The organism is Martelella sp. AMO21009 (assembly GCF_053484295.1).
The window spans coordinates 234,315-347,207 of record NZ_JBAKFR010000003.1 but is presented as its reverse complement, the minus strand read 5'-3'; the positions used below and the strand labels follow the sequence as shown (position 1 = coordinate 347,207).

Sequence of the window (112,893 nt, the reverse complement as noted above, 5' to 3'; positions counted from 1 at the left end):
GCGGATGATGGCGGTGATCGATGCAGCGCTCGCTGAGGCCGACATCAAGCCCGCGGATATCGACCGCATCGCCGTCAATATCGGTCCGGGCTCGTTCACCGGCGTGCGCATCGGCGTGGCCGCCGCGCGGGCTCTGGCGCTGGCGGTGAAGGCCGAGTGCGTCGGCGTGTCCTCGCTGGCTTCCATTGCGTATCAGCATCGCATGGCCCGGCCGGACAGCGCCGTGATGGCGACGCTCGACGCCCGTCGCGGCGAAGCCTTCGCGCAGGTATTCGATGCAGACGGCAATCCGCTGACCGAGCCCGCCGCCCATGTCTATGACGATCTCTCAGCGATTGCCCACCGGCATGCGGCGCTCCCGGTCGGAACCGGCGCCATCGTCGCCGGTCTCGCCGAGCCGATGCCGGAAGACAGCGTGACGATCGAAACAATCGCCATGCTCGGCGCAAGCACTGAGCCCGGCCCGCCTGTCTCACCCCTCTATCTGCGCGCCCCCGACGCCAAGCCGCAACTCGGCTTCGCCGTCGCCCGCGCGTGAGGAGGCCGCTTATGCCTCTCGCCCACACATCAGCCGCACAGCCCCCCAATCTTCTCGCCCCGGAGGGGAGAGATGTCGCGACAGCGACAGTGAGGGGGGAGAGCATCCACACGGGCGCCCTCAAAAGACTGACACGCTGCTCCACCCTCACTGCCCCTTTCGGGGCATCTCTCCCGCCAGCGGGAGAGAGTATCGGGAGCAAGCTCCGACCTCCGCGTGTCGTCTTATTGCTGATGAGATCGGCGAGGACGCTTGATGCCCTTGATCGATCCCTCTCCAGTCGCGCGTATTTTGGTCACAAGGGAGGCGCCGCATGCTGCCTTCCTTCCTGAAACGCCACACTGAATTCGATCTCTTCCCGCTCGAGGAGGAGCATCTCACCCTCGCCGCCGATCTGCATCGCAAGCGGTTCTCTCCGTCCTGGAGCGCGGGGGAGTTCCGCAAGCTTCTGGCGCAAAGCCCGGTCTATGGCCATATCGCGCGGCCGAACCGCCGGGTGGCGGAGGCGGCCGGGTTCGTCCTGGCGCGCAGCGTCGGCGACGAATCGGAGATCCTCACGATCTGCGTCGATCGGCAGTTTTCCAGAAACGGTCTCGGCTGGCGGCTGATGGTGGCATCGATGCAGGAGGCGCGGGCGATGGGGGCCGAGGCCATGCTGCTTGAGGTCTCGGCAGAAAACGCCGCGGCGCTGTCGCTCTATCGCAAGCTCGGCTTTGTCGAGGTCGGTCGGCGAAAGGCCTACTACACCCACGACGACGGGACGCGGACCACCGCGCTTGTCATGCGGCGCGATCTCGGCTAACCCGAGACCGTGAACGACGCTCGGTCGGCATTGCCGGCCTCAACCGCCGGTGCGCTCTCTATGAACGATCTGACCAAAACGCTTGAGGAAATCTGCGCCGAACGCGGCATGCGCATGACCGAGCAGCGCCGGGTCGTGGCGCGCGTTCTGCAGGAGGCGGAGGACCACCCGGACGTGGAGGAACTGCACCGCCGCGCCGCGCTGATTGATTCGCGCATCTCGATCTCGACCGTCTACCGCACCCTGAAGCTGTTCGACGATGCCGGCATCATCGCCCGCCATGATTTCCGCGACGGCCGCTCGCGCTACGAGACCCTGCCCGAAGAGCATCACGACCACCTGATCGACCTGAAGAGCGGGGCGGTGATCGAATTCCACTCGCCCGAGATCGAGGCGCTTCAGGAGCGGATCGCCCGCGAATATGGCCTGAAGCTCGTCGATCACCGGCTCGAGCTTTACGGCGTCCCGATCAAGGGCAGGGGCGAATAGGCGGGGCGCATGATCTATCTGCGCTATTTTTACGTCGCCTTCGTCCTGTTCGTCACCACGCTTGTCCTGTCGCCATTGCAGATATTGGCGCTGTGGCGCGGCTGGAAGATCGCGCGCAAGCTGCCGCGCTATTGGCATGTCGTCGCCTGTTTCGTGCTCGGCATTCGCATTCATGTCCATGGCGAGATCGAGCGCCAGCGCCCGCTGCTGCTATCCGCCAACCACACCACCTGGCTCGATATCGTGGTGCTGGGGCGGGTGGCGGAGGTCTCTTTCATCGCCAAGTCGGAGGTCAAGACCTGGCCGATCTTCGGCCTGTTCGCGCGGCTGCAGAATTCGGTGTTCATCGAGCGCGCCGACAAGCGCGGCACGGGTCGGCAGGTGGGGTCGATCGCCGATCGGCTTGCCGGCGGCGAGATCATCATCCTGTTTCCGGAGGGCACGACCTCGGACGGCAACCGGATCTATCCGATCAAATATTCGCTGTTCGGCGCGGCATCCTCCGCCGTTCCGCTGTCACCCACGGGCAAGGTCCATGTTCAGCCGGTGGCGGTCGCCTATACCGGCATCAGGGGGCTGCCGATGGGGCGGTTCCTGCGCCCGATCGTGGCCTGGCCCGGCGATGTCGAGATGCTGCCCTCGCTTGCCGGCGTCATCAAGGCGCGCGCGCTCGATGTTGATGTCTGTTTCGGCGAGCCCGTGGTGTTCGATGCCGGGACCCGGCGCAAGGAGGCTGCGGCCGAAGTCGAGGCGCGTATGCGCAAGCTGCTTGCCGAGCGGCTGCGGGGGCGCTGACCATTTTTTGATTTTGTCTTTTTTCATTTTCTCCGCGGCCAAAGCGCGTTAAAAGGCCGCCATGAGCGAACAGACAACACTTCCGGTCGACAATCAGCGCAAGGTCTTCATCAAGACCTATGGCTGCCAGATGAACGTCTACGACAGCGAACGCATGGGCGAGGCGCTGGCGGCCGACGGCTATCGGCCGACAGAGGTGATCGAGGATGCCGACCTCATCCTGCTCAACACCTGCCACATTCGCGAAAAGGCTGCCGAGAAGGTCTATTCCGCGCTCGGGCGCTACCGCGAGTTGAAGGCCGAGCGGGCGAAGCAGGGCCGTGAAACGATGATCGGCGTCGCCGGCTGCGTCGCTCAGGCCGAGGGCGAGGAAATCCTCCGCCGCGCGCCGGATGTCGACGTGGTCATCGGTCCGCAGACCTATCATCGCCTGCCGGAGGCGCTGCGCAAGGCCAAGACCGGCGAGCGCGTGGTCGATACCGAATATGCGGTGGAGGACAAGTTCGATTATCTGCCGAAGAAGGAACGCGGCGTTCGTCCGAAGAATGTTTCGGCGTTCCTGACCGTTCAGGAAGGCTGCGACAAGTTCTGCACCTTCTGCGTTGTGCCCTATACCCGTGGTTCGGAAATCTCCCGCTCAACGAAACAGATTGTCGATGAAGCGCGCCGGCTTGCCGAAAACGGCGTGCGCGAGATCACGCTGCTCGGTCAGAACGTCAATGCCTGGCATGGAGAGAGCGCCGAAGGCGCCGACTGGGGCCTTGGCGATTTGCTGTTCCACCTTGCTGAAATCGACGGCATCGAGCGGTTGCGCTACACCACCAGCCATCCGCGCGACATGGATGACCGGCTGATGCAGGCCCATCGCGACCTGCCGAAGCTGATGCCCTATCTGCACCTGCCGGTGCAGGCCGGTTCCGACCGTATCCTGAGGGCCATGAACCGCCGCCATACGGCGGAGGAGTATCTTGCGCTGATCGAGCGCATCCGCGCCGCCCGCCCGGATATCGCGATGTCGGGGGATTTCATCGTCGGTTTTCCCGGCGAGACCGAGGAGGATTTCCAGGCGACGCTCACGCTTGTCGAAAAGGTGCGCTACGCCCAGGCCTTCTCGTTCAAATATTCGCCCCGCCCCGGTACGCCCGGCGCGGAGCTTGGCGATCAGGTGCCGGAGGCCGAAAAGGCCGATCGGCTGCAGCGGCTTCAGGCGATGCTCACCCGCCACCAGTTCGAGTTCGCGCAATCGCGGATCGGCATGGAGATGGGTATCCTGCTGGAAAAGCCGGGCCGCAATCCCGGCCAGCTCATCGGCCGTTCGCCCTGGCTGCAATCCGTCGTGATTGATGGCGGAGAGGCCGAGATCGGCGATCTGGTGCGGGTGCGCATCACCGATGCGGCCACCAACAGCCTCGCCGGCGTGCGGATCGCCTGATTGATGACAGTCCGATGAATTTGTCGGGGCGAAATACAAATCGCTTCACAAAGTTGAGAATCGCGATTAGCCTTCCTATATGAAGCTTGATTGGCGAACAGAGACTCACATTTCTGCCGTTTTCCTTCTGTCTTTGACTGAACGATCCCCTATGTATCGTATCGAAGAGGACGCTGCCGGTGTAACGCCGGACAGCGGAGCGCTTTGCGTTGAACCGAGGAGCAGGACCGCTTGACCGCTACTGAAATGGTTGTATCGCACGGAAAACCGGCCGGCCCGGATGCCAGCCACTTCGTGCTCACCTTCGAGAACAATCGCTATGCAAGCGAATTGTTCGGTCAGTTTGACGAGCATCTGAAATTGCTGGAAAAGGAGCTGGGCGTCGATGCCGTGGCGCGCGGCAACTCCGTGGCGCTGAGCGGTTCGACGCTCGCCACCCACCAGGCGCGCCGCGCGCTGGATTATCTTTACGCCCAGCTTCAAAAAGGCGCGCAGCTGGAGAAATCCGATGTCGAGGGCGCGGTCCGCATGGCGCGCGCGGCCGACGACCAGTTGACCCTGCCGACGCTGGAACGCAAGGCCCGGCTTTCGATGTCGCAGATTTCGACGCGCAAGAAGTCGATCGCCGCCCGCACCCCGGCGCAGGACGGCTATATAAGGGCGATGGAACGCAACGAACTGGTGTTCGGCGTCGGCCCCGCGGGCACCGGCAAGACCTACCTCGCCGTCGCCTATGCCGCCCAGCTACTGGAGCGCGGCGCGATCGAGAAGATCATCCTGTCGCGTCCTGCCGTCGAGGCCGGCGAGCGGCTCGGCTTTCTGCCGGGGGATATGAAGGAGAAGGTCGATCCCTATCTCCGTCCGCTCTATGACGCGCTCTACGACATGATCCCCGGCGACCGGGTCGAGCGCGCCATGACGGCGGGCGTGATCGAGATCGCCCCGCTCGCCTTCATGCGCGGCCGCACGCTGACCAATGCGGCGGTAATCCTCGACGAGGCGCAGAACACGACATCAATGCAGATGAAGATGTTCCTGACCCGGCTTGGCGAGAATTCGCGCATGATCGTCACCGGCGATCCGAGCCAGGTGGACCTGCCGCGCGGCGTCAAGTCCGGCCTCGTGGAAGCGCTTGACGTGCTGCAGGGCGTGGAAGGCGTTTCCACTACGCGCTTCACCGACAAGGACGTTGTGCGCCATCCGCTCGTGGCCCGCATTGTTGCGGCCTATGAGGGCCGGGGACGCCCGCCGCAGACGGATGAAGGCGGCGCCGGCTGATATGGCCGCATTCGATTTTCAGGTGAGCCGGGAGGCCGAGGGCTGGCCGGACGAGACGCAGCTGGAAGCGCTGGTTTCCGACGTGATCCGGGTTGCGGCGCTCTTTCTGGAAAAGGAGGAGGGGCAGCCGTTTCCAGTTCAGCCCGTCGAATTGTCGCTGGTGTTCACCGACGATGAGGCGATACGGGAGATCAATGCGGAATGGCGCGACAAGGATAAGCCCACCAATGTGCTTTCCTTTCCCGCCTTTCCTGTAACGCCCGGCGCAATGCCGGGGCCCATGCTCGGCGATATCGTGATCGCGCGGGAAACCGTGGCGCGCGAGGCCGGTGAGCTCGACAAGAGCTTCGACGATCATCTTACCCACCTTCTGGTGCATGGATTTCTGCATCTTTTGGGGTATGATCACATTGAAAACGACGATGCGGAGGTTATGGAGCGTCTGGAGACTCGCATTTTGGCCACACTTGGCCTATCTGATCCCTATCAGGGCAGCGACCCTCTCTAACGCCTAAGGAACGATGAACCAGCAACAGATAGTACCGCTCGGTGACAGCGGTCAGGATTCCGACGACGGATCCGAGCTCGACGAGCCTAACAGTCCGGAGACGGACAGAAATACTCAGAAATCATCAGCCTCGCCCCTCAAGGGCCTTCTCCTGTACTTCAAGCGCAACGGGCACGGCACATCGCGTCTGCGCGAAGACCTTGAGGATGCGCTTTCCCCCGAAAATATCAGCGACAACGACTTCTCGCCCGAAGAGCGCGCGATGCTCAACAACATCCTGTCCTTCCGCGAGGTGCGGGTCGAGGATGTGATGGTGCCGCGCGCCGATATCGATGCCGTGGACCAGTCGATGACGATCGGCGAGTTGCTGCTGGTGTTCGAAAACTGCGGCCATTCGCGCATGCCGGTGTTCTGCGAAACGCTGGATGATCCGCGCGGCATGGTCCATATCCGCGATCTGCTCGCCTATCTCTCCAAGCAGGCCCGAGGCCGCCGGCGCGGTCGCCCGGCCAATGCCCGCGAGGCCGCCAAGAATGGTACGTTGAAGGCGAACGAGGTCAAGCCGACGGAGCGGCAGACCAAGCCGGCCCAGAACGCGTTCGACCTCGGCAAGGTCAATCTCGACAAGACCATTGTCGAAGCCGGGCTGATCCGGCCGGTCCTGTTCGTGCCGCCCTCCATGCTCGCCTCCGACCTGTTGCAGCGCATGCAGGCGGGCCGCACCCAGATGGCGCTGGTCATCGACGAGTATGGCGGCACTGATGGACTGGTGTCGCATGAGGATATCGTCGAGATGGTAATCGGCGAGATCGACGACGAGCACGATTCCGAAGAGGCGATGTTCACCCGCGTTTCCGACGACGTCTATCTCGCCGACGCGCGCGTCGAGCTTGAGGACATTGCCGAAGCGATCGGCCCCGATTTCGAGATCGGCGAACATGCCGAGGACGTCGATACGCTGGGCGGGCTGATCTTCTCGACCATCGGCCGCATTCCGGCGCGCGGCGAGGTGATCCAGCTTTCGGGCTTCGAGGTTCATATTCTCGATGCCGATCCGCGCCGCATCCGCCGCGTCAGGATATTGCGCAAGCGCGGCCCGGCGCGCCGCCGTTCCGTCGCCCGCGCGGGCAGCCAGGAGGAGGGTCGCGATCAGTCCCGGCATGAGGAGCATGACGTGTCCTATGACGAGGACACCGACAGCGAAACGCATGACGAGCGATAGGCGGCTCTGACCGAGCGGAAGGACTGCTTCTTTGCAACGGCTTTCAGCCTATCTCGCAGACCTTTCGGGCTGGCCGCGGCGGTGGATGCTGTTTGCCGCCGGCGCGGTCGCCACCTTTGCGCTGGCGCCTTTCGGGCTGACGCCGGTGATGTTCATCGCCCTGCCGCTTATGGTCATGGTCATGGACGGCGCGCTTTCGGGCAAGGCGCTGAGGCCGCGCCTCAGGGCGGGCTTTGCGGTCGGCTGGTGGTTCGGCTTCGGCTACTTCGTTTTCGGCCTGTGGTGGCTTGGCGTCGCGATCTGGAAGGATGGCGCGTATTGGGCGCTGCCGCTTGCCGTTCTCGGCTTTCCGGCGGGGCTTGCGCTGTTTTACGGGCTGGCGGGGGCGCTGGCGGCTTCTTTCTGGCGGCCCGGGCCTTTGCGCCTGATTGCGCTGGGCGCGGCGATGGTCGTGGCGGAGTGGCTGCGCGGCCATCTTGCGACCGGCTTTCCGTGGAACGCGATCGCCTATACCGCCATGCCCATGCCGCTGTTCATGCAGGCGATCCGGCTGACCGGGCTCTATGTGATGGGCGGTTTCGCCGTCTATGTGTTCGCAAGCCCCGTGCTTTTGGCCGCGCGATCCGGCCGGCGTGTCGGACTGGCGCTGGCCGTCGTTTTCGTGGCCGTTGATATCGGCTATGGCTGGTATCGGCTGGCAAACGTGCAGCCTGCCGACGGCCGCGCGGTGGGGCTTCGGCTGGTTCAGCCGGCTTTTGAGGAGGCCGACTGGCGCACGGAGGAAGGCCGCGAGCGGGTGTTCGCCACGCTGCTGGAGCTTTCTTCCGATCCCGCCGGATATGTCGGAAAGAGCCCCGATATCATCATCTGGCCGGAAAGCGTTCTTCCCTTCACGATCGAGGCGCGGCCCGATGCCCGCACCGCGATCGGCGAGCTGCTCAAGCCGGGACAGACGCTTGTGTTTGGCGCGGCAAGCTTTGCCGGGCGCAAACCCGATGGCTGGCCTGAATTCTACAACGCCGTCTATGTGCTGGATGATGCCGGGAGAACCGTTTCCGTTTCCGGCAAGACCCATCTCGTGCCATTCGGCGAGTATCTGCCATTCGAGGACTTCTTCCGTGCGATCGGGCTGGAGGCGCTGACGACACTGCCGGGCAGCTATGTTCCTGTTGATAACCGCCAGATGCTGCTGCTCCCGGATGGCGGCGCGCTTTACCCGCTCATCTGCTACGAGGCGGTGTTTCCGCGGCTTGTGGAGGGGCAGGCGGCCGGTGCGTCAGCGCTGGTAAACGTTACCTATGATGCCTGGTTCGGGCGGACGCCCGGGCCTTTCCAGCACTTCGCCCAGGCAAGATTGCGGGCGGTCGAGGTCGGCAAGCCGTTGATACGCGTTGGCGAAAACGGCGTTACGGCGATCGTTGACCCATACGGCCGCATCATCGACCGGCTGCCATTTGACCGGCGTGGCGTACTCGATGGTAGGGTCAGCTTACGTTAGCAAATTGAGAGATATGCGCCGTCTCGCGTGTCCTTAAATTGCCACACTATTTGCTGAATTAGCAAATCTTTACTCATCTCATGGTTTTATATTTCGCGCAGAATTGACCGCTTTACTCCAAAATTGCATAGTGACCGCACTTGGCACTCAACTATGGCTTTTTGGTCGCTTAATCGACGGGTTGCATAACTCTCCGGCACAGTGACTGGGCCCTTATGTCAGGTTAAAAAAACAGGACGAACAATGACAGAAAACAAGAAGAAGCCGAACCCCATTGACGTGCACGTCGGGAGTCGGATCAGGTTGCGCCGGACAATGTTAGGAATGAGCCAGGAGAAACTCGGCGAGAGCCTTGGCATCACCTTTCAGCAGATTCAGAAATATGAAAAGGGCACCAATCGCGTTGGCGCCAGCCGACTGCAGAACATTTCGACCATCCTCAACGTTCCAGTCTCATTCTTTTTCGAGGACGCACCCGGCGAACAGGGCGTTGGCGCTGCGGGAATGGCGGAGGCTTCGAGCTCGAGCTATGTGGTCGATTTCCTCTCCTCTTCGGAAGGGCTGCAGCTCAACCGCGCCTTTGTGAAGATCAATGACGCCAAAGTTCGGCGCCGGCTGGTGGATCTGGTCAAGTCGCTGGCGGCTGAAGCGGAATGAGGTAACGGGCTGATTTTGACGCATTGTGGGGGAGAGCGCTCCGCTCTCCTCGGGTCAAGGCATGCGTCAAAATTCACCTGGCTTTGAGGACATAAAGATATACTGATATCGTTGTGCGCTTGTCATAGCCACGCGAAGCGTTTATCAAAATCGGGCCAATTTCTATGTGGGGAATCCCGATGCGCGCCAACTATCTTTTCACTTCCGAATCCGTTTCAGAAGGCCATCCGGACAAGGTCTGCGACAGAATTTCCGATGAAATTGTCGACCTCGTCTATCGCGAGGCCGTGAAGACCGGCGTCGATCCCTGGTCGGTGCGCGTCGCCTGCGAAACGCTGGCCACCACGAACCGCGTCGTCATCGCTGGCGAGGTCCGCCTGCCTGCGAGCCTGATGAAGCTCGACAAGAACGGCAAGGAGATCGTCAATCCCTCGCGGTTCAAGTCTGCCGCGCGCCGGGCCATCCGCAATATCGGCTACGAGCAGGACGGTTTCCACTGGAAGACCGCCCGTATCGACGTGCTGCTGCACGCCCAGTCCGCCCACATCGCCCAGGGCGTCGACAGCGCCGCCGACCGGCAGGGCGACGAGGGCGCCGGCGACCAGGGCATCATGTTCGGCTTCGCCTGCCGCGAAACCCCGGAACTGATGCCGGCGCCGATCTACTACGCCCACCGTATTCTCCAGACCCTTTCGGAAGCCCGCAAGGGCGGCGAGGGCGAGGTGGCAAAACTCGGGCCCGACGCCAAGAGCCAGGTGACAGTCCACTACAAGGACGGCAAGCCGGCGGCCGTGACATCGATCGTGCTGTCGACCCAGCATTTCGATGAGAGCTGGGATTCGCAGAAGGTTCGCAGCGTGGTCGAACCCTATATCCGCGAAGCGCTCGGCGAACTGCCGATCGCCGATGATTGCGTGTGGTACATCAACCCGACCGGCAAGTTCGTCATTGGCGGACCGGACGGCGATGCCGGGCTTACCGGCCGCAAGATCATCGTCGATACCTATGGCGGTGCCGCGCCCCATGGCGGCGGCGCGTTTTCGGGCAAGGACACCACCAAGGTCGATCGCTCGGCGGCCTATGCCGCGCGCTATCTGGCCAAGAACGTGGTCGCTGCCAATCTCGCCGAGAAATGCACGATCCAGCTTGCCTACGCGATCGGCGTCGCCCAGCCGCTGGCCGTCTATGTCGATCTGCACGGAACCGGCAAGGTGACCGAGGAAGAGGTCGAAAAGGCGATCCGCGCCGTGATGGACCTGTCGCCCTCCGGCATTCGCCGCCATCTCGATCTCAACAAGCCGATCTACGCCAAGACCGCCGCCTACGGCCATTTCGGCCGCAAGGCCGGGCGCGACGGTTCGTTTTCCTGGGAACGGCTCGATCTGGTGAAGCCGCTGAAACTGGCGCTGAAAGGCTGATTGCGTAAGGTGACCGGCGACAATCAGAATTCAACCGGGCGGGCGTTTTTCGGCCGCCGCAAGGGCAAACCTCTGCGTGAGCGGCAGGCGCGCAACCTCGCCGAGCTGTTGCCCACGCTCGCGATCGATCCCGGCACGCCGGCACCCGCCGATCTCCGCGACGCTTTCGCGTCGCCGGTGGAACGGGTGCGGCTCGAGATCGGCTTCGGCGGCGGCGAGCATCTGTTCCACCGCGTCGAGGAAAACCCGAAGACCGGCTTCATCGGCGTCGAGCCCTTCGTCAATTCCATGGCCAAGCTGCTGGGCCGGGTGGAGGAACGCACGCCCGGCAATCTCAGGCTCTACGACGATGACGCCGTCGATATTCTGGATTGGCTGCCGGATGCCTCGACCGACCAGATCGACCTGCTCTACCCGGACCCGTGGCCGAAGAAGAAACACTGGAAGCGCCGCTTCGTCTCGCAGCCGAACCTTGAGCGGTTCCACCGGGTGCTGAAGCCGGGCGGGATGTTCTGCTTTGCGTCGGATATCGACAGCTACATCAACTGGACGCTGCTGCATTGCCGGCGGCATGGCGGTTTTCAATGGCAGGCGCTTGGAGCCGCCGACTGGCTGACGCCCTACGACAACTGGCCGGGAACACGTTATGAGGACAAGGCGAAGCGGGAAGGGCGCGGCAGCGCCTACCTGACGTTCATACGGCGTTGAGAAAAGCCCGAAGGTTGAATGCGGGGCGCTTCAGTGCAGCGTGACTGTCTTCAGATCGTCTTCCATCGCCTTGAAGAACACGCTGGTCCGGTTTTCGGTCAGAAGCAGCAGCGCGCCATCCGCGCTGAAAAGGGCCCAGAGCTTGTCCGCGGTCTTGAGGTTGGCCGCGTCCGGGAAATGGCGCAGCGCCTCGGTCCGCTCGAATTCGCGGAAATAGCCGAGATGCCCCGTGCCGAATTCTGCGAGACTTTCGAGGGATTGTTCCGCACCCGGGATTTTCATGAAGCGATTTCCTGCAAAAGACCTGAGACATTCAGGCAAACCGTCCGGAAAGGTCGGAAGCCCGTTGTTTTTCCAAGCCTATTGTGAAACGGAAATCTTAATTTTTCGTACCTCCTGAGGATGTTGCGCGAGGTCGATCGACAATAATCCGCGCTCCAGGCTTGCGCGGATCACCTCCATGCCATCGGCAAGCGCGAACTGGCGGCGGAACTGGCGACCGGCGATGCCGCGAAACAGGTACTCGCCCTCGTCGCGCTCCTCCGCCTTGCCGCTGACGATCAACACCGAGCCCTCGATCACCACATCGAGCTCACTTGCGGCAAAGCCGGCAACGGCGAGCGTCAGGCGCAGAAAGCCGGGTTCCGCGCCGCCGGGAAACCATGCGACATCGAAGGGCGGGTAGCCGGATGCGCCTTTCAGGCTGTCCTGTCGGTCGATGAGCCGTGGGTCGAATCTGAGGTCAATTCTGGGCATGGTCGTTTCCGTCTTTTGCCTTGCAGTTTGCCAAGCGCGCTTCGCCTTGACAATCCGCGAGCGAGTGTCCATTCACAGCGCCTGCCTGTTCAATTCGGATTTATATAATGAGCCCACGGAAAATCATAATCGATACCGATCCCGGCCAGGATGACGCGGCTGCCATCATGCTCGCGCTCGCTAGTCCCGAGGAGATCGAGGTGCTCGGCATCGCCGCCGTGGCCGGCAATGTGCCGCTCTCCAGAACCGAGCGCAATGCCCGCATCGTCTGCGAGCTTTCCGGGCGTCCGGATATCAAGGTCTTCGCCGGCTGCGACAAGCCGATGCGTCGTCCGCTGGTCACGGCGGAGCACGTGCACGGCTCGACGGGGCTCGACGGCACGGAGCTTGCCGAGCCGACAATGCCGCGCCAGGCGCAGCATGCTGTCGATTTCATCATCGAGACGCTGCGCGCCGAGCCTGAAAAGACGGTTACGCTCTGCACGCTCGGCGCGCTCACCAATGTCGCGACGGCGTTTGAGAAGGCGCCGGATATCGTGGACCGCGTCCAGGAGATCGTGATGATGGGCGGCGGCTATTTCGAGGGCGGCAACATCACGCCATCCGCCGAATTCAACATCTATGTCGATCCGGAAGCCGCCGATATCGTGTTCCGCTCGGGCATACCGATCGTGATGATGCCGCTCGACGTCACCCATCAACTGCTCTGCCTCAAGGAACGTGTCGACAGGATCGAAGCGATCGGGCGTCCGGCCGCGAAGGCGATGGCGGAGATGTTGCGGTTTTACGAGCGCTTCGATGTCGAGAAATACGGCTCCGATGGCGGACCGCTGCATGACCCGGCGGTGACCGCCTATCTCATCCGCCCGGAGCTTTTCTCCGGACGGCACTGCAATGTCGAGATCGAGACGCAGTCGCCGCTGACCCTTGGCGCGACCGTTATAGACTGGTGGCGCGTTACCGACCGCAAGCCCAATGCGCTGGTCATCGGCAAGGCCGATGCCGATGGCTTCTTCGCGCTTCTGACGGAGCGGCTGGCGCGGCTTTGAGGTGCTGAACGCGAAGGGTCAGCCGGCGAGCTTCGCCGGCTTCGGCCCGCCATAGGCCCAGTCGAGCAGTTCGACGGTGTGCAGGATCGGCGTCCTGGTGCCGCTGGCGATCTGGGTGATGCAGCCGATATTGCCGGTCGCGATGATATCCGGCTTCAGCGCCTCGATATTCTTGACCTTGCGGGTCTTCAGCTTTGCAGAGATTTCCGGCTGCATGATGTTGTAGGTGCCCGCCGAACCGCAGCACAGATGCCCTTCGGCCGGTTCCCTGACGGCAAAGCCCGCGGCCTCCAGCAGCAGTTTCGGCGCGGCCTTGATCTGCTGGCCGTGCTGCATGGAACAGGCCGAGTGATAGGCGACAGTGACGCCTTTGTGCGGCTGGTCTTCCAGTCCAAGCGTCGACAGATATTCGGTGATGTCCTTCGCCAGCGCCGAAACGCGGGCGGCCTTTTCGGCATAGGCCGGATCCTGCGCCAGCATATGGCCGTAATCCTTGATCGTGGTGCCGCAACCGGACGCGGTGATGATCACGGCATCCAGCCCACCGGCCTCGATCTCGCGCGTCCAGACATCGACATTGCGCCGGGCCTCGGAAAGCGCCTGCTCCTCGCGGCCCATGTGATGGACCAGCGCGCCGCAACAGCCTTCACCCTTCGGCACAACCACCTCGATGCCGAGTCGGGTCAAGAGCCGGACAGTCGCCTCGTTGATGGCGGGATCGAGCACGGACTGGGCGCAGCCCGTCAAAAGCGCCACGCGACCGCGCTTTTCGCTCTCGGGCTTGTGCGAGGCGGGTTCGGAAATCGCCGAGGGACGCGGCAGTCGCTTGGGGGCCAGCTTCAGCATCGCCTCGAACGGCTTCAGCGCTTCGCGCCCGGAGAAAAGCCCGGCGAAGGGGCGACCGAAGCGCGCGAGGTGCAATGCCGCCCGGAACCGTCCCGGATAGGGCAGTACGGCTGCCAGCACCGCGCGGGTGAACCGGTTGATCGGCGGACGCTTGTAGGTCTTTTCGATATGAACCCGCGCATGATCGACCAGATGCATGTAATCGACGCCCGAGGGACAGGTGGTCACGCAGGACAGACAGGAGAGGCAGCGGTCGATATGGGTGACGGTTTCCTTGTCCGCCGGCCGGTCGTTCTCCAGCATGTCCTTGATCAGGTAGATCCGCCCGCGCGGGCTGTCGAGCTCGTTGCCGAGCGTCACATAGGTCGGACAGGTCGCGGTGCAGAAGCCGCAATGCACGCATTTGCGCAGGATCGATTCGGCTTCGGCGACCTTCGGGTCGGCAAGCTGTTCGGCTGAGAAACTTGTATGCATGGATCAGATAAGCCAGCTTTGCGGGTTCGCGATCGGCTCGTTGCGGTTCACCTTCTGCAGGCCGACGACCACGCGCACGATCACCCAGATGCCGGTGGCCACAAAGCCGAGTACGCCGATGAGCACAAAGGTCAGCACAAACGAAATCGCCGAAAACAGCAGTGCGATCCAGAAGGTGCGGATCGCCCAGGTGTAGTGCGTCTTGAGCCAGCCTTCCGCCTTCTCGCGGTTCATGTAGGCCGCAATCAGGCCGATCACGCCGGCGACGAAAATCACGCAGCCGACAAGATAAAGAATGTAGATGAGAATGACGTTGTTCTTGCTCGGGTCCATCCAGCCGTCGCCAAAGCGTTTAGGCGCGTTGTATTGCGGGTCGCTCATGCTGCCATCTCCTGTCTTGCCATCTTGCCGGGATTGAAAATGCCTTTGGGGTCCAGTTTCGCGCGGATGCGTGCTTCGAGCGCCGCGACGGCCGCCGGCTGCGGCTCGAAGGCGGGCGTCAGCGCGCGCGTCGTCGGATCGGCGCGCATCAGCGTTGCATGCCCGCCGCCGTGCTTCTTCAGAAGCGCGCGCAGAATATCCGCTTCCGGCGCGCCGTCCATGCGCATCCATATCAGCCCGCCCTGCCAGTCGTAGAAGGCGTCGACGGCCGCCTCCAGCCGCATCGCGCCGACCAGCGCCGCCGCCGCAGACGGCGTGACGCTGACGCGCCAGAGCGGACGGAGCGAGCGGTCCTGATAGGGGGCGACATCGCGGATTTCGCGCCACAGTTCCCGCGTGTCTTCATCGCCAAGCCGGGTGATGGGGCCGAAGGGCTCGGCATAGGCGGCAAGCTTGTCGAGTCGGGCCGATACCGATTCCGGCAGGCCTTCCAGCCGCAGACAGGTGGCGCTGTCGCCTGCGATCCCGTCCTTCAGAAATGCGGACCGCACGCTATAGGGCAGGTGGCTCGCGCCCGAGACTTCGAGCGGCAGCGCCATCGCCGCGGCCATCAGCTTCACGGCGTCCTCCTCGGTAAGGTCAGAGACAATCAGCGTGGCGGCGGATTTGGGCGCGGGGAGAACCTTGAAGGTCACCTCGGTCAGAAAGCCGAGCGTGCCGTGCGAGCCGGCGATCAGACGCGAGAGATCGAGGCCGGTGACGTTCTTCATCACCCGCCCGCCCGCGCGGATCGCCTCGCCCCGGCCATTGACAAAACGCGTGCCGAGAAGGTGGTCGCGGGCAGCGCCCGCCAGCGCGAACCGGCGCGGCCCCGAGACATTGGCCGCGAACACGCCGCCGATCGTGGGCGCGCCCTCGGTGCCCATCATGCCGCGATGATCCATCGGCTCGAAGGCGAGGAACTGGCCGTTTTCGTCAAGGGCCGCCTCGATCTCGGCAACCGGCGTGCCGGCCTTCGCGGTCATCACCATTTCGGAGGGTTCATAGGCAACGATGCCGGAAAGCGCGCGGGAACTCAGCGTCACGTCCGCCGCAACGGGATTGCCGAAGCCGGACCGGGTATCGCCGCCGCACAGGCGCAGCGGCGCGCCGCTATCGTAATGGCCGGCAATGATCGCGGCCGCTTCAGCCTCGGTTGCGGGCGCCAGAAGCTCAGTCATCGCGGCCCTCCAGCGGAAACACCTTGGAGGGGTTCAGCGACCATGCGGGATCGAAGGCGGCGCGCACCGCCATCTGCTGATGCAGGTCGGCCTCGCCATACTGGTGGCGCATCAGATCACGCTTCTCGATGCCGACGCCGTGCTCGCCGGTCAGGCAGCCTCCGGCCTCCACGCAGAGCTTCAGGATTTCCGCGCCTGCTTCCTCGGCGCGCTGGGCGTCCTCGGGATCGTTGATGTTGTAGAGGATTAGCGGATGCATGTTGCCGTCGCCGGCGTGAAACACATTGGCGACGCGCAGGCCGTAGCGGTCGGTGATCTCGCTGGTCTTCTGCAGCACGTAGGAAAGCTGGCTGAGCGGAACGGTGCCGTCCATGCAGATATAGTCGGCAATCCGCCCGGTCGCGCCGAAGGCGGATTTGCGGCCCTTCCAGATCAGCGCCGCCTCGGTGGCCGACTGGCTGCGGCGCACGGCCATGACGCCATGGGTCTCGGCGATCGCAACAATGCGGCCGAGCATCGCCTCCATCTCTTCCTCGGAGCCCTCGACCTCGATGATCAGGAGCGCTGCCGCGTCGAGCGGATAGCCGGCATGGGCAAACGCCTCGCAGATTTCGATCGCCGGCTTGTCCATGAATTCGATCGCGACCGGGATGATGCCGGCGGCGATGATATCGGTCACGCAGGCGCCGGCGCTTTCGGAGGAGGGGAAGCCGAACAGGACCGGCCGCGCGCCTTCGGGCTTTGCCAGCAACCGGACGGTGGCCTCGGTGATGATGCCGAGTTGGCCCTCGGAGCCGCAGACCAGCGCCAAGAGATCGAGGCCACCCGAATCCAGCATCTTGCCGCCGAGTTCGATGATCGTGCCGTCGACCAGCACGAGTTTGACGCCGAGCAGGTTATTGGTGGTGACGCCGTATTTCAGACAGTGCGCGCCGCCGGAATTCATGCCGATATTGCCGCCGATCGTGCAGGCAAGCTGGGAGCTGGGATCGGGCGCGTAGAAAAAGCCCTCCGGCGCGACAGCTTCCGAGATTGCGATATTGGTAACGCCGGCCTGGACCACGGCGGCGCGGTTCGGCAGGTCGATGTCGAGAATATTGTTCATCCGCGACAGGCCGAGGATTACGGCATCCTCCTGGCCGATCGCTCCCCCGGAAAGCGAGGTGCCGGCCCCGCGTGGCACGACGGGAATGCCGTTGTCATGGCAGTAGCGCAGAACCTTGGCGACATCCTCGGTCGTCTCCGGCAGGCAGACCGCTAGCGGAATGCGATGATAAGCGAGAAACGCATCGGTCTCGAACGGCACCAGTTCTCGCGCCTCATGCACCAGCGCGTTCTCGGGCAGAAGCGCCTTCAATTCCTCGATGATGGTCTCGCGCCGCGCCAGAATGCCGGCATCGGGTTCGCGAAACGCGATTGTGCCTGTCAAAGCGGACCTCCAGATCGCGTCCGGGCTTGGCTTCCGGACGCCGCGCAAAACGGGATAATCGCAGCATCACGGCTGCAACTCATTCTCTAACATTGGCCTGACTGCGAGACAAATGCTAATACTTGTTCCGCAAAGGCAACAATCGCGGTGATTATGAAAAATCTGCAGGATCTGGAAGTGTTCGCGGAGGTGGCCGCGACCGGCAGCATGAGCGATGCGGGCAGGGCGCTCAGGCTCTCGCCGGCCGTGGTGTCGAAAAGCATTCGTCGCCTGGAAGAGCAACTCGGCGTGCGCTTGCTGCAGCGCACGACGCGGATGATCACCCTGACGGAGACCGGACGCGGCTTCTACGAGCGCCTGCTGCCCGTGCTGGCCGGTATCGAGGAGGCCGAGGCCTTCGTCGAAGGCCATACGTCGGCGGTTCGGGGCCGGCTCAGGATTTCGGCGCCGACTTCGTTCGGGCGGATGCATATCGCGCCGCATCTGGCCGCCTTCATGAACGCCCATGAGGGGCTGGAAATCGAGCTCATTCTCAGCGATGCCTTCGTCGACATCGTCGCGGACGGCTTTGACCTTGCGGTGCGGATTGGCGAGCTTTCGGATTCCACGCTGGTTGCCCGCAAGCTCGCGCCTGTTCGCCGCGTGCTCTGCGCCTCGCGCCAGTATGTCGAGCGCTTCGGCGCTCCCCAAAGCCTGGAGGCGCTGGAAGATCACGTCTGCCTGCCGGCGCATAATGGCGAATACTGGCGTCTTGAAGGTCCTGAGGGGCCGGTGTCGTTCCGGCCGGTCGGGCGGCTGGTGACGAATTCCAGCGAGGTTATCCGCGAGGCGGTACTCGCCGGCATGGGCATCGCGCTGAGGTCGACCTGGGATATCGGGCCGGAACTGGCGGCGGGCGAACTCGTCCATGTGCTGCCGGAGTATAAAAGCCCGGACAATGTCGGGCTTTTCGCGGTCTATGCCTCCAGGAATTTCCTGCCGGCGAAGGTGCGCTTGTTCATCGACTTCATGGCCGGGCTCTACGGCCCGTCCCCCTATTGGGACAAGGCCGTGCTGTGACACCCGGTCAAGCGATGATCAACACGCCGGTGATCAGCGAGATCAGAATCACCACGAGTACGATGAAGATCAGAATCCGGGCAATGCCTGCGGAAAGGCCCGCAACACCGCGAAAACCCAGCAGGCTGGCCACAGCCGCGATGATCAACAGTATCAGAATCCATTCAAGCATGATGTGTCCTCTCAATATTGGCCGATCCGGCATTTCGACATGTCAACGGCGGCGGTGGCGCTAAAGTTCCGGAGAGCGGTATTGGACTTGACAGATGTCACGCGGAGGACGATTCTCTTTGTTGCGCGCGTGTGCAATCAAAATTCACAAAAGCTTCACGCATCCGTCAGAAACGGTCTGCAATCGTGTGTTAAAGCACACGATCCCGATCGTATTGGTCTCGATTCGCCGGAAGGAACGTCATGCCATCAAGTGAAAACTTGGCAGATGAAATCGATGAAGCCCGCCAGCAATATGCTGCGCTGTGCTACCGGCTGGCCAAAACCAAGAAGAAGAAGACCATCGAGGTTCTGCTGATCACCAGCCGCGACACCGGGCGCTGGGTGACGCCGAAGGGCTGGCCGATGGCCAACAAGGCGCCGCATGAGGTGGCGGAGCAGGAGGCTTTCGAGGAAGCCGGCATCAAGGGCAAGGTCTCCGACAAGCCGGTCGGCAATTTCCGTTATCTCAAACGTCTCGACGATGGCACATCCGTCACCTGCGTGGTGGAGATTTTTCCGCTGCGGGTGCGCAAGGCGAAGGCCCGGTTTCCGGAGCGCGATGAACGCGTGCGCAAATGGGCAAGCCCCGAAGAGGCGGCCGAAATGGTCGACGAGAGCGAACTGAAAACGCTTCTGATCGATTTCGCCGTCAGCCTCGCCGACTAGTTGCATCTGCCTGCCGGCCTATGCAAGAAAGCGCCAGCCCTTTTTCAACGCGTCGCCGCGACGATGCGTCATACCCATGCGAGCCTGCCATGCGCGCAAATTACCGCCTGCAACGCCTGTTTCTCGAAGCCGATCTCGGGCCCGATGCCGAGATCGAAGCCGACAAGAATCAGTTTCATTATCTCGCCCATGTCCTGCGCGCCACGGAAGGTATGGAACTACTCGCCTTCAACGGCAGGGACGGCGAATGGCTGATGCGGCTTACTTTCCCGACGCGCAAGAAGATCACGCTCAAGGCCGTTGAACAGACTCGCCCCCAGCCGGCGACCTCCGACCTCCATTACCTGTTCGCGCCGCTCAAGACCGGGCGGATGGACTATATGGTGCAGAAGGCGGTGGAGATGGGCGCCGGCATCATCCAGCCGGTGATGACCCGCCATGTGCAGGGCAAGCCGGCCAAATCCGAGCGCCTTGCCGCCAACATCATCGAGGCGGCCGAGCAATGCGGCGTGCTGAGCGTGCCGGAACTGCGCGAGCCCGCCAGGCTCGAAGAGATTCTCGAAAACTGGGAGCCCGGCCGGCAACTGATCTTCTGTGACGAGGGGGCGGAAACCCAGAACCCGTTTGCAGCGCTGGAAACGGTGGAGGCCGCGCGGCTGGCGCTGATCGTCGGGCCGGAAGGCGGGTTTTCGGACGAGGAGCGATCACTTTTGCGTGGTCTGTCCTTCGTCACGGCGATTCCGCTCGGGCCGCGAATCCTGCGGGCGGATACCGCTGCGGTGGCCGCGCTCGCCGTTATCCAGGCGACGATCGGCGACTGGCGCTGATGCCGGTTCGGTCGCGGACCCGATAGGGTTTTCGCGCGTTTCATCATCAATCAAAGAAATTGACTTGATTGGTCCGGCGATCCGGTTCAAGAGCGGATTGCGCGGGCTCAGGCCCTGACGAAGAGGGCGGTTGCTCCATTCACTGAAATGCGAAACCGCTCTATCTGTTTGTGTTGAGAACGAGGAAGCTTGCATGGCCCGTGACACATCCGACGGGACGCCGATTACCGGCAAGGCGGAACTGGTCGCCTATCTGGAAGCCGGGTGCAAGCCTGAGTCCGATTTCCGGATCGGCACGGAGCACGAGAAGTTTCCGTTCTTCAAGGGCAGCAACGCGCCCGTTCCCTATGAGGGCGAGCGCTCGATCTCGGCGATCCTGAAGGGCATGAAGGACAAGCTCGGCTGGGACGCCATCATGGATGGCGATAACATTATCGGCCTTGCCGAGCCCAACGGCATGGGCGCGATCTCGCTGGAGCCGGGCGGCCAGTTTGAGCTTTCCGGCGCTGCTTTGAAAACCCTGCATGAGACCTGTCGCGAATCGAACCGGCACCTCGCCGTGCTGCGCGGCGTCGCCGAGCCTATGGGCATCGGCTTTCTCGGCATTGGCGGCAGCCCGAAATGGACGCGCGCCGAAACGCCGCGCATGCCGAAGTCGCGCTACGAGATCATGACCCGCTACATGCCCAAGGTCGGCAGTCAGGGTCTCGACATGATGTATCGCACCTGCACCATCCAGGTGAATGTCGACTTCTCCTCCGAGGCCGACATGCGCCGCAAGATGGCGCTGTCGCAGAAGCTGCAGCCGCTTTCGACCGCGCTGTTCGCCTCGTCGCCGTTCACCGAGGGCAAACCGAATGGCCTCCTGTCATGGCGCGGCGATATCTGGCGCGACACCGACAATAATCGCGCCGGCCTGCTCGATTTCGCCTTCCGCGACGACTTCACCTTCGAGCGCTATGTCGACTGGGCGCTCGATGTGCCGATGTATTTCATCATCCGCGACGGCCGCTACCGTGACTGCACCAATATCACCTTCCGCCAGTTCATGGATGGCGCGCTGAAGGGGGAGGTCGATGAATGGCAGCCGACTATGGGCGACTGGACCAACCATATCTCGACGCTGTTTCCGGATGTGCGGCTGAAGCGCTTCCTGGAAATGCGCGGCGCTGATGGCGGCACATGGCGGCGCATCTGCGCGCTGCCATCCTTCTGGGTCGGCCTGCTCTATGATCACGGTGCGATGGATGCCGCCGAGCAGTTGACGGCCGAGTGGAAGGTGGAGGACATCCACCGCCTGCGCGATGACGTGCCGCGCCTGGCGCTGAAGGCGGAAATCGGCGGGCGTCCGCTGGTGGATGTCGCCCGCGATGTCGTCAATATCGCCCGCGCCGGCCTGAAGTCGCGCGGTAACCTCAATGGCGACGGTCAGGACGAAAGCGTGTTCCTCAACCCGCTCGACGAGATCATCGCCAAGAAAACGACCTTCGCCGAAGACCTGCTGTCGCTCTACCACGGTCGCTGGAAAGGCTCCGTCGATCCGCTGTTCGAGGAATTCCAGTACTGATTTTTCGGGCATGGACGGCTTCCGCGCGCCCCGGTATTCTGAGGTCGCGATCTGGAGGTTCGAATGGGCGTTACCGGCATTGGCGGTTTTTTCTTTCGCGCGCATGACCCGGAGATGCTCGGCGCTTGGTACGCCGAACATCTGGGCGTAGGCGCCGGGAGCGGCGGCCCCTGGCAAACCGCTGCCGGACCTTTGGTCTTTGCGCCGTTTCCGACGACCAGCGACTACTTTCCCGAAGACCGGGATTTCATGCTCAACTTCCGGGTGGATGATCTGGATGCGCTTTTGGCGCGCCTTGCCGCCGCCGGCATCGAGGTCGTCACAAATCCCGATTGGGACATGCCGGGCGTCGGCCGCTTCGCGCGGATCCATGATCCGGAAGGCAATCCGATTGAACTCTGGCAACCTGATTGAGGCACAAGTGCAAAAAAAAGCCCGGAAACACAGGTGCTTCCGGGCAAAATGCAGAGTGAAGGCTGAACCACCCTGCGGGGAAAATGACGTCTTTTCAGGCCGTGGTTGGGACATACGGCCTTCAAATAACGCCAATTCGGATTGCCGCCGTCAGGGGCGGCAGGCCCCGCCGCCAACGCAGCGGAGCGTGATCTTGTGGCCTTAGAAGGTGGCCGGAATGCGTTCACACATACATGCGTGCGGCGCGGTTGGCGGCTGCCTTGCGCAGCTCGGCCATCGGGTCTTCGGAGAGCGGCGCCATATGGGCGCGATGGATTTCATGGCGCGATAGCCCGATATCCTTCAGCAGCGCATCGTCCATCTCGGCCATACGGTTTACGGCCAGTCGGTTTTTCGCAAAGCGACGCGCAGCGCCGGCAAAGGCGCTGATGCCAGACCAGAGTGAGTGCATGATGCCGATCCGACTTGCGGATGTCCTTTCAATCAACGACATTGTCGCCTCCTTGGTGTGCGCCGAAGCTCTTGGGCTTTGCGCGGCTTGCGGGCGGAAGCCGCGTGGCTTCCTTTCAAAGCGAACAAACTGTATTATCACCCGGGCAGCCACCCGATTCTTGCCGGTGGCGCTGAGCCGCTGCTCGCTTCGTTGTGTTACAAGGTGACGATTTCTTATTGATCAGTCCAACGAATGTTTCTAATATCACTCATCATAGAACTTGATGGGTGTGAATATGGTAGCGCCACTCGATATCGATCAGCTCCAGACCTTCGTCGCGATCGTCGATTACGGATCGTTCACGCGGGCGGCCGAACACGTCTTCAAGACGCAATCGGCCGTCTCTATGCAGATGCGCCGACTGGAGGAGCGGATCGGCAAGCAGCTCTTCACCAAGGACGGCCGCGGGGTGAGGCTGACGGACGAGGGCGACAAGCTTCTGAACTACGCCCGCCGGATCATCCGTCTCAACAACGAGGCAATCACCGCCTTTGACGAGAACCGGCTTCAGGGCTCGCTCAGGATCGGCACGCCGGATGATTACGCCGACCGCTACATGCCGGACATCATCAACCGGTTTGCGAAGAGCCATCCCAATGTCGAGCTCTATATCGTCTGCGAGGATTCCGTCGATCTGGCCGAACGGCTGAAGCAGGGCGAGCTGGATCTGGCGCTGGTGACGCATAATGCGCGCACCCGCCAGTCGGAGGTGGTGCGCACCGAGGCGCTTTGCTGGGTGGCCTCGGCCAACCATCCCCTGCCGGTGGACCGGCCGGTGCCGCTCGCCGTCGGACGCCGCGATTGCTGCTGGCGCGATCTGGCGGTAAAGGCGCTGGATGGGGTGGGGCGCGAGTACCGGATCCTGTTTACAAGCTGGTCGGCAACCGTGCTTGCCTCGGCGGTTCTGGCCGGCATGGCGGTCTCGGTGCTACCGGAATCGGCGGTGAGGAACGGCATGCGGGTGTTGACGCCGGCGGATGGCTTTCCCACGCTGGAGCCGGTTCAGATCGGCCTGATGAAGCGCCCCGGCGCCCCGGCCTCGCTCACAACGGCGCTCTCCAACCACATTATCGCCTCGCTTGACAATATCAGCCAGGCGGAAATGATGCCGGACATGGAGCCGGAAAGAGCCCAGCCGCGCCTGACGCGCACCAAGCCCGGCCAGATGCTCGCAAGCTGGTGAATGGTCTTATACGATCCGCTTCAGGTTCTGCTGCACTTTCAAAAGGGCGGGCAGGTAGGTTTCGATCAGGCTTTCGGCTGGCTCCTGTGTGACCGCCATGCCGGTGTTGAGGGCCGCCACGGTGCGCCCCCGTCCGTCGAGGACGGGCACGGCGATGGCGCGCAGGCCGGTCTCCACCTCCTCGTCGATCAGGCAGTAGCCGTGGCGATGCACCGCTCTGACGCTTGCCATGATATCATCCGGATCGGTCAGGCTTTTGGGCGTGCGCGGGGTCAGGTCGGCGCGGGCGATCAGGGTGCGGGCCTCGGCTTCGGGCAGGGCGGCAAGCAGCACCCGGCCCATGGATGTGGCATGGGCGGGCAGGCGCGACCCCGGCATCAGCCCGATCGACATCACCCGGCGCTGGGCGGCGCGGGCGATGTAGACGATCTCGGTTTCATCGAGGATCGCTACCGAACAGGACTGGCCGATCTGCTCCGAAAGCTGGTCGAGCCAAGGCTGGACCCGTTGCGGTAGCGGCAGCGCGTTGAGCGCGCTCATGCCGAGGCGCAGGGCCTGCGGGGTCAGCGCGAAATACTTGCCGTCATAGCTGGCATAGCCCTCGGCATGGAGCGTCAGCAGGCAGCGCCGCGCGGTGGCGCGGTCATAACCGGTCGCCGCCGCCACCTCGGCGATCGAGAGCCTGGGCGTCGACGCGCCGAAGCAGGTGATGACGCGCAGTCCCTTGGCAAAGGAGGCGATATGGTCCGTCGACTTGAGCATCAGTGGTCTCATCGTGAACAATGGTCACATTGTGCACAAGTGCCGCCGGTCTGCAATGGCGGCAGGGCGGCGTCCGTGCGCCGCCCATCTGTCGTCAGACACGCTCCAGCGCGATCGCGATACCCTGACCGACGCCGATGCACATGGTCGACAGCGATTTCTCGCCGGGCTTGAGATCAAGCATCGCCGTGCCGGTGATGCGCGCGCCCGACATGCCGAGCGGGTGGCCGAGCGCGATCGCGCCGCCATTCGGGTTCACGCGGGGGTCGTCATCGGCGATCTTCAGGTCGCGCAGCGTGGCAAGGCCTTGCGAGGCGAAGGCCTCGTTGAGCTCGATCACGGCGAGATCGTCCGTTGAAAGGCCGAGGCGGGCCAGCAGCTTCTTCGAGGCGATGGCCGGGCCGAAGCCCATGATCCGGGGCGCAACGCCGGCGGTCGCGCCGCCGAGCACGCGGGCGATCGGCGTGAGGCCGTGCTTCTTTGCAGCCTCCGCGCTTGCCACGATCAGCGCCGCGGAACCGTCGTTGACGCCGGAGGCGTTGCCGGCGGTGACCGTGCCGTTTTCGCGGAACGGGGTTTTCAGCTTCGCCAGTGCTTCCAGCGTGGTGTCGGGGCGGGGATGCTCGTCGGTATCGACAACCACCGGATCGCCCTTGCGGCGCGGGATCGAGACCGACGTGATCTCCCGCGCCAGCCGGCCGGAGGCGATCGCCTTGCCGGCCTTCTGCTGGGAAGCGAGCGCGAACCTGTCCTGATCCTCGCGGCTGACCGAGAAATCCTCGGCGACATTCTCGCCGGTCTCGGGCATGGAATCGACACCGTACTGCGCCTTCATCAGCGGGTTGACGAACCGCCAGCCGATGGTGGTGTCGAAGATTTCGGCCGAGCGGCTGAAGGCGGTTTCGGCCTTGCCCATCACGAAGGGCGCGCGCGACATCGATTCGACGCCGCCGGCCACCATCAGTTCCGCCTCGCCGGACCTGATCGCGCGGGCAGCGGTTATGACCGCATCCATGCCCGAGCCGCACAGCCGGTTCATCGTGGTGCCGGAAACGCTCTCCGGCAGGCCGGCGAGCAGCAGCGCCATGCGCGCGACATTGCGGTTGTCCTCACCCGCCTGGTTGGCGCAGCCATAAATCACGTCGTCAACGGCTTCCCAGTCGACGCCTTCATTGCGCGCCATCAGCGCCTTGAGCGGGATTGCGGCCAGATCGTCGGTGCGCACTGAAGAGAGCGCGCCGCCATAGCGGCCGATCGGGGTACGGATATAGTCGCAGATATAAACGTCTTGCATGATCAAACCTCCGGTGCCTTCAGGTCCTTCACGTCGCCGTCGATATGGAGCGTGCCGCCGGTGACCGATTGCAGCTCCTCGACCGACATTCCCGGCAATTTCTCGCGCAGGATGAAGCGGCCGCCGGCGATGTCGATCACGGCAAGCGATGTATAGACGCGGGTCACGCAGCCAACGCCCGTCAGCGGCAGCGAGCAGCGTTCGACCAGTTTGGGCTGGCCCTTCTTGGTGGTGTGCTCGGTCAGCACCGCAATGCGGCCGGCCCCGTGGACCAGATCCATCGCGCCGCCGACGGCGGGCACGCCGCCTTTGCCGGTCGACCAGTTGGCGAGATCGCCGTTCTCGGCAACCTCGTATGCGCCCAGAATGGCGACGTCGAGATGGCCGCCGCGCACCATGGCGAAGCTGTCGGCATGGTGGAAGAAGGAGGTTCCCGGCTTCAGCGTGATTGCCTTCTTGCCGGCATTGACAAGATCCCAGTCTTCCTCGCCTTCGGGCGGGGCGCCGCCGAAATCCAGCACGCCGTTTTCGGTGTGGAAGATCGCCTGCTTGCCTTCCGGCTGGAACTTGGCGACCATTTCGGGAAAGCCGATGCCGAGATTGACATAGGCGCCATCCTCGATGTCCTGCGCGGCGCGCCAGGCGATCTGGGCGTTGGAGAGCTTGATGTCGGAAAAGTCGTTCATGGGTAACGCGCCTCCTCGCGGGTCAGGATTTCCTCCTGCACGGGGTCTGAAACCTCCACCACGGTATCGACGAAGATGCCGGGGGTGATGACATGTTCCGGGTCGATGCCGCCCAGCGGCACGACGTGCGAGGCCTGCACGATCGTCTTCGCCGCCGCCATCGCCATCAGCGGCGAGAAGTTGCGCGCGGCCATGCGATAGGTGAGGTTGCCGTGAGGGTCGGCGCATTCGGCCTTGATCAGCGCGAAGTCGGCCTTCAGCCAGCGCTCGCGCACATAATGCCGGCCCTCGAATTCCTCGACCGGCTTGCCCTCGGCAAGCTCCGTGCCGTAGCTCGTGGGCGTATAGAAGGCCGGAATGCCGGCGCCGCCAGCGCGGATGCGCTCGGCAAGTGTGCCCTGCGGCACGATCTCCAGCTCGATCTTGCCCGCGAGATAGCGTTCATTGAACACCGTCGCATTGGACGAGCGCGGAAACGAGCAGATGATTTTCGAGACGCGATCTTGCTCGATCAGCGCGGCCAGCCCGATATGGCCGTTGCCGGCATTGTTGTTGATCACGGTCAGATTGCGCGCACCCTGGTCGATCAGGGCGTGGATCAGTTCGATCGGCGAGCCGGAACCGCCGAAGCCGCCGATCATCACGGTCGCGCCGTCGAAGATGTCGGCGACGGTGTCCCTCAGGGACGTCGCTGTCTTGTCCATGTGCTGGATCTCCTTCCATCGGGCGTTTTTAAAGGCAGCGTGCGACGACAGCCAGATGAAAAGTTCATAGTGCGATCTTTGTTCATCAGAGGCGCAAAACTGTGCGCATCGTGAACTTTCCCACACCACCTTTCCAGCGGTCCCGAAAATTTGTTGCAACCGCACAAACAAGTGACGATTTTTAAAAAACGTCATCTTTTTTGGCGAAGGAACACGTTTTTGCCATAAAAATGACATGAGAGGTCTTGCGAAATAGCAATCCACATCACATCTCGCCATTACTTTCAATCAAACATATTGCAGGAGCGTCCATGTCACGCCTGTCGGAATTTCCCATTACGCAACGCTGGCCGGCCGCAAATCCAGGTGTCATCCAGCTTTATTCTCTGCCGACGCCCAACGGCGTGAAGGTCTCGATTGCGCTGGAAGAGATGGAATTGCCTTATGAGGCGCATCGGGTGGCCTTCGACAGGGACGACCAGATGACGCCGGAGTTTCTGTCGCTCAACCCCAATAACAAGATTCCGGCCATCATTGACCCTGAAGGCCCGGACGGAAAGCCGATCGGTCTGTTCGAATCGGGCGCGATCCTGATCTACCTCTCCGAAAAGACCGGTCGCCTGATGCCCAACGATCCGGTGGGGCGCTACGAAGTGATCCAGTGGGTGATGTTCCAGATGGGCGGCATCGGCCCGATGTTCGGTCAATTCGGCCATTTCTACAAGTATGCCGCCGACAAGGTGGCGAACAATCCCTATCCGGTGCAGCGCTACACCAATGAAACGCGCAGGCTTCTCGGCGTGTTGGAAGGGCGGCTGCGCGATCGCAAGTTCATCATGGGTGAGGAACCTTCCGATTACAGCATCGCCGACATCGCGATCTTTCCTTGGGTGAGGGGATTGTCGGTGCACTATGACGCGCAGGATGCGCTGAAGCTTTCGGATTTTCCGGCCGTTTCGGCCTGGGTTGAACGCTGTTCCGATCGTCCGGCCAGCGTGAAGGGTTTCACGGTGCCGCCCGCCGTCTGATCTCCTTTCCCCTGACATCCGATCCCGGGCGCGGCACAGGCTGCGCCCTTTTCGTTTGTGCTTCTTCATTCGGCATGGAACCGCTTTGGCGAACGGTACGTTTCATGGACATCCCAAACACGGATGCAAACCGAGGAGATATCCATGACCAAGCAGAAAACGCTCGACGACCTGTTTCTTGATACGCTGAAAGACATATATTTCGCCGAACGCCAGATCCTGAAGGCGTTGCCGAAAATGGCCCGCGCGGCGAATTCCGACGACCTGGCGGAAGCCTTCCGCAACCACAAGGAGGAGACAGAGGGCCAGGTGGAACGCCTGCAGCAGGTGTTCGAAATCCTTGGCAAGCCGGCCCGCGGCAAGACCTGCGAGGCGATCCAGGGCATCATCGCCGAGGGCGAGGAAATCATCGAGGAGTTCAAGGGCGCGCCCGCGCTGGACGCCGGCCTGATCTCGTCCGCCCAGGCTGTCGAACACTACGAGATGGCCCGCTACGGCACGCTGCTCGCCTGGGCCCGCCAGCTTGGAAAGAAGGATGTGGTCAAGCTTCTCGAGGAAACCTTCGAGCAGGAGTCCAAGGCCGATCTGGAACTGTCGAAACTAGCCGAAAAATCCATCAACGCCAGCGCCGAGGCGGCTTGAGGCGGTTCAGGACACTGCAACCTGTGAAAAGGGCGGTTCGCCGCCCTTTTTGCATCCTGTTCTATCAGAATTTGAAACCGATGCCGGCGGTGATGCTGGCCTGGGTCAACCTGGTGTCAGAAAGCCCCGGCAGGCCGGTTGCCTTGGTCACGAGATCGGTGTTGCCGTAGTCGCTGTAGCGCACCTTCAGGCGACCGAAAAGATTGTCGGTGAAGGCGTAATCCATGCCGAGGCCGGCGGTCCAGCCATTCAACACATCATCATAGTCCTGACCGGTGAGCGAAAAGCTGCCCTCGAGCCGCGTCGCCGCGTAGCCGCCTGTCGCATAAACAAGCGCCTTGCCCCAGGCATAGCCGAGCCGGCCCTCGACGCTCGCCCGCCATTCGGTGCCGAAGGTCACGCTCTGGCCGTTCAGGATCGGGAGCGGGGAAGAAACGACGTAGTCGTTGTCGTTCCAGTTATAGCTGTAGGCGCCTTCGATGCCGATCGCCATGCGGTTGTCGAACTGATGGTCGTAACCGACGAAAACGCCCGCCGTGCCGCCGGAGGCCGCCTCGGTCTTGCCGGCGGTAAAGACGGTTTCCGGTATTTCCCCGGCCAGCCAGCCATAGCCGCCCTCAGCGCCAAAATAGAAGCCCGACCAGTCAACGACCGTTGGCGGCGGCGGTGCGGCGGCGGGCATGGAGATATCCGCTGCTCCTGCAGCGGAAGCGGCAAGGAGGGCGGCAAGAGCTGTGCAGGGGAGGAACTTCATCGGTTCTTTTCATCTGAGTACGCGGCGTTGATGAAAGGCAAATACCATCCTCGTCGCGCAGAAGAAGCTTCACCTGCGCCAAATCACCACAATGGCCCCGACGTGTTGCGCATGAAGCACACAAAAAAAGGCGACGCCGAAGCGCCGCCTTTCTGATTCCGGATGAGACCGGACGTCATTCTGTAATCAGGCTTTTGTCTGATTACATCATGCCGCCAGTTCAGCGCGCTTGCCGCGCTGAACCACTTTAGGTGATGGGCGTGCTATTCTGTAATCAGGCTTTTGGCCTGATTACATCATGCCGCCCATGCCACCCATTCCGCCCATGCCGCCCATGTCGGGCATGCCGCCGCCGGCGCCTTCCTTCTTCGGAAGGTCGGCAACCATGGCTTCGGTGGTGATCAGAAGCGAGGCAACCGAAGCAGCGTTCTGCAGAGCGGTGCGGACAACCTTGACCGGGTCGACGATACCCATGGCGATCATGTCGCCATACTCGCCGGTCTGGGCGTTGTAGCCGAAGTTGTCGTCGTTCTTGTCGAGGATCTTGCCGACAACGATCGAAGCTTCGTCGCCTGCGTTGGTCGCGATCTGGCGAACCAGCGACTGGAGCGCACGGCGAACGATGTTGATGCCGGCTTCCTGGTCGTCGTTTTCACCCTTGGAGGCGATCTTGGTGGAGGAACGCAGCAGGGCCACGCCGCCGCCGGGCACGATGCCTTCCTGAACGGCCGCGCGGGTCGCGTTCAGAGCGTCGTCGATGCGGTCCTTCTTTTCCTTCACTTCGACTTCCGTGGAGCCGCCAACGCGGATCACGGCAACGCCGCCAGCGAGCTTGGCAAGGCGTTCCTGCAGCTTTTCGCGGTCGTAGTCGGAGGTGGTTTCCTCGATCTGGGCCTTGATCTGGGCAACGCGGGCTTCGATGTCGGCCTTCTGGCCGGCGCCGTCGACAACCGTGGTGTTTTCCTTGGTGATCGAGACCTTCTTGGCCGTGCCGAGCATGTCGAGGGTAACATTTTCGAGCTTGATGCCGAGATCTTCGGAGATGACCGTGCCGCCCGTCAGGATGGCGAGGTCTTCGAGCATGGCCTTGCGGCGATCGCCGAAGCCGGGCGCCTTGACGGCAGCGATCTTCAGGCCACCGCGCAGCTTGTTGACGACGAGGGTCGCAAGCGCTTCGCCTTCAACGTCTTCAGCAATGATCAGGAGCGGCTTGTTGGACTGAACGACAGCTTCCAGAACCGGCAGGAGAGCCTGAAGGTTGGAGAGCTTCTTTTCGTGCAGCAGGATGTAGGCGTCTTCCAGTTCGGCGACCATCTTCTCGGAGTTGGTCACGAAATAGGGCGACAGGTAGCCGCGGTCGAACTGCATGCCTTCAACGACTTCGAGTTCGGTTTCGGCGGTCTTGGCTTCTTCAACCGTGATTACGCCTTCATTGCCGACCTTCTGCATGGCGGCGGCAATGTCTTCGCCGATCTGCTTTTCGCCATTGGCGGAAATGGTGCCGACCTGGGCGACTTCTTCCGAGGTGTTGATCTTCTTGGCCTTGGCCTGGAGATCCTTCACGACTTCGTTGACGGCGAGGTCGATACCGCGCTTCAGGTCCATCGGGTTCATGCCGGCGGCAACGGCCTTGTTGCCTTCGCGGATGATCGAGGAAGCCAGAACGGTTGCCGTCGTTGTGCCGTCACCGGCGATGTCGTTGGTCTTCGAAGCGACTTCGCGGACCATCTGGGCGCCCATGTTCTCGAACTTGTCGTCCAGTTCGATTTCCTTGGCGACCGAAACGCCGTCCTTGGTGATGCGCGGCGCGCCGAAGGACTTTTCGATAACAACGTTGCGGCCCTTGGGGCCAAGCGTGACCTTCACGGCGTCAGCGAGCACGTCAACGCCGTGCATCATCTTTTCGCGCGCAGAGCGGCCGAATTTGATTTCTTTAGCAGCCATTTGAAAACTCCTGGTTTATCAAAACCTTATGGGCATATGCCCGGCTGGTTGGAAAGGTGGATCGTGGGAAGGCGCTTGATTAAGCGACGATGCCCATGATGTCGGCTTCCTTCATGATCAGAAGGTCTTCGCCGTCGAGCTTGACTTCGGTGCCCGACCACTTGCCGAACAGAACGCGGTCGCCAACCTTGACGTCGAGCGCGACAACATTGCCGCTGTCGTCACGGGCGCCGTTGCCGACAGCGACGATTTCGCCTTCCTGCGGCTTTTCCTTGGCGGTATCGGGGATGATGATGCCACCCTTGGTCTTTTCTTCAGACTCCACGCGGCGTACAACGACGCGGTCGTGCAGGGGGCGGAAAGAAATGCTTGCCATTGTCTATACCCTCGATCGAATGACATTCGCGACCGTTTTCGCGGTCGCATGGATCAGTGTTAGCACTCTCATCTGGAGAGTGCTAATGGCGGTGATTTAAGGAGGGGGTGAAGCGGTGTCAAGAAACGGCTTCAAGTTTTTTTGAGCGTCGCCGGAACTTTTTTATGCCTCGTATTGCCGGGCTTCATACAGGTTTTATGCCGTGACCGTAACCCCGGCCCTTGATATCGACGCGGATTCATTTCTACCCGGATTGCGAGGACATTGTGACGGTTGCTGCGACAGAGGGTGAAAAGCCGGATTTCGGCGAGCTTGTCAGCGTGTTCGCCCGCATCGGCCTTCTGTCCTTCGGCGGGCCGGCCGGTCAGATCGCGCTGATGCACCGGATCATCGTCGACGAGAAGCGCTGGCTTCCGCCCGAGCGCTATCTTCACGCTCTCAACTACTGCATGCTCCTGCCCGGTCCCGAGGCCCAGCAACTGGCGACCTATGTCGGCTGGATGCTCCATGGGGTGCGCGGCGGCATTGCCGCCGGCCTGTTGTTCGTGCTGCCGGGCTTCCTCCTGATTGTCGCGCTCGCGGCGCTCTATGCGACGCTCGGCGAGGCCGGATGGCTGGAAGCGATCTTCATGGGGCTGAAGGCGGCAGTGCTCGCCATCGTCGTGCAGGCGCTGTGGCGCATGGCCGGACGCTCCCTGAAGGGGCCGGTGTCGGTGGGGCTCGCGATAGCGGCCTTTCTGGCGCTGTTCGTCTTCGGCGTGGCCTTTCCGGTCGTGGTGCTGGCCGCCGGGCTTGTCGGCTACGTGTTCATGCGCCGGCCGGTGGCGGCCGGGCCTGATAGCCCGGTGAAACGGGACTGGCGCCGGCGCGGCGTCTCCACCGTTGTGACGCTGCTCATCTGGACGGTCATCTGGCTGCTGCCGCTTTTCGTGCTGGCGCCGTTCGGCGGGTTTCAGACGCTGACCGACATTTTTGGCTTCTTCGTCAAGATCGCGCTGTTTTCCTTCGGCGGGGCCTATGCGGTGCTGACCTATGTGGCGCAGGAAGCGGTCGCCACCTACCACTGGCTGACGCCGGCGGAGATGATGGACGGGCTGGCGCTTGCCGAGACGACGCCGGGGCCGCTGGTGCTGGTGCTGTGCTTCGTCGGCTTTCTCGCCGCGCACGGCGCGCCGACCTTTGCCGCGCCGCTCGTCTCCGGAGTTCTTGGCGCGGCGCTGACCGCCTGGGCGATCTTCGTGCCGAGCTTCCTGTTCATTTTCGCCGGCGCGCCCTATGTCGAGGACCTGCGCCGCAACGCCGCGCTTTCCGGGGCGCTTGCCGGCATCGGCGCGGCGATCGTCGGGGTGATCGCCAATCTTTCGCTCTGGTTCGCGCTGAATGTCCTGTTCAGCTCGGTCGATCGGATCGCGCTGAATGTCCTGTTCAGCTCGGTCGATCGGATCGCGCTGTTTTCTCTGCCGCCGTTCATGCGCGCGAGCCTGATATGGCCGGACGGGACAAGCCTCGATCCGGCCTCGCTCGCCATCGCCGTTGCGGGGATTGTCGCGCTTCTCAAATTCAGGGTCGGCATTCTGCCGCTTCTTGCCGGCGCCGCGCTTGCGGGGCTTGCCATCGGCACGCTGTTGTGACCATTTGTCCGCGCCTCCCACGTAACAAGGAAAATCCATGCCGAAACCGATCGACGCTCTCCGTCAGCTTCATGCCGATTACGATGTCATGCTCTGCGATGTCTGGGGCGTTCTCCACAATGGCGTGGCCTCCTTCGATACGCCGAAGGCGGCGCTGGCCGAGGCGCGCCGCGCCGGCAAGACGGTGATCCTGCTGACCAACTCGCCCCGGCTTGGACCCTCGGTAAAGGAGCAGCTTGCCGCGCTCGGCGTGACGGATGAAAGCTTCGATGCCATCGTGACCTCCGGCGATGTGACCCGGACGCTGGTGGCCGAAGGTCCGCGCAAGCTCTATTATCTGGGGCCGGAGCGCGACGCCGATCTTTACGGCGATACCGGGGTCGAGAACGTCAACGAGGCCGACGCCGAGGGCATTCTGTGCAGCGGCTTCAAGGATGATGAAACCGAAACGCCGGAAGACTATCGCGACCTGCTGTCGCGCTTCGCGGCGCGCGACCTGCCGCTGATCTGCGCCAATCCCGATCTCGTGGTCTCGCGCGGCAACCGGCTCGTGCCCTGCGCCGGCGCGCTTGCCGCGCTTTACAGCGAACTCGGCGGCAAGACCCGCATCGCCGGCAAGCCCCACAAGCCGATCTATGACGCGGCGCTGGCCAAGGCCGCGGAGCTCCGCGGCGATGTCGACCCCGCCCGCGTGCTCGCCATCGGCGACGGCATGCCGACGGATGTGCGCGGCGCGATCGATTACGGTCTCGACCTCTTGTTCGTGGCCGAGGGCATCCACGAGGCCGACTATGCCGAAAACGGGATCGTTGACGAAGCGTCGCTCGATCGGTTCTTGACGCAACACGGCGCGCATCCGAAATACTGGATGACGAAACTCGCCTGAATCAGCGCCGGACGCACAGCATGACCGTATTCCATCGCAATGAATTTCGTGAGCCCCTGCCTGACGGGCTGAAGGGCGGGGTGGTCGCGATCGGCAATTTTGATGGCGTCCATCGTGGCCATCAGAGCGTGCTCAACCGCGCGCTTGCCATTGCCGAGGAGCGCGGCGTGCCGGCGCTGGTGCTGACCTTCGAGCCGCATCCGCGCTCGGTATTCAATCCGCAAAACCCGGTGTTCCGGCTGACGCCGGCGCCGATGAAGGCGCGGCTGCTCGAAGCAATGGGCTACCACGCCGTCATCGAGTATCCCTTCGACCGCACCTTTTCCCAGCGCTCGCCGGAAGAATTCGTCACCACGGTGCTGATAGACTGGCTTGCCGCCAGCGAGGTCGTGACCGGCTTCGATTTCCATTTTGGCCGCAATCGCGAAGGCGGACCTGCCTATCTGATGACCGCCGGCAAGCGCCACGGCTTCGGCGTCACGCTGATGGATGCATTCCGCGACGAGGGTGCGGATGTCGTCTCGTCAAGCCGAATCCGCGATCTCCTGACGCGCGGCGAGGTGGTTCAGGCGTCGGGCCTGCTCGGCTACCGCTATACGGTGACGGGCGAGGTGATCCACGGCGAAAAGCTCGGCCGCACGCTGGGCTTTCCGACCGCCAACATGGCGTTCGATCCAGACGCCAAGCTGCGCCCCGGCATCTATGCCGTGCGCTACCGCCGCCCCTGCGGCACGCTGCATGACGGCGTCGCAAGCTTCGGCCGCCGCCCGACCGTGGTGGAGGACGGCCGCCCTCTGCTGGAAACCTATATCTTCGACTTCAAGGGCGATCTCTATGGCGAGGAGGGCGCGGTCTCGCTGTTCGGCCGGTTGCGCGACGAACTGAAATTCGACGGCCTCGAAGCCCTCGTCGCCCAGATGCATCGCGATGCCGATCAGGCGCGGGCGCTGCTTTCCGGCGTGAAGCCGTTTTCGGAGCTCGACGCGAAGATTGCATTCTGATGATTGCGCCTCTGCCAGTTTCTCGCGCATGGCTCTTTTCATCCCCGCGAAAAATCAGTAAAGACGGCGCATGATGACTGGGTACCGGTTTCGCACCATACGAATTATTGGCCCGGCTTTCCGCGCGGCTTGAGATTTGAGCGCCGGAAGGTCCGGGATTTCGGCGCTTGAAGCGCCCCGACCGTCTCAATTTCCCCGATACATGCGCGCGACACGCGCCGCCAGAAGGCCGCGAACCCATGAGCGATACAAAAGACACCATCGATTATTCCAAGACCCTCTATCTGCCGCAGACCGATTTTCCGATGCGCGCGGGCCTGCCCGAGAAGGAACCGGAAACGGTTGCCCGCTGGCAGGAGATCGGCCTCTACAAGAAACTGCGCGAGGACGCCAAGGGGCGCGAGAAATTCGTGCTCCACGACGGCCCGCCCTATGCCAATGGCAACATCCATATCGGCCATGCGCTGAACAAGATCCTGAAGGACGTCATCACCCGCTCGTTCCAGATGCGCGGCTATGATAGCAACTACGTTCCCGGCTGGGACTGCCACGGCCTGCCGATCGAATGGAAGATCGAGGAAGCCTATCGCGCCAAGGGCCAGAACAAGGACGAGGTCGAAATCAACGAATTCCGCCGCCAGTGCCGCGAATTCGCTCAAGGGTGGATCGATGTCCAGACCAAGGAGTTCCAGCGCCTGGGCATCGAGGGCGATTTCGAACACCCCTACACCACGATGGCCTTCCACGCCGAGGCCCGGATCGCCGGCGAACTGCTGAAGATCGCCAAGTCCGGCCAGCTCTATCGCGGGTCTAAGCCCGTGATGTGGTCCGTGGTCGAACGCACGGCGCTGGCTGAGGCCGAGGTTGAGTATCACGAGGTTCAGTCGGATACGGTTTGGGTGAAGTTTCCTGTTCGCCAATCGAAGTACATGGCACCATTAGTATCCAGAGATTCTCCGGGTACGCCGACACCTCACTGGGTTGAGGTGATGGATAGGTATGCAGGATGCTTCGTCGTTATCTGGACAACTACGCCTTGGACGATTCCTGGTAACCGTGCGGTCTCGTTTTCGTCAAAGCTAGCTTATGGTGTTTATTTGGTAGTAGAGGCCGAAAACGATTTCGGCCCTCAACCAGGTGAAAAGCTACTGTTCGCCAAAAATTTGGCTGAGGAATGTGCAACCAAAGCTAAGGTTAAACTGAAGTTAATAGAGGACGTTGGCTCGGATGAGCTAAGATTGTTGGTCTGTGAGCATCCGCTAAAAGGTTTTGGATTCGGTTACAACTTTGACGTTCCACTCCTCGACGGTGACCACGTCACCGATGACGCCGGCACCGGTTTTGTCCACACCGCGCCCGGCCACGGCCGCGAGGACTTCGACGCTTGGATGGAGAAGGCGCGCGAGCTTGAGGCGCGCGGCATCTCCGCGAAGATCCCGTTCACGGTCGGCGATGACGGCTATTACACCGAGGAGGCCTATGGCTTCGGCCCGGATGCCGAAGGCGGTGCTGCCCGCGTCATGGACGACAACGGCAAGAAGGGTGATGCAAACGACCGCGTCATCAAGGCGCTGATCGATGCCGACATGCTGTTTGCCCGCGGCCGGATCAAGCACGACTATCCGCATTCCTGGCGCTCCAAGAAGCCGGTGATCTTCCGCAACACGCCGCAGTGGTTCGTCTACATGGACAAGGAGCTGGGCAACCCCTCATCCGGCCCTTCGGGCCACCTTCTCCCCTCAGGGGAGAAGGGTGAGGCTGCGGCAAGCGGCGGCGCTTCGGCCCTCAACGGCGACACGGCGGCAAGCGGTGGCCTCTCAGTCCCCTCTCCCCAGGGGGGAGAGGGTCAGGGTGAGGGGGGCGACACGCTGCGCTCCCGCGCTCTCAAGGCCATCGACAACACCCGTTTCGTGCCGGCCGGCGGCAAGAACCGGCTGCGCGGCATGATCGAGAACCGCCCGGACTGGGTGCTGTCCCGTCAGCGCGCCTGGGGCGTGCCGATCTGCGTTTTCGCCGACAAGGCCGGCAATGTGCTGGTGGATGACGCCGTCAACGCCCGCATCCTCGAAGCCTTCGAGGCCGAAGGCGCGGATGCATGGTTTGCCGAAGGCGCGCGCGAGCGCTTCCTTGGTTCGCGGGCGAACGAAGATTGGGACATGGTCACCGACATTCTCGATGTCTGGTTCGACTCGGGCTCGACCCACACCTTCACACTGGAAGATCGTCCCGACCTGAAATGGCCGGCCGATGTCTACCTGGAAGGCTCCGACCAGCATCGCGGCTGGTTCCATTCCTCGCTGCTGGAAGGTTGCGCCACCCGTGGCCGCGCGCCCTACAATACGGTGATCACCCATGGCTTCACCATGGATGAGCATGGCCGCAAGATGTCGAAATCGCTCGGCAACACCGTCGTGCCGCAGGACGTGATGAAGAAGTCCGGCGCCGATATCCTGCGTCTGTGGGTGATGACTACCGACTACTGGGACGACCAGCGGCTTGGCGACCAGATCATCAAGACCAATGTCGACAGCTACCGCAAGCTGCGCAATACGCTGCGCTGGATGCTCGGCACGCTTGCCCATGATGAGGGCGAGGAGATCGCGCTTGCGGACATGCCGGAACTGGAGCGGCTGATGCTGCACCGGCTTGCCGAACTCGACCAGCTGGTGCGCAAGGGCTATGACGATTTCGATTTCAAGCGCATCGCCCGCGCGCTGAACGATTTCGCCAATATCGAGCTGTCGGCCTTCTATTTCGACGTCCGCAAGGACGCGCTCTATTGCGACGCGCCGTCGAGCCTGCGCCGCCGCGCGGCGCTGCACGTGATCCGCAAGTTGTTCGACTGCCTCGTGACCTGGCTTGCGCCCATGTTGCCGTTCACGATGGACGAGGCCTGGCTATCGCGCAATCCGAACGCGGTTTCGGTGCATCTGGAACAGTTCCCCGATGTGCCGGCGGCGTGGAAGGATGATGCGCTCGCGGCCAAGTGGGAGAAGATCCGCGCGGTGCGCACCGTGGTCACGGGCGCGCTGGAAATCGAGCGCCGCGAAAAGCGCATCGGCTCCTCGCTTGAGGCCGCACCGATCGTCTATGTTGACGACGAAGCGCTGCTTGCCGCCCTCGATGGCCGCGATTTCGAGGAAATCTGCATCACCTCGGCCATCACCATCAAGGCCGGCAAGGGCCCGGAAGACGCCTTCCGCCTGCGTGAGGTAGCCGATGTGGCCGTAGTGCCCGCGCTTGCAACCGGCACCAAATGCGCACGCTCCTGGCGGGTGACCGAGGATGTCGGTTCCGATCCGGACTATCCGGATGTGTCGGCGCGCGATGCGGCGGCGCTCAGGGAGCTCGCGGCACTGGCCGGGTGACGAAAAGTCGGCGTTTTTCCGGCTTTTTCCACCGGATCATTAGCCGAATTGCGAAAACGGCGGTTCTGCGATAGGAATGTCGCGGTTTCGCCGGATTCATCGCCACAGTATGGCGATGACCTGATAACAAGAAGCGCCCCGGCGCGGAGGTTTGGTAGACAGCGCATGACATTCGTTATCCGTTCGATGAAGATCGCAATTGCCCTTGCGGGCGTGGCATCGCTTTCCGCCTGCCTTGGCGCGCCGACTTATGGCACCGGCAAGACCGCGACCAGCCAGCTTGTCGAGGACCTCGGCGAGGCCGTGCTGGTGATCAATCCGGACCAGCCCGACATCGATTACGAGCCGCGCCCCGACCTGGTGAAGCCGACCAAGGGCACGAACATGGCGGCGCTTGCTCCGCCGCAGAAATCGCTTGCCTCCGCCGACAATCCGAACTGGGTTGAATCGCCGGAAGAGCAGCGCGACCGCCTCTATGAGGAAGCGGAGGAAAACAAGGATAATCCGTTCTATCGCTCGCCGCTTCTGGCCTCTGATGATCCGAGCCAGATGAGCGAGAAGGAACAGCTCGAAGCATTCCGCAAGGCGAAGAAGGAAGCGACCTCGATTGATATCACCCAGCGCCGCTACCTCATCGATCCGCCGCAGGAATATCGCATGCCGAGCGATCCGGCGGCGCTGAACGATCTCGGCGAGCCGGAGCGCGCCAAGGAACGCCGCCGGCAGAAGCTTGCCGAGGGCAAGGACCCCGACAAGTGCTTCCTGTTCTTCAACTGCAACAGCGGCGCGACCGACGACTTCCTGGAATCGTCGAAGAACTCCGGTCAGTGATAGTCTGAGTTAGAGGACGCCATGGGCTATGCCATCCGGCCGGCGACGCGAAGCGATGCCGGCGCCATCTATCGTTTTGTGTGCGAACTCGCCGAGTTCGAGAAGGCGCTCGATCAGGTCGAAACCAGCGCGGAAGGGCTTGCCGAGGCGATCTTCGGTGAGCGCTCGGTCACCGGCGCGCTGATTGCGGAGGCCGAAGGCGAACCGGTGGGTTTCGCGGTCTACTATTTTAGCTTCTCCACCTGGCAGGGCCGTAACGGCATCTATCTGGAAGATCTCTATGTGACGCCGGAGCATCGCGGCGCGGGCCTCGGCCGAGCGCTGATGAAGGCGGTCGCGGAGATCGGCGTTGCCAAAAACTGCGGCCGGATGGAATGGAGCGTGCTTGACTGGAACGAGGGCGCGATCCGCGTCTATGATGGCATTGGCGGCAAGCCGCAGGACGAGTGGATCCGCTACCGGCTGGAAGGCGAGACCCTGCGCAAGGTGGCAAGCGGTTCAATCTGAGCGCTTTTCACTGAAGAACGACCGCAACAGTTCCGCCGAACGGCTTTCGGAAAAACCGGAATAGACATCGGGCCGGTGGTGGCAGGTCGGCTGGGCGTAGAACCGGCCGCCATGATCCACCCCGCCGCCCTTGGGGTCGGCCGCGCCATAGTAAAGCCGCTCGATCCGGGCGAAGGAAATCGCCGCCGCGCACATCGCGCAGGGCTCCAGCGTTACGTAGAGATGCGCGCCGGGCAGGCGTTCCGAGTCGCGCTTGCGGCAGGCTTCGCGTAGCGCGAGGATTTCGGCATGGGCGGTGGGATCGGCCATCTCGCGGGTGCGGTTGCCGGCGCTGGCGACGACCTTGCCATCGATCACGACGACCGCGCCGATCGGCACTTCGCCGCGCGCCGCCGCCGCTTCGGCCTCGGCGAGCGCCAATGCCATGAAATCATAGCCGACAGGCATTATCAAAACTTTCCTCTTAACGGCCTTGACCCGACCTGATAGAGGATCGGGACAAACAGGCAAAGCACAATGACCGAAAAAGACAAGTTTCCCAAACGCGGCAACAAACCTGCCGGCGGCAAGCCGCCGCGCAAGGCTGAAGTCCAAGCCGCTGCTAGCGAGGAAAAACAGGGCGAGCGTATCTCGAAAATCCTCGCCCGCGCCGGCGTCGCCTCCAGGCGCGATGCCGAGCGGATGATCCTCGACGGCCGGGTGAAGGTCAACGGCAAGCTGCTGGAAACGCCCGCGCATAACGTCACCCTCGATGACAAGATCGAGGTGGATGGCGAGGAAATCCGGGGCATCGAGCGCACAAGGCTGTGGATCTACCACAAGCCTGCCGGCCTCGTGACCACCAATTCCGACCCCGAAGGTCGCCCGACCGTGTTCGACAACCTGCCGGCCGAGCTGCCCCGGGTGATCTCGATCGGCCGTCTCGACATCAACACCGAAGGCCTGCTGCTGCTGACCAATGACGGCGGGCTGGCGCGGGTGCTGGAGCTGCCGGCCACCGGCTGGCTGCGCCGCTACCGCGTGCGCGCCCATGGCAAGATCGAACAGGCCGATCTCGACAGACTGAAGGACGGCATTGCCGTCGACGGCGTGCTTTACGGTGCGATCGATGCCACGCTCGACCGGGTGCAGGGCTCCAATGTCTGGATCACCATGGGGCTGCGCGAGGGCAAGAACCGCGAGATCAAGAACGTGCTCGGCGCGCTCGGCCTCGAAGTCGGCCGCCTGATCCGCATTTCCTACGGTCCCTTCCAGCTCGGCGAGATCGCCGAGGGCAACGTGATGGAAGTGCGCGGCCGCACGCTGCGCGACCAGCTCGGCCCCCGGCTGATCGAGGAGGCCGGCGCCAATTTCGACGCGCCGATCTATAATGACAAGCAGGTGGAAGGCGAGACGCCGAAAGCCCGCGACGACTGGAAGCCGGAATCCGGAAAACGCGAGGGCCAGGGCAAGCGTCGCGGCGACAAGCTGGATCGCGGCGAGCGCGCCGAACGCGGCCGCGACCGGCTCGACACCAAGCGCAAGGGCAATGGCGAGAAGGTCTACAAGGATATCGAAACCCGCAGCCGCGCCACCAATGTGTGGATGGCGCCCGGCGCCCGTCCGCTCGGCCCCAAGGCCAAGAAGAAGGCCGAGGACCGGGCCAGGGAAGACGCCCGCCGCGATGCGAAGCGCGATGCGCGCCGCTCGGGTTCCGCCGAGGGCGAAGCGCCGCGTGCGCGCGGACCGGCCGGCGGCAGGGGCAAGCCCGCTGCAAAGCCTGCCTTCAAGGGACCGCACAAACCCCGTGAGGCCGGTGCTGAAGGGGCAGGCGAAGCCCGCCGTTTCGATGGCCCGAAGCGTCAGCGCGGCGAGGGCCGTCCAGCCGGTGGTGACCGTCCTGCCGGCGGCAAGCGCTTCGATGGGCCGAAGCGGGAGGCTGCGGCGCCACGCGGCGATCGTCCGACCGGCGAGAAGCGCGGCAGCCGCCCCGAAGGCGGCAAACGTCCGGGCGGCGACAGGCCGCGTTCCGGCGGTTCACGGGATGGCGGGCCGCGCGGCGGTCCGGGCAGGGGGCCGAAGGGCAATGCGGATCGTCGGCGGTGAGTTTCGCGGGCGCGCGCTCGCCACGCCGAAGTCCTCCGACATCAGGCCGACGACCGATCGCACCCGCGAGAGCCTTTTCAACATTTTAAGCCATGCCTATCCGGAAGCGCTTGACGGTTCGCGGATGATCGATCTGTTCGCGGGCACCGGCGCGATGGGGCTCGAGGCGCTGTCGCGCGGGGTGAAGGCGGTTCTGTTCGTCGAAAACAGTGTCGAGGGCAGGGGGCTATTATGGTCGAATATCGAGGCGCTCGGCCTCGCCGGCCGCACCCGGATCATGCGCCGCGATGCGACCCGGCTCGGCCCCGCCAATCGCATCGAGCCCTATGATTTCCTGTTCGCCGACCCGCCCTATGGCAAAGGACTTGGCGAAAAGGCCATGGCCGCGGCCCATGACGGCGGCTGGCTGAAGCCCGGTGCGCTGGCGATCCTGGAGGAGCGCGCGGATGTATCGCCAATGCTTTCGGAGGTTTACCAGCCGCTCGAGACCCGCGAATTCGGTGATACGCGCATGCATTTCTACCGGTATCGCGCCTGATCGGCGGCTTCAGACCGCGCTGTGCGGCAGCACGAACGGCGTATCGTCTTTCGGTTTCTGGCTGACGGAAAGCCTTGTGGCGAACACGGCGTGGAGATTGTCGTCGGTGATGGTGTCCTTCGGGCTGCCCGCCGCGATCACCCGACCCTCGCGCATCAGCACCACGTGATCGGCAAACAGCGCCGTCAGGTTGAGGTCGTGCATGATCGCGATCACGCCGCCGCCGGCGCGGCAGAACTCGCGCGCCAGCCGCATGATCGCAAGCTGGTGCAGGATATCGAGGCTTGCGACCGGCTCGTCCAGAAGCAGCCAGCGCGGCTTGCCATGGGCGACCGGGGCCTCGATCTGGCACAGCACCCGGGCAAGCTGGACGCGCTGCTGCTCGCCGCCTGAGAGTTCCTGATAAAAGCGACCTTCGAAGCCGTGAAGGTCGACGGCGCCGAGCGCCTTCGCCATGGTCGCGCGATCGTCGGCGCGGTGGGCGCGGCCCGAAAGCCCCATGCGCAGCACCTCGGCGACGGTGAAGGGAAAGGCGAGGGTGGAGGATTGCGGCAACACGCCGCGCATCTGTGCCAGCCGCCAGGGTGCAAGCCCCGCCACCGCTTCGCCGTTGATTTCAACCACGCCCTCATCGGGCGCAAGGTCGCCAGCGATCGCCTTCAGCGTTGTGGTCTTGCCGCAGCCGTTCGGGCCGCAGATCGCGGTAAGCGCGCCGGGAACGGCTTGCAGCGCGATATCCTTCAGCACCGGACGGCCTGAAAGCGTAACGCACATATTCCGGATTTCGATCATGATTACAAATTGAGCCGCGAGCGGTTTTTGAGGAGGATCCACAGGAAGAACGGCCCGCCGGCGATCGCCGTAATGATGCCGATCGGCAGTTCGGCCGGTGCGACGACCGTGCGGGCGAAGAGGTCGGCGAGCACCAGCAGCGCGCCGCCAAGTAGTGCCGAGGCCGGCAGAAGATAGCGGTGGTCTGGGCCGATGACGAGCCGCAAGAGATGCGGCACGACGATGCCGACGAAGCCGATCCCGCCCGAGACCGCGACGCCCGCGCCGGTGGCGGCGGCAACGGCGATGATGGTGATGTTCTTCAGCCGCTGCACCGGGATACCGATATGATAGGCGGTCGCCTCGCCGAGCGTGATCGCGTTCAGCCCCTTGGCCATGAACGGAAGCACGGCGAAGGCCGCCAGCATGATGGGGGCGATTGCGCCGACCTTCATCCATGTCGCGCCGGCGAGCGAACCCATCGACCAGAAGGTAAGGTCGCGCAATTGCTGGTCGTTTGCGAGATAGACGAGAAAGCCGGTGGCCGCGCCCGCAAGCGCCGAAAGCGCGATGCCGGCAAGCAGCATGGTCGCGACCGATGTCTGGCCTTGGCTGGTGGAAATCCGGTAGAGCAGCAGCGTGGTGACAAGCCCGCCGAGGAAGGCGGCGACAGGCAGGGCGTAGAAGCCGAGCAAGCCATAGATGGGCGCGGCGATGGTGCCGCCGAGCACGATCATGATCACCGCGCCAAGCCCCGCGCCGGCGGAAACCCCGACCAAACCGGGGTCTGCCAGCGGATTGCGGAACAGGCCCTGCATCGCCGCGCCGCAGACGGCAAGCGATGCGCCCACCAGAAAGCCCATGATCGCGCGTGGCAGGCGGATGTCGAAGATGATGATCCGGTCACGCGCCGCGAGCGCTGCGCTGTCGCCTGTGACGATTGCTTTCGCTACATCGAAGAGCGAGGCATCCGAGGCCCCGTTGGCGACCGAGATCAGAATCGCCAGCCCGGAGGCGACAACGAGCGCCGCGATCATCACGACCGCCAGGTCCGATCGATCTCCGCTATCGCGCCAGCGCGCGCCCGACAAGGCTTCGATCACCGTCATGGCCGCCTAGTCTCCGTAGATTTCCGCAGTCAGCGCTGAGAGGTTTTCAGCAAAGCGCGGGCCGAAATTCAGCATGCCGACCGGATCGATCCGGTAGATCGCCATGGCCTCGCCGGCCGGCGTCAGCGACAGGGCCGGGTTGGCGGTGATATCGTCATTGGTCGGCGCGCGGCTGCCGGCGCTCTCGTCCATCAGGATGATGACATCCGGCGCGGCCTTGATGATCGCCTCGTCGGAAAGCGCCTTGTAGCCCGGAAAGTCGCCGACGGCGTTGTCGAGGCCGGCAGCCTCGATCATGCCGTTGGCGGCCGTGCCGGTGCCCGAAGCCATCACCTTGCCGCCATTCAGGCTGAGGATGAACAGCGCGCTCTTGCGCTCTTCTTCGGGCCGTGCCTCATTTGCCGCCAGAAGCGGATCGAGGCTGGCCTTGATATCGGTCGCCAGCGCTTCCGCCTCGGCCTCTTTGCCGATCAGCGCGCCCACCATCTCGACCTTCTCGAGGATACCGTCGCGGCTGTAATCCTCCGGCACCACCGCCATTTCGACCTCCGCCTGTTTCAGCACATCCAGCGTTTGCGGCGGTCCTGCGCCCTCGATGGCGATGATGGCGCTGGGGTCGATTGACAGCACGCCTTCCGGCGATAACTGCCGCATATAGCCGATATCGGGCTTGGCGGCGGCTTCGGGCGGATAGGTGCTGGTGGTGTCGCGACCGACGATCTGGTCGCCGGCGCCCAGCGCATAGACGATCTCCGTTATCGAGCCGCCGATGGTGACGAGGCGCGAGGGATCGGCAAGCGGCTCTGTTGCGCCGGCGGATGTTGTGCCGGCGAGAAGCAGGAGGGCGGCCAGCGGCCGGGTCAGAAAATGTCCTGTCATCGGTATCCTCACGCTGCTGCGGTTTCCGCGTGGCGCGGCAGGCCTTCGGCAAGAGAACGCCATACCGGGCGTTCGGCATAGCCCTCTAGCCGTTTGCCGAAGAACTGGATGATTAGCTCGCCATCCGCATTGAAGGCTTCGACCGAAGTCACATGGCCATCGCTGGTGGGCTTGCGCACCAGCCAGGTCTCGGCGATCTGGTCGCGGCGCAGATGCAGGTGGAAGGTCGGGTCCATTACGTTGATCCAGGGACCCATCTCGATGATGTTGGAAACCGGACCGGAATGGATCTGCACGATGCCGTTATTGGCGACGAACACCATCAGCGGCAGGTCCGGCGTCTCGGCCGCCGCGTGGAACATGGTCGCGACGGCGTCATCGGCAAGGCGGTAGGCATAGTCATCGCCAACGGTCGCGATCGCGGTCTGGCGGTGGACCTTCAGATCGTTCAGCATGCCGAAGAACTGGTGGGTGTCGGTCAGCGCCGTCCAGCGGTCGCGCAGGAGCTCGACATCGACGGCATTGGCATCGCGGGCGTGGTCGGCGTCATGCGGCGCGAAGGCCTCGGTCAGAACGGTCTGGCTCTGGTCCTCCAGCCGGTATTTCTCGACGAAATCGCGATAAGCCTCGACATTGGAGGCGGGCCGCAGGTGCAGCTTGAACACCGCAGTACCGGTCATGTCGAAATATTGCAGGCTCAGTTTTTCCGTGCCGTCGGCATCCGTCTTGGTCACCGCGAAGGCGTGGATCCAGCGGCTGGGGAAAATCCTGAGGTCGATGTTTTCGCCAAGAACGATCGCGGCCTTCTTGCCGTTCTTGATATTCTCGAAGACGCCGATCTTCTCGTGCACTGCGCTTTCATTGCGCGACAGCGCCATGATTTCCCCGAAGCTTTCGGCGTGGTCGAGAAGGTGGGACGGCTCCGGCGCGATCCGGGTTGCGGTCAGGCCGACCTCGGCCGCCACAAGCGCCGCTTCGCTGATACCAAGTCGGGCTGCGATATCGCGCTCGCGCATTTTCGGGTTCTGGCTGCGGAATTCACGAATCTGTTCTGGTGTCGTCTCAGTCATGTCTCTCATGCCTACTTGTTCAGAATGAGTTTGCCTTGGCGGGTGATCTTCATGCGGTACTCGGCGCCCTGATGGCGGATGACGATTTCGTTCCGCCCCTGAAAGAGCGACTCGCTTTCCAGAACCGGCAAGCCGCGCGTTCCGGCTTTCGTGCCGGTCTTTGCTGGTTCCTTGTCGTGATTCATTGGTAAGCTGCCTGCATCCGTATATACTTGATTCTGAAAATCATGTTTTATAAGTTGACTCTATTAATCACCTTTGTCTATCCACGCAATAGACGTTTTGCCTGTTGAGGGATAGGATTGTGGCCGATCGCGATGTGCCCCTGAGGGCCTTTTCAAATTCCGGAGATTCCTGACGATGAGATTATCGATTTGCGCAACCGCCCTCGTTTTCGCCCTGTCGCAGCCGGTCCTGGCGCAGGAAGCGGCCGGTGAAGCGCCGGCGAGCGAACCGGCCGAACCGACCGGACTTTCGATTTCGCTGAACACGCTCGAAACCACCGACAATGGCTGCAAGCTGACATTCCTGGTGGAAAACGATCTGCCCGAGACGATCGAAAGCCTTCAGGCCGAAGTCGCGCTGTTCGACAGCGAAGGCGTCGTCGACCGGCTGACCATGCTCGATTTCCTGACCCTTCCGGCCGGAAAGAAGCGCGTGCGCCAGTTCGAATTGCCCGGCGAAAGCTGTGACGCGCTCGGCGGGCTGCTGTTGAATGACATCAAGGTCTGCGATGCCGAGGGCGTGGATTGCATGGGCGCGCTCGAAACCGGTTCGAAGGCGGGTATTCCCTTCGACGGTTGAGACCGGCCAGCGCATAATTGAGTGGACACTAGCTCCCGATGATGAATGACCAGGCCATGTTTGCGATGGGCTTGCCGGGCGGCACGCGCGAGCGTCTTGACGATGACGCGCTTGATGATGCTGTCGTGCGAGAGGACAGCCCGTTTGGCGCGGCGGCACCCGAAATCGCCCCCGAAATCGGCATCGCGCCTGCGTCGGACGTCGACCTTGATAAGGTGGTGTTCGAACTGAAGGCGGCGGCAAGCGCGGCCAGTTCCGCCCGGAAAGTGGAGTCCGCCGAAAGGGACGAAGAGACCGCTGCCGAAGAACTGCCACTGGAGGATGCCGAGCTCGGCGTTGTTCCTCAGGCAGGGTTTCTCGACAGGGGCACGGTGCGGGCGGGCAAGCGCCTTTCCGCTGCAACGCTGGTGTCGCTGCTGATCCATTCCGCCGCCTTCGCGTTCGCGCTCCATGTTGCCCGCGTCCTGCCGGAAGCTCCCATGGAAGAAGGCAGCACCGTCGTCAGCGTGATCATGGTCGGGAACGGCGATGTGGATGCCGCCGCAAGCGGCGCGGAGCCGACCATGGTCGAGGCCGAACCGGTGCCGGTGGAAACCGCGACCGCCGTCGAGGCCGAGCCGCTGGAGACCACCGCGGCCGAGCCGCTTGTGCCGCAGCCACCCGCCCCCGTTGAACAGGCCGCGCCGACGCCCGTCGAGACGCTGACACCGCCGCAGACCGAAACCGCAGCGCCGGTCACTGCCGAACCGGTTGTCGCCCCACCGAGTGTCCCGGCGGTTCTCGCCGCAGCGCCAACCACGGCGCTTGCGCCCTCGACGGTTCCGCCCGCGCCGCCGGTTGTCGAACAGGCCGTGTCACCCGCTGAAATCCCGGCATCCGCGCCCGTCGTCGCCGAAGCGCTGCCGCCGCAGGAGACGCCGGTCAACCCGCCGGCCGAAACGGCCGAGCCGCTGACGGCGCAGACCGAGCCGGTCGAAACGATCAAGGCGCAGGAGGACGATCCGGAGCTGGCCTACGATATCGATGCGCCCGTTCCCGCGCCCTCGCCATGGAAGACAGAGCCATTGCCCGAGGATCAGGTGGCCACCCGCAAGGCGGAGGAGCGCGCCAAACCGAAGCCCGTTGAACAGCGGCAGGTGGTGAGGCGGTCTTCGGCCGGTTCCTCCGGTCAATCGAATCGGGATGCGCGCAAGGGTGTCGCTTCGGGCACGGCCAACACCGGCGCGAGCCAGGCGGCGCAAGCGCGGGCCGGCAACAGCGGAAACGGCGAGGCGGAGATGGCCAATTATGCCGGCAGGCTCAGGGCCAAGCTGCGCCGCTCCGTGGCTTCGGAACGCTATTATCGCGGCGTCGGAAGGCTGCAGTCGACGGTCGTCGTCAATGTGAGGCTGAACCGCTCCGGCGCCATTGCCGGACTGTCGCTGGCAAGATCATCGGGCAACGGCCAGGTCGATGCGATCGTGTTGCAGCGCGCCCGCGCCGCCGGTCCCTTCGGCGCGTTCCCGGCGAGCTATCGCGGCGCAAGCCACAATTTCTCCCTGCCGATTCAGCTCAATCTCGGCCGCTGAGGCAAGGATACCGTCTTACGATCCGATGGTACGCTGAAGGCCCTGGATGGCCGGCTGGTAATTGGGGTCGAGCTGCTTGGCCTTCTGGTAGTAGGAGGCCGCCTTGGTGAAATCGCCCTGGCGCTCAAGCACAAGGCCGATATTGGCCCAGCTTTCGGCGACCGATTGATCGAGCGCCAGCGCCTTGTCGAAATCGGCGCGGGCATTCTGGTCGTCGTTCAGCGCCAGATAGGAGACGCCGCGGCCATTATAGGGCTGCGGCGATTTCGGCGACAGCGAGATCGCCTTGGAGAAGTCGGCGATTGCCAGCTCCTGCTGGCCGCGCTTCTGGTAGATCAGGCCGCGACTATGATAGGCGCGCGGATCGGTGGTGTTAAGCTGGATCGCGCGGGTGTAATCGTTGAACGCGTCGTCGAACTGGCCCGATTCGCGGTAGAGATTGCCGCGGCCGATATAGGCAACGTCGTAATTGCTGTTGATCTGGATCGCGCGATTGTAATCGTTCAGCGCGTCCATTTGACGCCCCATGCTACGCTCGATCAGCGCGCGGTTGGCATAGGCCTGGTAATAATTCGGATTGAGCGCGATCGCCTGGTTGAAATCCTCGATCGCCTTGCGGTCGTCGCCGGCACGCCCATAGGCGGCGCCGCGCACATTGTAGGCGCCGGGATCGTTGGGGTTGGATGCGATCACGTTCGAAAGCGAGGCGATGTTCTGCTCGGATCCCTGGGCGGCATCGATGGCGAGCACGTTCTGGTTCATGACCTGGCCGGTCTGGCAACCGGCTAGCAGGCCTACCGTGCCTGCCAACACGATATACCGGGCAAATCGCAGCTTGCCTGCCGTGAACGAGCCGCCCGAAAGCGCGCTGGTGATCTTCGTCATATCCATCCCCATAATTGCATGCCTTTTGCGACAACAGCCGGCGGGAAGCTTTTGTTCCCCTTCCGGTTTTGAAAAGGGCGTCCCCACAATCTACATGATCGAGGTTAAAATTCTGCCAAATAAAAAGGCGGGAACATGTGCTCCCGCCCTAAGAACGCATTAATGTGCTGAAAAAGCGACAATCAGCGAGAAACCAGACCTTCGCGAACGGCGCGCTTGCGAGCCAGCTTGCGAACGCGGCGGATGGCTTCCGCCTTTTCGCGCGCACGCTTCTGCGAGGGCTTTTCGTAATGGTCGCGCATCTTCATTTCGCGGAAGATGCCTTCGCGCTGCATTTTCTTCTTCAGAGCGCGGAGGGCCTGGTCAACATTGTTGTCGCGGACAAGTACTTGCACGTGTATCCCGTTCCTTGGTCGTTGGTGTCTGAGCCTGGCAAATACTTGCACGTTCAGGCATTGATTGGTCTTAAGGCGGTACAATCCGCCCATATCTGGCGTCGCGATTAACAGATCGCGGCCGATAAGTCCAGCCCTTACGGTAAGACAAGGGCTGGCAGAGCGAAAAATCCGGGTTTCGATTGACAGGATTCGCCGCCAAAGGCAATCCTTTTTGAAAGACGACGCCACGGAAATCGCGATGTCGAAGGCGGATCGAAAAAGCGTCGCAAAAAGGACGTTGCCTCGTATTTCGATTTGCGATTGGTATAGTCGCAACGACGCCGCCGAACCCCGATGGAGCCCACAAATGCGCAAATATTCCGTTTTTGCTCTCGCGCGCGAGGCCACGCGCCATCACAAGGGCTGGGAGAAGCACTGGACCTCGCCGGAGCCGAAAAGCGAGTATGACGTCATCATCATCGGCGGCGGCGGCCATGGTATGGGCGCGGCCTATTACCTCGCCAAGGAACACGGCATCACCAATATCGCGGTGATCGAAAAGGGCTGGGTCGGCGGCGGCAATACCGGACGCAACACCACGATCGTGCGCTCCAATTATCTCTATGACGAGAGCATGGATATCTACGAGCATTCGCTCAAGATGTGGGAAGGCCTGTCGCTCGATCTGAACTACAACGTCATGTTCTCGCCGCGCGGCGTGATGATGCTGTCGCATAATGAACATGACCGCCAGTCGTTCAAGCGCCATGTCCACGCCAACCGGCTCTACGGCATCGACAATGAATGGCTGACGCCGGTTCAGGCGAAGGACTACTGCCCGCCGCTCGATATTTCGGCCTCCGCACGCTACCCGGTCAATGGCGCCGCCCTGCAGCGCCGCGCGGGTACCGCTCGTCACGATGCCGTGGTCTGGGGCTATGGCCGCGCGGCGTCCGATCGCGGCGTCCACATCATACAGAACTGCGAGGTCAAGGCGATCCGAAGGGGCGCGGACGGCGCGGTGACGGGGGTGGACACCAATCGCGGCTTCATCGGCGCGAAGAAGATCGGCGTCTCCGCCTCGGGCCACAATTCGGTGGTGATGGCGATGGCGGATGTCCGCCTGCCGCTCGAAAGCCAGCCGCTGCAGGCGCTGGTTTCGGAACCGCTGAAGCCGATCTTCCCCTGCGTGGTGATGTCGAATTCGGTCCACGCCTATATCTCCCAGTCCGACAAGGGCGAACTTGTGATCGGTGCGGGCACCGACCAGTATAATTCCTATTCCCAGACCGGCGGGTTGCAGATCATCACCCATACGCTCGACGCCATCTGCGAGCTGTTTCCGATCTTCCGCCGGGTCAAGATGATGCGCCAGTGGGGCGGCATTACCGATAACACGCCGGACCGCTCGCCGATCCAGAGCGTGACGCCGGTGCCGAACCTGTTCGTCAATTGCGGCTGGGGCACGGGCGGCTTCAAGGCAACGCCGGGTTCGGCGCATTTGTTCGCGCATCTCATCGCCAAGGGCGAGCCGCATAAGCTCGCCGCTGGCCTCACGCTCGAGCGCTACAATACCGGCCGGCTGATCGACGAAGCGGCTGCCGCCGCCGTCGCGCACTGAGGGGCCGCCATGCTCTGGAACGTCAACAGGAAATGCGAAACCAGCGCCGGCATGGTGGCCTGGGGCAGCGCCGGCAAGGGGCCGCCGCTGGTGCTTGCCCATGGCTGGCCGTGGTCGTCGTTTTCCTGGCACCGCATCCTGCTGACGCTGTCGCATGCCTATACGGTCTACTGGTACGACATGCCGGGCTTCGGCCGCTCCGCCAAGAATGCCGGACAGGCGACGGGGCTCGATGTCCAGGGCCGGGTGTTCAAGGAGATGGTCGACTATTGGATGCTCGACGCGCCGCATGTGCTGGCCCATGATTTCGGCGGCGCGGTGACGCTGCGCGCGCATCTGCTCCACGATGTTCCCTATTCAAGCCTGACGCTGATGAATGTCGTCGCGCTGAGCCCATGGGGCTCCGAATTCTTTGACCATGTCGGCCGTCACGTTGATGCCTTCCAGCCGCTGCCGTCGCACATTCATGCGGCGATCGTGGAAGCCTATATCAAGGGTGCGCTGGTCAACGAGATCGATGCCAGCGACCTGCGCGAACTGGTCAGCCCGTGGCTTACGCCCGAGGGACACCAGAGCTTCTACCGCCAGTTCGCCCAGGCCGACGACGCCTTCACCGATGAATTCGCCGAGAAGCTGAAGGAGATCGCCTGCCCGGTCACCATCCTCTGGGGCGAGCGCGATCCGTGGATCCCGATCGAGCGCGGCCATCTTCTGGCGGGCCGGATCGGCGTGCCGCTTCATCCGCTTGCAGGCGCAGGCCACCTGCCGCAACTGGAAGCGCCGCGCGACCTCATCGACCTGATTATCTCTATTCCCGACGCCTTGCCCGAACTGGAGGGAAACTGAATGTTGCTGATTTACTGTCCCTATTGCGAGGAAGCGCGCAGCGAGCTGGAGTTTTCCGGCGCGGGCGAGGCGCATATCGCGCGGCCTGAAAACATGGCCGAACTCTCCGACGCGGATTTCGCCAATTATTTCTTCATGCGCACCAATCCCAAGGGGCTGCATTTCGAGCGCTGGCGTCATTCCCACGGCTGCGGCCGGTTCTTCAACGCCGCCCGCGACACCGTTTCTGATCGCTTCCTGAAAACCTACAAGACCGGCGAGCCGAAGCCCGATCCGGCCGAACTCGGCATGGGAGACGGCCAATGAGCGGCGCATTCCGGATTGCCGACAAGGGCCGGCTGACGCCCGCGAAAACCGTGCGCTTCACTTTCGACGGCAAGACCTATACGGCGCTGGAGGGCGATACGCTGGCCTCGGCGCTGCTGGCCCACGGCGTTCACCTGGTCGGCCGCTCCTACAAATATCACCGTCCGCGCGGCTTTCTGACGGCGGGTTCCGAGGAACCGAACGCGCTGTTCGATATCGCCCGCGACAGCGCCCGACGGCAGCCCAATGTGCGTGGGCCTGTGCAGGAGGTGTTCGACGGCATGAAGGCTGGCTCGCAGAACCGCTGGCCGTCGCTTTCCTTCGATGTCGGGGCGATCAACGACATCGTCTCGCCGATGCTGATCGCAGGCTTCTACTACAAGACCTTCATGTGGCCGTTCAGCGCATGGCACAAGCTCTATGAGCCCGCGATCCGCAAGGCCGCCGGCCTCGGCGTGGCGCCGACGGAAGAGGACCCGGACAGCTATGCCAGCCGCTATGTCCATTGCGACATGCTGGTGGTCGGCGCGGGGCTTGCAGGCCTGACGGCCGCGCTTTCGGCCGCGCGGGCCGGCAGAGACGTCATCATCTGCGACGAGAAGCCGGAGCCGGGCGGCGCGCTGCAATATGAGAGCGGCACCACTGTCGGCGGCAAGCCCGGCTATGACTGGGCGGTCGAAACGGCAGCGGAACTTTCGGCCATGGACAATGTCCGCTACCTGCCGCGCACCACGGCATTCGGATACTACAACCACAATTTCCTCGGCCTGTGCGAGCGGCTGACCGACCATCTGCCAAATGCGAAGGCGGAAGGTCCGCGCGAGCGGCTCTGGCAGGTGCGGGCGGAAAAGGTGGTGCTGGCCACCGGCGCGATCGAGCGCCCGATGGTGTTTCCCGACAATGACCGTCCGGGCATCATGCTGGCCTCTGCCGCGCGCAGCTATCTCAATCATTACGGTGTCGCCGTCGGCTCCAAGATCGGGGTCTACTGCGCCCATGATTCGGCCTATGAGGCGGCCTTTGATCTCGCCCGCGCGGGCGTGAAGGTGGTTGCCATCATCGATAGCCGCTCCGAGCCCGGACCGGGCCTCGCCGAGGAGGCGAAGGCGCTCGGGATCACGCTCCATACCGGCCACAGGGTGGTCGGCACGAAGGGCCGGCTCAGGGTCAAGTCGATGCGGGTCAAGGGCGGCGGCAAGCCCCGCGACTACGATATCGACGCATTGATCACCTCTGCCGGCTGGACGCCGTCCGTGCATCTGTTCTCCCAATCGCGCGGCAAGCTTGCCTTTGATGCCGAAAACGAACGCTTTCTGCCGAGCGTCTATGCCCAGAACGCCGTCTCGGTCGGCACCTGCAATGGCACGGATGCCGTGGCCGATCTGGTCGCGGAGGCCGCGGCGGCAGGCGGCGGTTTCGCCGAAATCGCGGCTGCGACCGAACATGTCTGGACCGGCGGCATGCTGGGCGAAAATGACGACACCGACCCCTACGCCAAGGCGTTCATCGATTATCAGCACGATGTCTGTGCCAAGGATATCCGTCAGGCCGTGCATGAGGGCATGGCCTCGATCGAGCATATCAAGCGCTTCACCACCAACGGCATGGCGTCGGACCAGGGCAAGCTTTCCAACATGCACGGGCTGGCGATCGCCGCCGAAATGCTGGACCGGCCGATCCCGCAGGTGGGGCTCACCACCTTCCGCCAGCCGTTCACGCCGGTCACCTTTGGCACGCTGATCAACCATTCGCGCGACGCGCTGTTCGATCCGGCGCGCAAGACGCCGATCAATGCGTGGGCGGAAGCGCAGGGCGCGCCGTTCGAGGATGTCGGCAACTGGACGCGCGCCTGGTATTTCCCGCGCGCGGGCGAGACCAAGCATGACGCGGTCAACCGCGAATGCCGCACCGTGCGCGAATCAGCGGGCGTGTTCGACGCCTCCACGCTCGGCAAGATCGAGGTCGTCGGCCCCGATGCCGAGGCGTTCATGAACCTTATGTATTCCAACGCCTGGTCGACGTTGAAGCCCGGCAAGTGCCGCTACGGGCTGATGCTGCGCGAGGACGGCTATATCTACGACGACGGCGTCGTCGGCAGGCTGGCGCAGGACCGCTTCCATGTGACCACCACGACGGGCGGTGCGCCGCGCGTGTTGAACCTGATGGAGGATTATCTCCAGACCGAGTTTCCGCATCTGAAGGTCTGGCTGACGTCGACCACCGAACAATGGGCGGTGATCGCGGTGCAGGGGCCGAAGGCGCGCGAGATCATCGCGCCCTTTGTCGAGGGCGTGGATATTTCCAACGAGGCTTTTCCACATATGAGCCTTGCCGAATGCACGGTCTGCGGCGTTCCGGCGCGGCTGTTCCGGGTGTCGTTCACCGGCGAGCTCGGCTACGAGATCAATGTCCCCGCCGATTACGGGCTGGCGGTCTGGAAGGCGGTGTTCGCGCGCGCGGAGACCTTCGGGGCCTGCGCCTATGGCACCGAGACCATGCATGTGCTGCGCGCCGAAAAGGGCTATATCGTCGTCGGTCAGGACACCGACGGCACGGTGACGCCCTATGATGTCGGCATGGGCTGGGCAGTCTCGAAGAAGAAGCCGGATTTCGTCGGCATGCGCGGCCTCAAACGCCCCGATCTCGTTGCCGAGGGCCGCAAGCAGCTCGTCGGCCTGATGGTCAAGAACAACCCCCGGCTGGTGCTGGAGGAAGGCGCGCATGTGGTGGCCGACCCGAATGCGGCAAAGCCGGTGCCGATGCTCGGTCATGTCACCTCGGCCTACTGGTCGGAGGCGCTGCAGAGCGGCATCGCCATGGCCGTGGTCAAGAACGGCCACACGCTGAAGGGCCAGACGCTTTACGTGCCGATGCCGGAGCGCACCATCGCCGTCGAGGTGGTCGACACCGTTTTCTATGATACCGAAGGAGCGCGCATCAATGGCTGAGCAAATTAGCGCCGAACGCGACCTGCCGCTTGCCGGCGCCTATGGCGGCTCGGGCCTTGCCCGGCTGGTGGTGGCGCGGCCTGCCACCCGGCTGTCGCTGAGGGCCGGCGAGGACGCCATCCCCGGCCTCAACGGCATGCTGGAACTCGACCTGCCGGTGAAGCCGCTGACCTCCTCGGGCGGGGAGGGGCGCTACGCCTTCTGGCTCGGGCCCGACGAGTGGCTGGTGATCGATGAATACGAGGATGACCTCGCCGGCCGCCTCGGCCCGGCGGCAGGGCCCTATTCGGCGGTCGATGTCTCCCACCGCAACATCGCGATCATGGTCGACGGGCCGGGCGCTCCCGCAACGCTGAACGCGGCCTGCCCGCTCGACCTGAGGCTCGAAAGCTTCCCGGTCGGCAAGGTCGCGCGCACGGTGCTCGGCAAGGCGGAGATCATCCTCTACCGCAAGGAGGAGCATACCTTCCGCGTCGAATGCTGGCGCTCGTTCGCGCCTTATGTCTTCGGGCTGTTGGATCAGGGGGCGAAGGACGCAGCCTATTGATCCGGGCCGCGCCAGTCGATCCATCGACCATGAAAATCAGCGCGCCCGAGTTTCAGCGTTTCGCCGCCCGGCCAGACGGTGAGCGTTAATCCCGCGCCGGGCCTTTCTTCGTCGGCTTCCATCGCAATGTGGCAGAGCGGAGCGTTGTCGTCTGCACGCGCGCCCGCCTCGGCCAGCAGGCGTTCGCCCTCGGCGCGCGCCGCAAACGGCAGATATTGCCAGGCGATGGTGTGGTAGACGATGTGCACCTCGCCCTGGCGGGAGGCAGCAAGTCTGTCGCCAAGCCACTCCACGGCGTCGGCTTTTTCGACAGTGACGCCGGTCGCGCGGGCGAGCGCCAAGGCCTGTTCGGTGCGCTCCAGCCGGTCGGCCTGATCGGCCCAGATGTAGGAGAGCAACCGCTCGCAATCATCGCTGTCTGAAGCGTCGAGCGGGTTTAGGTCGCAGCCGGCGCGTTCGCCGACGGCGATTGTCGCCTCCGGCGGCAGTGGTCCGGTCCAGTCAGGCGCGATTTCGAACGGCGCCTCGCCGGTGGCTGGCGCAAAATGCCGGCCTCCCAGACGGTAGGCATAGCGGTCCCACATCAGGTTCAGACCGGCCGAGGCGCCGATTTCGGACAGCACAAGGTCCTTGCCGGGAAAGCGGGCGGCGATCAGCGCAAAGGCCGGAAACAGGGCGGCCGAGCGGCGAACTTCATTGGTTTGCGGGGCCGACTGCATCCGCTGCGTGATAAATGCCGCCTCTTCCGCCATCGCCTCTGCCACGGCTTGCCAGAGCGCGTCATCCGATATCTTTGCCGGCGGATAGACGGCGACAAGCGGATCATAGCCGCGTCGCTTTAATGCATGCAGTGCGCCGCAGAAGCGCAGCGCCAGCGCATCCGGGCCAACGCGATCTTGCGGCCATGTCGTGATCAGCGACGGGACCGGGCCATCTGTGCCTGATAGCCGCTCCGCCGCCAGTCTGCAGAGCCTTGCGGTAAAGGGCGAACCAAGCTCATTGCAGGCATCGGCCTGGCTTTCAAATCCCGCAACAATTGCCAGGGAGGCGGTCATCGCTCACACCGTTTCCGGCCGATCTTCCGCGGCGAACTGGACCAGCGTGATCCATTCGGCGGAGAGTGCTGCCTTGCGTTCGCCCTCGATCTCGACGGTGACGGCGTAGTTGATCGCCAAGAGTTCCGCGCCCCGGAAACGGGCGTCCTTCAGCACGAACCGGCCGCGGACCTTGGCGCCGCTTTTCACCGGCGCCATGAAGCGCACCTTGTCGAAGCCGAAATTGATGCCCATCGTCTGCTCGCGAATGCGCGGGGCGCAATCGTAATTCATGGCGGAAAGCAGCGACAGCGTCAGAAATCCGTGCGCGATCGTGCCGCCGAAGGCAGTCTCCTTGCGGGCCCGTTCGGGGTCGGTATGGATGAACTGGTGGTCGAGCGTTGCATCGGCGAAGGTGTCGATCATCGACTGATCGACCGTGAACCAGCGCGACAGGCCGACTTCCTGTCCGATCAGTCCCTTGACGTCACCCAGAGATATTTCGAGAACCATCGGGCCTTCTTTCGTCATCTGAGGAGCGGTCAATGCGTCTCTCCTTCACTCAGTCTTTCGGCATAGAGCGATACCGAGCGAGGTGCAAGCGCGATCTCGACGGCGCCTTCGCTTTGGCCGGCAAGGCTGTGCCAGCCGTCCTCGTGGGTCTCGGGCAGCAGGAACACGGCTTCCTCATGGCCCCGGTTGATGAGCACGGCAAGGCGCGTGGGATGGCCGGTCGTGGTCTCGGTGGTCGAAAGCACCATGCTGAGGCACTGGCATTCCGGGCACTCCCAGTCGGCGACGTCCATGACCTTGCCATCGGGCCTGAGCCACAAAACGTCGTCGTCTGTGAAGAAGTCCGTTTGCGAGAACACGGCGAAGCGATTGCGCAACGCTGAAAGCTCGGCGGTGTGGGCCACCAGTTTCTCGTCCATATGCGCCCAGTCCAGCCAGGTGATCTCGTTGTCCTGGCAATAGGCGTTGTTGTTGCCCTTCTGGCTGCAGCCGCCCTCATCGCCGGCCTTCAGCATGATCGCGCCGCGGCTGACGAACAGCGTGGCGAGAAGGGCGCGCAGGTCCTGCCGGCGCCGGTTGTTGACCAGTTCGTTGTCGGTCTCGCCCTCGACGCCGTTGTTCCAGGAATAGTTCTCGTCGTGACCATCGCGGTTGTGCTCGCCGTTATCGGCATTGTGCTTGTGCACATAGGCTGTCAGGTCATAAAGCGAGAAGCCGTCATGGGCGGCGATAAAATTCACCGAGCGCGTGCTTTCCTGGCCGTTTGCCGAAAAGATGTGCGAGGAGCCGGACAGCGCGTCGGCAAGCAGGCCGGTCATGGATGGATCGCCGCGCCAGAACTTGCGGATGTCGTCGCGGGTGTTGTCGTTCCATTCCAGAAAGGGCGGCGGAAACTTGCCGAGCTGGTAGCCGCCGGGGCCGATATCCCAGGGCTCCGCGATCATCGTCCGGTCTTTCAGAACGGGATCGTTGAGGATGGCATGAAGCGTCTCGGAATCGGTATCGAAGCCCTCATACCGGCGGCCCAGCACCGGCGCCAGATCGAAGCGGAAGCCGTCGATCCCGGCCTGGGTCACGAAATGGCGCAGACTGTCGACGATATACTGGCGCACCATGGGATGGTCGCAGGCAATGGTATTGCCGCAGCCGGTGTCGTTGATCAGCACGGACCGGTCGTCATGGGCAAGCCGGTAATAGGTGGCATTGTCGAGCCCGCGAAAGCTCACAATCCCGCCGAACGGGTCGCTTTCGCCGCTGTGGTTGAAGACCAGGTCGAGAATGACGCCGATGCCGGCCTGATGGAGGGCCTTCACCGCTTCCCGAAGCTCCGTGATGCCGCCCGGGCAGATTCGCGGCTCCAGCGCCATGAAGGTAACGGGGTTGTAGCCCCAGGCATTGGTGAGGCCGAGCGGCTGCAGGTGGCGCTCGTCCATCCAGGCTGTCACCGGCAGAAGCTCGATCGCGTCGACGCCGAGTTTCTTCAGGTGGCCAATCACCGCCGGGTGGCCAAGGGCGGCCACCGTGCCCCGTATCGGCTTCGGCACGTCGGGATGGAGCATGGTGAGCGCGCGCACGCCCGCCTCGTAGATCAGTCCGCCATCGGGAAAATCGACATGACCGATCTCCTCCCCGCTGTCGGCGACGACGATGCTCTTCGGCACCATGTCGGCGGTGTCGACGCCGAATTCGCTGAGGTCCGGGTCGAAACGGTAGGAACGGTCGACCTCGCGGGCATAGGGGTCGGTGAGCAATTTCGACGGGTCGGACCACAACCCGTTCATCGGGTCCCATTCGCCGAAAGCGCGGTAGCCATAGCGCTGTCCCGGCTTCACCCCGTCCACCATCAGGCGGAACAGATTGCCGCCGGCATGCGCCATCGGCAGCTTCGCGGTTTGAGCGCCGGCCTTGTCGAACAGGCATAATTCCATGCCGGTGGCGGCTTCCGAATAGACGGAAAATTCCACGCCCCGGTCCAGAATGCGGACGCCGGGCTTTTTCGAAGGCTCGGACATCGGGCTCAGGTGATCACAGTCGGGGCGGAGCGGCCCGTGCGTTTGGCGATTTCGGCCACATGCTCGGCATAGGCGATCAGGTCGGCCAGCGTTTCCTGGGTGTCCTGTTCATGGCGGGCCGGGTCGGGCTCGTAGTGTTCGAGATAGACCCTGAGCGTGGCGCCGGAAGTGCCGGTGCCGGAGAGGCGGAAGACCACGCGCGAGCCGTTTTCGAACAGGATGCGGATGCCCTGGTGCCGGCTGACGGAGCCATCAACCGGGTCGTGATAGGCAAAGTCGTCGGCCTCGGCCACGGTAAGGTCGCGGAATGTGGTGCCGGCAAGCGTATCGAGCCGGGCTCTCAGCGCATCCATCAGCCCGTTTGCCGCCTCGGTCTCGATGCCCTCGTAGTCGTGGCGGGAATAGTAGTTGCGGCCATATTCGGCCCAGTGCTTTTTGACCACATCGAGCGCGGGCTCGCCGCGCACGGCCAGAATGTTGAGCCACAGTAGCACCGCCCAAAGCCCGTCCTTCTCGCGCACATGGTTGGAGCCGGTGCCGAAGCTTTCCTCGCCGCACAGCGTCGCCTTGCCGGCATCGAGCAGGTTGCCGAAGAATTTCCAGCCCGTGGGGGTCTCGTAGCAGTCAATGCCGAGTTTTTCCGCCACGCGGTCGGCGGCCTGGCTGGTCGGCATCGAGCGGGCAATGCCGGCAAGGCCGCCCTTGTAGGCCGGGGCCAGATGCGCATTAGCGGCAAGAATGGCGAGACTGTCGGAGGGCGTGATGAACACGCCGTGGCCGACCACCATGTTGCGGTCGCCGTCGCCATCCGATGCCGCGCCGAAATCCGGCCCGCCATCGCCCATCACGGCGTCATAAAGCGCCTTGGCGTGTACAAGGTTGGGGTCGGGATGGTGGCCGCCGAAATCTTCCTTGGGCTCGAAATTCATCACCGAGCCTTCCGGCGCGCCGAGGCGGTTTTCCAGGATTTCCTTGGCATAGGGGCCGGTCACGGCGCTCATTGCATCAAACGAAATCCGGAAGCCCGCGGCGATGTGGGAGCGGATCGCGTCGAAATCGAAAAGCTGTTCCATCAGTTCGGCGTAATCGGCGACCGGATCGAAAACCTCGACCTCCATGTCATCGACCTTCGAGGTGCCGACCGCGTCGAGCGAAACGTCGTCGGCCTCGGAAATCCGGTAGCGGTCGATCAGCTTGGTGCGTTCATAGATCGCATCGGTGATCTTTTCCGGCGCGGGGCCGCCATTGGCGGTGTTGTACTTGATACCGAAATCCTCGTTCGGCCCGCCCGGATTGTGGCTGGCTGAAAGGATGATGCCGCCGAAGGTCTGATATTTGCGGATCATGTTGGAAGCCGCCGGCGTCGACAGAATACCGCCCTGGCCCACCATCACCTTGCCGAAACCGTTGGCGGCCGCCATCTTGATCGTGGTCTGGATCACTTCGCGGTTCAGATAGCGTCCGTCGCCGCCGATCACCAGGGTCTTGCCCTTGAAGTCGCCGATGGAATCGAAGATCGCCTGAATGAAGTTCTCGGCGTAATGCGGCTGGGAGAAGACCGGCACCTTTTTCCGAAGGCCGGATGTGCCCGGCTTCTGGTCGGTGAAGGGTGTGGTCGGAATTGTCACGCTCATGGTTTCGACACCATCAAATCGAGTTGCTTGTAAAGATCGGCGTAGAGACCGGCACTGGCCTTCCACGACACGTCGCTCTTCATGCCCTGCTTTTGCATGGTGAGCCAGGTTTTCTTGTCGTTGTAGAGATTGATCGTGCGGCGGATGGCATGCGACAGCGACCATGGCTCGACCGGCGAGAACTGGACGCCGGTGGCGGCGTTGACCGCAAGGGCGGCCGGATTTGCGTCGATCACGGTATCGGCCAGCCCACCGGTGCGCGCAACAACGGGAATGCAGCCATAGCGCAGCGCATAGAGCTGGGTCAGGCCGCAAGGCTCGAACCGCGAGGGCACGAGAATGGCGTCGGCGCCGGCCTGCACCATATGCGACAGCTTCTCGTCGTAGCCGATAATGGTGCCGACCCGGCCGGGGTAATAACGCGCGGCATTGCGGAAGGCTTCCTCAAGCCCCGGTTCGCCGGAGCCGAGCACGACGAGCTTGCCGCCCATGGCCACCAGATCGCCGACGACGGCGGCGAGGATATCCATGCCCTTTTGCCATGTCAGGCGCGATACGACGGAGAAGATCGGGGAATCGTCATTGTCGAGGCCGAAGGTCTCGCCCACGGCCTGCCTGTTGGCAAGCCGACCCTTGGGTTTGTGCGCGGAATAGCGGCTGACGATGGTGTCGTCGGTTGCCGGATCCCAGACGTCTGTGTCGATGCCGTTGACGATGCCGTGCACGGTATGGGCGCGGGCCGAGATCAGGCCTTCCAGTCCCATGCCATATTGCGGGGTCTGGATTTCGCGGGCATAGGTCGGGCTGACCGTGGTGACCGCCCAGGCGGTCTGCAGACCGCCCTTCAGGAAACTCACCTTGCCGTAATATTCAATGCCGTCGACGGCCAACGCATGGTCGGGAAGGCCGAGCCAGGGGAAGATGCCGGTATCGAAATTGCCCTGGAAGGCGATGTTGTGAATGGTGAGGATCGACGGCTTTTCCGGTGTCGGGCCGAACCGCATATAGACCGGCGTCATGGCCGCCTGCCAGTCATGGGCATGCACCAGATCGGGCTCCCAGCCGGGTATGGCGCCGGCGGCAATGTCGGCCGCGGCCTTGGAAAGCGCGCCGAAGCGCCGCCAGTTGTCGGAATAGCCCTCGCCATGGGGCGCGTTGTAGGGATTGCCGAACCGGCTGAACAGGGCAGGGGCGTCGAGGATGAGAAGGTCCAGGCCGTCATGTCGGGCTTCAAGCACGTTCGCCTGCTCGCCGAAGAGATCATAAAGCGTGATCACCTTTTCGGCCTTGTCGCCGACCGCCTTCATCACCGCCGGATAGCCCGGGATCAGGGTGCGGGTGTGGATCCCGTAGGAGGCCAGCGCAAGCGGCAGCGCGCCCGCGACATCTGCAAGCCCTCCCGTTTTGATCAGGGGGTAGATTTCCGAGGCGACGGAAAGAACCTTCATGTTTTATGTGTCCAGTTTATCAATCATTGACTGCGTGATGAGGCAGATGCCGCTTTCGGTGCGGCGGAAACGGCGGGCGTCGAGCTCGGGATCCTCGCCGACAACCAGCCCTTCCGGAATATGGACGCCATGGTCGATGATCACATTCTTCAGCTGGGCATAGCGGCCGACATGAACCCGAGGCAGAACGACCGCGCCTTCGAGGCGGGAATAGGAATTGGCGCGCACGCCGGTGAAAAGCAGGCTCTTGTAGAGCTGCGAACCGGAAATGATGCAATCGCCGGACACCACCGACGAGATCGCCGACCCCCGCCGGTTCTCGTCGTCATGCACGAATTTCGCCGGCGGCGTGACCTCGGAATAGGACCAGATCGGCCAGGATTTGTCGTAGATATCGAGTTCGGGCACCACGCCGGTCAGGTCGATATTGGCCTGCCAGTAGGCGTCGAGCGTTCCGACATCGCGCCAATAGGCCTGCTCCTCGTAGCTGGAACGGATGCAGCTCTTGGAGAAGCGGTGGGCCAGCGCCTTGCCGTTCTTGACGATGTAGGGGACGATATCCTTGCCGAAATCGCGGCTGGAGGTCGGGTCGGCGGCATCGCGATAGAGGCAATCGAACAGGAACTTGGTCTTGAAGACGTAGATGCCCATCGAGGCCAGCGCCATTTTTTCATTGCCGGGAATGCCTGGCGGGTTGGCGGGCTTTTCGACGAAATCGACGATCCGGTCGTTCTCGTCGACATGCATCACGCCGAAGCCCTTGGCCTCCTCCACCGGCACTTCGAGGCAGCCAATCGTGATGTCGGCGCCCTCGTTGACGTGCTGGCGCAGCATCATCTCGTAGTCCATTTTGTAAATATGGTCGCCGGCCAGAATGATCATGTATTCCGGACCGTAGGAGTCGATGATGTCGATGTTCTGGTAGACCGCGTCGGCGGTGCCCTCATACCACTGCGTCTCGGAAACGCGCTGGGAGGCGGGCAGCACGTCGAAACTTTCGTTTCGCTCCGGGCGGAAGAAGTTCCAGCCCTGATGCAGGTGGCGGATGAGCGAGTGCGCCTTGTACTGGGTCGCGACCCCGATGCGGCGGATGCCGGAATTCAGCGCATTCGACAGCGCGAAATCGATGATCCGGGTCTTGCCCCCGAAATAGACGGCGGGCTTGGCGCGGGTATCCGTCAGCTCTTTCAGCCGGCTCCCTCGACCGCCGGCCAGAACATAGGCCATGGCGTCACGCGCCAGCGGCTGTCCCATGCGATTGTTCATCCTTCCCTCCCCAATCCAATCATTCTTCCGGTTCGAGCATAATGGTCGCAAGCGGCGGCAGCATCAGGCCGGCGGAGATGCCGCCATTGGCGTGGCTTTCGGCGCGCACGCGCCCGCCATTGCCTAGCCCGCTGCCGCCATAGATTTCGGCGTCTGTATTCAAAATTTCCCGCCAGATGCCGGCCTTGGGCAACGGCACGTGATAGCCGTCGCGCGGCACGGGCGTCAGGTTGCAGACAACCACGATCGGCTTTTCGCCCGGCGCCTTGCGCTGCCAGGCGAAGACAGAGTTGTCGTGATCGTCGACGATCGTCCACTCGAAGCCTTCGGGCTCGCAGTCGCGGGCGTGAAGCGCGGGCTTGGCGCGGTAGGTAAAGTTCAGATCGCGCACCAGCCGGCGCACGCCCTCATGGGTGTTGTAGTCGAGCAGGTTCCAGTCGAGCGCGCGCGCCTCGCTCCACTCGCTCCACTGCGCGAATTCCTGGCCCATGAACAAGAGCTTCTTGCCGGGATAGGCCCACATGAAGGCGTAATAGGCGCGCAGATTGGCGAATTTCTGCCAGTCGTCGCCGGACATCTTGGCGATCAGCGATCCCTTGCCGTGCACGACCTCGTCATGGGAGAGCGGCAGCACGAAGTTTTCTGTAAACGCGTAGGTGAGGCCGAAGGTGATTTCCTGGTGGTGGTGCTTGCGGTGCACGGGCTCGCGGCTGAAATAGGTCAGCGTGTCGTGCATGAAGCCCATGTTCCACTTGAAGCCGAAGCCAAGGCCGCCCTCATGGACCGGCTGCGATACTTTCGGCCAGGTGGTCGATTCCTCGGCGATGGTCATCATCTCCGGATGCTGGCCGTAGACCGCCTTGTTGGTCTCCTGGATAAACCGCACCGCGCCGAGATTGGCGTTGCCGCCATATTCGTTCGGGATCCATTCGCCGTAATTGCGGGAATAGTCGAGATAGAGCATCGACGCCACCGCATCGACGCGCAGACCGTCGACATGGAACTTCTCCCCCCAGTAAAGCGCGTTGTTGAGCAGATAGGACGCGACCTCGGTGCGGTCGAAATTGTAGATCGCGGTGTTCCAGTCGGGATGAAAACCCTTGCGCGGGTCGGCATGTTCGTAAAGCGCGGTGCCGTCAAAATTGCGCAGACCGTGCTCATCGGTCGGAAAATGCGCCGGCACCCAGTCGAGCAGCACGCCGATGCCGACCTTGTGACAGCCATTGACGAAACGGGCGAAGCCCTCCGGCTCGCCGAAACGGGCGGTCGGGGCGTAAAGCCCGGTGGTCTGGTAGCCCCAGGAGGGGTCGAACGGATATTCGGACACTGGCAGGAATTCGATATGGGTGAAGCCCATGTCGGCGCAGTAGGGGATCAGCCGGTCGGCGAGTTCGTCCCAGGACAGAAAGGACCCGTCGTCGCGCCGCTGCCATGAACCCGGATGCACCTCGTAGATCGAGATCGGCTCGCGGCGCTTGTCGCTTGAGGTCCAGTGTTCGCGATGCTCCTCGTCGTCCCATTCCTGGTCGAGTTCGGCCGCTGTCAGCGATGCCGTCTGCGGGCGCAATTCGCTGCGGCGGGCAAAGGGGTCGGCCTTCAGCGGCAGGAGAGTGCCGTTGGAGCCGATGATTTCGTATTTATACGGCGTGCCGGGCTCGACTTCGGGCGCGAAGATTTCCCACACGCCGGAATCGGAACGGAACCGCATCATGTGCCGCCGGCCGTCCCAGTTGTTGAAGCTGCCGACCACGGAGACCCGGCGCGCATTCGGCGCCCACACGGCGAAATGAAAGCCCTTCACCCCCTGATGGGTCATGGGATGAGCGCCGAGCTTGTCGAACAGGCGGAGATGGGAGCCTTCACGGACGAAATAATCGTCCATCGGCCCCAGAACCGGCCAGAAACTGTAGGGATCGGTCACCGTCCACGTCACGTCGCCGCGCCTTGCGCGATAACGGATCGGGACGAAGCTTGTGAGCGCCAGTTTCCCTGAGAAGAAGCCGGACGGGTCGACCTGCGTCAAAACGCCGAGAGGCTCTCCCTCAAGGTCGAAGGCCTCGACGCTCTCCGCCCCCGGCAGGAAACACCGGGCGACGAGATGACCGTTGATTTTCTGAATGCCAAGCACGGAAAACGCGTTTCCATGCGTGGCGTTCAAAATGGCTTCGATATCTCCTCTTGGTGGGGCGAAATCCCCGCCTTTATCCGGATCGACTGGCTCCGGTTGTCTCATAAGGCACCCCAAATGTCGCGAGCATACTCCCTGATGGTTCTGTCGGAGGAGAACCACCCCATTCGCGCAGTATTCCTTATTGCTTTAACGTTCCATGACGTCCGATCGTTCCATATCGCGTCGACTTCACGCTGAGCGGCGGCGTAGGCGTCGAAATCGGCGGCGACCATGAACCAGTCATGATCGTAGATGCCGCCGATGAGTTCGGCATAGCGGCCGGGATCGTCATGGGAGAACACGCCGGACGAGATCGCCGACAGCGCCTGCGACAGCTCCTTGGAGCCTTCGATCAGCTCGCGCGGATTATAGCCGTCGGCGCGGGTCGCCTCGACCTCCTCGGCGGTCATGCCGAAGATCACCATGTTCTCCGCCCCGATCCAGTCGCGCATTTCGACGTTTGCGCCGTCCAGCGTGCCGATCGTCAGCGCGCCGTTGATCGCGAACTTCATGTTGCCGGTGCCCGACGCTTCCATGCCGGCCGTCGAGATCTGCTCGGAAAGGTCTGCGGCCGGGATCATCACCTCGGCAGTGGAGACGTTGTAGTTCGGGATGAACACGATCTTCAGCAGGCCGCGCACCGCTGGATCATTGTTGATCACGCGGGCGACGTCATTGGCGAGCTTGATGATCAGCTTGGCGTTGTGATAGCTCGGCGCCGCCTTGCCGGCGAACAACTTCACGCGCGGCACCCAGTCCATTTCCGGATGCGAGCGGATCTGGTCATAGAGCGCCACCGCCTCGATGATGTTGAGAAGCTGGCGCTTGTATTCATGGATGCGCTTGATCTGGATATCGAACATCGCCGACGGGTCTATGCGGGTGCCGAGCCGTTCGCCGATGAGGTTCGAAAGCCGAACCTTGTTCTCGCGCTTCACCGCGTCGAATTTCTCCTGAAAGGCGGCATCCTCGGCGAAGGCGTCGAGCGCCTTCAGCTTTTCGGCATCATCGAGGAACTCGTCGCCGATGGAATCGCGGATCAGCCGGGTGAGCTTCGGGTTGCATTCCTTCAGCCAGCGCCGCGGCGTAATCCCGTTGGTCTTGTTGTTGATCCGGTCGGGATGGAGACGGTGCAAGTTGTAGAACACCGTCTCCTTCATCAGTTCGGTATGCAGCGCTGAAACGCCGTTGATCGAATGCGAGCCGAGGAAGGCGATATTGCCCATGCGCACGCGGCGCTCGCCGCCTTCGTCGATCAGCGAAATCTGGCGGATTGCATCGTCGCTGGCGCCCTTCTGCTTGCGGGCGTCGATCAGAACCTTGGCATTGATCTGGTAGATCAGCTGCATGTGGCGTGGGAACAGCCGCTCGAACAGCGGAACCGGCCAGCTTTCCAGCGCTTCGGGCAACAGCGTGTGGTTGGTGTAGGCGAAGGTCTTGACCGTAATGTCCCAGGCATCGTCGAACGCCATGTCGTGAATGTCGATCAGAAGCCGCATCATCTCGATCACGGCAATTGCCGGATGCGTGTCGTTGAGATGGATCGCGACCTTGTCGGGAAGGTTGGTGAACTCGCCGAACTGCTGCTTGTGTCGGCGCAGAATGTCCTGAAGCGATGCGGAGGAGAAGAAATATTCCTGCCGCAGCCTGAGTTCCTGGCCCGCCGGATTGGCGTCGGCGGGGTAGAGAACGCGGGTCAGCGTCTCCGCCTTGGTGCTTTCCTGAAGCGCGCCGATATGGTCGCCGGCATTGAACTTGTCGAGCAGGATCGGGTCAATGGCGTCGGCCGACCAGAGCCGGAGCGTGTTGACGCGCTTGGCGCGCCAGCCGACGACCGGGGTGTCGTAGGCCTCGGCCATCATCCGCTCGGCCGGCTTCCAGACATAGCGCGGCTCCTTGCCGCCTTCCTCGATGATATCGACCTTGCCGCCGAAATTGATCTCATAGGTGCTTTCGCGGCGGTGGAATTCCCAGGGGTTGCCGTGGGCGAGCCAGGTTTCCGGCAATTCCACCTGCCAGCCATCGGCGATTTCCTGACGGAACAGGCCGTTGACGTAGCGGATGCCGTAGCCATAGGCCGGCACGTCGACGGTCGCCATGGATTCCATGAAACAGGCCGCAAGCCGCCCGAGGCCGCCATTGCCGAGTGCCGCGTCCGGCTCAAGCCCGGCGATCTCCACCAGATCGACGTCGAGCTTGGCAAGCGCCTGATTGACGGCGTCGATCATCTCGAGATTGGATATTGCATCGCGCAAAAGCCGGCCGATCAGGAATTCCAGCGACAGGTAGTAGACCCGCTTGGAACCGGCGGCATAGGTCTGCCTCGTGGATTCCATCCATTCGTCGGTGATCCGGTCGCGGATCGCCAGAATGACGGCGCGCAGCCAGTCATGCGGTTTGGCGACGATTGTGTCCTTGCCGACCTGATAGATCAGCTTTTCCAGGATGCTGGCAGCCAGTTCGTCAGCATCGTGAGAGCGGGGCGTGGGCAGCGGGAGATCGGAGGTGGTCACTTTGTTCATCGTTTTTTCCGTCAATAAAAGGCTGGAAAACTGGGAGCTTCGACCGTCTGAAATTTGGACCCTCCAGCTCTGAAGAACCTGATGGGCATATTCTTTCGTGCAATTTATGCACTGATATGACGCACTTGCAACAAAGCGATAGCAGCGGGCGGGTTTTTCTTTTCAGACCTGAAAGACGCCGCCCTTCAGCTTGTCCCGCAAAGCGGCAGGAAAATGGCCTGGGCGCATTTAGCCCTCAGGCGGGTTGGGTCGACCTGCGCGTTCCGGCTGCGGCCTCAGCGGTTCAGCGCACCGTCTCGGGCACCGGCACGACGTCGACCGCCTGGGTCGCCTTGTGCTCGCCATAGGTCTTCATGACGCCGAGAACCGGCACGACGTCGGCATAATCGCGGCCATAGGCGACCACGATATGATCCGAGCCCGCCTCGATATTGTTGGTCGGGTCGAGCTCGATCCAGCCGAGCGCGCCGCCGCACCAGACCCGGACCCAGGCATGCATCGCATCCGCGCCTTCGAGCCGCGGCTTGCCGGGCGGGGGAATGGTGCGCAGATAACCGCTGACATAGCCGGCGGGAATGCCGATCGCCCTCAGCGCCGAAATCATCACATGCGAGAAATCCTGGCAGACGCCGCGTCTGAGGCGGAAGGCCTCGATCGGCGTGCTGTCGACAGTCGTCGCCTCACCGTCATAAGCAAAATCGTCATGAATGCGCGCGCAGATCGCCTTGGCGATCTGGTGAACGCTCATGCCGGCCGCAGCGCTCTCCCGGCCATAGGCGCCGATTGCAGGGTCATGGGGAATGCGCGGGCTGGCGCTCAGGAAATGATGCGGGGAATCCCGGCCGAGATCGAGAATGCGGGCATATTCCTCCCGAAGACGCGGCAGTTCCGGCGAAAAGGCCAGCGTGGTGCGCGGCGCCTCGACATTGACACGCGCCTTCATCGTCACCTCGAAGCTCTGATGCGGCGGGTCGATCAGCGTCGCGATCGCCGGATGGCCGAAGAAATCGGTGAAGCCGCGCTGTTCGCTCGGATGCGGATCGAACTTCACGTGACCGGCGATCAGGCGCTGGCGCTGGGTTGCCGCAAGCGGCAGCACGCGGGTGATATGGCGCGCCAGCGAGGCGGGCGTATCGTAGTGATATTCCATCTTCAGCGAGAGATCGTAGAGCATCATCCCTCACAGATAGCTTTGCGCGAGACAGTCGGAGAGCGCCTCGAAATCGCGCTCCAGCGTCGCGTAGTAGTCGACAGAGATCGAGTTGGCGGTCATCACGGCGAGGCCGGACTGCACCCGCATGGTCTCGCGGTGGAGCGGAGACATTTGGGTCATGTGGTCCTGGCTCGGCAACTTCTCGACTTCGGCCAGCATCTGGTTGAGCTGGAACAGCACGGAGCGCGGGTTCTGCGGGTCGAGCGCCAGGAGATCGGTGATCGTCAACCGGTCGGTGTTGACGTTGTAGTGACGCCGGTGGGTCATGACGTTGTCGCCGATCTCCAGCAGGATATCGAAGGCCCCGTCGGGCGCGTCCTCGCCGGAAAGCTCGCCGAGCAGGCGCGTCATGTGCAGGCCACGTTCGAGATAGCGGCCGATCGACAGGAACCGCCACCCGGTGGAGCGATACATGTTTTCGTGGACGAGACCGGCAAAGCCCGCAAGCTTGCGCAGCAGGATCGTGATCGCATGGGCGGCGTCATCGCCCGGCCCGACGCGGTCGACGAAGCGGCCGGCGGTCTTGGAAAGGTCGTTCAGCGCCAGCCAGCCATCGGGCGAGAACCGGTCGCGGATATTGCCGGCGGAATAGACCGCGCTGTCGATGTCGCGCATCAGGCTTTTGGGAAGGGCGGCTTCCGAAAGATCGAGGCCCGCATGGTCGAGATAGGCCTCGACCCGGGTCAAGAGCGCCTGACCGCGGTCGTCGACCTCGGCGAACCGGCCGTGCCAGGCCCTGAGGATGCGCAGATTGCCTTCGGCGCGCTCGATGTAGCGACCGAGCCAGAACAGATTGTCGGCGGCGCGGCTCGGCAGGTTTGCTGGGTGGTTGCGCGGCACGCGGCTTTCGCGGGTCAGAAGCGTCGGGGTCGCGACCGGCGTCTTGCTCACCACCCACACGTCTGCGGCTCGCCCGCCAGCCTGCATGGCGATCGCGGCAACATCGTCGGAGGAGCCGATGCGGGCAAAACCGCCCGGCATCAGCTTCCAGCCGTCGTTGGTGCGGGCGGCGAAGACGCGCAGCGAGAACGGATGCGGCTCCAGCTTTCCGTTGATGAAGGCTGGCGCTGTCGAAAGCTTGACCGCTTCCTGGCCGACAAGCCAGGGCCCGCGCTTTTCAAGCCAGCGTGGCACCGCGCCGGGCCGGCGCTCGCCTAGCCGCCTGCCGGAAAACGACAGGCCGGAATCATCGAAGAAAGGCTGGCGGGAATAGGCGGGGCCGATCAGCATCTGGTCCAGATTGGCGGCGACATGGGCGCGCTCGTTTTCCTGGCCGCACCACCATGTCGCAATCGACGGGATCTTCAGATCCTCGTTCAGAAGCCGCCGCGACAGGGCCGGGAGGAAGGCGAGCAGCGCGCGGGTCTCGACGATGCCGGAGCCCAGCGCATTGACCATTGTGAGGTTGCCGGCGCGGATAGCGCTGACCATGCCGGGCGTGCCGATGCGCGACTGCTGGTTCAGCTCCAGGGGATCGGTGAAATCGGCATCGAGACGCCGCCAGAGCACGCTGACGGGCATCGGCCCGGCGACGGTGCGCACCATCAGCCGGTCGTTGACGACGATCAGGTCCTCGCCCTCTAGCAGCGAAATGCCGAGATAGCGGGCGATATAGGCGTGTTCGTAATAAGTCTCGTTGGCGGGGCCGGGGGTGAGCACGCCGAAACGGCCTTCGCCGCCGTAGCTTCCCGACTGCAGCGCATCGCGAAACGCGCCGAAGAAGGAGGCGACGCGGCGCACATGCATGTCGCCGTAAATGCCGGAAAAGGCGCGTGAGGCCGCGACCCGGTTTTCGAGCGCAAAGCCTGCGCCGGAAGGGGCTTGAGCCCGGTCGGACAGCACCCACCATTTGCCCTCGGGGCCGCGGCCCACCTCGAAGGAAATGAAATGCAGGTAATGGCCGCCGGCGGGCGTGACGCCGACAAGCGGGCGAAGAAACTCGCTGTTGGAGGCAACGAGCGCCGGCGGAATGAAGCCTTCCGCCACCAGCCGATTGTCGCCGTAAAAATCGGCCATCATCGCTTCAAGCAGGTCGGCGCGCTGCTTCAGCCCCTCGGCAAGCTCCTGCCATTCATCATCGTCGATGATGACCGGGATGTGGGAGAACGGCCATGCACGGGCGTCGTCCTGGCCGTCATAGGCGCGGTAGAACACGCCGGCATCGCGCAGATAGCGGTCGGCGCGCGAGAACCGCTCGGCAAGCTCGTCGGTGGTCATGCCGGACAGCGCGTTGACGAAGGGCTGCCAGACCGGGCGCACCTTTCCCTCGGCGTCGACCATCTCGTCGGGGATGCCGGGGAGGGGGGCATAATTGCCGGCATTCCAGGCGATCGCGGGCTCCGCCTCGCTATCCTGTTCGACCCTGTGCCGTTCAGCGGAATTCTCCGCTTTCGCCTCTGCCATCTGGCGCGTCCCTGCCGCCCACGATTAAAAAGCCGCTTCCCGCTACCGGGAATGTTCAGCCGCGTTGATACTATCGAAGCGGCGGGAGTGCTCGGACTTCCGCCGTTTTGCCGGACCGCTGCCCGGTCAGTGGCGCATCGCAGGCGAGGCGCGGTCCGTCACAATCCGGCCGGCCGTCTGAGATCGAGCGTCAGCGGGAATTCCGGCGACGGCGCCTCGTTGAAAACGGCGTAGCCGCCGGCCGTATGGCCCGAGGCCTCGAACCGCGCCAGACGCCGCGCTTCCGCCTCGTTTCCGTTGACCGGGAACGTCTCATAATTCCGCCCGCCGGGATGCGCAACATGATATATGCACCCGCCCACCGATCTTGCGGACCATGTGTCGTAAATGTCAAATGTCAGCGGCGTATTGACCGGCAGGACCGGGTGAAGGCCGGAGGCCGGCTGCCAAGCCTTGAACCGTACGCCGGCGACCGAAACGCCTGACTTTTCCGTGGGTTTCAGCGGCACCTTGCGGCCGTTGCAGGTGACGATGTAGCGTTCCGGCGCGTTGCTTTCGAGCAGAACCTGAAGTCGCTCGACCGATGAGTCGACATAGCGCACCGTGCCGCCGGCGGCACCCTGTTCGCCCATCACGTTCCACTGTTCCAGCGCCTGCCTGAGCTCCAGCCGGTTGCCCTCATATTCGACTTCACCGAAGAACGGGAAGCGGAACTGCAATTGCGCCTCGAACCATTCCGGGCGCAGTTCCAGGCCGTTTTCCTTGAGGTCCTGCAGCACATCCATGAAATCCTGCCATATATAGTGCGGCAGCATGAAGCGGTCGGAAAGGGCGGTGCCCCAGCGCACGAACTTGCCCTCGATCGGGTTCTTCCAGAACCGCGCGAGCAGCGCGCGCACGAGCAATTGTTGCGCAAGGTTCATGCGCGCGTTCGGCGGCATTTCGAAGCCGCGGAATTCGACAAGTCCAAGCCGCCCTGTCGGGCCATCCGGCGAAAACAGCTTGTCGATGCAGATCTCGGCGCGATGGGTATTGCCGGTCACGTCGATCAGCAGATTCCGGAACAGCCGGTCCACCAGCCAGGGCAGGGGCGGCATGACGCCGGCCTGCGGATGGGGGATCTGCGCCATCGCGATCTCGAGCTCGTAGAGCGAGTCGTGGCGGGCCTCGTCGATGCGCGGAGCCTGTGAGGTCGGGCCGATGAACAGGCTGGAGAACATGTAGGAGAGCGAGGGATGACGCTGCCAGTGCAGGACCACGCTCTTCAGAAGGTCCGGTCGCCGCAGGAACGGGCTGTCGCCGGGGTTTGCCCCGCCGACCACGACATGATTGCCGCCGCCGGTGCCGGTGTGGCGACCATCGATCATGAACTTGTCGGCGCCAAGCCGCGTCATCCGCGCTTCTTCATAGATCGCTGTCGTGGTCTCGACGCATTCCTTCCAGTTGGCGGCCGGATGGATGTTGACCTCAATGACGCCCGGATCGGGCGCGACCCGGATGACGTTGATGCGCTCGTCATGCGGCGGCGAATAGCCCTCGATATGGATGGGCAGGCCAAGCTTCTCGGCTGCACGCTCGGCGGAGGCGATGAGGTCGAGGTATTCCTCCAGCGTCGTGGTCGGCGGCATGAACACGCACAGGCGCCCGTCGCGCGGCTCGACGGAAAGCGCGGTGCGCACATAACCGCCGATCGACGGGCCGGCTCCGGCGCGCGCCGGCTGCGGATTGTCTTCAAATGGCGTGAAGCTCGCCTGCGGTAGCGGCCGGCCTTCGTCCAGACGGTAATCGGGCAGCGGCTCGCGCCGGACGGAGGGATCGAGCGGGTTGGTGAAGGGATATTGCGACTGCGGGATCCAGGCCAGCGCATCGAGCGGCAGGCGGAAGCCGACCGGGCTGTCGCCGGGGATCAGGAAAATGCGACCGCGCCGCGTGGTCCATTTCTCCGAAACCCAGCGCAACCCGGAGGCGCGGCCCTGCCAGGCCTGCACCGGCAGCACATAGCCGGTCGGGCGCGTCAGACCACGTTCGAACACCTTGGTGATGCGGGCGCGGTCTTCCGGGTTCTTGAGTTTGGAATTCGAGGGATCGACGTTTTCTGGCAGGTTGCCTTCCCGGATAAGCCATTCCGCCGGGTCTTCGAAGGCCGGTTCAACCATTTCCGGGTCGATGTCGAGTTCGCCGGCAATCGCCTGCAGCAGCCGCCCGGCATCGTTTTCATCGACTTCGGTGTCGCGCTTTTCATCGGCGATAAGGCTCTGGTTGTTCCAGATCGGGATGCCGTCCTTGCGCCAGTAGAGCGAGAAGGTCCAGCGCGGCAGGCTTTCGCCGGGATACCATTTGCCCTGGCCGTAATGCAGGAAACCGCCGGGGGCGAAGCGCTCGCGCAGGCGGCGGATCAGCTCGTCGGCGAGCCCGCGCTTGGTGGGGCCGACGGCGCCGGTGTTCCACTCGTCGGATTCGAAATCGTCGATCGAAACGAAGGTCGGCTCGCCGCCCATGGTCAGCCGCATGTCGGTTTCTTCGAGCAGCCTGTCGACCTTCTCGCCGAGCGCGTTCAGCGCCTCCCAGCTTTCATCAGAGAATGGCTTGGTGATGCGCGGGTGTTCGGCCACCCGAGAGATCGTCATGTCGAAATCGAAGCTGGTCTCTGCCTCGCCGTAATAGCCGCCGGTGATCGGCGCGGCATTGCGATAATGCGGGGTGGCGGCGAGCGGAATGTGGCTTTCGCCGGTCAGAAGCCCCGAGGTCGCGTCAAGGCCGATCCAGCCGGCGCCCGGCAGGAACACCTCCGCCCAGGCATGGAGATCGGTGAAATCGTGATCCGTGCCGGAGGGGCCGTCGAGCGCCTTGAGGTCGGGCTCAAGCTGGATCAGGTAGCCGGAGACGAAGCGGGCTGCGAGGCCCATATTGCGCAGGATCTGCACCAGCAGCCAGGCCGAGTCGCGGCACGAGCCGGACTTCCGCTCCAGCGTTTCCTCGGTCGTCTGCACGCCGGGCTCCATGCGGATGATGTAGTCGACATCGTGCTGGAGATTGGCATTGATGCCGACGATCATGTCGACCGTGCCCTGGCCGGGCGTGAGGTCGAGTTTTTCCATATAGGCTTTCAGGCGCGGTCCCATCGGCTCGGGCGTGCGGTAGATCGACAGGTCCTCGCGGATCGCCTCGTCATAGGCGAACGGGTATTTGGTCGCCTGTTCCTCGACGAAGAAGTCGAACGGATTGTAGACCGACATGTCGGCGACAAGATCGACCTCGATCTTGAATTCCGTGACCGGTTCGGGAAACACGAAACGCGCCTGATAATTGCCGTAGGGGTCCTGCTGCAGATTGACGAAGTGATTGTCCGGCGTGACCTTCAGCGAATGGCTGATCACCTTGGTCTTGGAATGCGAGGCGGGCTTCAGCCGGATGATCTGCGGGCCGAGATTGACCGGCTTGTCGTATTTGTAATGGGTGAGATGGTAGATCGCTGCTTTGATTGACATATGCGTCCTTGCCTGCCTCAGGGCGCGCGACTGCATCCGCCCTTCAGTATTCCCCTGTTCTTGTCAGCGAGTGTGAGCAAAGCACGGGGATAAAGCAAGGCAGTTTACCGCAGGCGCCCGAAAATCGCGGCCGGCCGCCCGCCTCAGTCCAGCGTGGTGTTGAAGCGGGTAACCGCCACGGTGATGGCGACAAGGGCGATGGCGGCGAGCATGGCGCTGTCGAAGCCGAGTATGGTGATGTCGGCGCCCTTCAGCATGATCGCACGCACGATCCGCAGATAGTGCGTCAGAGGCAGGCATTCGCCGAGATACTGCGCCCATTTCGGCATGCCGTCGAAGGGGAACATGAAGCCCGACAGAAGAATGCTTGGCAGGAAGAACATCATCGACATCTGCACCGCCTGAAGCTGGTTCTTCGCGATCGTGGAGAAGGTGTAGCCGATCGAGAGGTTGGTGACGACGAAGAGCAGGGTCAAGAGCGCCAGCGACCACGGATCGCCGAGGATCGGCACGTCGAAGATGAACAGACCCGAGATGATGATCAGCGCCGCCTGGAACGCGCCGACGACGACATAGGGCATGATCTTGCCCATCATGATCTCGATTGGCCGGATCGGCATGGCAAGCAGGTTTTCCATCGTGCCGCGCTCGATCTCGCGGGTGACGGCGAGCGCTGTGAAGATCAGCAGCGTCATCGTCAGGATGGTGCCGAGCAGGCCCGGCACTATGTTGAGCGTCGACTTGCCGGCGGGATTGTAGCGGCGGTGCTGGACGATGGTGTAGGGCGGGTCCTGCGGCGCGTCGATGCGGATATGCCGGAGGCCCGCAAGCGAAGTGTTGATGACGCCCGACAGCGCGCCGAGCGCGGATGACGCGGCGACCGGGTCGGTGGCGTCCGCCGCGACCAGCAGCGATGGCGACAGGCCTCGGCGCAGATCGCGCTCGAAATTCGGCGGGATTTCCACCACGAACAGCACCTCGCCGGATTCCAGCATCCGGTCCATCGCATCGGGCGTGGTCGCCACGCCGGTGATATCGAAGAAGTCGGTATTCCGCAGCGCGGCCAGAATGGCGCGTGAGGCATCGGTGCTCTCGCCCATCATCACCGCTGTCGGCAGATGGTGCGGCGTCGTATTGATGGCGAAGCCGAACAGCAGAAGCTGCATGATCGGCAGCGTGACCATCATGCCCATGGTCAGTCGATCACGGGTCATCTGGATGAATTCCTTGATCGTCATCGCCCAGAAACGCCTGAGCGGCGCGAAGCCTTGTCTGCGCTCAGCCGTCATCGAAATTGTCCTTCGATGAACCCATGAGATAGATGAACGCATCTTCCAGCGTCGTCTCGCCCGGCTTGCAATGCGTGTCCGGCCGGTCGCGATAGGGCTGCAGCGCCCGCTCCAGCGCATCGCGGTCGCGGCCGCAGACATGGAGCGAGGCGCCGAACGGGGCGACCAGGTCGACGCCGTCGGCCTGTTCCAGCTCCGCCTGAAGCTCATGCACATCGGCGCCGGTGATCAGATAGCTCTTGAGGTTTGCCGAGGCGACCACCTCGTCCACCGTGCCCGTCACCATCAGCTTGCCATAGGCCATATAGGCGATCTCGTGGCAGCGCTCGGCCTCGTCCATGTAGTGGGTCGAGACCAGCACCGACAGGCCATCGGCGGCCAGCGCGTGGATTTCGGTCCAGAACTCGCGCCGCGCCTTGGGGTCGACCCCGGCGGTCGGCTCGTCGAGCAGCAGCAGGTCGGGGTCGGGCAACGTGCAGGCGCCAAGCGCGAGCCGCTGTTTCCAGCCGCCGGAAAGATTGCCGGCGAGTTGCTTCTCGCGCCCGCCGAGCCCGAGCCGCTCGATCGCGTCGGAGACCCGCTTCCTCGGATTGTCGAGCCCGTGGATACGGGCGACGAAATCGAGGTTCTCGCGGATGGTGAGGTCCTGGTAGAGCGAGAACCGCTGGGTCATGTAGCCGACATGCCGCCGCAATCGTTCGCCGTCGCGGGTGATGTCGTAGCCAAGGCAGGTGCCCGAGCCGCTGTCGGGCGTCAACAGGCCGCAGAGCATGCGAATGGTCGTGGTCTTGCCGGAGCCGTTCGGGCCCAGAAAGCCGTGGATCGCGCCCTTCTTCACGCTCATCGTCAGATGATCGACCACGGTGCGGCCGCTGAAGCTCTTGGTGAGGTTCTCGACCGAGATGACGTTTTCTGCGGCGTTCATGACCGACCTTCCAGCGTGACTTCCACAGGCAGGCCGACCGGCAGCGTTACAGGATCGGTCGGGCGGGCCCTGGCCCGGTAGACCATCTTCGCGCGCTCCTCCCGCGAGAAGATTTCCGGCGGCGTGTATTCGGCGTCCTCGGCGATAAAGCTGACGGTTGCTTCCCCAGTCTTGCAGCCGTCGCAGGTGAAGCTGATCCGGTCGCCGGTCGCGATCGCCGCGCGGCTCTGCTCCGGCACGAAGAATTCGATGTTGACGTTTTCCGGCGGCAGCAGTGAAACAACCGGCCGCCCGGCGGGCGTTACCTCGCCGACGCGGTAATAGACCTGCTGGACCTTGCCGCTGGCCGGCGATGCGACGGTCTTCAGCGCAAGCGTGGCCCTGGCATTGGCGAGATCGCCTTCAGCCGCAGCGACCTGCTGTTCGGCCTCAGCAATCTGCTGGTCGCGTTGCGGCAATTTGCCGAGCGCGATCTGGGCGTTGATCTTGTCGAGCGCCGCCTTGGCCTTTGCATAGTTGCTGACCGCGTCATCGAGATCGGCTTCGGTGCCGCTTTGCTGCTTCACCAGCGCCTCAGCGCGGGTGAGGGCCTTCTGGGCGTAGTCGAAGGTAGCTTCCGCTTCGGCGCGCGAGGCTTCGAGCGCTTCAAGCTCCTGCTCCCGGTCCATCGGCGCCCTCGCCAGAGACAGCGCCGCCCTGGCCTTTTCCAGATTGGCCCTTGCGGTTTCCACGGCGGCCTTTTCGCTGTCGGCTTGCAGCGTGAACAGGGTCTGGCCCGCCTCCGCCTGATCGCCTTCGGAAACGGTGAGTTCGGTCAGCCGCGCGGTCGAGATGGCGCCGACATAGACCATGTCCGCCTCCACCCAGCCGAGCCAGCCCTGATGGGCGTCCGGGCGGAAAAACACAAAGCCGGCGGTCGTCGCAAGCGCGAGCGCAACCAGGATGAGGGCGAGCTTTTTCATGGCGTTTCCCTTTCCGGTGATAGGAACAGGCTGTCGAGGCTCACTTCGAAGGCGGCGCGCCGGTCGAATGCGCCGAAGGGGGAAAACAGCATCCCCCAGATCGCCGATATCAGGATCGGCGCCACCACCATCTGCGGCACCTGAAGCACTTTGGCGGAGCGCAACTCGCCGCGATCATGCGCGATCGTGAGGAGCTTGTGAACCAGTTGCATGCCGGGGCGGATCAGATTGGCGTGGTAATAGGCGGCGACGTCGGGAAAGTTCGGCATTTCGGTGATCATCAGCCGCAACAGGTCGGCGCGTTGCGTATCCAGAACCTCGGATTCGACGAGTTCATAAAAGGCCGAGAGGGCCTTGCGCGGAGACTGCGGCGCGGCTTCCAGGATGCCGGCGCCGTGCGCGATCAGCGGCGCGAGATTGTCGCCGATCAGCGATTTGAACAGGCTCTCCTTGTCGGGAAAGTAGAGATAGAGCGTGCCCTTGCCGACCCCTGCGGCCTTGGCAATGTCTTCCATCCGGGCGCTGGCGAAACCCTTTGCAGCAAAGGTTGCGAGCGCGGCGTCGAGGATAACCCGCCGCCGTTCCTCCTGGCTTGTGCGCCGCGCAGTGCCCTCATGATCGGTCATATTTCGTCTCCTGGGTATGACTGACCAGTCAGTCATACCATCGCGTCATCACGAATTCAATGCCGAAAGATTGTGATGTGCATCAGAACTCGGTCGTGAGCAGGCGGGTCATCGAAATGGAAGGGTAGCAGCTTCGGATGATCGTGCCCCGACGCCGATCGGCTTTCTTCGGGTCAACGTCGCCCAGCCCGGTGCGGGCGGAACCGCGAACAGGGCAGCAAGCCTTGCAAGCCGGTGCAAAAGGGGCTAGGCCCCAACGGTATCGATTGAGGCCCTGCGGGTGCGCTTTGCAGGAGCGTCGACAAGCAAGAAAATTCTAGCAGGAAATACCCCCATGGATCGCCGTACATTCTTCAAGAAGGCGGGTGTCGCTTCGGCCGGCGCCCTTGCCCCGGCAGCGCTCGCCGCTCCCGCAATCGCCCAGGAAAACCCGAAGCTGAGCTGGCGTCTGTCGTCGGCCTTCCCGAAATCGCTCGACATTCTCTATTCCGGCGCGACCGGCATTTCCGAGCGCGTCAGCGCGGCAACCGACGGGAATTTTGAAATCCAGGTCTATGCCGGCGGCGAGATCGTTCCCCCGCTGCAGGTGCTGGACGCCGTGCGCGACGGCACGATCGAAATGTGCCACACCCCGTCCTATTACTATATCGGCCAGGACATGACCTATGGTCTCGGCACGGCGGTGCCCTTCGGCATGAACGCGCGCCTGAAGAATGCCTGGCTCTATCAGGGCGGCGGCAACGAACTGTTTAATGACTTCTTCGCCGAAAAAGGCGTGTGGGGCCATCCGGCGGGCAATACCGGCGCGCAGATGGGCGGCTGGTTCTCCAAGGAGATCAATTCGGTCGAGGACCTCAAGGGCCTCAAGATGCGCATTGCCGGCCTCGCGGGCCAGGTCATGGCCAAGCTTGGCGTGACCCCGCAGCAGATCGCCGCCGGCGACGTCTATTCGGCGCTCGAGCGCGGCACGATCGATGCCAGCGAATTCGTCGGCCCCTATGATGATCTGGCGCTCGGCCTCGTCAAGGTCGCGAAATACTACTATTACCCTGCATGGTGGGAAGGCGGCCCGGTCATTCACGCCTTCTCCAATCTCGACAAGTTCAACGAACTTCCGGCAAACTACCAGCAGATCCTGACGGATGCCTGCGACGCGGTGAACCTCGACATGCTCGCCCGCTATGACGCCGGCAACCCGAAGGCGCTGCGCCAGCTCGTCGCCGATGGCGCCGTGCTGAAGCCGTTCAGCGAAGAGATTCTCGACGCCTGCTACACGGCCTCGCAGGAAACCTTCGCGGAGATTTCCGCCGAGAATGAGTGGTTCAAGACCATTTACGACAGCCAGCAGGAGTTCAAGAAGGACGCCTATCTCTGGATGCAGCTCGCCGAATTCTCGTTCGACAAGTACATGATGGTCCAGCAGCGCAAGGGCAATCTCTAAAGATTGTCGGATCTGGAGACCCAATTCCGAACGGCCCGGGAGCAATCCCGGGCCGTTTTGCATGCGATTGACGATGCATGGCTGAGGTCGTAAGTCCTTTGTCGCAGTGCAAAAAAGAAAGGTCTTGGGAACAGTGACGGATCGGATTGTAATTGTCGGCGGCGGCCAGGGCGGGTTCGCGGTTGCCGCGAAATTGCGGGCGCTGAAGGATGAACGGGACATCACGATCGTCGGCGCCGAACAGGTCCCGCCCTATCAACGACCGCCGCTTTCCAAGAAATACCTCCTCGGCGAGATGAGTTTCGAGCGGCTGCTTTTCCGTCCCGAAAGCTGGTACGGCGAAAATGCGATCGAGCTGCGGCTCGCAAGCTTCGTGGAGCGTATAGACCGCGACGCCAGGCGGGTGGTGCTGCAGGATGGCTCGGCCATCGAATACGGCACGCTGGTGCTGGCAACCGGAGCGACGCCGCGGGTGCTGCCGAAGGCGATCGGCGGCGATCTCGACGGCGTCTATGTGATGCGCGACAAGCGCGATGCCGACCGGCTTGCCGAAGCGATGCGGCCCGGAGCCAGGCTTCTGGTCGTCGGCGGCGGCTATGTTGGGCTTGAGGCTGCGGCCGTCGCCCGCAAATTCGATGTCGATGTCACCGTGATCGAAATGGCGGACCGGATATTGAAGCGGGTGGCCGCGCCCGAAACCGCCGATATCATGCGCGCCGTCCATCAGGCGCATGGGGTGCATATTCGCGAAAATTGCGGCCTTACCCGCCTTGAGGGCGACGACGGCCATGTCGTTCGCGCGGTGCTTGCGGATGGAACCACGCTGGATGTCGACATGGTCGTCGTCGGCATCGGCGTTGCGCCGAACGATCAACTGGCGAAGGATGCCGGTCTTGCTGTCGGAAACGGGATTGCGGTGGATGAATTCGGACGGACCTCTGACCCGGCAATCTTCGCCGTCGGCGATTGCACCGAACTACCCTACAAGGGCGGCCGCATCCGGCTCGAATCCGTTCCCAACGCCGTCGATCAGGGCGACGCGGTGGCCGCCGTAATCGCTGGGGGCGACGAGCCTTACGTGCCGGAACCCTGGTTCTGGTCCGATCAGTACGATGTCAAGCTGCAGATTGCAGGCTATAGTGGCGGCTATGACCATACTGTAGTGCGTCAGGGCGCACGGGAGGGGGCGGCGTCGGTCTGGTACTTCCGCGGCGACACGCTTCTGGCGGTCGATGCCGTCAATGATGCGAGGGCCTATGTCTGTGCCAAGAAACTGCTGGCGGCCGGCAGCAATCCGTCCCCGGACGTCATCGCCGACCCCGCGACCGACCTGAAGGCGCTTGCCGCGCAGTGACCGGTTTCAGGCCGACCGGCGGGACCCAGTCATATAACGTATTTGTAATTGCTGAAATCATGTGCAAAGTAAAAATTAGTGGTTCGTAAAATGCAACCCGTTAACAATAACAATGGGATGCTTTCACGATAGAGCAGGGGAACGGGGAATTGTCTTTACGGGTAAGAGGCGGACCGAGAGCGCGCACGACCTTGAGTGACGTCGCTCGTATTGCCGGCGTAAGTCCGATCACGGTGTCGCGGGCGCTCAGGGAGCCGCACAAGGTCAGCGACAAGCTGCGCGAGCAGATACTCGAAGTCATCGAGGATATCGGCTACGTGCCCAACTTTGCGGCGCGCGCGCTGGCGAGCCGCCACAGCGGAACGGTCGCCGTTCTGGCGCCGATCCTGGAAATGAGCGGATTTTTCCATGCCGCCCACGGGATCGAGGACAGGTTCCATTCGAGCGACGTCACCACGCAGTTCGCCAATATTGGGCTTGATGCCGCCGAGGAAGCCAAGCTGATCAACCTGTTCGTCGCGCAGAATCCGGCGGGCATCATCCTCGAAAGCGTTGCCGAATTTCCGGTCAACAAGCCGCTGATCACCGAGCTCGGCTGCCCGGTCGTGCAGATGATGGATACCAGCATCACGCCGCTGGACATGGGGGTCGGGATTCGCAATCGCGCGGCCGCGAAGGCGGCGGTCGAGCACCTTCTTTCCAAGGGCTATCGCAGGATCGCCCTTCTTGGCGGCGGCAAGGATATCCGCTCGCGCCGCCGGTTCGAGGGCTATCAGGATGCGCTGGCCGAGGCCGGGCTCTACGATCCCGACTATGTTTTCGAGGCGAGCGGCAGCAGTCCGCTGGAGCAGGGCATGAAGCTCGTTTTCGATCTCGGCAAGCGCCTGCCGCAGATCGACGCGGTGTTCTGCCACAATGACCGGCTGGCGCTCGGCGTCTATTTCGGCGCACAGCAGATCGGCCTCAAGGTGCCGGAGGATCTCGGCATCTGCGGCTACAACGGCGTCGACTTCGCAGATGTGGAAGAGTCGCCGCTGACTTCCGTCTACGTGCCCCTCTACGATATGGGTTACAAGGCCGCCGAGATGATCATGCGCTATCTGAGCGAGGGCGAGCGCCCGAAGAAGGCGGTTGAACTGCCGTTCGAGATCATCGAGGGCGCTTCGACGCGGCGATAGAGCGCCAGCATTTCTCGGGAGCTAGCTCGCCGCCTTGGCGACATGCAGGCCGCATTCGCGCTTGGCGTCGTTTTCCCACCACCACCGTCCGGCGCGCTCCGGTTCGCCCGGCTTGATCGCGCGCGTGCACGGCTCGCAGCCGATGGAAGGGTAGCCGCGGGCGTGAAGCGGATTGACCGGGATGGCCCGTCGCTCGACATGGGCGCGGATATCTTCAAGGCTCCAGTCGGCGAGCGGATTCACCTTGATGAGGCCGCGGGCGGCGTCCGCCTCGGCATAGGGCGTGGTCGCGCGGTTGCCGGACTGGCCACGGCGCAGGCCGGTGATCCAGTAGGCCGCGCCATCCAGGGCCCGGGCCAGCGGCTCGAGCTTCCTCACCTGACAGCAGGCGTGGCGGGCCTCGACGCTTTCGTAAAATCCGTTGCGGCCATAATTCTTGACATAGTCGTCGACCGCGGTGGCCTCGGGGTGGAAGCGCTCGATGCGGGTGTTGTAGCGCGTTTCCGTTTCTGTGATCAGCGCCTCGGTTTCGGGAAAAAGCCGGCCGGTATCGAGCGTGATGATCCGGATATCGAGGCCGCCGGTTGCTATCGCCTCGGTGATCACCTGGTCTTCGATGCCGAGGCTGGTCGTGAAGACCGCCGGTCTGCCGGTTTCAGCGATCAACCGCAGCCGTCCGGTCAGGTCGAACCCGCCAAGAGTCTTGTCCAATTCCGTTACTGTATCGCTGTTTGTCATGAAACTTGCCTCTTCGAAATACTTGCCTATTCAAAATTTCGCATAGTTTGACGACTATAAGGAAGGCCTTCAAGGTACCTGTTTGCCGAAATGCGAGCCGGCTGAATAAAAGCTTTGCCTATGAGCCGGCCTTGTAGAAAGCCAGCACTTTTCCGTGGTCAGACGCCGCCCTTTTCGTCATAGCGGCGGGTTTCCTCACGCATTTCGCCGATCGATGCGCGGTCCTGTTCATCGACCTCGCGGTTGCGGGCGCGCTGGAACTTGATGGCGTCGGCGAGATAGGCGCGTGACAGGCCGTGATAGAGCGGCTCGCGCGAGATCAGCCGCGAGGCGATATAGCCCAGCATCGAGGTCGCCATCAAGGTGATGATGCCGTCGTGATTGTCGGTCATTTCCAGGATGATGACGAAGGCCGTCATCGGCGATTGCACCACGCCCGCGAAATAGCCGGCCATGCCGAGGATCGCGCCAAGCCCGATGCTGACGCCGAGCACATCGGCAATGGTGGAGCCGAACGCCGCGCCCACCGACAGCGACGGCGCGAACAGGCCGCCCGGAATGCCGGACGCCATCGACAGGAAGGTGGCGGCAAGCTTGCCGATGAAGAACACGGGACTGATCGAGCCTCCCTCGATCACGGTCCGCGCCTGTTCGTAGCCCGTGCCGAAGGTTGCGCCGCCAAAGACGATGCCGATGACCGCCACGGCAAGGCCGCAGGCGCCGGCGAACAACGCCATGCGCTTGATTGGCGCCGCCTGCGCCCAGCGCTTGATCCGCCGGGCGGCCTTCAGCGAGTAAAGCGAGAACAGCGCGCCCAGAAGGCCGCCGCCAATGCCGCAAACGAATACGGCGACCCATTCCTCGGGCTTGACGGCGATGGCGGAGGCGTGGCCGAAATAGGTATAATTGCCGGCGAGCCCGATCGCGGCGAGGCCGGACAGGATGATGGCCGAGACCACCAGCCCGTTGGCGCGCGATTCATAGGCGCGGCTCATCTCCTCGATGGCGAAGACGATGCCGGCGAGCGGCGTGTTGAACGCCGCCGAAATGCCGGCGGCCGAGCCCGCGACAATCAGGCCCCGGGTCTGGATCATCTTTCCCCAGCGCGCCGTCTGGATCATGATCGAGGCGCCGACCTGCGCGGTCGGTCCCTCGCGTCCGATCGAGGCGCCGCAGAACAGGCCGATGATCGTGATCAGCACCTTGCCGGTGGCGACCCTGAGATTGAGCAGCCTGTGCTGGCTTTCGACGTCATGCAGATGGCGCGCGGCGATCGCCTGCGGAATGCCGGAGCCCTGCGTGTTCGGGAACCAGCGCGTTGAAAGATAGGAGCACAGCATGAAGCCGAGCGGGGTTAGCACCAGCGGCAGAAACGGCGACCATGCACTCGACTGCCGCATCGTCTCGAACAAGTGATAGGCATGGTCGGAAGCGCGCGCGAACCCGACGCTCACCACCCCGATCATCACCGCGCCGATCCAGAACACCAGCCGCGGCTGCCAGATCCGCCATGATCCCCACATCACCCGTGTGCGGCGGACCATTTTGACGTTCTTGTAATAGGGGCGCATGGCTCGGCTTTCGCGGCAATGTCAGTGTTTCGGCAGTCCGCGGCCCGGCGGCGTGATGCATCAGGATACGGGGTGAAGCTGCCCCGTTATCCTCTTGGCCTTGAAGGATTTCAAGGCTCTTTGCGGCAAAAAGAATTGATCATTCGCACTTTATGTTACTGAGCGCCCGAAGCGTGATCGGGCTTCGCTCGGCCCGGCGGATTGCGGGGAAACATGGGGCGTTGCCGCGCGACCTTCATTGCGCGACCGGCAGTCGTCCAGTCTGCGGCGCCCTGATGAGCGAAGGAACAGTTGCTTATCAAATCCTTCCTCACTATCGTCTCGATAATTCATGTATTTTTGGAAGGGGATGTCCAATGACGATTCTTGAGCAGCAGGAGCTGAATGCCGACAAGGCGAGGGGACGCTGGGGATGGGTGCTGGCCTTCGGCGTGCTGCTGATCGTGCTGAGCCTTATACTGCTCGGCAATCTGGTGGTCGCCACCGTGGCGTCGGTCGTGTTCTTCGGGGCGATGCTGATCGTCGCCGGCGTTATCCACCTGTCGCAGCTTTTCTACAATCGGCGGACAGGCCATGTCGCCTTCTGGCTGATCTCCGGCCTGCTTTACGTGCTGGCCGGCATTTTCGTGATGCGCAACCCGATGCTCGCCTCCGGCGTATTCACCATCATGGTCGGCATCTCGCTCGCGATTGCCGGCGGTTTCCGCATCTATCTCGGCATGACCATGCGTCCCATCAAAGGCTGGGGCTGGATGATCTTCTCGGGCCTGGTGCTGATTCTCGCCGCGGTGCTGATCGCCTCCAACTTCCCGCAGAACAGCCTGTGGCTGCTTGGCCTGTTCGTGGCCGCCGACTTCCTGGTCTACGGCTTTTCCCTGGTGGTGTTCGCGCTGGCGCTGAAGCCGCGCAAGGAAGCGTGATGGCTTCTGACGGCAGCATGCGCCACGTCGCGCTCGGCGGTTTCGGCGGGCCCGATGTGATGTCGATCGCAACCGGTCCGCGCCCGACGCCGGGGCCTGGCGAGGTGCTGGTCAAGGTTGCGGCTGCGGGCGTCAATCGCCCGGACGTCGCCCAGCGGCAGGGTAATTATCCCCCGCCGCCGGGCGCAAGTCCCATTCTCGGGCTTGAGGTCGCGGGAACGGTGGCGGCGCTTGGCGAAGGCGTGACCGGGTTTGCGGTCGGCGACCGGGTCTGCGGGCTTGCCAATGGCGGCGGCTATGCCGAATTCTGCATTCTGTCGGAAGGCCAGGTTCTGCCCGCGCCGGACGGCATGGACGATGTCAGCGCGGCCGCGCTTCCCGAGACCTTCTTCACCGTCTGGGCGAACCTGTTCATGATGGCCGGGCTTGAGAAGGGCAAAAGCGTCCTGATCCATGGCGGCACCAGCGGGATCGGCACGACGGCGATCCAGCTCGCGAAGGCCTTCGGAGCGTCGACGATCTTCACCACCGCCGGCTCTGCCGAAAAATGCGCCGCGGCGGAGCGGCTCGGCGCCGATGTCGCGATCAATTACCGCGAGCAGGATTTCTCCGAGGTCATCAAGGAAAAGACCGGCGGTGTCGACATCATCCTCGACATGATCGGCGGGGCCTATTTCCAGCGCAATCTTTCGGCGCTTTCCAGGGATGGCTGCCTTTCTATCATCGCCTTTCTCGGCGGCCCCAAGGTGGAAAACGCCAACCTCATGCCGATCATGCTCAAACGCCTCAGGGTTACGGGATCGACCATGCGGCCGCGCACTGATGCGGAGAAACGCGAGATCCGCGATGAATTGCAGGAAAAGGTCTGGCCGCTCATTGCAGCGGGCAAGGTCAAGCCGGTCATCGACCGGGTGTTCGCCTTCGAGGATGTCGTGGAAGCCCATCGCCGCATGGAGGGTGGCGACCACATCGGCAAGATTGTTCTTACATTCGATTGACGGGATAAAAACATGACCAATCCGGTTCTGGTGGAAGTCACCCGCGGCGATGTCGTTGAGAGCCGCCATCGCGGCATGATCGCGGTGGTCGATGGCGCGGGAACCGTCGCCTATTCGGCGGGCGATATCGAGGCGGCGGTGTTCCCGCGCTCGGCCTGCAAGGCGATCCAGGCGCTGCCCTTCGTCGAAAGCGGTGCGGCGGATGCCTTCGGTTTCGGCGACAAGGAAATCGCGTTTTCGGCCTCGTCCCATTCGGGGGAGGATGGCCATGCCGAACTGGCGCGCCAGATGCTCGCAAAGGCCGGGCGTAGCGTCGACGATCTCGAATGCGGCGCGCATTGGTCGTTCCAGCAGCCGGTGCTGATCCATCAGGCGCGCACCCGCGACAGGCCGGATGCGCTCTGCAACAATTGTTCGGGCAAGCATTCCGGCTTCATCTGCGCCTGCGCGCATCAGGGCATCGACCCGAAAGGCTACTCCGGCTACGACCACCCGCTGCAGGCCGAAATCCGGGCGGCTATGGAGGATGTCACCGGCGCGCCGGTGGGCCGCGATCTCTGCGGTATCGACGGCTGCAATATCCCGACCTATGCGGTGCCGCTGAAGGCGCTGGCGCAAGGCTTCGCGAAGCTTGCGACCGGGGAGGGGCTGTCGCCCGTCCGTGCGAAGGCGGGAAACCGCATTTTATCGGCCTGCATGGCCGAGCCGTGGTATGTTGCCGGCACCAGGCGCGCCTGCACCGAACTGATGTCGCTTTCGCCCGGGAAAATTTTCGCCAAGACCGGGGCGGAAGGCGTGTTCTGCGCGGCGCTGCCGGAAAAAGGCCTCGGCATTGCGCTCAAATGCGAGGACGGGACGACGCGCGCCGCCGAAGCGATGGTGGCCGCCGTGCTCGCGCGCTTCGTCGATGACGATGCGACCGCGGCGAAGCTTTCGGACATGGCCGCGACGACGCTGAAGAACTGGAACGGAACCGAGGTCGGCGCGGTTCGCGCCGTTCTGCCGGCTTAGCCTAGTCGACTGGCGCGAGGCCTAGTCGACTGGCGCGAGCAGCCGTTTGCGCAACGCGTTCAACTCGGAAAGCAGCGACTGCGCCTGATCGAGACTGCATCCGGTCTTCAGCGCGATCGACGCGGCGACATTTCTGGCCTTGCCACGCGCGGTGCGACCTTTCTCGGTCAGCGCCACCTCGACGCGCCGTTCATCGTCGCGTCCGCGCTTGCGCACGATGTAGCCGGCGGCCTCGAGCCTTTTCAGAAGCGGCGACAATGTCCCGGAATCGAGCCCCAACCGTTTTCCCAACTCGTTGACGGTTACGAGCCTGCCTTCCCACAGCACCATCATCGCGAGATATTGCGGATAGGTCAGGCCGAGTTCCGCAAGCAGCGGCTTGTAGGCGCGCTGGAAGGCGTGCTCGGTCGCATAGACGGCAAAACAGAGTTGGTTTTCGAGATTGAGCAGCGGTTCTCGGGCGTCGTTTTCAAGGTGTTCCATGCCAAGAATATAGCGGGGAAGCGAGGCATTTGTAAATATATATTGTGCACAATATAATTGTGCTATATATAAAACTCATGCGATGAACGCGGAACCGAAACCCGCGTTCGCGCGTCGTTTCGACAGGTTCCACTGAATGCGCCATCGGCGCGAAGGAGAACGAAGATGATCAAGGCACTGTACACCACCAAGGCCACCTCCACCGGCGGCCGCGAAGGCACCGCCCGCACCGAGGATGGCTCGTTCGAGGTCAAGCTCACGCCGCCGAAGGAAATGGGCGGCCCGGGCGGCGAGGGGACCAATCCCGAGCAGCTTTTCGCCGCCGGCTATTCCGCCTGCTTCACCTCCGCGCTGTTCAACGTGGCCGGTAAGAAAAAGGTCAAGCTCCCCTCCGAAACGCGGGTGACCGCAACCGTCGGCGTCGGCCCGCGCGATGATGGCGAGGGCTTCGGCATCGAGGTTTCGCTCTCGGTCGCCATTCCCGGCATGGATCGCGCGGAGGCCGAGGAACTGGTTCATGCAGCCCACATCGTCTGCCCCTACAGCCATGCGCTGCGGGTCAATTACGAAGTGCCGGTTTCGGTCACGGAATAGGCCGGGACCGCTGTCGGCGCTGGAACCTTTCCGCATTTCACGGAGACGCGGAAAGGCTCTATCTCTTTGTTTTTACGCAATTCCGGACGGTGAACCGGTGTCCACTTCACCTGGAATTACTATAGCATGAAAAAAGCCGCGGCGGGCTGCCGCGGCTTACGTGTTTCATGCCAACGCCGAAATTCAGAAATCGCGTTCCAGACGCAGCCAGCCGAACCAGTTCTGCTGGTTCCAGTCATCATCGAGGAAGGCGTAGTTGAGGTTGGCGCGGACGTGGAAATTGTCGACCACTTGCCAGTCCGCCGTCGCGCCGGCTTCCCAGAAGGCCTTGTCGTTGCTGGCGACATTATACTGGGTCTGCGGCGCCAGAATCAGGTTTTCCGTGACGTTGAAATAGTAGTTGGCGGCCACCGCGTATTTCATGTAGGTGCCGGCGATTGGTGAATCGTTCCAGTTATCGGCGGTGAAGTCCGGCGCGTAGGAAATGAAGCCGCTTTCGTAAAGACCGGCGATTTCAAATGTGCCGGGGCCGATGCCGATGCCTGCCCAGGGACGGATGGCGTAGTTTTCGCTGTCGGTGTCATAGGCGACATCGAGCTTGATGTAGTTCGAGTCAGACGGCGCCCAGGCAATGCGGCCCGACAGGCCGAGCTTCGGGTCGTCGCTATTGTCCTTGGTGAGCGCATCGAGTTCGAGCGCGATCTGGAAACCGTCCGAGGGGAAGTAGCCGAGACGCACCGCATTGTAGCGGCTGACATTGTCGATATTGTCGAGTTCGCCCCACAAATCCTCGTTCCAGAAACCCTTGATGTACCCTGCCCGGAACTGAACGGCGTCGCCAATGTCGATATAGGCCTGGTCGAACTTGAAGTCGTCCCCTGACCCGTTGGAATAATAGTAGAACTCGGGTGTCATCACCGAGGTCAGCGTGCCGAGTTCGGTGTCGGTCTTGGCGGTAAACTGGAGATTGGCCTTGACGTAGGGGTACCAGTCGCTGTCATCGGCGGAGCCGGTCTGGATGCCGCCGAACTTGGTCTCGAAGCGGACATAGCCGTCGATGCTGAGGCAGGTCTCGGTGCCCGGAATGTAGAAATAGCCCTTGCCGAATGCGTCGCAGACTTCGACATAATTGGCGGGCGCCGGCTCGATCGCCATCACGGGATCCGCGGCCCGGGCCCCGGTGGCGGAAAGCGCCAGCAGCGAAGCGGAGCCGATAAGCAATACGTTGATCTTCATGAACGGAATCTCCAACAATTGGAACGTAATGTGAATGCAGGTCGCCACGACGCACTCGTTGTTATTCGATCAACCGATTATTGGCGATTGCGTGCCCCACTATACGTTTACGAATTGTTAAGGCAACTGCCGAGCAAGGAGACTTCACACGGTTGACGCGCATTCGTCCCGGTTTCGCCTCGACTGTGTTGATTGCGCAACTTTTTGAGGCCGGTTGCTTTACAAGCGATAGCGATATCAAGCGGAAACTTTAAAAAAATATATATAAAACAGTAATTTATTCGTCATCCTGCGCCGTTGCCCAATGGCGGCGCCCGAGACGGACGGGGCTGCCCGCGGCGCAAGCAGGCATTCGCCGCATCGCCGGACAGCAGCGGTTCGGAAGATCGGCCGTTCAAAGCTGACCGGATTTGCAACCGGGAAATTCGTATCGATCACGCTTGCCCCGCGCCCCGGATTGGAGTATCAGCGCTGATGTCATTGGGGCCGTAGCTCAGCTGGGAGAGCGCTGCAATCGCACTGCAGAGGTCGGCGGTTCGATCCCGCTCGGCTCCACCAATTTTCCCCGCGATTACGAAAATTCTCCGCTCAGTTCTTGTCGTCCGGCAGGATCGGCAGTGGCATGATCTCGATGCCTTCCTCCAGAAGGCCGCGTACCTCGTCGGCATTGGCTTCGCCGATAATGCCGCGTTCCTCGCTCTCGCCGTAATGGATCTTACGGGCTTCGTCCGGGAAGCGTTCGCCGACGTCCTCGGCATTGGCGCGAATTTCGGCGACGGCCTTGCGCAGCTTGTCCATCGCCTCGCGCTGGGCCTTGTCGACCAGGGCGGCCTTGCGGCTTTCCTGCTTGCGGGCGGTGGTGACCTGCGGCACCATCAGGCTTTTGGAAACCTTGGCCGAATTGCAGACGGGACAGGTCAGGAAGCCGCTTTCGACTTGCTTGTCGAAATCGGCGCTGCCGGCAAACCAGCCATCGAAATCATGGCCGTTGTCACAACGGAGGGAATAGTGGATCACGGCTTTCAGACTTCCGCAAGAGCCCGCGCTTCTTCCAGGGCGAAGGCGCGGATATTCTTCAGGTTCGGCACCTTGCCGCGCGCCGCCGTCACGGCGTCGGTGTCGATCTCGGCAATGATTGCGGCCTCGCCCTCGTCGCCCGCCTCGGCGATGATCTTGCCCCAGGGGTCAACGATCATCGAATGGCCGAAGGTCTCGCGGCCGTCCTCGTGGGTGCCGGCCTGGGCTGCCGAAATCATGTAGGCGCCGTTTTCGATCGCCCGGGCGCGCTGCAGCACATGCCAGTGAGCCAGACCAGTCTGCTTCGTGAAGGCGGCGGGCGCGGTCAGAACCTCCGCGCCGGCAAGCCCGTAGGCGTTGTAGAGATCGGGGAAACGCACATCGTAGCAGATGCCGAGCCCGATGGCGGCGAAGGGCAGGCGGGCAAGTACGGCCTTTTCGCCGGGGCGGTAGACCGCGCTCTCGCGCCAGCTCTCGCCATTGTCGAGATCGACATCGAACATGTGGATCTTGTCGTAGCGGGCCAGAATCTCGCCCTTGGGGGAGAACAGCAGCGCGCGGTTGGCGATCATGCCATCATCCACAGCGATCGCGGTGGAGCCGATATGGAGGTGAATGCCGTGTTCGCGGGCAAGCTCCGCTGCTGTCTTGACGATGATATCGTCCGCCTCCGGCTTCAGCACCGCCATCAGACCCTTGCGGCTTTTCTGCACCGCGCCGGTCATTTCAGGCGTCTGGATATAGGTCGCGCCATGGCCGGCGGCCTCGCGCACGAGCCGGGCAAGCGTTTCGGCGTTCTTTTCGGGATCGGTGCCCGAGCGCATCTGCAGGGCGGCGGCCTTGAAGCGGGTCATCGTGTTTTCCTATGCGGCAAGCAGCGGATCGAGCTGGCCCGCCGCGTCCAGAGCGTAAAGATCGTCGCAGCCGCCGATATGGCGATCGCCGATGAATATCTGCGGGAAGGTGGACCGGCCGCCGGCGCGGTCGATCATCTTGGCGCGGACGTCCGGCGTTTCGGTGGCGTTGTATTCGGTGTAGGCAACACCCTTCTTGTCCAGCAGCGACTTGGCGCGGGCGCAGAAACCACAGAAATCGCGCGTATAGATGTCGATATTGGCCATGTTCGCTCGTGCCTCCTTGTTTCAGCCTGTCCGGTATAACCGGCTGGCCTTCATATAGTTTCATCAAGCACGCGTGCAAAGGTCAAAATGCTGACATCGGCGGCGCCCTTGCGCTTCAGGAGACGCGCCGCGGCCGAAACCGTGGCGCCTGTGGTATAGACGTCGTCGACCAGCAGGATGCGCCGGCCGAACACCAGATCCTCGCTATGCGGGGCAAGCACGAAGGCACCGCGCACGTTGTCCTCGCGGGCGGACCGCGTGAGGCCCACTTGCTGGATGGTGCGCTTCTTTCGCCGGATGAGCCCCGGCAGGAAAGGCTTGCGGGAAAGGCGGGCGAGATGGCGGGCGAGCTCCGCCGACTGGTTGAAGCGGCGCGCCATCATCCGTGTCGGGTGCAGCGGCACGGCGGTGATGCCGTCGCATTCCTTGACCATGCCGTCTTCGGCGCGGAGCATCCAGTTTGCCATCATCACCGCCAGATGGGTGTTGTCGCGATATTTCAGCGCGTGGACCAGGTTGCGCACCGTGCCGGAATAAAACGCCGCCGAGCGCAGCCGATCGAATTCCGGCGGATGGGCAAGCGCCTCGGCGCTCAGGATGCCTTCGCCGAGATCGTGGGAAAACGGCGTCCCGAGCACCGCGCAGAAGGGCCGCTCGATAAAGCGGATATCGCTCCAGCAGGTCATGCACAGCGCGCGATGCGAGCCGGTATTGCGCCCGCAGGCGGCGCAGACCGGGGGATAGATCAGATTGCCGAGTTGATTGAGCGCGCCGAGCGCGATCGCCTCGGAGCGGGCGGCAAGGTTTTTCAGAAGCGAGGGTTCGGGCGCGTCCATGTCCTTGACAGTACCGCGTTTCCGGGTGCATTTCGAGGCCGATTTGCGGGAAAGGATATTCAGCCATGGAACAGGTTTTCGATACCGCCCGCGTGGCGAGAAACCGGCTGCGCGCTTTCCGGAAAGGCCAGAAGGGAGCGGATTTCCTGCTTAATATCGTGGCCGAGGAACTGGCGGACCGGCTGGCCGTGGTCGAACGCCGTTTCGACAAGGCGGCGGAACTGCATGGCGTCACCGGCGTTGTGGCCGAAGCCGCCCGCGCCTCCGGCAAGGTTGGCGCGATGACGCGCATCGAAACCGATGCGGATTTCGCGGGCGAGGGAGAGGGGTTTTCGCTTGCGCCGCTCGAGCTGCCGGGGCTGGACGACCAGTCGCTGAACCTCGTGCTGTCGCCGTTGGCCGCGCATCTCATCAACGACCTGCCGGGCTATTTCATCCAGATCCGCCGGGCTCTGAAGCCGGACGGTCTTTTCCTGGCGGCCATTCCCGGCAGCGGCACGCTTGCCGAACTGCGCGAGTGTCTGCTCGCGGCTGAAATCGAGCTCTATGGCGGCGCGAGCCCGCGGGTGATTCCGTTTGCCGATGTCCGCGATATCGGCGGCCTGCTCCAGCGCGCCGGTTTCACCCTCCCGGTGGTCGACCAGGAAACCTATACGGTGCGCTACGACACGCTGTTTTCATTGATGGCCGATTTGCGTGCGATGGGTATGGCCAACCCGCTTCTCGGCCGTTCCAACAAACCGGTCAGCCGCCGGTTCTTCCTGCGCGCCGCCGAGCTCTATGCCGAACGCTACGCCGACCCCGACGGCCGCATCCGGGCCAGTTTCTCGGTGATCTACGTTTCCGGATGGAGTCCGCATGAAAGCCAGCAGAAACCGCTGAAGCCGGGCTCTGCAAAAATGCGGCTTGCCGACGCACTGAACACCGAAGAGATCAAGCTGAAGCGGTGAAGCCGCCTCGGCGTCATCAAACAGGATTGAAGCCGCCCTAACAAGGATAGGTTTGTAAGCAGTCGTGGCTCCGGCAGCGGCCTTTGCGGAAACTGCAGCGGTTGTGGCCCGATCCTATGCCGCCAGCGCGCGGGCCACGGCCTTGCGGATATCCGGCAGCGCGAACGGTTTGGAAACCACGTCGACGATCTTTTCCATCAGGTCATCGGCGCGTTCGCGCTGTTCGGCAAAGCCGGTCATCAGCAGGATCTTGGTGCGCGGGTGATCGCTCGCCGTGGCGTGCGCCAGCGCGATGCCGTCCATGATCGGCATGCGGACGTCGGAGAGGAGGAGGTCATAGTGGCTTTCACTCAGAAGTTCGAGCCCCTCGGCGCCATCGCAGGCTTCCACGGTCTCATGGCCGTCGAGCCTTAAAGCCCGGGCGACAAACATACGCAGCGATGCCTCGTCTTCGGTGATCAGAATCCTCGCCATGGCGCTATCCAGTTCTCTCTGTCTTTCAAAACCCGTCTTGCAAGCCTGTTGTTCCAGGCTTTGTTGCAATGGAGATGACCAGAACTTTCCTAGCGAGAGGTAAACATCGAAATGTGGCGGTTTATGTAGTTAACAAGCTGTTCGGACTGTATTTATGCTTGATTAAGCATCCCCGGTCACCACGCCGACGAAGGGAAGCTCGCGGAAGGCATAGGCCACGTCCATGCCGTAGCCGACAACGAACTTGTCCGGGCAGTGGAAGCCGGCATAATCGGCGTCGAGCGCTTCCTCGCGCTTGTTCTGCTTGTCGAGAAGAACCGCCACCGAGACATTGGCGGCGCCCCGCTCCAGCATCAGCTCACGGGCGAAACGCAGCGTGCGGCCCGATTCGAGAATGTCGTCAATCAGCAGGACGTCGCGGCCCTCGACCTCGCTGTCGATATCCTTGACCATCCGCACGGACTTGCCGACGGTGCCGGTGCCGTAGCTCGACAGCGTCATGAATTCCACTTCCGGCGCGAGGCCGACCTTGTGCAGCGCGCGGATCAGATCGGCGGCGAATACGAAGGAGCCCTTCAGGATCGCGATCACGAGAAGGTCCTGCGAGGGACCGCTGGCGATCTCGCGGGCAAGCTCCTCATTGCGCGCGGCAATCTCCTCGGGCGAAAACAGGACTTCGATCTTTTTGCCGCGGACGACATGCATGGCGCGCTCCCTTGCCTCCAGCGCCGGGCCTTGAGGGCCGGAAACGCCGTATACGTTTGAAGATGGCTGGTTTTACTGGGTTTGGCCGGGCTGGGCAATCGCGGGGCCGGGCGCAACCGCGCCGTGAGGGCAAAACGCCGTGGATATCCGCCAAAATCGCATAACTTGCGGCCTGTTCACGACCTGTTATTCATAATCGCGGATAATGGAAGGGATCGAACGACGAGGACAGTATCAGGGCATGGCACTGATTCAGTTTGAAAATGTTGGCCTGCGCTATGGAATGGGCCCGGAAGTCCTGCGCGACTTGACTTTCGACATTCCAAGGAACTCCTTCCAGTTCCTGACCGGCCCTTCCGGCGCGGGCAAGACGACGCTGCTCAGACTGATGCTGATGGCGCTGCAGCCGACGCGCGGCCTGATCCGCCTGTTCGGCCGCGACGTCGCCGTCATCCCGCACAAGGAACTGCCGATGCTGCGCCGCCGCGTGGGCATCGTGTTTCAGGATTTCAGGCTGCTCGACCATATGACCACCTACGAGAACGTCGCGCTGCCGCTGAGGGTGCGCGGCAAGGATGAGGTCTCCTACCGCAACGACGTGATCGAACTCCTGAAATGGGTCGGGCTCGGCGAACGGCTCCATGCCCGCCCGCCGGTGCTTTCCGGCGGCGAGAAGCAGCGCGTGGCAATCGCCCGCGCGCTGATCGACCAGCCGGAAGTGCTGCTCGCCGACGAACCGACGGGCAATGTCGATCCGCCGATGGCGCGGCGCATCCTGAGCCTGCTGGTGGAGCTCAACCGGCTGGGCACCGCCGTTGTCATCGCCACTCATGATATCGCGCTGATGGACCGCTATAACGCGCGCCGGATGATCCTTTCGGAAGGAAGGCTCGATATTCATGACTAGGCCGCCCCGCTCGCTTCGCGATCCCCGCATCGAGGAAAGAGAACGCGCCGAACGGCGCCTTGCCGAACAGCGCGCGGAGGAAGAGCGCCTGCTCGAGGCGCGGCGTCTGGAGGAGATACGCCAGCAGCAGGAGGAGGCCGCGCGCCGCCAGGCGGAGCAACAGCGCCAGCTTGCCCAGCGCCGCGCCGAGGCGCTGGAGGAGCGCCGCGCGAAGGAGCGCGAGGCGGCGCGACGACAAGAGGCCCAGCGGATAGAAGCGCAGCGGGCCGAAGAGGCCCGACAGGCGGCGCAGGCGCGGCAGAGGCCAACAAGCCCGCCGCCGACCTTCCGGTCGCGGGCCAATCCGGTGCCGCAGGGGCAGGAAACGCCGGTCGCGCGGCGCGCCGAGCAGCCTCGTCCGGGTGCGGCTCCATCCCCGGAACCCACCGCGAAGGCGCGGATCCCGCGTCCGGCCCCTGGCTCCAAGTCCGGCCCCAAGTCTGGCGTCAAGCTCGGCGGCAAGACCCGCTTTCGGCCCGCGCGCCAGGCGCCGCGCAAGCCGACGCCGATCGTGCCGCCTTCCAATGTCCAGACGCGGGCGCTGATGGCCGTGGTGACGATCATGGCGTTTCTGGCCTGCCTGACGCTCGGCGCGGTCTCCATGGTGCGCGCGACCGCTGAAAGCTGGCAGGGTGGCATCTCCCGCGAGGTCACGATCCAGATCAAGCCGCGCGAGGGCCGCGACATGAACCAGGCGTTGCTGAACGCGCGCGATGTGGCGCTGCAATTCGTCGGAACGCTGGATGGACGTGTTGTCGATGAGGCGGCGACGGAGCGGCTGCTGGAACCGTGGCTTGGCTCCGGGCTTGATTTCGACATGCTGCCCGTGCCGCGGCTGGTGATCGTGACCATCGACGAAAACAATCCGCCCGATTTCGCGGCCATGGCCGCGGCGCTGCAAAAGGCGGTGCCCGGCGCATCGCTTGATGATCACCGCGCCTGGGTGAGCCGGTTGTCGGCAATGGCGGATGCGACCACCACGATTGGCGTGTCGATCATGGCGCTGGTGTTTTCCGCCATGGTGCTGACGGTGGTGTTTGCCACGCGCGGCGCGCTCGCCGGCAGCCGTGATATCGTCGAGGTGCTGCATTTCGTCGGCGCGGAGGCCTCGTTCGTCGCCCGTCAGTTCCAGCGCCATTTCCTCAATGTCGCGCTCAAGGGCGCGTTCCTCGGCGGCGCGCTGGCCTGCCTGTTCTTCGTGCTGGCGCGGTTCTGGCAGCGACGCTATCTCGCGACCCCCGGCGCGGACCAGACAACGGCGCTGTTCGGCACGATCTCGATAGGCTGGGGGGCTTATTTCGGCATCCTGCTCACCATCGTCGCGATCGCCGGTCTGACGGCGCTGACGACGCGGCTGACGGTGATCCGCACAATTCGCGAAATCGACATCGTGCGCTCCGATCCGGAGCGGACCGATACGGTCTGATTTTTCGGAATCCTGCCGCCGATCCGCCGCCTGAATTTCAACTCTATTTCCTGTGTTGTATAGGTTGGCGGGTCAGCCGTCTGATTCGGACGGTTTCACAAGCATTCAGATGGTGACCCCGCGAACCGGGCGCAAAACTGGAAATGGATCGGGCATGGCGGAAAGGGCGCGCAAGCCGCACGACAAAGGCGGCAGCGAACACGGGGCGCGGCGGCGTTCTGCCGCCGGCCGTCTCGCGCGCCTTGTCGGCTTCCTGCTCATTTTGATCGTGCTGGTGTTCGGCGGCGGATTTGTGGTGTTCTGCTACAATATCCTGACAGCCAGGCCGCCGCAGATCTACGAGACCGATGCGATTGTGGTGCTCACCGGCGGATCGCGCCGGATCGAGGAGGCGTTCGCTCTATTGGAGGCCGGCGCGGGCGAGCGGTTGCTGATTTCCGGCGTCAATCCCTCGACCACCCCCGAGAGCATTCTCAACGTGATTGGCGGCGACAGCCAGCTTTTCGAATGCTGCGTCGATGTCGGTTACGAGGCGCTGGATACCTACGGCAACGCAGTGGAGACCCGCAAATGGATCGAGGAGCACGACTATAGCCGCATCCTCGTCGTCACCAGCGCCTATCACCTGCCGCGCGGACTGTTTGAACTCAGGCATATCGATCCGGATACCGTGTTTGTCGGTTATCCGGTGCCATTCAGTGAGCAGGATGCTTCGTGGCGAAAAAGCCTTCGCTATCTGAGGATTGTCGGCTCCGAATACATGAAATTTCTTGGCGCCCATCTGCGCGCCGAAACCGGGCTTTCGGCGCTTGCGCCGGCCGGGGAGGAGAACTGATGGGCATGATCCGCTCCGCCGCGTTTAACATCGCCTTCTATCTCGGCACCGCGGTGCTGATGATCGTGCAGTCGCCCTATTATTTCCTGGCGTCGCGCAAGAACGCCTATCGGGTGGTGGTGCAGGGCTGGGGTCGCTTCGTCAACGCGCAGATGCGGATCTGGGCGGGTGCGACGTTTACCATCGAGGGGCTGGAAATCCTGCCGGACGGGCCGTGCATCATCGCCCCCAAGCATCAGTCCGCATGGGATACGATCATGCTTTTGCCATGGATCCCGGATTCGGTGTTCATGCTCAAGCGCGAACTGATCCAGATGCCGCTGTTTGGCTGGTATCTCAAGAAGCAGCGCCAGATCGCCGTCGACCGGGCACAGACCGGCCGCGCCATGGCAGATGCGATCGCGCGCACCAAGGCGGAGGTCGAGACCGGGCGCCAACTCGTGATCTTTCCGGAGGGAACGCGCCGACCGCCGGGGGCGGCGGCCGATTACAAACGCGGCATCCAGCGGCTCTACCGCGATCTCGGCGTGCCGGTCATCCCGGTGGTCATGCACCCGGGACTGTTCTGGCCGCGCGGCAGTTTCCGTCGCCAGGGGGGACATTTCAAGGTCCGCATCCTGCCGGCGATTGCGCCCGGAAAGGAGCCGCGGCAGTTTTTCGACGAACTTGTCGCGACCATGGAGCGCGAGAGCGATCGCCTGCTGATCGAAACCGTCGACGCCAATCCGCATCTCGACCTGCCGGAGGTCACCCGCAAGCGCGTTGCCGAGCTGAGGGCGTCTGCCGGAGCTTAGAGCGCGTCTCGCCGCACCGGGCGCGGCTGTTCGTTCTTCAGGAGGCCCGCGATCGTTTCCAGCGCTGCGTCATTGATCTGCATCTCGCGCAGATGGTCTACGGTGTTCAGGAGGTAATCGCGATTGGGGCCCGACTGGCCGTGGCCGCCCCGCACCAGTTCGGCAGCGTGATCAAGATCGAGCTTGCCGGCATATTGCTCATGTGCATGGTCGACGACATAGGTGATCGCGGGCACGTTTTCGCCCGATGACAGCCGAACGGGCAGCACCAGTTCGCGGTAAACGCGGGTGACCAGTTCGCGACCGCGCAGATAGGCAAGGATTTCTTCCTCGTCCTTGACCCTGGCTGCGAGCGCCACGCCCTCGCAGAAACCGCCGCGATCGAGCCCGAGCACGAGGCCCGGCTGGTGCGCCGTGCCGCGGTGGACGTGGGAATAGACGCAGAGGCTGCGGTGGTAGCCTGCAAGCCGGGCGGGCATGCGTCGATGGGTCGCAAAACCCGGATTCCACATCAGCGAGCCGTAGCCAAATATCCAGAATTCGTCCATATGCTATTGCCTGACACCGTTGAGTTCCGAAATTACAATGAGGCCCATGATGGCGAGATCAACCCGAACGCGCAAGTTTCTGAAATGGACGCTGATCGTTCTGATCGCCCTGATGGTCGCCTATGCCCTCGGCTGGTTCTATATCGCCCGCACAGTCAAAGCCCGGATTTTCACGCTGCTTCAGGGCCAGGATCAGCAAAACGTCGTCGTGAACTGCGAGGACATCGGCTATAACGGCTTTCCCGCCAAATTCGGTTTTTTCTGTGACGGCCTGCATGTGCGCGACCGGACGTCGGATTCGGTCTTCGACGCGCCGCAACTTATGGCCGAGGCGCCGGTCTATTCGCCGTGGTCGGTTCTGGCGAAGCTCACCGGCCCCGCCACGCTGCAAAACGACGCCGGCATGCTGTTGCGCGCGGAGTGGCAGGATTTCGGCGGCAAGCTGATCTACAGGGGTGGAGCGCCGCGCCTCGTCTCCTTCGATTTCGAGGCCGTGACCGCCCGTTTCGCCGATCCCCAGGGCCGACAGGGAACGCTGACGGCGGAGCAGGGGCAGGGGCTGGTGCGCAATGACAACGGCGATCTCGATGTCGCGCTGAACCTGAACGAGGCGGTTCTGCGTCCGCAGAACAATGCCGAGGCCTTGCCCGCCGTGTCGCTCAATCTTCTGGCAACCGTCGATGACGGCGGCGCGCTGCTCGAGACCGACTTCCATCCGCAAATGCTGCGCGGCAAGAGCGGGATCGTCAACCAGGCGGCGCTCGCGATTGGCGAAAGCCAGTCGACGATGGCGGTCTCGGGCCGCTTCGCCTTCGACAAGGACGGCTATCTCGATGGTCGCTTCAGCTTCGAACTGACCGGCATAGACGGCGTGGCCCAGCTTGCCGCGCTGAGCTTCCCTGGCGCTGCCGGCGTCATCAATTCCGTCACCGGCCTGGTGAAGAACTTCACCGGCGGCCAGCGCACGGTGACGCTCGATGTGCGCGTCGAACATGGCAGGGCCGTGCTCGGCTTCATCCCGCTCGGCAAGATACCGCCGCTTTGATCAGTCCTTGTCGTCGAGCGCGTGGCGGCCGAAGTCGGCGGCCTCGACATCCTGTCCGGCCTCCACGATCGAGCGGCGAATGTCACGGGTGCGGCTGAAGAGTTCGAACAGCTTGTCGCCCTCGCCCCAGCGGATCGCGCGCTGGAGATAGGCGAGGTCTTCCGAAAAACGCGCCAGCATTTCCAGAATGGCGTCGCGGTTATGCAGGCAGACGTCGCGCCACATGGTGGGGTCGGAGGCCGCAAGGCGGGTGAAATCGCGAAAGCCGGAGGCGGAATACTGGATCACTTCCGATTCGGTCACCGTCTCCAGATCGTCCGCGGTGCCGACGATATTGTAGGCGATGATATGCGGCAGGTGCGAGACGATCGCCAGCACCTTGTCGTGGTGATCGGCGGCCATGGTGTCGACCTTGGAGCCGATCGCCTGCCAGAACCGGGTGAGCTTGTCGACGGCTTCCGGGTCGGCGTCTTCCGCCGGCGTCAGGATGCACCAGCGGCCCTTGAACAGGCCGGCAAAGCCGGCATCCGGGCCGGATTTCTCGGTGCCGGCGATCGGGTGGCCGGGGATGAAATGCACGTTCTCGGGCACGAAAGGCGACATCTGCGCGATGACAGAGGCCTTGGTGGAGCCGACATCGGTCAGGATCGCGCCGGGCTTCAGATTGGGCGCGATGCGCTCGGCCACCGCGCCGGACGCGCCGACGGGCACCGAGACGATTACCAGATCCGCGCCGCGCACCGCGTCTTCGGCGGAAGCGGTATAGCGGTCGCCAAGCCCCAGTTCCTCCGCCCGCCGCAGCGTTTCCGGCGAACGCGTCGAGATGATGATCTCGCGGGCAAGCCCCTTGGCGCGGATATCGCGGGCAAGCGAGGAGCCGATCAGGCCGATGCCGATCAGCGCTATGCGTTCGAATGCGATCATGCCTTTTCCGTTTCCGGCGCGGCGGCGAGAAACGCCTTCAGCGCCTCGATGACGCCGAGATTGGCCTCTTCGGTGCCGACGCTCATGCGCAGCGCGTTGGGGAAGCCGTAGCCGGCGACGGCCCGCAGGATATAGCCCCGAGCGCTCAGATAGCGGTCGGCGTCGGCCGCGCGCTTTCCATCCTCATCGGGGAAATGAATCAGCACGAAATTGGCGACCGACGGCGTGACCGTCAAGCCAAGCGCGGTGAGCTCATCGGTCAGCCGCTCGATCCATTTCAGATTGTAATCGACGGCCGCCCGGGTGAAGGCGTCGTCCCTGATCGCCGCCGTCGCCGCCGCGATCGCCGGCGCGTTGAGGTTGAAGGGGCCGCGCACCCGCTCCAGCGCCGCGATGATATCGGACGGGCCGTAAAGCCAGCCGACCCTGAGCGCTGCAAGCCCGTAGATCTTCGAAAACGTCCGGGTCATGACCACATTGTCATTCTCGGCGACCAGTTCCAGCCCGGCCTCATAATCATTGCGGCGGACATATTCGGCATAGGCGGCGTCGAGCACCAGCACCACGTTTTTCGGCAGGCCGGCATGGAGCCGCCGGATTTCCGAAAACGGCACATAGGTGCCGGTCGGGTTCGCCGGATTGGCGATGAAGACGACGCGGGTTCTGTCGGTGACGGCCGCGAGGATCGCGTCGACATCGACCCGCGCGTCCTTTTCCTTCACCGTGACGGGCGTGGCGCCGTTTGCGAGAATCTGGATCTTGTAGACCAGGAAGCCGTGCTCGGTGATGATCGCCTCGTCGCCCTCGCCAAGATAGACATGGGCGATCAGGCCGAGCAGTTCGTCGGAACCATTGCCGCAGATGATATTACCGGTGTTGAGCCCGTATTTGGCGGCAATCGCCTCGCGCAGCGCGCTCGACTGGCCGTCGGGATAGAGCGCCAGGTGCTCACCCACGGATTGCATGGCGGCGATCGCCTTCGGGCTCGGCCCGAGCGGGGTCTCGTTCGATGACAGCTTGTGAACCTTGCCAGCGCCCTCGCCATGGGACTTGCCGGGCACATAGGCGGCAATGTCCATGATGCCGGGGCGCGGCGTTGGCTTGATCATCTGTTCGGTCATCGGAAACCTCGAAAATTGTCGGCCTTTTCCGGCCGGTTTTTGGCGTGAGCAGCAATAATTGCGATTGGGGTCTTTGTCGAGTGTCAGCCGCGATGTCGCGCGCGCGTGGTCGGCACGCCCTGGGGCGCAAGCGCCGGCACCAGCACCTTGCGCGCGGCGCGGGCTGCGACGGGCAGGCCCTGATAGAGCCGCTTCTGCGCCTCGATGATGTTGACGCCGGCAAAGGCGGGCCAGAAGGTGCGGCCGGAGCGCTCGAAACTGGAGCGAAGCTTCAGCACCGCGCGGCTTTTCGACGGCGGAAAGAACAGCGCCTCGGCAAAGGCCGCGGGGGTGAAATTGGTCTCCCGCAGCAATTCGATGATCTGCCCCTTGGAATAGGGCCGGCCATTGCCGAAGGGCGTATGTTCGAGGCGCGCCCAGACGCCGCGCCGATTGGGCGCCACGATCACCACCCTGCCGCCGGGCGCCAGCACCCGCCATAATTCGCGCATGGTCTCGCGGGGGGCCTCGGCGAATTCGAGCGCGTGGACAAGCAGGATGCGGTCAATGGACGCATCCGGCAGCGGCAATTCCTCTTCATGAACGAGGACGGTTGCCGACGGGCCGAGCGGCGGCCAGTTGATCGCGCCCTGCGAGGCCGGCATCAGCGCCATGGTTCTTTCGGCCTCACCGGCGAACCGGTCGAGATAGGGCAGGCAATAGCCAAGCCCCGCCAGCCGCTCATCCGGCAGCGACTGCCAGATCGGCGTAAGCGCCATCGCGATCGAATGGGCGGCGAGCCTTCCGAGCTCGGTGTGATAAAACGCGCGCAGGTCTACGATATCGGCATTCATGAGCTGAGGTTGACCCGGCTGATGGTTGGACTTCAATGTTCACCGTACTACATTGAAGCCCATTGAGTAAGCAATTGCGAGGCCTGATATGCGTTCACTGGAAATTGCCGTCTTCATGTGCCGCTCCGATAATTACGGCGTCCTGGTGCACGAGCCGGAAAGCGGCAAGACCGTCAGCATCGACGCGCCCGATGGCGAAAAGGTGATGGCCGAGGCCGAACAGCGCGGCTGGACGATCACCGATATCTTCACCACCCACCACCACAAGGACCATGTCGACGGCAATCTTATGCTCAAGGAGAAATATGACTGCCGCATCGTCGGCCCGATCGAGGAGGCGGTGGTAATCCCGGGGCTCGATCTCGCCGTGTTCGAGGGCGACGAACTCGAATTTGCCGGCCACAAGGTGGAGGTGATCGAAACCCCCGGCCATACCGCCGGACACATCTGCTATCATTTCGTCGAGGACGGTCTTCTGTTTGCCGCAGACACGCTGTTTGCGATGGGCTGCGGCCGTCTGTTCGAGCGCCCGGCCTCCGACATGTGGCCGTCGCTGCAAAAGCTGATGGCGCTGCCGGACGAGACCGAGGTCTATTTCGGCCACGAATATACGCTCGCCAATGCCAAATTCGCGCTTACCGTCGATCCCGACAATGCGGTGCTGAAGGAGCGGGCCGAGGCGGTGGCGGAACTGAGGGAGGCCGGCGGCTTCACCATTCCGACCACGATCGGGCTTGAGAAGAAGACCAACCCCTATTTCCGGGTGGCCGATCCGGCGATCCGCAAGACGCTCGGCATGGAAGAGGCGAGCAATGCCGAGGTTCTGGCCGAAATCCGCAAGCGCAAGGACAATTTCTGATGACCGCCGACGCGATCATCGAAGCGCTCGGGCTCAAGCCGCATCCTGAGGGCGGATGGTTTGCGGAGACGTTTCGTGATTCGTCCGGCGGCGGGCGCGGGGCCTCGACGCTGATCTATTTCCTCTTGAAGGCGGGCGAGCGGTCACACTGGCACCGCCTGCATACAGCCGTCGAGGTCTGGCACTATTATGCCGGCGCGCCCCTGAAACTGATGCGCTCCGTCGATGGCAAAGCGGTGGAAACGCAGATGCTCGGCCCGGACATTGCAAAGGGCGAGCGTCCGCAAGGGGTGATTCCCGCCGGATGCTGGCAGGCGGCCAAAACCACCGGCGATTTCACGCTGGTCGGCTGCACCGTGGCACCAGGCTTCACCTTCGAGGATTTCGAACTCGCCGAACCGGAGTGGGCACCGGGCGGGTGAGGGCAGCGGTTCTGGAGCGTAGGCATTTCAGTTTCTCGAACTTCCGCCGATGCACGCTCCCTGAGGCAGCGATCTTTGTGCGGCCGTGAGACTTGCACCCAATACTCTCTCCCGCTGGCGGGAGAGATGCCCCGAAAGGGGCAGTGAGGGTGGAGCAGCGTGTCAGTCTTTTGAGGGCGCCCGTGTGGATGCTCTCCCCCCTCACTGTCGCTTTCGCGACATCTCTCCCCTCCGGGGCGAGAAGATTGGGGGGCTGTGCGGTTAAGTTCCGTGAAACGGGCGCGCACACGACGCAGGGGGAGACCCGCTTCCCGCCCTGTTCTCCACTCCGGCCTAGGAATTCTTTCCTCTGATCATGTCGCGCGCGGCAATCACCGCGCCGCCGGTGATCAGCAGGCAGGCGGCGATCACGCGCCAGCCGGGTTCACCGAATCGGGCGATAATCAGGATGATGGTCGACAGCAGCGGCGCGGCATAGCTTGCCGCCCCCAGCACTTGGATATTGCCGTGCTTGACGCCGTAGTCCCAGGCGTAGAAGGCGAGGCCCACCGGCAGCAGGCCAAGGCCCGCCACCGCCAGCCACTGGCCGAAATTCTCGGGCCAGACCGTGGTTTCCAGCCCGATATGGCAGAGCAGTGAGAGCAGGGCGGTTGCAAGGCAGAAGCCGGTGACGACATCGGTCGAGACCTTGGAGAAGGAGCGCGAGGCCAGCGAATAGCCCGACCAGGTGAAGGCGCAGAGGAAGGCGGCGAAGTAGCCGAGTGCGTATTCCCCGCTGAACGCCAGCCCGCCGCCGCGGGTGACCAGAATGGCGGTGCCCGCAAAGCCGGCAAGCGCGCCGATGATGTGATGGGCTCTCAGCCGCTCGCCCGGCAGCAGCGCCGAGCCGACCACGATTAAAAGCGGCCACAGATAGGCGATCAGCCCGGCATCGACCGCCGGCGCGTTTCTGAGGGCGGTGAAATAGAGGAAATGATAGCCGAAAAGGCCGGCAATGCCGACGGTCCAGACCTTCGCCGGCTGGCGCAGCCGCTTCAGCCGTTCCGGCCGCGCGATCAGTACCGCGATGCCCGGCAGGCTGGCGATGGCAAAGGCGATGGCCGAAAGCTGGAACGGCGGCACATTGCCGGAGGCGGCTGTAAACAGCGCCAGCAACGCCCACATCAGCACGGCGGAAAACCCGATCAGGGTGGCGCGCATTGTCATGGCGTCAGCGCGGAAGGCCGAATTTCGAGGCGTAGATCGTCAGCCGCCCGATCTTCAGCGGGATATGGGCCATGACCGGCGCGAACACGTTCAGTTCCTCATTATAGGCGAACCAGACGACGAGTTCGCGGGAATTGGCGAGATATTCGATATCCTCATCCTTGCGCTCATAGCCCGCCACCGGCTTGAACCGGATGGCGCAGCCGATCGCGCGCCCGGAAAAACCTTTCGTGGAAAACGGCCGGCTACCCGCTGACGCCATTTCGAGCTCCAGCCGGGTTTCGCCGTCGAAGATCGAGATCGTGGTGGCGCAGGGATTCTTGGAAGGCGGCAGCAGCAGCGCGGAGACCGGATCGATCACATTGCGCAGATGCTTGGACTTGACCTCGACCCAGTTATCCCCACGCGGGCCCGGATCGGGCTCGATGGTCGATTTCGTCACCCGCTTGTTGGAAAAGGTCGCGGCATAGTCTCGGGCATAATCGCCATCGCGGTAGACGAGCTGGAATTCCCGCGTTTCCGGCTTGCCGCTGCGCCAGACCCCGTCGGCGTCGACCTTGACGGCGATCGAAGTGAACAGATTGCCAATCCCCGCCGCCTCGATATCGGCATTGATATTGTACTTGCCGTCGGCAACCGTGGTGTTGAACACGGCGTTGGCGATCCTGATTCCGGAAAACGACAGCGTGTAGGTGGTCTGCTGCTTGATATCCTCGGCTTGCGTGGCGGGAGCTGCGAGGAGCGCCGCGACGAGCCCGAGCGATTGAAGAAGTTTAGCTGCCATATCCCGCATCCGTCCATTGAAGTTCGATTACCCCCCGTTTATGTCGTAGCTGACAGCAAAAAAACAGCCGTAAATTTTTCGTCTACCGCGAAAAACCGGCAAATCGCCTTGACCTTTGGCGAGGGCAAGATTATAGAACCGCAACTTTCCAATGAGCCGCCAATTGGATCGCGGGGCATGGCTGTCCCGTTGAAAGCCTTGGCTAAAGAAGAATAAGTAGGTGTTACCATGTCCCGCATGTGTGAATTGACTGGCAAGGGCGTGCTGTCCGGCAACAATGTTAGCCATGCCAACAACAAGACCCGTCGCAAGTTTCTTCCCAATCTTTGCCGGGTAACCCTGATGTCGGAAGCAACCGGCATGAGCTATCGTCTGCGCGTTTCGGCAGCGGCTCTCCGCTCCGTTGAGCATCGCGGCGGTCTCGACGCATTCCTGCTGAAGTCCGGCGAGCGCGATCTTTCGCCGCGCGCCCGCCTTCTGCGCAAGGAAATCATCAAGAAGACGGCCGAACAGGCCGCCGCCTGATTCAGGCATTCTGACTAAACTGGAGAGCCTTGCCGCCAGCCGGTAAGGCTCTCTTTATTCGTTCTCCAACTGGTGGCATCACCCAGGATAAAAAAATGCGACAGACGCAGTCCGTTGTTATCTACAGCCTGCTGATGGCAGGCGTCGTGCTTCTTTCCAACATCCTCGTCCAGTATCCGGTTTCCGGAACGCTGTATGGCATCTCGCTCGCCGATCTTCTGACCTGGGGCGCGTTCACCTATCCGCTCGCCTTTCTGGTCAACGACCTGACGAATCGCCAGTTCGGCCCCTCGGCCGCGCGCAAGGTGGTGATCGCCGGTTTCGTCGTCGGCGTTGCCTTTTCCTTCTACGCCTCGGTGCCGCGTATCGCGATCGCCTCGGGTACGGCCTTTCTGGTCGGCCAGCTTCTCGATATCTCGGTCTTCAACAGGCTGCGCCGGCAGACATGGTGGAAGGCGCCGCTGGCGGGCTCGCTGTTCGGCTCCGTGCTCGACACGGTGCTGTTCTTCTCGATCAGCTTCGCCGCCATCTTCGCCTTCTTCGGCCCAAATGATGAGTTCGCGCTCGGCATGGCCCCGCTCTTCGGCGTGTTCGCGCTCGAAGTGCCGCGCTGGGTCTCCTGGGCGCTCGGCGATCTTTCAGTCAAGCTCGCCTTCAGCCTGATTATGCTTCTGCCCTATGCGGCGCTGATTTCCTGGCTCAGACCGATGCGCAGCGTCAACGCATAGCGGCGACGACCGCCTCGCGAGGGCCGTTTTCGACAATGCTTTCATAGGCCTTGAGGATCGCGGCGCGGAAGGCGGGATGCGTCGCCAGATCGGCGTCGAAGATCGTGTCGATGGCGATCAGACCATCGACCAGCGCCGCGCCGTCGCGGTCCCGCGCGACAGCCAGCAACTTCTCGGAAAGCGGATCGGTCAGCGTGCCGCCGCTCTCGGTCGCAAGCTTCACGAATCGCATCCAGCCGGCCAGGGCGAGCGCCTGAAGCGGCCAGGGTCTGCCGGCCTCGATATTCTCCTCGACCGAATGAAGCAGGCGCTGCGGCAGTTTCTGGCTGGTATCCCAGGCAATCTGGCCGGTGCGGTGTTTCAGCTTCGGGTTGGCGAATCGGGCGATCAGATCATCGGCATAGGCCTCGATATCGACGCCCTCGATCGCGGGCAGCGTCGGGCGCTGTTCGTCGAGCATCAGGCTGCGGGCGGCCTTGCGGAACACCGGATCGGCCATGCAGGCGTCGACCGTTTCGATTCCTGACAGGCTGCCGAGCATCGCCAGAAACGTATGCGCGCCGTTCAGCATTCTGAGCTTCATCATCTCGAACGGGCGCACGTCGTCGGTCAGCATCGCCCCGCCTTCGGCATAGGGCGGGCGACCGGCGGCGAAATCGTCCTCGATCACCCACTGGCGGAACGGCTCGCAGACGATGCCGTTGTCGTCGGCCGCGCCGCCATTGATGTCCTTCAGCAGCGCGCGCCCTTCATCGTCGAGCGCCGGCACGACGCGGTCCACCATGGTGCCGGGGAAGGTGACATGGGCGTCGATCCAGTCGGCCAGCCTGCCGTCGCGCTGATGGGCGAAGGCGAGGACAGCGGCGCGCACCAGCCTGCCATTGTCGGGCTGGTTGTCGCAGGAAAGCACGGTGAGGCCGGAAAGCCCGGCCGCGCGGCGGCGCGCAAGGCCTGCGACGATGACGCCGATCGCGGTTTTGGGGTTTTCAGGGTTTTCCAGGTCGGCGCGGATGCCCTTATGGTCGAGATCGAGCTGACCGTTGCGGCAGCAATAGCCCTTTTCCGTGATCGTCAGGCTGATGACGGAGAGCGGCTCGGAGGCGATCAGGTCGAGCAGCGAATCGATGCCGTCGCGGCCCGGATGGCGGGTGCCGACGACCACGGCGATCTCGCGCGCGGTCACGCCGTCGCCGTCGACCTCGGCCACCAGATACCGACGTCCCGCATCATCGAGCGCGGAAAGCTCTTCCGCGCCGGAGTTCAGCCGGCAGGCCACCACGCCCCAGTCGCCGCCAGCGGCGTTCAGGCCCTCCTGCAGATAGACCATCAGATGGGCGCGGGCGAAGGCGCCGAAGCCGATATGAAGGATGCGCGGGCGGAGCGAGGCCGGATCGAATTTGGCGCGGATGACGGTTTCTGGCATCGGAACTCCTCGTAAGTGCCTGACGGGATCGCAGGCACCTTATCGCGGCGGGCGGCGGCTGCGGTCAAGCAAAGTTTGCATGTCAACGGTCGCAGCGCCAGAATGCGGCCTCGCTCAAAGGGTGGAACTTTACCCGGCGCGAACCGTTTCTGAGCGCTATCCATCCCAATCCAGCGAGGGCAATGTGGCCGGACGCGTTCTTCTTCAGTTTTTCCATTGGTATTATCCAGACGGCGGCAGGCTCTGGGGCGAGGTCGCGGAAAAGGCCGCTGACCTTGCGGAGATCGGCGTGACCGACGTCTGGCTTCCGCCGGCCTACAAGGGTGCCGCCGGCGGCTATTCGGTGGGCTATGACACCTATGACCTGTTCGATCTCGGCGAGTTCGACCAGAAGGGCTCTGTCCCCACAAAATACGGCGATCGCGGCGCGCTGGAAGCGGCCTGCGGAGCGCTCGCGGAACACGGGATCGGGGCGATCCACGATGTCGTGTTCAACCACAAGATGGGCGGCGACGAGCGCGAGGCGGTCAAGGTACGCCGCGCCAATCCGGACGACCGCACCGAGATCGAGGACGAGGCCTTCGATACCCACGCCTATACCCGCTTCACCTTTCCGGGTCGGCAGGGCCAACATTCCGAATTTGTCTGGACCCAGAAGTGCTTTACCGGCGTCGACTATATCGAGGACCCGACCGACACCGGCGTCTTCCGCCTCGTCAACGAATATGGCGAGGGCGAGTGGAACGACGAGGTGGACGAGGAGCTTGGCAATTACGACTACCTGATCGGCTCCGATGTCGAATTCCGTAACCGCGCTGTCTATGAGGAACTGAAATACTGGGGCCGCTGGTTTTCCGAGCAGGTGCCGGTCGCCGGCTTCCGGCTCGATGCCGCCAAGCACATCCCCGCATGGTTCTTCCGCGACTGGATCGGTCATATGCGCGGAACCGTGAAGGAAGACCTGTTCGTGGTCGCCGAATACTGGCATCCCGATATCGGCGCGCTGGAGAACTATCTGGAACTTGTCGACCGTCAGCTCCTGCTGTTCGATGTCGGCCTGCATCATAGCTTCCACGATGCCGCGAAGGGCGGCGGCGATTTCGACATGCGCACCATTTTCGACGGATCGCTGCTTTCGGCGCAGCCGGAGCATGCCGTCACGCTGGTGGAAAACCACGATACCCAGCCGCTGCAATCGCTCGAGGCCGCCGTTGAACCGTGGTTCAAGCCGCTTGCCTATGCGCTGATCCTGATGCGCGAGCAGGGCGTGCCGAGCGTCTTCTACGCCGATCTCTACGGCGCGGACTATCGCGACAAGGGCAGCGATGGCGAAGAGTACGACATCGTGATGCCGAAGGTCGAATGCCTGCCGGCGCTGATTTCCGCCCGTAAGCGATTCGCCAATGGCGGCCAGACCGACATGTTCGATGACCCGAATTGCCTTGCGATCGTGCGCCATGGAACCGATGAGGCGCCGGGCTCGGTCACGGTGCTTACCAATGGCGAGGAGACCGGCAAGCATGTCGAACTCGGCGAGGGGCATGCCGGGGCAAGCTTCCGCGATTTTCTCGGCCATCGTGAGGATACGGTAACGGCGGATGAGCAGGGCAATGCCGATTTCCCGGTCAATGGCGGCAGCGTCAGCGTCTGGG

General features: G+C 63.1%; 109 protein-coding genes and 1 tRNA gene (2 of these 110 running past the window's edge). 55 read left to right on the top strand and 55 right to left on the bottom strand.

All coding sequences use genetic code 11. The features are described from left to right. From tsaB to trmB, 12 genes are all read left to right on the top strand, one after another. Positions 1–538, top strand: the 3' portion of a protein-coding gene (tsaB, locus tag V6766_RS05880) for a tRNA (adenosine(37)-N6)-threonylcarbamoyltransferase complex dimerization subunit type 1 TsaB (RefSeq protein WP_448464509.1). It extends 116 nt beyond the left edge of the window; only the last 538 of its 654 coding nucleotides appear in the window; the start codon falls outside the window, past its left edge; its stop codon occupies positions 536–538. 313 nt (positions 539–851) lie between these two features. Further along, complete coding sequence (locus V6766_RS05875) at positions 852–1,340, top strand: GNAT family N-acetyltransferase (protein WP_448464507.1); 489 nt, start codon at positions 852–854, stop codon at positions 1,338–1,340. Positions 1,341–1,400: 60 nt separating this feature from the next. Then, positions 1,401–1,829, top strand: coding sequence for a Fur family transcriptional regulator (locus V6766_RS05870; protein ID WP_448464505.1), 429 nt, complete (start codon positions 1,401–1,403; stop codon positions 1,827–1,829). A gap of 9 nt (positions 1,830–1,838) precedes the next feature. Beyond that, positions 1,839–2,624, top strand: coding sequence for a lysophospholipid acyltransferase family protein (locus V6766_RS05865; protein ID WP_448464503.1), 786 nt, complete (start codon positions 1,839–1,841; stop codon positions 2,622–2,624). 61 nt (positions 2,625–2,685) lie between these two features. After that, positions 2,686–4,056: a tRNA (N6-isopentenyl adenosine(37)-C2)-methylthiotransferase MiaB gene (miaB, locus tag V6766_RS05860; protein WP_448464501.1), complete on the top strand. Its 1,371-nt coding sequence runs from the start codon at positions 2,686–2,688 to the stop codon at positions 4,054–4,056. A 246-nt stretch (positions 4,057–4,302) separates the two neighbouring features. Then, complete coding sequence (locus V6766_RS05855; protein WP_448464619.1) at positions 4,303–5,334, top strand: PhoH family protein; 1,032 nt, start codon at positions 4,303–4,305, stop codon at positions 5,332–5,334. Between the two features lies 1 nt (position 5,335). Beyond that, positions 5,336–5,842 carry an rRNA maturation RNase YbeY gene (gene ybeY / locus V6766_RS05850; RefSeq protein WP_448464499.1) on the top strand — a complete coding sequence of 169 codons (507 nt, stop codon included), beginning with the start codon at positions 5,336–5,338 and terminating at the stop codon, positions 5,840–5,842. 13 nt (positions 5,843–5,855) lie between these two features. Further along, complete coding sequence (locus tag V6766_RS05845) at positions 5,856–7,064, top strand: hemolysin family protein (protein ID WP_448464497.1); 1,209 nt, start codon at positions 5,856–5,858, stop codon at positions 7,062–7,064. 31 nt (positions 7,065–7,095) lie between these two features. Continuing rightward, entirely contained in the window at positions 7,096–8,562 is a 1,467-nt protein-coding gene (lnt, locus tag V6766_RS05840; protein ID WP_448464495.1) for an apolipoprotein N-acyltransferase, read from the top strand. A gap of 243 nt (positions 8,563–8,805) precedes the next feature. After that, positions 8,806–9,219, top strand: coding sequence for a helix-turn-helix domain-containing protein (locus V6766_RS05835; protein WP_230720642.1), 414 nt, complete (start codon positions 8,806–8,808; stop codon positions 9,217–9,219). Positions 9,220–9,398: 179 nt separating this feature from the next. Then, positions 9,399–10,637: a methionine adenosyltransferase gene (gene metK, locus V6766_RS05830; RefSeq protein ID WP_448464493.1), complete on the top strand. Its 1,239-nt coding sequence runs from the start codon at positions 9,399–9,401 to the stop codon at positions 10,635–10,637. A 9-nt stretch (positions 10,638–10,646) separates the two neighbouring features. Continuing rightward, positions 10,647–11,345, top strand: coding sequence for a tRNA (guanine(46)-N(7))-methyltransferase TrmB (gene trmB, locus V6766_RS05825; protein ID WP_448464617.1), 699 nt, complete (start codon positions 10,647–10,649; stop codon positions 11,343–11,345). A 30-nt stretch (positions 11,346–11,375) separates the two neighbouring features. Here the strand turns inward: trmB and V6766_RS05820 are convergent, their stop codons facing one another. Next, entirely contained in the window at positions 11,376–11,627 is a 252-nt protein-coding gene (locus tag V6766_RS05820; RefSeq protein ID WP_230720645.1) for a BQ00720 family protein, read from the bottom strand. A 78-nt stretch (positions 11,628–11,705) separates the two neighbouring features. Continuing rightward, the gene (locus tag V6766_RS05815; RefSeq protein ID WP_448464491.1) at positions 11,706–12,101 is read right to left on the bottom strand and encodes an Hsp20 family protein; all 396 of its coding nucleotides are present in this window, start codon (positions 12,099–12,101) and stop codon (positions 11,706–11,708) included. Between the two features lie 104 nt (positions 12,102–12,205). Here V6766_RS05815 and V6766_RS05810 point away from each other — a divergent pair, with 104 nt between their 5' ends. Next, complete coding sequence (locus V6766_RS05810; protein ID WP_448464615.1) at positions 12,206–13,150, top strand: nucleoside hydrolase; 945 nt, start codon at positions 12,206–12,208, stop codon at positions 13,148–13,150. An 18-nt stretch (positions 13,151–13,168) separates the two neighbouring features. Here V6766_RS05810 and glcF read toward each other — a convergent pair whose 3' ends face one another. The 4 genes from glcF to V6766_RS05790 are packed head-to-tail and all read right to left on the bottom strand — an operon-like array spanning position 13,169 to position 17,500. Then, positions 13,169–14,470: a glycolate oxidase subunit GlcF gene (gene glcF / locus V6766_RS05805; RefSeq protein WP_448464489.1), complete on the bottom strand. Its 1,302-nt coding sequence runs from the start codon at positions 14,468–14,470 to the stop codon at positions 13,169–13,171. Positions 14,471–14,473: 3 nt separating this feature from the next. Next, complete coding sequence (locus V6766_RS05800) at positions 14,474–14,851, bottom strand: DUF4870 family protein (RefSeq protein ID WP_448464487.1); 378 nt, start codon at positions 14,849–14,851, stop codon at positions 14,474–14,476. Then, complete coding sequence (gene glcE / locus V6766_RS05795; protein ID WP_448464485.1) at positions 14,848–16,071, bottom strand: glycolate oxidase subunit GlcE; 1,224 nt, start codon at positions 16,069–16,071, stop codon at positions 14,848–14,850. Before glcE ends, V6766_RS05800 begins: the two co-directional genes overlap by 4 nt. Further along, positions 16,064–17,500, bottom strand: a complete 1,437-nt coding sequence (locus V6766_RS05790) for an FAD-linked oxidase C-terminal domain-containing protein (RefSeq protein WP_448464483.1) — start codon at positions 17,498–17,500, stop codon at positions 16,064–16,066. Before V6766_RS05790 ends, glcE begins: the two co-directional genes overlap by 8 nt. A gap of 153 nt (positions 17,501–17,653) precedes the next feature. Here V6766_RS05790 and V6766_RS05785 point away from each other — a divergent pair, with 153 nt between their 5' ends. Then, positions 17,654–18,559: a LysR family transcriptional regulator gene (locus V6766_RS05785; RefSeq protein ID WP_448464481.1), complete on the top strand. Its 906-nt coding sequence runs from the start codon at positions 17,654–17,656 to the stop codon at positions 18,557–18,559. Positions 18,560–18,566: 7 nt separating this feature from the next. On the opposite strand, the gene V6766_RS05780 is transcribed toward V6766_RS05785, so the two are convergent. Beyond that, positions 18,567–18,731, bottom strand: coding sequence for a DUF1328 family protein (locus V6766_RS05780; RefSeq protein WP_018065521.1), 165 nt, complete (start codon positions 18,729–18,731; stop codon positions 18,567–18,569). A gap of 260 nt (positions 18,732–18,991) precedes the next feature. Between V6766_RS05780 and V6766_RS05775 the strand changes: the two genes are divergently transcribed. The 4 genes from V6766_RS05775 to V6766_RS05760 all read left to right on the top strand — a co-directional run bounded on the left by V6766_RS05775 (position 18,992) and on the right by V6766_RS05760 (position 22,246). After that, a complete protein-coding gene (locus tag V6766_RS05775; RefSeq protein WP_448464479.1) occupies positions 18,992–19,438 on the top strand; it encodes an NUDIX hydrolase in 447 nt (148 codons plus the stop codon). A gap of 89 nt (positions 19,439–19,527) precedes the next feature. After that, a complete protein-coding gene (locus V6766_RS05770) occupies positions 19,528–20,265 on the top strand; it encodes a 16S rRNA (uracil(1498)-N(3))-methyltransferase (RefSeq protein WP_448464477.1) in 738 nt (245 codons plus the stop codon). Between the two features lie 193 nt (positions 20,266–20,458). Beyond that, on the top strand, positions 20,459–21,832 hold the full coding sequence (locus V6766_RS05765; protein WP_448464475.1) for a glutamate--cysteine ligase: 1,374 nt from the start codon (positions 20,459–20,461) through the stop codon (positions 21,830–21,832). A 63-nt stretch (positions 21,833–21,895) separates the two neighbouring features. Then, positions 21,896–22,246 (top strand): VOC family protein, encoded by a 351-nt coding sequence (locus tag V6766_RS05760; RefSeq protein WP_448464473.1) that lies wholly within the window; start codon positions 21,896–21,898, stop codon positions 22,244–22,246. Between the two features lie 223 nt (positions 22,247–22,469). On the opposite strand, the gene V6766_RS05755 is transcribed toward V6766_RS05760, so the two are convergent. After that, on the bottom strand, positions 22,470–22,739 hold the full coding sequence (locus tag V6766_RS05755; protein WP_448464471.1) for a DUF1127 domain-containing protein: 270 nt from the start codon (positions 22,737–22,739) through the stop codon (positions 22,470–22,472). Positions 22,740–22,974: 235 nt separating this feature from the next. Here V6766_RS05755 and V6766_RS05750 point away from each other — a divergent pair, with 235 nt between their 5' ends. After that, positions 22,975–23,922: a LysR substrate-binding domain-containing protein gene (locus V6766_RS05750; RefSeq protein WP_448464469.1), complete on the top strand. Its 948-nt coding sequence runs from the start codon at positions 22,975–22,977 to the stop codon at positions 23,920–23,922. 6 nt (positions 23,923–23,928) lie between these two features. Here V6766_RS05750 and V6766_RS05745 read toward each other — a convergent pair whose 3' ends face one another. The 4 genes from V6766_RS05745 to V6766_RS05730 all read right to left on the bottom strand — a co-directional run bounded on the left by V6766_RS05745 (position 23,929) and on the right by V6766_RS05730 (position 27,368). Then, complete coding sequence (locus V6766_RS05745) at positions 23,929–24,684, bottom strand: IclR family transcriptional regulator domain-containing protein (RefSeq protein ID WP_448464467.1); 756 nt, start codon at positions 24,682–24,684, stop codon at positions 23,929–23,931. Between the two features lie 94 nt (positions 24,685–24,778). Next, on the bottom strand, positions 24,779–25,978 hold the full coding sequence (gene pcaF, locus V6766_RS05740; protein ID WP_448464465.1) for a 3-oxoadipyl-CoA thiolase: 1,200 nt from the start codon (positions 25,976–25,978) through the stop codon (positions 24,779–24,781). A gap of 2 nt (positions 25,979–25,980) precedes the next feature. Then, positions 25,981–26,664, bottom strand: a complete 684-nt coding sequence (locus tag V6766_RS05735; protein ID WP_448464463.1) for a 3-oxoacid CoA-transferase subunit B — start codon at positions 26,662–26,664, stop codon at positions 25,981–25,983. Beyond that, entirely contained in the window at positions 26,661–27,368 is a 708-nt protein-coding gene (locus V6766_RS05730; protein WP_448464461.1) for a 3-oxoacid CoA-transferase subunit A, read from the bottom strand. Before V6766_RS05730 ends, V6766_RS05735 begins: the two co-directional genes overlap by 4 nt. Before the next feature lie 311 nt (positions 27,369–27,679). Here V6766_RS05730 and V6766_RS05725 point away from each other — a divergent pair, with 311 nt between their 5' ends. Both V6766_RS05725 and V6766_RS05720 read left to right on the top strand, forming a co-directional pair. Beyond that, positions 27,680–28,396, top strand: coding sequence for a glutathione binding-like protein (locus V6766_RS05725; RefSeq protein WP_448464459.1), 717 nt, complete (start codon positions 27,680–27,682; stop codon positions 28,394–28,396). Between the two features lie 144 nt (positions 28,397–28,540). Then, positions 28,541–29,038, top strand: coding sequence for a YciE/YciF ferroxidase family protein (locus tag V6766_RS05720; RefSeq protein ID WP_448464457.1), 498 nt, complete (start codon positions 28,541–28,543; stop codon positions 29,036–29,038). 64 nt (positions 29,039–29,102) lie between these two features. Here the strand turns inward: V6766_RS05720 and V6766_RS05715 are convergent, their stop codons facing one another. From V6766_RS05715 to groES, 3 genes are all read right to left on the bottom strand, one after another. Beyond that, entirely contained in the window at positions 29,103–29,792 is a 690-nt protein-coding gene (locus V6766_RS05715) for an outer membrane protein (protein ID WP_448464455.1), read from the bottom strand. Positions 29,793–30,083: 291 nt separating this feature from the next. Then, positions 30,084–31,736: a chaperonin GroEL gene (gene groL / locus V6766_RS05710; protein ID WP_448427481.1), complete on the bottom strand. Its 1,653-nt coding sequence runs from the start codon at positions 31,734–31,736 to the stop codon at positions 30,084–30,086. Positions 31,737–31,815: 79 nt separating this feature from the next. After that, positions 31,816–32,112: a co-chaperone GroES gene (gene groES / locus V6766_RS05705; RefSeq protein WP_018065505.1), complete on the bottom strand. Its 297-nt coding sequence runs from the start codon at positions 32,110–32,112 to the stop codon at positions 31,816–31,818. 266 nt (positions 32,113–32,378) lie between these two features. On the opposite strand from groES, the gene chrA reads away from it, so the two are divergent. The 6 genes from chrA (at position 32,379) to V6766_RS05675 (ending at position 40,336) form a co-directional block, all read left to right on the top strand. Continuing rightward, positions 32,379–33,743, top strand: coding sequence for a chromate efflux transporter (gene chrA / locus V6766_RS05700; RefSeq protein WP_448464453.1), 1,365 nt, complete (start codon positions 32,379–32,381; stop codon positions 33,741–33,743). A 37-nt stretch (positions 33,744–33,780) separates the two neighbouring features. Then, positions 33,781–34,629, top strand: a complete 849-nt coding sequence (locus V6766_RS05695; RefSeq protein WP_448464451.1) for a TIGR01459 family HAD-type hydrolase — start codon at positions 33,781–33,783, stop codon at positions 34,627–34,629. A gap of 20 nt (positions 34,630–34,649) precedes the next feature. Then, a complete protein-coding gene (locus V6766_RS05690; protein ID WP_448464449.1) occupies positions 34,650–35,630 on the top strand; it encodes a bifunctional riboflavin kinase/FAD synthetase in 981 nt (326 codons plus the stop codon). Positions 35,631–35,869: 239 nt separating this feature from the next. Further along, positions 35,870–38,998, top strand: coding sequence for an isoleucine--tRNA ligase (ileS, locus tag V6766_RS05685; RefSeq protein WP_448464447.1), 3,129 nt, complete (start codon positions 35,870–35,872; stop codon positions 38,996–38,998). 165 nt (positions 38,999–39,163) lie between these two features. Then, positions 39,164–39,829: a hypothetical protein gene (locus V6766_RS05680; protein WP_448464445.1), complete on the top strand. Its 666-nt coding sequence runs from the start codon at positions 39,164–39,166 to the stop codon at positions 39,827–39,829. A gap of 21 nt (positions 39,830–39,850) precedes the next feature. Then, positions 39,851–40,336 (top strand): N-acetyltransferase family protein, encoded by a 486-nt coding sequence (locus V6766_RS05675; RefSeq protein WP_448464443.1) that lies wholly within the window; start codon positions 39,851–39,853, stop codon positions 40,334–40,336. On the opposite strand, the gene V6766_RS05670 is transcribed toward V6766_RS05675, so the two are convergent. Continuing rightward, a complete protein-coding gene (locus V6766_RS05670) occupies positions 40,328–40,783 on the bottom strand; it encodes a nucleoside deaminase (RefSeq protein WP_448464441.1) in 456 nt (151 codons plus the stop codon). The genes V6766_RS05675 and V6766_RS05670 overlap by 9 nt on opposite strands. Before the next feature lie 69 nt (positions 40,784–40,852). Here V6766_RS05670 and V6766_RS05665 point away from each other — a divergent pair, with 69 nt between their 5' ends. Together V6766_RS05665 and rsmD are read left to right on the top strand one after the other, a co-directional pair. Beyond that, a complete protein-coding gene (locus tag V6766_RS05665; protein ID WP_448464438.1) occupies positions 40,853–42,421 on the top strand; it encodes a pseudouridine synthase in 1,569 nt (522 codons plus the stop codon). Continuing rightward, positions 42,402–42,959, top strand: coding sequence for a 16S rRNA (guanine(966)-N(2))-methyltransferase RsmD (rsmD, locus tag V6766_RS05660; protein ID WP_448464436.1), 558 nt, complete (start codon positions 42,402–42,404; stop codon positions 42,957–42,959). Before V6766_RS05665 ends, rsmD begins: the two co-directional genes overlap by 20 nt. A 9-nt stretch (positions 42,960–42,968) precedes the next feature. On the opposite strand, the gene V6766_RS05655 is transcribed toward rsmD, so the two are convergent. The 5 genes from V6766_RS05655 to hemP are packed head-to-tail and all read right to left on the bottom strand — an operon-like array spanning position 42,969 to position 46,973. Beyond that, positions 42,969–43,751 (bottom strand): heme ABC transporter ATP-binding protein, encoded by a 783-nt coding sequence (locus V6766_RS05655; RefSeq protein WP_448464434.1) that lies wholly within the window; start codon positions 43,749–43,751, stop codon positions 42,969–42,971. A 2-nt stretch (positions 43,752–43,753) separates the two neighbouring features. Then, complete coding sequence (locus tag V6766_RS05650; RefSeq protein WP_448464432.1) at positions 43,754–44,839, bottom strand: FecCD family ABC transporter permease; 1,086 nt, start codon at positions 44,837–44,839, stop codon at positions 43,754–43,756. 6 nt (positions 44,840–44,845) lie between these two features. After that, entirely contained in the window at positions 44,846–45,718 is an 873-nt protein-coding gene (locus tag V6766_RS05645) for a heme/hemin ABC transporter substrate-binding protein (RefSeq protein WP_448464430.1), read from the bottom strand. A gap of 8 nt (positions 45,719–45,726) precedes the next feature. Further along, positions 45,727–46,797, bottom strand: a complete 1,071-nt coding sequence (locus tag V6766_RS05640; protein WP_448464428.1) for a hemin-degrading factor — start codon at positions 46,795–46,797, stop codon at positions 45,727–45,729. A 2-nt stretch (positions 46,798–46,799) separates the two neighbouring features. Next, on the bottom strand, positions 46,800–46,973 hold the full coding sequence (gene hemP, locus V6766_RS05635; RefSeq protein WP_448427494.1) for a hemin uptake protein HemP: 174 nt from the start codon (positions 46,971–46,973) through the stop codon (positions 46,800–46,802). A gap of 175 nt (positions 46,974–47,148) precedes the next feature. Here hemP and V6766_RS05630 point away from each other — a divergent pair, with 175 nt between their 5' ends. Together V6766_RS05630 and V6766_RS05625 are read left to right on the top strand one after the other, a co-directional pair. Then, positions 47,149–47,592, top strand: coding sequence for a hypothetical protein (locus V6766_RS05630; RefSeq protein ID WP_448464426.1), 444 nt, complete (start codon positions 47,149–47,151; stop codon positions 47,590–47,592). Between the two features lie 38 nt (positions 47,593–47,630). After that, positions 47,631–49,160, top strand: a complete 1,530-nt coding sequence (locus tag V6766_RS05625; RefSeq protein ID WP_448464424.1) for a TonB family protein — start codon at positions 47,631–47,633, stop codon at positions 49,158–49,160. Between the two features lie 15 nt (positions 49,161–49,175). Here V6766_RS05625 and V6766_RS05620 read toward each other — a convergent pair whose 3' ends face one another. After that, on the bottom strand, positions 49,176–50,051 hold the full coding sequence (locus V6766_RS05620; protein ID WP_448464422.1) for a tetratricopeptide repeat protein: 876 nt from the start codon (positions 50,049–50,051) through the stop codon (positions 49,176–49,178). A gap of 176 nt (positions 50,052–50,227) precedes the next feature. Beyond that, complete coding sequence (gene rpsU, locus V6766_RS05615; protein ID WP_026173590.1) at positions 50,228–50,440, bottom strand: 30S ribosomal protein S21; 213 nt, start codon at positions 50,438–50,440, stop codon at positions 50,228–50,230. Between the two features lie 349 nt (positions 50,441–50,789). On the opposite strand from rpsU, the gene V6766_RS05610 reads away from it, so the two are divergent. The 5 genes from V6766_RS05610 to V6766_RS05590 are packed head-to-tail and all read left to right on the top strand — an operon-like array spanning position 50,790 to position 56,690. Then, the gene (locus V6766_RS05610; protein ID WP_448464420.1) at positions 50,790–52,043 is read left to right on the top strand and encodes a sarcosine oxidase subunit beta family protein; all 1,254 of its coding nucleotides are present in this window, start codon (positions 50,790–50,792) and stop codon (positions 52,041–52,043) included. Positions 52,044–52,052: 9 nt separating this feature from the next. Continuing rightward, a complete protein-coding gene (locus V6766_RS05605) occupies positions 52,053–52,889 on the top strand; it encodes an alpha/beta fold hydrolase (protein ID WP_448464418.1) in 837 nt (278 codons plus the stop codon). After that, positions 52,890–53,195 carry a sarcosine oxidase subunit delta gene (locus V6766_RS05600; RefSeq protein WP_448464416.1) on the top strand — a complete coding sequence of 102 codons (306 nt, stop codon included), beginning with the start codon at positions 52,890–52,892 and terminating at the stop codon, positions 53,193–53,195. Beyond that, complete coding sequence (locus tag V6766_RS05595) at positions 53,192–56,143, top strand: sarcosine oxidase subunit alpha (RefSeq protein WP_448464414.1); 2,952 nt, start codon at positions 53,192–53,194, stop codon at positions 56,141–56,143. Before V6766_RS05600 ends, V6766_RS05595 begins: the two co-directional genes overlap by 4 nt. Then, positions 56,136–56,690 (top strand): sarcosine oxidase subunit gamma, encoded by a 555-nt coding sequence (locus V6766_RS05590; protein WP_448464412.1) that lies wholly within the window; start codon positions 56,136–56,138, stop codon positions 56,688–56,690. Before V6766_RS05595 ends, V6766_RS05590 begins: the two co-directional genes overlap by 8 nt. Here V6766_RS05590 and V6766_RS05585 read toward each other — a convergent pair. The 15 genes from V6766_RS05585 to V6766_RS05515 all read right to left on the bottom strand — a co-directional run bounded on the left by V6766_RS05585 (position 56,684) and on the right by V6766_RS05515 (position 80,195). Next, positions 56,684–57,745, bottom strand: a complete 1,062-nt coding sequence (locus V6766_RS05585; RefSeq protein WP_448464410.1) for a DUF2332 domain-containing protein — start codon at positions 57,743–57,745, stop codon at positions 56,684–56,686. The two genes, V6766_RS05590 and V6766_RS05585, sit on opposite strands and share 7 nt — an antisense overlap. A gap of 3 nt (positions 57,746–57,748) precedes the next feature. Next, entirely contained in the window at positions 57,749–58,237 is a 489-nt protein-coding gene (locus V6766_RS05580) for a MaoC family dehydratase (protein ID WP_448464613.1), read from the bottom strand. Between the two features lie 29 nt (positions 58,238–58,266). Beyond that, positions 58,267–60,249: a glycogen debranching protein GlgX gene (gene glgX, locus V6766_RS05575; protein WP_448464408.1), complete on the bottom strand. Its 1,983-nt coding sequence runs from the start codon at positions 60,247–60,249 to the stop codon at positions 58,267–58,269. Positions 60,250–60,254: 5 nt separating this feature from the next. Next, on the bottom strand, positions 60,255–61,883 hold the full coding sequence (locus tag V6766_RS05570) for an alpha-D-glucose phosphate-specific phosphoglucomutase (protein ID WP_448464406.1): 1,629 nt from the start codon (positions 61,881–61,883) through the stop codon (positions 60,255–60,257). Beyond that, positions 61,880–63,331: a glycogen synthase GlgA gene (glgA, locus tag V6766_RS05565; protein WP_448464404.1), complete on the bottom strand. Its 1,452-nt coding sequence runs from the start codon at positions 63,329–63,331 to the stop codon at positions 61,880–61,882. The genes V6766_RS05570 and glgA overlap by 4 nt, the downstream gene beginning before the upstream one ends. 3 nt (positions 63,332–63,334) lie before the next feature. Further along, complete coding sequence (glgC, locus tag V6766_RS05560; RefSeq protein WP_448464402.1) at positions 63,335–64,597, bottom strand: glucose-1-phosphate adenylyltransferase; 1,263 nt, start codon at positions 64,595–64,597, stop codon at positions 63,335–63,337. Between the two features lie 19 nt (positions 64,598–64,616). After that, complete coding sequence (gene glgB / locus V6766_RS05555) at positions 64,617–66,830, bottom strand: 1,4-alpha-glucan branching protein GlgB (RefSeq protein WP_448464400.1); 2,214 nt, start codon at positions 66,828–66,830, stop codon at positions 64,617–64,619. Continuing rightward, positions 66,827–69,289 (bottom strand): glycogen/starch/alpha-glucan phosphorylase, encoded by a 2,463-nt coding sequence (locus tag V6766_RS05550; RefSeq protein WP_448464398.1) that lies wholly within the window; start codon positions 69,287–69,289, stop codon positions 66,827–66,829. The genes glgB and V6766_RS05550 overlap by 4 nt, the downstream gene beginning before the upstream one ends. Positions 69,290–69,572: 283 nt before the next feature. Beyond that, positions 69,573–70,463 (bottom strand): transglutaminase family protein, encoded by an 891-nt coding sequence (locus V6766_RS05545; protein WP_448464396.1) that lies wholly within the window; start codon positions 70,461–70,463, stop codon positions 69,573–69,575. Between the two features lie 6 nt (positions 70,464–70,469). Beyond that, positions 70,470–72,905 (bottom strand): circularly permuted type 2 ATP-grasp protein, encoded by a 2,436-nt coding sequence (locus V6766_RS05540; protein ID WP_448464394.1) that lies wholly within the window; start codon positions 72,903–72,905, stop codon positions 70,470–70,472. 158 nt (positions 72,906–73,063) lie between these two features. After that, on the bottom strand, positions 73,064–76,393 hold the full coding sequence (locus V6766_RS05535; RefSeq protein WP_448464392.1) for a transglutaminase family protein: 3,330 nt from the start codon (positions 76,391–76,393) through the stop codon (positions 73,064–73,066). Between the two features lie 143 nt (positions 76,394–76,536). Beyond that, a complete protein-coding gene (locus tag V6766_RS05530; RefSeq protein ID WP_448464390.1) occupies positions 76,537–77,682 on the bottom strand; it encodes an ABC transporter permease in 1,146 nt (381 codons plus the stop codon). After that, positions 77,672–78,607 carry an ABC transporter ATP-binding protein gene (locus tag V6766_RS05525; protein WP_448464388.1) on the bottom strand — a complete coding sequence of 312 codons (936 nt, stop codon included), beginning with the start codon at positions 78,605–78,607 and terminating at the stop codon, positions 77,672–77,674. Before V6766_RS05525 ends, V6766_RS05530 begins: the two co-directional genes overlap by 11 nt. Continuing rightward, positions 78,604–79,569: an HlyD family secretion protein gene (locus V6766_RS05520; protein WP_448464386.1), complete on the bottom strand. Its 966-nt coding sequence runs from the start codon at positions 79,567–79,569 to the stop codon at positions 78,604–78,606. The genes V6766_RS05525 and V6766_RS05520 overlap by 4 nt, the downstream gene beginning before the upstream one ends. After that, on the bottom strand, positions 79,566–80,195 hold the full coding sequence (locus V6766_RS05515; protein ID WP_448464384.1) for a TetR/AcrR family transcriptional regulator: 630 nt from the start codon (positions 80,193–80,195) through the stop codon (positions 79,566–79,568). Before V6766_RS05515 ends, V6766_RS05520 begins: the two co-directional genes overlap by 4 nt. Positions 80,196–80,529: 334 nt before the next feature. On the opposite strand from V6766_RS05515, the gene V6766_RS05510 reads away from it, so the two are divergent. The 3 genes from V6766_RS05510 (at position 80,530) to V6766_RS05500 (ending at position 84,168) form a co-directional block, all read left to right on the top strand. Further along, positions 80,530–81,636, top strand: coding sequence for a TRAP transporter substrate-binding protein (locus V6766_RS05510; protein WP_448464382.1), 1,107 nt, complete (start codon positions 80,530–80,532; stop codon positions 81,634–81,636). A gap of 133 nt (positions 81,637–81,769) precedes the next feature. Next, positions 81,770–82,990 (top strand): NAD(P)/FAD-dependent oxidoreductase, encoded by a 1,221-nt coding sequence (locus V6766_RS05505; RefSeq protein WP_448464611.1) that lies wholly within the window; start codon positions 81,770–81,772, stop codon positions 82,988–82,990. Between the two features lie 191 nt (positions 82,991–83,181). Further along, the gene (locus tag V6766_RS05500; RefSeq protein ID WP_230720701.1) at positions 83,182–84,168 is read left to right on the top strand and encodes a LacI family DNA-binding transcriptional regulator; all 987 of its coding nucleotides are present in this window, start codon (positions 83,182–83,184) and stop codon (positions 84,166–84,168) included. A 21-nt stretch (positions 84,169–84,189) separates the two neighbouring features. On the opposite strand, the gene V6766_RS05495 is transcribed toward V6766_RS05500, so the two are convergent. Both V6766_RS05495 and V6766_RS05490 read right to left on the bottom strand, forming a co-directional pair. Beyond that, on the bottom strand, positions 84,190–84,906 hold the full coding sequence (locus tag V6766_RS05495) for a phosphoadenylyl-sulfate reductase (protein ID WP_448464379.1): 717 nt from the start codon (positions 84,904–84,906) through the stop codon (positions 84,190–84,192). Between the two features lie 158 nt (positions 84,907–85,064). Next, a complete protein-coding gene (locus tag V6766_RS05490; RefSeq protein WP_448464376.1) occupies positions 85,065–86,477 on the bottom strand; it encodes a chloride channel protein in 1,413 nt (470 codons plus the stop codon). 356 nt (positions 86,478–86,833) lie between these two features. On the opposite strand from V6766_RS05490, the gene V6766_RS05485 reads away from it, so the two are divergent. Genes V6766_RS05485 through V6766_RS05475 form a run of 3 tightly spaced genes read left to right on the top strand, consistent with a single transcriptional unit; the run spans position 86,834 to position 89,406 of the window. Then, entirely contained in the window at positions 86,834–87,397 is a 564-nt protein-coding gene (locus V6766_RS05485) for an HdeD family acid-resistance protein (protein ID WP_448464374.1), read from the top strand. Further along, positions 87,397–88,395, top strand: a complete 999-nt coding sequence (locus V6766_RS05480; RefSeq protein ID WP_448464372.1) for an NAD(P)H-quinone oxidoreductase — start codon at positions 87,397–87,399, stop codon at positions 88,393–88,395. Before V6766_RS05485 ends, V6766_RS05480 begins: the two co-directional genes overlap by 1 nt. A 12-nt stretch (positions 88,396–88,407) precedes the next feature. Beyond that, positions 88,408–89,406 (top strand): asparaginase, encoded by a 999-nt coding sequence (locus tag V6766_RS05475; RefSeq protein WP_448464370.1) that lies wholly within the window; start codon positions 88,408–88,410, stop codon positions 89,404–89,406. A gap of 21 nt (positions 89,407–89,427) precedes the next feature. On the opposite strand, the gene V6766_RS05470 is transcribed toward V6766_RS05475, so the two are convergent. Continuing rightward, entirely contained in the window at positions 89,428–89,889 is a 462-nt protein-coding gene (locus V6766_RS05470) for a MarR family winged helix-turn-helix transcriptional regulator (protein WP_448464368.1), read from the bottom strand. A gap of 168 nt (positions 89,890–90,057) precedes the next feature. Here V6766_RS05470 and V6766_RS05465 point away from each other — a divergent pair, with 168 nt between their 5' ends. Then, entirely contained in the window at positions 90,058–90,483 is a 426-nt protein-coding gene (locus V6766_RS05465; protein ID WP_448464609.1) for an organic hydroperoxide resistance protein, read from the top strand. A gap of 183 nt (positions 90,484–90,666) precedes the next feature. On the opposite strand, the gene V6766_RS05460 is transcribed toward V6766_RS05465, so the two are convergent. Next, positions 90,667–91,719, bottom strand: coding sequence for a porin (locus V6766_RS05460; protein WP_448464366.1), 1,053 nt, complete (start codon positions 91,717–91,719; stop codon positions 90,667–90,669). Between the two features lie 482 nt (positions 91,720–92,201). Here V6766_RS05460 and V6766_RS05455 point away from each other — a divergent pair. Beyond that, positions 92,202–92,277: transfer RNA gene (locus V6766_RS05455), tRNA-Ala, on the top strand. Between the two features lie 30 nt (positions 92,278–92,307). Here the strand turns inward: V6766_RS05455 and V6766_RS05450 are convergent. The 4 genes from V6766_RS05450 to V6766_RS05435 are packed head-to-tail and all read right to left on the bottom strand — an operon-like array spanning position 92,308 to position 94,693. Next, on the bottom strand, positions 92,308–92,736 hold the full coding sequence (locus V6766_RS05450; RefSeq protein ID WP_448464364.1) for a DUF1178 family protein: 429 nt from the start codon (positions 92,734–92,736) through the stop codon (positions 92,308–92,310). Between the two features lie 5 nt (positions 92,737–92,741). After that, a complete protein-coding gene (locus V6766_RS05445) occupies positions 92,742–93,590 on the bottom strand; it encodes a carbon-nitrogen hydrolase family protein (RefSeq protein ID WP_448464361.1) in 849 nt (282 codons plus the stop codon). Positions 93,591–93,599: 9 nt separating this feature from the next. Then, positions 93,600–93,857 carry a glutaredoxin 3 gene (grxC, locus tag V6766_RS05440; RefSeq protein WP_448431391.1) on the bottom strand — a complete coding sequence of 86 codons (258 nt, stop codon included), beginning with the start codon at positions 93,855–93,857 and terminating at the stop codon, positions 93,600–93,602. A 50-nt stretch (positions 93,858–93,907) separates the two neighbouring features. Continuing rightward, the gene (locus tag V6766_RS05435) at positions 93,908–94,693 is read right to left on the bottom strand and encodes a ComF family protein (RefSeq protein WP_448464359.1); all 786 of its coding nucleotides are present in this window, start codon (positions 94,691–94,693) and stop codon (positions 93,908–93,910) included. Between the two features lie 65 nt (positions 94,694–94,758). Here V6766_RS05435 and V6766_RS05430 point away from each other — a divergent pair, with 65 nt between their 5' ends. Further along, positions 94,759–95,643, top strand: coding sequence for a methyltransferase domain-containing protein (locus tag V6766_RS05430; protein ID WP_448464357.1), 885 nt, complete (start codon positions 94,759–94,761; stop codon positions 95,641–95,643). A gap of 114 nt (positions 95,644–95,757) precedes the next feature. Here V6766_RS05430 and V6766_RS05425 read toward each other — a convergent pair whose 3' ends face one another. After that, a complete protein-coding gene (locus V6766_RS05425) occupies positions 95,758–96,117 on the bottom strand; it encodes a response regulator (protein ID WP_448433098.1) in 360 nt (119 codons plus the stop codon). A 162-nt stretch (positions 96,118–96,279) separates the two neighbouring features. Next, the gene (gene hpt / locus V6766_RS05420) at positions 96,280–96,822 is read right to left on the bottom strand and encodes a hypoxanthine phosphoribosyltransferase (protein WP_448433099.1); all 543 of its coding nucleotides are present in this window, start codon (positions 96,820–96,822) and stop codon (positions 96,280–96,282) included. 247 nt (positions 96,823–97,069) lie between these two features. Here hpt and ftsE point away from each other — a divergent pair, with 247 nt between their 5' ends. The 4 genes from ftsE to V6766_RS05400 all read left to right on the top strand — a co-directional run bounded on the left by ftsE (position 97,070) and on the right by V6766_RS05400 (position 100,823). Then, entirely contained in the window at positions 97,070–97,729 is a 660-nt protein-coding gene (gene ftsE, locus V6766_RS05415; RefSeq protein WP_448433110.1) for a cell division ATP-binding protein FtsE, read from the top strand. A gap of 583 nt (positions 97,730–98,312) precedes the next feature. Then, positions 98,313–99,194: a cell division protein FtsX gene (locus V6766_RS05410; protein ID WP_448464607.1), complete on the top strand. Its 882-nt coding sequence runs from the start codon at positions 98,313–98,315 to the stop codon at positions 99,192–99,194. 154 nt (positions 99,195–99,348) lie between these two features. After that, the gene (locus V6766_RS05405) at positions 99,349–100,029 is read left to right on the top strand and encodes a YdcF family protein (RefSeq protein ID WP_448464355.1); all 681 of its coding nucleotides are present in this window, start codon (positions 99,349–99,351) and stop codon (positions 100,027–100,029) included. Beyond that, complete coding sequence (locus V6766_RS05400) at positions 100,029–100,823, top strand: lysophospholipid acyltransferase family protein (protein ID WP_448464353.1); 795 nt, start codon at positions 100,029–100,031, stop codon at positions 100,821–100,823. The genes V6766_RS05405 and V6766_RS05400 overlap by 1 nt, the downstream gene beginning before the upstream one ends. On the opposite strand, the gene V6766_RS05395 is transcribed toward V6766_RS05400, so the two are convergent. Further along, positions 100,820–101,371, bottom strand: coding sequence for a gamma-glutamylcyclotransferase (locus V6766_RS05395; protein WP_448464351.1), 552 nt, complete (start codon positions 101,369–101,371; stop codon positions 100,820–100,822). The genes V6766_RS05400 and V6766_RS05395 overlap by 4 nt on opposite strands. Positions 101,372–101,420: 49 nt before the next feature. On the opposite strand from V6766_RS05395, the gene V6766_RS05390 reads away from it, so the two are divergent. Next, positions 101,421–102,416, top strand: a complete 996-nt coding sequence (locus tag V6766_RS05390) for a DUF2125 domain-containing protein (RefSeq protein WP_448464349.1) — start codon at positions 101,421–101,423, stop codon at positions 102,414–102,416. Here V6766_RS05390 and V6766_RS05385 read toward each other — a convergent pair whose 3' ends face one another. The 3 genes from V6766_RS05385 to V6766_RS05375 form a co-directional block, all read right to left on the bottom strand. Beyond that, complete coding sequence (locus tag V6766_RS05385; RefSeq protein ID WP_448464347.1) at positions 102,417–103,340, bottom strand: prephenate/arogenate dehydrogenase family protein; 924 nt, start codon at positions 103,338–103,340, stop codon at positions 102,417–102,419. It abuts the gene before it with no gap. Then, a complete protein-coding gene (gene hisC / locus V6766_RS05380) occupies positions 103,337–104,461 on the bottom strand; it encodes a histidinol-phosphate transaminase (protein WP_448464345.1) in 1,125 nt (374 codons plus the stop codon). Before hisC ends, V6766_RS05385 begins: the two co-directional genes overlap by 4 nt. A gap of 83 nt (positions 104,462–104,544) precedes the next feature. Further along, positions 104,545–105,294: a class I SAM-dependent methyltransferase gene (locus V6766_RS05375; protein WP_448433106.1), complete on the bottom strand. Its 750-nt coding sequence runs from the start codon at positions 105,292–105,294 to the stop codon at positions 104,545–104,547. Between the two features lie 88 nt (positions 105,295–105,382). On the opposite strand from V6766_RS05375, the gene gloB reads away from it, so the two are divergent. Together gloB and V6766_RS05365 are read left to right on the top strand one after the other, a co-directional pair. Beyond that, positions 105,383–106,153, top strand: a complete 771-nt coding sequence (gene gloB, locus V6766_RS05370) for a hydroxyacylglutathione hydrolase (protein WP_448464343.1) — start codon at positions 105,383–105,385, stop codon at positions 106,151–106,153. Then, complete coding sequence (locus tag V6766_RS05365; protein WP_448464341.1) at positions 106,153–106,575, top strand: cupin domain-containing protein; 423 nt, start codon at positions 106,153–106,155, stop codon at positions 106,573–106,575. Before gloB ends, V6766_RS05365 begins: the two co-directional genes overlap by 1 nt. Positions 106,576–106,908: 333 nt before the next feature. Here the strand turns inward: V6766_RS05365 and yddG are convergent, their stop codons facing one another. Together yddG and V6766_RS05355 are read right to left on the bottom strand one after the other, a co-directional pair. After that, positions 106,909–107,781, bottom strand: a complete 873-nt coding sequence (yddG, locus tag V6766_RS05360; RefSeq protein WP_448464339.1) for an aromatic amino acid exporter YddG — start codon at positions 107,779–107,781, stop codon at positions 106,909–106,911. 4 nt (positions 107,782–107,785) lie between these two features. Then, complete coding sequence (locus V6766_RS05355) at positions 107,786–108,565, bottom strand: DUF3108 domain-containing protein (protein WP_448464337.1); 780 nt, start codon at positions 108,563–108,565, stop codon at positions 107,786–107,788. 228 nt (positions 108,566–108,793) lie between these two features. Here V6766_RS05355 and rpmB point away from each other — a divergent pair, with 228 nt between their 5' ends. Further along, positions 108,794–109,090: a 50S ribosomal protein L28 gene (gene rpmB / locus V6766_RS05350; protein ID WP_448431497.1), complete on the top strand. Its 297-nt coding sequence runs from the start codon at positions 108,794–108,796 to the stop codon at positions 109,088–109,090. A 95-nt stretch (positions 109,091–109,185) separates the two neighbouring features. Continuing rightward, a complete protein-coding gene (locus V6766_RS05345; RefSeq protein WP_448464335.1) occupies positions 109,186–109,818 on the top strand; it encodes a queuosine precursor transporter in 633 nt (210 codons plus the stop codon). Here V6766_RS05345 and V6766_RS05340 read toward each other — a convergent pair. Then, on the bottom strand, positions 109,808–111,241 hold the full coding sequence (locus V6766_RS05340; RefSeq protein ID WP_448464333.1) for a mannitol dehydrogenase family protein: 1,434 nt from the start codon (positions 111,239–111,241) through the stop codon (positions 109,808–109,810). The genes V6766_RS05345 and V6766_RS05340 overlap by 11 nt on opposite strands. 184 nt (positions 111,242–111,425) lie before the next feature. Between V6766_RS05340 and amyA the strand changes: the two genes are divergently transcribed. Continuing rightward, a protein-coding gene (amyA, locus tag V6766_RS05335) for an alpha-amylase (RefSeq protein WP_448464331.1) crosses the window boundary here: on the top strand, positions 111,426–112,893 show its 5' portion. The gene runs 20 nt beyond the window's last position; only the first 1,468 of its 1,488 coding nucleotides appear in the window; the start codon lies at positions 111,426–111,428; the stop codon falls past the right edge of the window.

Excerpts from the sequence above, each read along its gene's own strand:
- V6766_RS05875 (WP_448464507.1), top strand. The coding sequence starts at position 852 with ATGCTGCCTTCCTTCCTGAAACGCCACACTGAATTCGATCTCTTCCCG.
- V6766_RS05870 (WP_448464505.1), top strand. The coding sequence starts at position 1,401 with ATGAACGATCTGACCAAAACGCTTGAGGAAATCTGCGCCGAACGCGGC.
- V6766_RS05865 (WP_448464503.1), top strand. The coding sequence starts at position 1,839 with ATGATCTATCTGCGCTATTTTTACGTCGCCTTCGTCCTGTTCGTCACC.
- miaB (WP_448464501.1), top strand. The coding sequence starts at position 2,686 with ATGAGCGAACAGACAACACTTCCGGTCGACAATCAGCGCAAGGTCTTC.
- V6766_RS05855 (WP_448464619.1), top strand. The coding sequence starts at position 4,303 with ATGGTTGTATCGCACGGAAAACCGGCCGGCCCGGATGCCAGCCACTTC.
- ybeY (WP_448464499.1), top strand. The coding sequence starts at position 5,336 with ATGGCCGCATTCGATTTTCAGGTGAGCCGGGAGGCCGAGGGCTGGCCG.
- V6766_RS05845 (WP_448464497.1), top strand. The coding sequence starts at position 5,856 with ATGAACCAGCAACAGATAGTACCGCTCGGTGACAGCGGTCAGGATTCC.
- V6766_RS05835 (WP_230720642.1), top strand. The coding sequence starts at position 8,806 with ATGACAGAAAACAAGAAGAAGCCGAACCCCATTGACGTGCACGTCGGG.
- metK (WP_448464493.1), top strand. The coding sequence starts at position 9,399 with ATGCGCGCCAACTATCTTTTCACTTCCGAATCCGTTTCAGAAGGCCAT.
- V6766_RS05820 (WP_230720645.1), bottom strand. The coding sequence starts at position 11,627 with ATGAAAATCCCGGGTGCGGAACAATCCCTCGAAAGTCTCGCAGAATTC.
- V6766_RS05815 (WP_448464491.1), bottom strand. The coding sequence starts at position 12,101 with ATGCCCAGAATTGACCTCAGATTCGACCCACGGCTCATCGACCGACAG.
- glcF (WP_448464489.1), bottom strand. The coding sequence starts at position 14,470 with ATGCATACAAGTTTCTCAGCCGAACAGCTTGCCGACCCGAAGGTCGCC.
- V6766_RS05800 (WP_448464487.1), bottom strand. The coding sequence starts at position 14,851 with ATGAGCGACCCGCAATACAACGCGCCTAAACGCTTTGGCGACGGCTGG.
- glcE (WP_448464485.1), bottom strand. The coding sequence starts at position 16,071 with ATGACTGAGCTTCTGGCGCCCGCAACCGAGGCTGAAGCGGCCGCGATC.
- V6766_RS05785 (WP_448464481.1), top strand. The coding sequence starts at position 17,654 with ATGAAAAATCTGCAGGATCTGGAAGTGTTCGCGGAGGTGGCCGCGACC.
- V6766_RS05780 (WP_018065521.1), bottom strand. The coding sequence starts at position 18,731 with ATGCTTGAATGGATTCTGATACTGTTGATCATCGCGGCTGTGGCCAGC.
- V6766_RS05770 (WP_448464477.1), top strand. The coding sequence starts at position 19,528 with ATGCGCGCAAATTACCGCCTGCAACGCCTGTTTCTCGAAGCCGATCTC.
- V6766_RS05765 (WP_448464475.1), top strand. The coding sequence starts at position 20,459 with ATGGCCCGTGACACATCCGACGGGACGCCGATTACCGGCAAGGCGGAA.
- V6766_RS05760 (WP_448464473.1), top strand. The coding sequence starts at position 21,896 with ATGGGCGTTACCGGCATTGGCGGTTTTTTCTTTCGCGCGCATGACCCG.
- V6766_RS05755 (WP_448464471.1), bottom strand. The coding sequence starts at position 22,739 with ATGTCGTTGATTGAAAGGACATCCGCAAGTCGGATCGGCATCATGCAC.
- V6766_RS05750 (WP_448464469.1), top strand. The coding sequence starts at position 22,975 with ATGGTAGCGCCACTCGATATCGATCAGCTCCAGACCTTCGTCGCGATC.
- V6766_RS05745 (WP_448464467.1), bottom strand. The coding sequence starts at position 24,684 with ATGCTCAAGTCGACGGACCATATCGCCTCCTTTGCCAAGGGACTGCGC.
- pcaF (WP_448464465.1), bottom strand. The coding sequence starts at position 25,978 with ATGCAAGACGTTTATATCTGCGACTATATCCGTACCCCGATCGGCCGC.
- V6766_RS05735 (WP_448464463.1), bottom strand. The coding sequence starts at position 26,664 with ATGAACGACTTTTCCGACATCAAGCTCTCCAACGCCCAGATCGCCTGG.
- V6766_RS05730 (WP_448464461.1), bottom strand. The coding sequence starts at position 27,368 with ATGGACAAGACAGCGACGTCCCTGAGGGACACCGTCGCCGACATCTTC.
- V6766_RS05725 (WP_448464459.1), top strand. The coding sequence starts at position 27,680 with ATGTCACGCCTGTCGGAATTTCCCATTACGCAACGCTGGCCGGCCGCA.
- V6766_RS05720 (WP_448464457.1), top strand. The coding sequence starts at position 28,541 with ATGACCAAGCAGAAAACGCTCGACGACCTGTTTCTTGATACGCTGAAA.
- V6766_RS05715 (WP_448464455.1), bottom strand. The coding sequence starts at position 29,792 with ATGAAGTTCCTCCCCTGCACAGCTCTTGCCGCCCTCCTTGCCGCTTCC.
- groL (WP_448427481.1), bottom strand. The coding sequence starts at position 31,736 with ATGGCTGCTAAAGAAATCAAATTCGGCCGCTCTGCGCGCGAAAAGATG.
- groES (WP_018065505.1), bottom strand. The coding sequence starts at position 32,112 with ATGGCAAGCATTTCTTTCCGCCCCCTGCACGACCGCGTCGTTGTACGC.
- V6766_RS05695 (WP_448464451.1), top strand. The coding sequence starts at position 33,781 with ATGCCGAAACCGATCGACGCTCTCCGTCAGCTTCATGCCGATTACGAT.
- V6766_RS05690 (WP_448464449.1), top strand. The coding sequence starts at position 34,650 with ATGACCGTATTCCATCGCAATGAATTTCGTGAGCCCCTGCCTGACGGG.
- ileS (WP_448464447.1), top strand. The coding sequence starts at position 35,870 with ATGAGCGATACAAAAGACACCATCGATTATTCCAAGACCCTCTATCTG.
- V6766_RS05680 (WP_448464445.1), top strand. The coding sequence starts at position 39,164 with ATGACATTCGTTATCCGTTCGATGAAGATCGCAATTGCCCTTGCGGGC.
- V6766_RS05675 (WP_448464443.1), top strand. The coding sequence starts at position 39,851 with ATGGGCTATGCCATCCGGCCGGCGACGCGAAGCGATGCCGGCGCCATC.
- V6766_RS05670 (WP_448464441.1), bottom strand. The coding sequence starts at position 40,783 with ATGCCTGTCGGCTATGATTTCATGGCATTGGCGCTCGCCGAGGCCGAA.
- V6766_RS05665 (WP_448464438.1), top strand. The coding sequence starts at position 40,853 with ATGACCGAAAAAGACAAGTTTCCCAAACGCGGCAACAAACCTGCCGGC.
- rsmD (WP_448464436.1), top strand. The coding sequence starts at position 42,402 with ATGCGGATCGTCGGCGGTGAGTTTCGCGGGCGCGCGCTCGCCACGCCG.
- V6766_RS05655 (WP_448464434.1), bottom strand. The coding sequence starts at position 43,751 with ATGATCGAAATCCGGAATATGTGCGTTACGCTTTCAGGCCGTCCGGTG.
- V6766_RS05650 (WP_448464432.1), bottom strand. The coding sequence starts at position 44,839 with ATGACGGTGATCGAAGCCTTGTCGGGCGCGCGCTGGCGCGATAGCGGA.
- V6766_RS05645 (WP_448464430.1), bottom strand. The coding sequence starts at position 45,718 with ATGACAGGACATTTTCTGACCCGGCCGCTGGCCGCCCTCCTGCTTCTC.
- V6766_RS05640 (WP_448464428.1), bottom strand. The coding sequence starts at position 46,797 with ATGAGAGACATGACTGAGACGACACCAGAACAGATTCGTGAATTCCGC.
- hemP (WP_448427494.1), bottom strand. The coding sequence starts at position 46,973 with ATGAATCACGACAAGGAACCAGCAAAGACCGGCACGAAAGCCGGAACG.
- V6766_RS05630 (WP_448464426.1), top strand. The coding sequence starts at position 47,149 with ATGAGATTATCGATTTGCGCAACCGCCCTCGTTTTCGCCCTGTCGCAG.
- V6766_RS05625 (WP_448464424.1), top strand. The coding sequence starts at position 47,631 with ATGATGAATGACCAGGCCATGTTTGCGATGGGCTTGCCGGGCGGCACG.
- V6766_RS05620 (WP_448464422.1), bottom strand. The coding sequence starts at position 50,051 with ATGGATATGACGAAGATCACCAGCGCGCTTTCGGGCGGCTCGTTCACG.
- V6766_RS05610 (WP_448464420.1), top strand. The coding sequence starts at position 50,790 with ATGCGCAAATATTCCGTTTTTGCTCTCGCGCGCGAGGCCACGCGCCAT.
- V6766_RS05605 (WP_448464418.1), top strand. The coding sequence starts at position 52,053 with ATGCTCTGGAACGTCAACAGGAAATGCGAAACCAGCGCCGGCATGGTG.
- V6766_RS05600 (WP_448464416.1), top strand. The coding sequence starts at position 52,890 with ATGTTGCTGATTTACTGTCCCTATTGCGAGGAAGCGCGCAGCGAGCTG.
- V6766_RS05595 (WP_448464414.1), top strand. The coding sequence starts at position 53,192 with ATGAGCGGCGCATTCCGGATTGCCGACAAGGGCCGGCTGACGCCCGCG.
- V6766_RS05590 (WP_448464412.1), top strand. The coding sequence starts at position 56,136 with ATGGCTGAGCAAATTAGCGCCGAACGCGACCTGCCGCTTGCCGGCGCC.
- V6766_RS05585 (WP_448464410.1), bottom strand. The coding sequence starts at position 57,745 with ATGACCGCCTCCCTGGCAATTGTTGCGGGATTTGAAAGCCAGGCCGAT.
- V6766_RS05580 (WP_448464613.1), bottom strand. The coding sequence starts at position 58,237 with ATGGTTCTCGAAATATCTCTGGGTGACGTCAAGGGACTGATCGGACAG.
- glgX (WP_448464408.1), bottom strand. The coding sequence starts at position 60,249 with ATGTCCGAGCCTTCGAAAAAGCCCGGCGTCCGCATTCTGGACCGGGGC.
- V6766_RS05570 (WP_448464406.1), bottom strand. The coding sequence starts at position 61,883 with ATGAGCGTGACAATTCCGACCACACCCTTCACCGACCAGAAGCCGGGC.
- glgA (WP_448464404.1), bottom strand. The coding sequence starts at position 63,331 with ATGAAGGTTCTTTCCGTCGCCTCGGAAATCTACCCCCTGATCAAAACG.
- glgC (WP_448464402.1), bottom strand. The coding sequence starts at position 64,597 with ATGAACAATCGCATGGGACAGCCGCTGGCGCGTGACGCCATGGCCTAT.
- glgB (WP_448464400.1), bottom strand. The coding sequence starts at position 66,830 with ATGAGACAACCGGAGCCAGTCGATCCGGATAAAGGCGGGGATTTCGCC.
- V6766_RS05550 (WP_448464398.1), bottom strand. The coding sequence starts at position 69,289 with ATGAACAAAGTGACCACCTCCGATCTCCCGCTGCCCACGCCCCGCTCT.
- V6766_RS05545 (WP_448464396.1), bottom strand. The coding sequence starts at position 70,463 with ATGCTCTACGATCTCTCGCTGAAGATGGAATATCACTACGATACGCCC.
- V6766_RS05540 (WP_448464394.1), bottom strand. The coding sequence starts at position 72,905 with ATGGCAGAGGCGAAAGCGGAGAATTCCGCTGAACGGCACAGGGTCGAA.
- V6766_RS05535 (WP_448464392.1), bottom strand. The coding sequence starts at position 76,393 with ATGTCAATCAAAGCAGCGATCTACCATCTCACCCATTACAAATACGAC.
- V6766_RS05530 (WP_448464390.1), bottom strand. The coding sequence starts at position 77,682 with ATGACGGCTGAGCGCAGACAAGGCTTCGCGCCGCTCAGGCGTTTCTGG.
- V6766_RS05525 (WP_448464388.1), bottom strand. The coding sequence starts at position 78,607 with ATGAACGCCGCAGAAAACGTCATCTCGGTCGAGAACCTCACCAAGAGC.
- V6766_RS05520 (WP_448464386.1), bottom strand. The coding sequence starts at position 79,569 with ATGAAAAAGCTCGCCCTCATCCTGGTTGCGCTCGCGCTTGCGACGACC.
- V6766_RS05515 (WP_448464384.1), bottom strand. The coding sequence starts at position 80,195 with ATGACCGATCATGAGGGCACTGCGCGGCGCACAAGCCAGGAGGAACGG.
- V6766_RS05510 (WP_448464382.1), top strand. The coding sequence starts at position 80,530 with ATGGATCGCCGTACATTCTTCAAGAAGGCGGGTGTCGCTTCGGCCGGC.
- V6766_RS05495 (WP_448464379.1), bottom strand. The coding sequence starts at position 84,906 with ATGACAAACAGCGATACAGTAACGGAATTGGACAAGACTCTTGGCGGG.
- V6766_RS05490 (WP_448464376.1), bottom strand. The coding sequence starts at position 86,477 with ATGCGCCCCTATTACAAGAACGTCAAAATGGTCCGCCGCACACGGGTG.
- V6766_RS05485 (WP_448464374.1), top strand. The coding sequence starts at position 86,834 with ATGACGATTCTTGAGCAGCAGGAGCTGAATGCCGACAAGGCGAGGGGA.
- V6766_RS05480 (WP_448464372.1), top strand. The coding sequence starts at position 87,397 with ATGGCTTCTGACGGCAGCATGCGCCACGTCGCGCTCGGCGGTTTCGGC.
- V6766_RS05475 (WP_448464370.1), top strand. The coding sequence starts at position 88,408 with ATGACCAATCCGGTTCTGGTGGAAGTCACCCGCGGCGATGTCGTTGAG.
- V6766_RS05470 (WP_448464368.1), bottom strand. The coding sequence starts at position 89,889 with ATGGAACACCTTGAAAACGACGCCCGAGAACCGCTGCTCAATCTCGAA.
- V6766_RS05460 (WP_448464366.1), bottom strand. The coding sequence starts at position 91,719 with ATGAAGATCAACGTATTGCTTATCGGCTCCGCTTCGCTGCTGGCGCTT.
- V6766_RS05445 (WP_448464361.1), bottom strand. The coding sequence starts at position 93,590 with ATGACCCGCTTCAAGGCCGCCGCCCTGCAGATGCGCTCGGGCACCGAT.
- grxC (WP_448431391.1), bottom strand. The coding sequence starts at position 93,857 with ATGGCCAATATCGACATCTATACGCGCGATTTCTGTGGTTTCTGCGCC.
- V6766_RS05435 (WP_448464359.1), bottom strand. The coding sequence starts at position 94,693 with ATGGACGCGCCCGAACCCTCGCTTCTGAAAAACCTTGCCGCCCGCTCC.
- V6766_RS05430 (WP_448464357.1), top strand. The coding sequence starts at position 94,759 with ATGGAACAGGTTTTCGATACCGCCCGCGTGGCGAGAAACCGGCTGCGC.
- V6766_RS05425 (WP_448433098.1), bottom strand. The coding sequence starts at position 96,117 with ATGGCGAGGATTCTGATCACCGAAGACGAGGCATCGCTGCGTATGTTT.
- hpt (WP_448433099.1), bottom strand. The coding sequence starts at position 96,822 with ATGCATGTCGTCCGCGGCAAAAAGATCGAAGTCCTGTTTTCGCCCGAG.
- V6766_RS05410 (WP_448464607.1), top strand. The coding sequence starts at position 98,313 with ATGGCCGTGGTGACGATCATGGCGTTTCTGGCCTGCCTGACGCTCGGC.
- V6766_RS05405 (WP_448464355.1), top strand. The coding sequence starts at position 99,349 with ATGGCGGAAAGGGCGCGCAAGCCGCACGACAAAGGCGGCAGCGAACAC.
- V6766_RS05400 (WP_448464353.1), top strand. The coding sequence starts at position 100,029 with ATGGGCATGATCCGCTCCGCCGCGTTTAACATCGCCTTCTATCTCGGC.
- V6766_RS05395 (WP_448464351.1), bottom strand. The coding sequence starts at position 101,371 with ATGGACGAATTCTGGATATTTGGCTACGGCTCGCTGATGTGGAATCCG.
- V6766_RS05390 (WP_448464349.1), top strand. The coding sequence starts at position 101,421 with ATGGCGAGATCAACCCGAACGCGCAAGTTTCTGAAATGGACGCTGATC.
- V6766_RS05385 (WP_448464347.1), bottom strand. The coding sequence starts at position 103,340 with ATGATCGCATTCGAACGCATAGCGCTGATCGGCATCGGCCTGATCGGC.
- hisC (WP_448464345.1), bottom strand. The coding sequence starts at position 104,461 with ATGACCGAACAGATGATCAAGCCAACGCCGCGCCCCGGCATCATGGAC.
- V6766_RS05375 (WP_448433106.1), bottom strand. The coding sequence starts at position 105,294 with ATGAATGCCGATATCGTAGACCTGCGCGCGTTTTATCACACCGAGCTC.
- gloB (WP_448464343.1), top strand. The coding sequence starts at position 105,383 with ATGCGTTCACTGGAAATTGCCGTCTTCATGTGCCGCTCCGATAATTAC.
- V6766_RS05365 (WP_448464341.1), top strand. The coding sequence starts at position 106,153 with ATGACCGCCGACGCGATCATCGAAGCGCTCGGGCTCAAGCCGCATCCT.
- yddG (WP_448464339.1), bottom strand. The coding sequence starts at position 107,781 with ATGACAATGCGCGCCACCCTGATCGGGTTTTCCGCCGTGCTGATGTGG.
- V6766_RS05355 (WP_448464337.1), bottom strand. The coding sequence starts at position 108,565 with ATGGCAGCTAAACTTCTTCAATCGCTCGGGCTCGTCGCGGCGCTCCTC.
- rpmB (WP_448431497.1), top strand. The coding sequence starts at position 108,794 with ATGTCCCGCATGTGTGAATTGACTGGCAAGGGCGTGCTGTCCGGCAAC.
- V6766_RS05345 (WP_448464335.1), top strand. The coding sequence starts at position 109,186 with ATGCGACAGACGCAGTCCGTTGTTATCTACAGCCTGCTGATGGCAGGC.
- V6766_RS05340 (WP_448464333.1), bottom strand. The coding sequence starts at position 111,241 with ATGCCAGAAACCGTCATCCGCGCCAAATTCGATCCGGCCTCGCTCCGC.